Origin of the sequence: Humibacter albus DSM 18994 (assembly GCF_000421825.1) — a bacterium.
GTDB lineage: Bacteria > Actinomycetota > Actinomycetes > Actinomycetales > Microbacteriaceae > Humibacter > Humibacter albus.
In genome coordinates, this window is the sequence record NZ_ATXT01000011.1 from 456,116 (window position 1) to 571,129 (window position 115,014).

At 67.6% G+C, this 115,014-nt stretch carries 106 protein-coding genes and 3 tRNA genes (2 of these 109 only partly in view); 26 read left to right on the forward strand and 83 right to left on the reverse strand.

Annotated elements, in window-relative coordinates; all coding sequences use genetic code 11:
- The 3 genes in view from dnaG to dusB are tightly spaced (at most 30 nt apart) and all read right to left on the reverse strand, a layout consistent with a single transcriptional unit that may run on beyond the window.
- Positions 1-894: the 5' portion of a DNA primase gene (gene dnaG, locus H623_RS0103510; protein WP_022899563.1), read on the reverse strand. The gene continues 993 nt to the left of window position 1, outside the view; 894 of the gene's 1,887 nt are visible here — the first part of the coding sequence; the start codon lies at positions 892-894; its stop codon lies beyond the left edge, outside the window.
- 30 nt (positions 895-924) lie between these two features.
- Positions 925-2,211, reverse strand: coding sequence for a deoxyguanosinetriphosphate triphosphohydrolase (locus H623_RS0103515; RefSeq protein ID WP_026939873.1), 1,287 nt, complete (start codon positions 2,209-2,211; stop codon positions 925-927).
- Between the two features lie 7 nt (positions 2,212-2,218).
- The gene (gene dusB / locus H623_RS0103520; RefSeq protein WP_022899565.1) at positions 2,219-3,421 is read right to left on the reverse strand and encodes a tRNA dihydrouridine synthase DusB; all 1,203 of its coding nucleotides are present in this window, start codon (positions 3,419-3,421) and stop codon (positions 2,219-2,221) included.
- A 108-nt stretch (positions 3,422-3,529) separates the two neighbouring features.
- Here dusB and H623_RS0103525 point away from each other — a divergent pair, with 108 nt between their 5' ends.
- On the forward strand, positions 3,530-4,000 hold the full coding sequence (locus H623_RS0103525; protein ID WP_022899566.1) for an aminoacyl-tRNA deacylase: 471 nt from the start codon (positions 3,530-3,532) through the stop codon (positions 3,998-4,000).
- Between the two features lie 49 nt (positions 4,001-4,049).
- On the opposite strand, the gene H623_RS21650 is transcribed toward H623_RS0103525, so the two are convergent.
- The 24 genes from H623_RS21650 to H623_RS17570 all read right to left on the reverse strand — a co-directional run bounded on the left by H623_RS21650 (position 4,050) and on the right by H623_RS17570 (position 28,381).
- Positions 4,050-4,199, reverse strand: a complete 150-nt coding sequence (locus H623_RS21650) for a hypothetical protein (protein ID WP_022899567.1) — start codon at positions 4,197-4,199, stop codon at positions 4,050-4,052.
- A complete protein-coding gene (locus H623_RS17550; protein ID WP_022899568.1) occupies positions 4,196-4,927 on the reverse strand; it encodes a DsbA family oxidoreductase in 732 nt (243 codons plus the stop codon). The genes H623_RS21650 and H623_RS17550 overlap by 4 nt, the downstream gene beginning before the upstream one ends.
- 130 nt (positions 4,928-5,057) lie before the next feature.
- Positions 5,058-6,038 carry an ABC transporter substrate-binding protein gene (locus tag H623_RS0103540; RefSeq protein ID WP_022899569.1) on the reverse strand — a complete coding sequence of 327 codons (981 nt, stop codon included), beginning with the start codon at positions 6,036-6,038 and terminating at the stop codon, positions 5,058-5,060.
- Between the two features lie 56 nt (positions 6,039-6,094).
- A complete protein-coding gene (locus tag H623_RS0103545; protein WP_022899570.1) occupies positions 6,095-7,093 on the reverse strand; it encodes an ABC transporter permease in 999 nt (332 codons plus the stop codon).
- The gene (locus H623_RS17555; protein ID WP_022899571.1) at positions 7,090-8,691 is read right to left on the reverse strand and encodes a sugar ABC transporter ATP-binding protein; all 1,602 of its coding nucleotides are present in this window, start codon (positions 8,689-8,691) and stop codon (positions 7,090-7,092) included. Before H623_RS17555 ends, H623_RS0103545 begins: the two co-directional genes overlap by 4 nt.
- A gap of 136 nt (positions 8,692-8,827) precedes the next feature.
- On the reverse strand, positions 8,828-9,637 hold the full coding sequence (locus H623_RS0103555; protein WP_022899572.1) for an isoprenyl transferase: 810 nt from the start codon (positions 9,635-9,637) through the stop codon (positions 8,828-8,830).
- Positions 9,634-10,497 (reverse strand): DNA repair protein RecO, encoded by an 864-nt coding sequence (recO, locus tag H623_RS17560; RefSeq protein WP_022899573.1) that lies wholly within the window; start codon positions 10,495-10,497, stop codon positions 9,634-9,636. The genes H623_RS0103555 and recO overlap by 4 nt, the downstream gene beginning before the upstream one ends.
- Before the next feature lie 73 nt (positions 10,498-10,570).
- Positions 10,571-11,395, reverse strand: a complete 825-nt coding sequence (locus H623_RS0103565) for an aminoglycoside 3'-phosphotransferase (protein ID WP_022899574.1) — start codon at positions 11,393-11,395, stop codon at positions 10,571-10,573.
- Entirely contained in the window at positions 11,396-13,159 is a 1,764-nt protein-coding gene (gene leuA / locus H623_RS0103570) for a 2-isopropylmalate synthase (RefSeq protein WP_022899575.1), read from the reverse strand.
- Between the two features lie 244 nt (positions 13,160-13,403).
- The gene (locus H623_RS0103575; protein WP_022899576.1) at positions 13,404-14,267 is read right to left on the reverse strand and encodes a fumarylacetoacetate hydrolase family protein; all 864 of its coding nucleotides are present in this window, start codon (positions 14,265-14,267) and stop codon (positions 13,404-13,406) included.
- A gap of 134 nt (positions 14,268-14,401) precedes the next feature.
- Positions 14,402-15,166, reverse strand: coding sequence for an alpha/beta fold hydrolase (locus H623_RS0103580; RefSeq protein ID WP_022899577.1), 765 nt, complete (start codon positions 15,164-15,166; stop codon positions 14,402-14,404).
- A gap of 42 nt (positions 15,167-15,208) precedes the next feature.
- Positions 15,209-16,657 carry an ABC transporter permease gene (locus H623_RS0103585; protein ID WP_084485553.1) on the reverse strand — a complete coding sequence of 483 codons (1,449 nt, stop codon included), beginning with the start codon at positions 16,655-16,657 and terminating at the stop codon, positions 15,209-15,211.
- Positions 16,654-17,415 (reverse strand): ABC transporter ATP-binding protein, encoded by a 762-nt coding sequence (locus tag H623_RS0103590; protein ID WP_022899579.1) that lies wholly within the window; start codon positions 17,413-17,415, stop codon positions 16,654-16,656. Before H623_RS0103590 ends, H623_RS0103585 begins: the two co-directional genes overlap by 4 nt.
- Before the next feature lie 90 nt (positions 17,416-17,505).
- On the reverse strand, positions 17,506-18,192 hold the full coding sequence (locus H623_RS0103595; RefSeq protein WP_022899580.1) for a response regulator: 687 nt from the start codon (positions 18,190-18,192) through the stop codon (positions 17,506-17,508).
- Positions 18,189-19,415: a sensor histidine kinase gene (locus H623_RS17565; protein WP_022899581.1), complete on the reverse strand. Its 1,227-nt coding sequence runs from the start codon at positions 19,413-19,415 to the stop codon at positions 18,189-18,191. Before H623_RS17565 ends, H623_RS0103595 begins: the two co-directional genes overlap by 4 nt.
- A gap of 172 nt (positions 19,416-19,587) precedes the next feature.
- Entirely contained in the window at positions 19,588-20,505 is a 918-nt protein-coding gene (gene era / locus H623_RS0103605; protein WP_022899582.1) for a GTPase Era, read from the reverse strand.
- On the reverse strand, positions 20,502-21,824 hold the full coding sequence (locus tag H623_RS0103610; RefSeq protein ID WP_022899583.1) for a hemolysin family protein: 1,323 nt from the start codon (positions 21,822-21,824) through the stop codon (positions 20,502-20,504). The genes era and H623_RS0103610 overlap by 4 nt, the downstream gene beginning before the upstream one ends.
- 10 nt (positions 21,825-21,834) lie before the next feature.
- Positions 21,835-22,296: an rRNA maturation RNase YbeY gene (ybeY, locus tag H623_RS0103615; protein ID WP_022899584.1), complete on the reverse strand. Its 462-nt coding sequence runs from the start codon at positions 22,294-22,296 to the stop codon at positions 21,835-21,837.
- Positions 22,297-22,374: 78 nt separating this feature from the next.
- The gene (locus H623_RS0103620; protein ID WP_245558880.1) at positions 22,375-23,379 is read right to left on the reverse strand and encodes a PhoH family protein; all 1,005 of its coding nucleotides are present in this window, start codon (positions 23,377-23,379) and stop codon (positions 22,375-22,377) included.
- A 79-nt stretch (positions 23,380-23,458) separates the two neighbouring features.
- A complete protein-coding gene (locus H623_RS0103625) occupies positions 23,459-23,815 on the reverse strand; it encodes a histidine triad nucleotide-binding protein (RefSeq protein WP_022899586.1) in 357 nt (118 codons plus the stop codon).
- Between the two features lie 61 nt (positions 23,816-23,876).
- Positions 23,877-24,614 (reverse strand): 16S rRNA (uracil(1498)-N(3))-methyltransferase, encoded by a 738-nt coding sequence (locus H623_RS0103630; RefSeq protein WP_022899587.1) that lies wholly within the window; start codon positions 24,612-24,614, stop codon positions 23,877-23,879.
- A 4-nt stretch (positions 24,615-24,618) separates the two neighbouring features.
- Entirely contained in the window at positions 24,619-25,722 is a 1,104-nt protein-coding gene (gene dnaJ / locus H623_RS0103635) for a molecular chaperone DnaJ (protein ID WP_022899588.1), read from the reverse strand.
- Between the two features lie 74 nt (positions 25,723-25,796).
- On the reverse strand, positions 25,797-26,831 hold the full coding sequence (gene hrcA, locus H623_RS0103640) for a heat-inducible transcriptional repressor HrcA (RefSeq protein WP_022899589.1): 1,035 nt from the start codon (positions 26,829-26,831) through the stop codon (positions 25,797-25,799).
- A 164-nt stretch (positions 26,832-26,995) separates the two neighbouring features.
- Complete coding sequence (locus tag H623_RS17570) at positions 26,996-28,381, reverse strand: hypothetical protein (protein WP_084485559.1); 1,386 nt, start codon at positions 28,379-28,381, stop codon at positions 26,996-26,998.
- A 250-nt stretch (positions 28,382-28,631) separates the two neighbouring features.
- On the opposite strand from H623_RS17570, the gene H623_RS17575 reads away from it, so the two are divergent.
- Both H623_RS17575 and H623_RS0103655 read left to right on the forward strand, forming a co-directional pair.
- Complete coding sequence (locus H623_RS17575; protein ID WP_022899591.1) at positions 28,632-29,303, forward strand: DUF4870 domain-containing protein; 672 nt, start codon at positions 28,632-28,634, stop codon at positions 29,301-29,303.
- Between the two features lie 153 nt (positions 29,304-29,456).
- Positions 29,457-29,879, forward strand: a complete 423-nt coding sequence (locus H623_RS0103655) for a DUF4870 domain-containing protein (protein ID WP_022899592.1) — start codon at positions 29,457-29,459, stop codon at positions 29,877-29,879.
- Between the two features lie 6 nt (positions 29,880-29,885).
- On the opposite strand, the gene hemW is transcribed toward H623_RS0103655, so the two are convergent.
- The 5 genes from hemW to H623_RS0103685 form a co-directional block, all read right to left on the reverse strand.
- Entirely contained in the window at positions 29,886-31,115 is a 1,230-nt protein-coding gene (gene hemW, locus H623_RS0103660; RefSeq protein ID WP_022899593.1) for a radical SAM family heme chaperone HemW, read from the reverse strand.
- The gene (locus H623_RS17580) at positions 31,090-31,899 is read right to left on the reverse strand and encodes a DUF1990 domain-containing protein (RefSeq protein ID WP_022899594.1); all 810 of its coding nucleotides are present in this window, start codon (positions 31,897-31,899) and stop codon (positions 31,090-31,092) included. The genes hemW and H623_RS17580 overlap by 26 nt, the downstream gene beginning before the upstream one ends.
- Before the next feature lie 123 nt (positions 31,900-32,022).
- Positions 32,023-32,439: a response regulator transcription factor gene (locus H623_RS22355; RefSeq protein ID WP_084485562.1), complete on the reverse strand. Its 417-nt coding sequence runs from the start codon at positions 32,437-32,439 to the stop codon at positions 32,023-32,025.
- Between the two features lie 175 nt (positions 32,440-32,614).
- On the reverse strand, positions 32,615-34,468 hold the full coding sequence (gene lepA, locus H623_RS0103680; RefSeq protein WP_022899597.1) for a translation elongation factor 4: 1,854 nt from the start codon (positions 34,466-34,468) through the stop codon (positions 32,615-32,617).
- 92 nt (positions 34,469-34,560) lie between these two features.
- Positions 34,561-35,784: an amidohydrolase gene (locus tag H623_RS0103685; protein WP_022899598.1), complete on the reverse strand. Its 1,224-nt coding sequence runs from the start codon at positions 35,782-35,784 to the stop codon at positions 34,561-34,563.
- A gap of 215 nt (positions 35,785-35,999) precedes the next feature.
- Between H623_RS0103685 and rpsT the strand changes: the two genes are divergently transcribed.
- Positions 36,000-36,260, forward strand: a complete 261-nt coding sequence (gene rpsT, locus H623_RS0103690; protein ID WP_022899599.1) for a 30S ribosomal protein S20 — start codon at positions 36,000-36,002, stop codon at positions 36,258-36,260.
- 166 nt (positions 36,261-36,426) lie between these two features.
- Here rpsT and holA read toward each other — a convergent pair whose 3' ends face one another.
- The 10 genes from holA to H623_RS0103745 form a co-directional block, all read right to left on the reverse strand.
- Positions 36,427-37,416, reverse strand: coding sequence for a DNA polymerase III subunit delta (gene holA, locus H623_RS17590; protein WP_051143075.1), 990 nt, complete (start codon positions 37,414-37,416; stop codon positions 36,427-36,429).
- A gap of 194 nt (positions 37,417-37,610) precedes the next feature.
- On the reverse strand, positions 37,611-40,004 hold the full coding sequence (locus tag H623_RS17595; RefSeq protein WP_022899602.1) for a ComEC/Rec2 family competence protein: 2,394 nt from the start codon (positions 40,002-40,004) through the stop codon (positions 37,611-37,613).
- On the reverse strand, positions 40,004-40,681 hold the full coding sequence (locus H623_RS0103710) for a ComEA family DNA-binding protein (RefSeq protein ID WP_022899603.1): 678 nt from the start codon (positions 40,679-40,681) through the stop codon (positions 40,004-40,006). Before H623_RS0103710 ends, H623_RS17595 begins: the two co-directional genes overlap by 1 nt.
- Positions 40,682-40,788: 107 nt before the next feature.
- Entirely contained in the window at positions 40,789-43,362 is a 2,574-nt protein-coding gene (leuS, locus tag H623_RS0103715; protein WP_022899604.1) for a leucine--tRNA ligase, read from the reverse strand.
- A 140-nt stretch (positions 43,363-43,502) separates the two neighbouring features.
- On the reverse strand, positions 43,503-45,092 hold the full coding sequence (locus H623_RS0103720; protein WP_022899605.1) for an anthranilate synthase component I family protein: 1,590 nt from the start codon (positions 45,090-45,092) through the stop codon (positions 43,503-43,505).
- A gap of 23 nt (positions 45,093-45,115) precedes the next feature.
- Positions 45,116-46,048, reverse strand: a complete 933-nt coding sequence (locus tag H623_RS0103725) for an ABC transporter substrate-binding protein (protein ID WP_022899606.1) — start codon at positions 46,046-46,048, stop codon at positions 45,116-45,118.
- Between the two features lie 47 nt (positions 46,049-46,095).
- On the reverse strand, positions 46,096-46,830 hold the full coding sequence (locus H623_RS17600) for an ABC transporter permease (RefSeq protein ID WP_022899607.1): 735 nt from the start codon (positions 46,828-46,830) through the stop codon (positions 46,096-46,098).
- Complete coding sequence (locus H623_RS0103735) at positions 46,827-47,516, reverse strand: ABC transporter permease (protein WP_022899608.1); 690 nt, start codon at positions 47,514-47,516, stop codon at positions 46,827-46,829. The genes H623_RS17600 and H623_RS0103735 overlap by 4 nt, the downstream gene beginning before the upstream one ends.
- Positions 47,513-48,424, reverse strand: a complete 912-nt coding sequence (locus tag H623_RS17605; protein ID WP_022899609.1) for an ABC transporter ATP-binding protein — start codon at positions 48,422-48,424, stop codon at positions 47,513-47,515. Before H623_RS17605 ends, H623_RS0103735 begins: the two co-directional genes overlap by 4 nt.
- Positions 48,425-48,621: 197 nt before the next feature.
- Positions 48,622-49,269, reverse strand: coding sequence for a TetR/AcrR family transcriptional regulator (locus H623_RS0103745; RefSeq protein ID WP_022899610.1), 648 nt, complete (start codon positions 49,267-49,269; stop codon positions 48,622-48,624).
- Positions 49,270-49,451: 182 nt separating this feature from the next.
- Here H623_RS0103745 and H623_RS0103750 point away from each other — a divergent pair, with 182 nt between their 5' ends.
- Both H623_RS0103750 and H623_RS17610 read left to right on the forward strand, forming a co-directional pair.
- Entirely contained in the window at positions 49,452-50,504 is a 1,053-nt protein-coding gene (locus H623_RS0103750; protein WP_026939881.1) for an App1 family protein phosphatidate phosphatase, read from the forward strand.
- A gap of 25 nt (positions 50,505-50,529) precedes the next feature.
- Positions 50,530-51,630, forward strand: a complete 1,101-nt coding sequence (locus tag H623_RS17610; RefSeq protein WP_022899612.1) for a winged helix DNA-binding domain-containing protein — start codon at positions 50,530-50,532, stop codon at positions 51,628-51,630.
- On the opposite strand, the gene H623_RS0103760 is transcribed toward H623_RS17610, so the two are convergent.
- From H623_RS0103760 to H623_RS0103785, 6 genes are all read right to left on the reverse strand, one after another.
- The gene (locus tag H623_RS0103760; RefSeq protein WP_022899613.1) at positions 51,620-52,582 is read right to left on the reverse strand and encodes a carbohydrate ABC transporter permease; all 963 of its coding nucleotides are present in this window, start codon (positions 52,580-52,582) and stop codon (positions 51,620-51,622) included. The two genes, H623_RS17610 and H623_RS0103760, sit on opposite strands and share 11 nt — an antisense overlap.
- The gene (locus H623_RS0103765; RefSeq protein WP_026939882.1) at positions 52,579-53,454 is read right to left on the reverse strand and encodes a carbohydrate ABC transporter permease; all 876 of its coding nucleotides are present in this window, start codon (positions 53,452-53,454) and stop codon (positions 52,579-52,581) included. The genes H623_RS0103760 and H623_RS0103765 overlap by 4 nt, the downstream gene beginning before the upstream one ends.
- A gap of 167 nt (positions 53,455-53,621) precedes the next feature.
- On the reverse strand, positions 53,622-55,004 hold the full coding sequence (locus H623_RS0103770) for a type 2 periplasmic-binding domain-containing protein (protein WP_022899615.1): 1,383 nt from the start codon (positions 55,002-55,004) through the stop codon (positions 53,622-53,624).
- 49 nt (positions 55,005-55,053) lie between these two features.
- Positions 55,054-56,880: a glycoside hydrolase family 13 protein gene (locus H623_RS17615; RefSeq protein WP_022899616.1), complete on the reverse strand. Its 1,827-nt coding sequence runs from the start codon at positions 56,878-56,880 to the stop codon at positions 55,054-55,056.
- A 240-nt stretch (positions 56,881-57,120) separates the two neighbouring features.
- On the reverse strand, positions 57,121-58,134 hold the full coding sequence (locus tag H623_RS0103780; RefSeq protein ID WP_022899617.1) for a LacI family DNA-binding transcriptional regulator: 1,014 nt from the start codon (positions 58,132-58,134) through the stop codon (positions 57,121-57,123).
- Between the two features lie 58 nt (positions 58,135-58,192).
- A complete protein-coding gene (locus H623_RS0103785) occupies positions 58,193-59,584 on the reverse strand; it encodes an MFS transporter (protein ID WP_022899618.1) in 1,392 nt (463 codons plus the stop codon).
- Positions 59,585-59,733: 149 nt separating this feature from the next.
- Between H623_RS0103785 and H623_RS0103790 the strand changes: the two genes are divergently transcribed.
- From H623_RS0103790 to H623_RS20840, 3 genes are all read left to right on the forward strand, one after another.
- On the forward strand, positions 59,734-60,849 hold the full coding sequence (locus tag H623_RS0103790) for a coiled-coil domain-containing protein (protein WP_425402084.1): 1,116 nt from the start codon (positions 59,734-59,736) through the stop codon (positions 60,847-60,849).
- A gap of 150 nt (positions 60,850-60,999) precedes the next feature.
- Positions 61,000-62,013 (forward strand): LLM class flavin-dependent oxidoreductase, encoded by a 1,014-nt coding sequence (locus tag H623_RS0103795; protein WP_022899620.1) that lies wholly within the window; start codon positions 61,000-61,002, stop codon positions 62,011-62,013.
- A 19-nt stretch (positions 62,014-62,032) separates the two neighbouring features.
- A complete protein-coding gene (locus H623_RS20840; protein ID WP_084485567.1) occupies positions 62,033-62,596 on the forward strand; it encodes a septum formation family protein in 564 nt (187 codons plus the stop codon).
- Between the two features lie 288 nt (positions 62,597-62,884).
- On the opposite strand, the gene H623_RS0103805 is transcribed toward H623_RS20840, so the two are convergent.
- Positions 62,885-64,072: a glycine C-acetyltransferase gene (locus tag H623_RS0103805; RefSeq protein WP_022899622.1), complete on the reverse strand. Its 1,188-nt coding sequence runs from the start codon at positions 64,070-64,072 to the stop codon at positions 62,885-62,887.
- Positions 64,069-65,112: an L-threonine 3-dehydrogenase gene (tdh, locus tag H623_RS0103810; RefSeq protein WP_022899623.1), complete on the reverse strand. Its 1,044-nt coding sequence runs from the start codon at positions 65,110-65,112 to the stop codon at positions 64,069-64,071. Before tdh ends, H623_RS0103805 begins: the two co-directional genes overlap by 4 nt.
- A gap of 144 nt (positions 65,113-65,256) precedes the next feature.
- On the opposite strand from tdh, the gene H623_RS0103815 reads away from it, so the two are divergent.
- The gene (locus H623_RS0103815; RefSeq protein ID WP_022899624.1) at positions 65,257-67,392 is read left to right on the forward strand and encodes an MMPL family transporter; all 2,136 of its coding nucleotides are present in this window, start codon (positions 65,257-65,259) and stop codon (positions 67,390-67,392) included.
- 21 nt (positions 67,393-67,413) lie between these two features.
- Here H623_RS0103815 and H623_RS0103820 read toward each other — a convergent pair whose 3' ends face one another.
- Positions 67,414-68,508, reverse strand: coding sequence for a hypothetical protein (locus H623_RS0103820; RefSeq protein WP_022899625.1), 1,095 nt, complete (start codon positions 68,506-68,508; stop codon positions 67,414-67,416).
- Entirely contained in the window at positions 68,505-69,242 is a 738-nt protein-coding gene (locus H623_RS0103825) for a hypothetical protein (RefSeq protein WP_022899626.1), read from the reverse strand. Before H623_RS0103825 ends, H623_RS0103820 begins: the two co-directional genes overlap by 4 nt.
- 77 nt (positions 69,243-69,319) lie before the next feature.
- Here H623_RS0103825 and H623_RS0103830 point away from each other — a divergent pair, with 77 nt between their 5' ends.
- Positions 69,320-69,619, forward strand: a complete 300-nt coding sequence (locus tag H623_RS0103830; protein WP_157560866.1) for a hypothetical protein — start codon at positions 69,320-69,322, stop codon at positions 69,617-69,619.
- 48 nt (positions 69,620-69,667) lie between these two features.
- Here H623_RS0103830 and H623_RS0103835 read toward each other — a convergent pair whose 3' ends face one another.
- From H623_RS0103835 to H623_RS17625, 4 genes are all read right to left on the reverse strand, one after another.
- Positions 69,668-72,628, reverse strand: a complete 2,961-nt coding sequence (locus tag H623_RS0103835) for an ATP-binding protein (protein ID WP_169514887.1) — start codon at positions 72,626-72,628, stop codon at positions 69,668-69,670.
- Positions 72,629-72,918: 290 nt separating this feature from the next.
- A tRNA-Ala gene (locus tag H623_RS0103840) sits at positions 72,919-72,991 on the reverse strand.
- A 78-nt stretch (positions 72,992-73,069) separates the two neighbouring features.
- Positions 73,070-73,444 (reverse strand): ribosome silencing factor, encoded by a 375-nt coding sequence (gene rsfS / locus H623_RS0103845; protein ID WP_022899629.1) that lies wholly within the window; start codon positions 73,442-73,444, stop codon positions 73,070-73,072.
- A 105-nt stretch (positions 73,445-73,549) separates the two neighbouring features.
- Positions 73,550-74,431 carry a hypothetical protein gene (locus H623_RS17625; protein ID WP_022899630.1) on the reverse strand — a complete coding sequence of 294 codons (882 nt, stop codon included), beginning with the start codon at positions 74,429-74,431 and terminating at the stop codon, positions 73,550-73,552.
- Between the two features lie 49 nt (positions 74,432-74,480).
- On the opposite strand from H623_RS17625, the gene H623_RS0103855 reads away from it, so the two are divergent.
- Entirely contained in the window at positions 74,481-74,798 is a 318-nt protein-coding gene (locus H623_RS0103855) for a hypothetical protein (protein ID WP_022899631.1), read from the forward strand.
- Positions 74,799-75,045: 247 nt separating this feature from the next.
- Here the strand turns inward: H623_RS0103855 and nadD are convergent, their stop codons facing one another.
- The 7 genes from nadD to rplU all read right to left on the reverse strand — a co-directional run bounded on the left by nadD (position 75,046) and on the right by rplU (position 80,494).
- A complete protein-coding gene (nadD, locus tag H623_RS0103860; protein WP_022899632.1) occupies positions 75,046-75,669 on the reverse strand; it encodes a nicotinate-nucleotide adenylyltransferase in 624 nt (207 codons plus the stop codon).
- An 11-nt stretch (positions 75,670-75,680) separates the two neighbouring features.
- A complete protein-coding gene (locus tag H623_RS0103865) occupies positions 75,681-75,917 on the reverse strand; it encodes a 4-hydroxybenzoate polyprenyltransferase (RefSeq protein ID WP_022899633.1) in 237 nt (78 codons plus the stop codon).
- 110 nt (positions 75,918-76,027) lie between these two features.
- Positions 76,028-77,317 (reverse strand): glutamate-5-semialdehyde dehydrogenase, encoded by a 1,290-nt coding sequence (locus tag H623_RS0103870; protein ID WP_022899634.1) that lies wholly within the window; start codon positions 77,315-77,317, stop codon positions 76,028-76,030.
- 9 nt (positions 77,318-77,326) lie between these two features.
- The gene (gene proB, locus H623_RS0103875; protein WP_022899635.1) at positions 77,327-78,142 is read right to left on the reverse strand and encodes a glutamate 5-kinase; all 816 of its coding nucleotides are present in this window, start codon (positions 78,140-78,142) and stop codon (positions 77,327-77,329) included.
- Positions 78,143-78,182: 40 nt separating this feature from the next.
- Positions 78,183-79,697, reverse strand: a complete 1,515-nt coding sequence (obgE, locus tag H623_RS0103880; protein WP_022899636.1) for a GTPase ObgE — start codon at positions 79,695-79,697, stop codon at positions 78,183-78,185.
- 212 nt (positions 79,698-79,909) lie between these two features.
- Positions 79,910-80,164, reverse strand: a complete 255-nt coding sequence (gene rpmA, locus H623_RS0103885; RefSeq protein WP_022899637.1) for a 50S ribosomal protein L27 — start codon at positions 80,162-80,164, stop codon at positions 79,910-79,912.
- 21 nt (positions 80,165-80,185) lie between these two features.
- Positions 80,186-80,494, reverse strand: a complete 309-nt coding sequence (gene rplU, locus H623_RS0103890) for a 50S ribosomal protein L21 (protein WP_022899638.1) — start codon at positions 80,492-80,494, stop codon at positions 80,186-80,188.
- A gap of 290 nt (positions 80,495-80,784) precedes the next feature.
- On the opposite strand from rplU, the gene H623_RS0103895 reads away from it, so the two are divergent.
- On the forward strand, positions 80,785-81,057 hold the full coding sequence (locus H623_RS0103895) for a DUF4031 domain-containing protein (protein WP_022899639.1): 273 nt from the start codon (positions 80,785-80,787) through the stop codon (positions 81,055-81,057).
- Positions 81,058-81,116: 59 nt separating this feature from the next.
- On the opposite strand, the gene H623_RS0103900 is transcribed toward H623_RS0103895, so the two are convergent.
- Entirely contained in the window at positions 81,117-83,900 is a 2,784-nt protein-coding gene (locus H623_RS0103900) for an Rne/Rng family ribonuclease (protein WP_022899640.1), read from the reverse strand.
- 471 nt (positions 83,901-84,371) lie between these two features.
- Between H623_RS0103900 and H623_RS0103910 the strand changes: the two genes are divergently transcribed.
- Positions 84,372-84,983, forward strand: coding sequence for a vitamin K epoxide reductase family protein (locus tag H623_RS0103910; RefSeq protein ID WP_245558866.1), 612 nt, complete (start codon positions 84,372-84,374; stop codon positions 84,981-84,983).
- 150 nt (positions 84,984-85,133) lie between these two features.
- On the opposite strand, the gene ndk is transcribed toward H623_RS0103910, so the two are convergent.
- From ndk to ileS, 4 genes are read right to left on the reverse strand one after another with little or no spacing between them, the layout of a single operon-like run.
- Positions 85,134-85,550, reverse strand: coding sequence for a nucleoside-diphosphate kinase (gene ndk, locus H623_RS0103915; protein ID WP_022899643.1), 417 nt, complete (start codon positions 85,548-85,550; stop codon positions 85,134-85,136).
- A complete protein-coding gene (locus H623_RS17630) occupies positions 85,547-86,011 on the reverse strand; it encodes a DUF4233 domain-containing protein (protein WP_022899644.1) in 465 nt (154 codons plus the stop codon). The genes ndk and H623_RS17630 overlap by 4 nt, the downstream gene beginning before the upstream one ends.
- Before the next feature lie 34 nt (positions 86,012-86,045).
- Positions 86,046-87,419, reverse strand: coding sequence for a bifunctional folylpolyglutamate synthase/dihydrofolate synthase (locus tag H623_RS0103925; RefSeq protein WP_022899645.1), 1,374 nt, complete (start codon positions 87,417-87,419; stop codon positions 86,046-86,048).
- Positions 87,419-90,733, reverse strand: coding sequence for an isoleucine--tRNA ligase (gene ileS / locus H623_RS0103930; RefSeq protein WP_026939887.1), 3,315 nt, complete (start codon positions 90,731-90,733; stop codon positions 87,419-87,421). The genes H623_RS0103925 and ileS overlap by 1 nt, the downstream gene beginning before the upstream one ends.
- A 382-nt stretch (positions 90,734-91,115) precedes the next feature.
- On the opposite strand from ileS, the gene H623_RS17635 reads away from it, so the two are divergent.
- The 4 genes from H623_RS17635 (at position 91,116) to H623_RS0103955 (ending at position 95,999) form a co-directional block, all read left to right on the forward strand.
- Entirely contained in the window at positions 91,116-92,492 is a 1,377-nt protein-coding gene (locus H623_RS17635; RefSeq protein WP_022899648.1) for an MFS transporter, read from the forward strand.
- A 105-nt stretch (positions 92,493-92,597) separates the two neighbouring features.
- On the forward strand, positions 92,598-95,216 hold the full coding sequence (valS, locus tag H623_RS0103945; protein WP_022899649.1) for a valine--tRNA ligase: 2,619 nt from the start codon (positions 92,598-92,600) through the stop codon (positions 95,214-95,216).
- Positions 95,217-95,287: 71 nt separating this feature from the next.
- Positions 95,288-95,740: a GNAT family N-acetyltransferase gene (locus tag H623_RS17640; RefSeq protein WP_022899650.1), complete on the forward strand. Its 453-nt coding sequence runs from the start codon at positions 95,288-95,290 to the stop codon at positions 95,738-95,740.
- 1 nt (position 95,741) lies between these two features.
- Positions 95,742-95,999 (forward strand): hypothetical protein, encoded by a 258-nt coding sequence (locus H623_RS0103955; protein ID WP_022899651.1) that lies wholly within the window; start codon positions 95,742-95,744, stop codon positions 95,997-95,999.
- On the opposite strand, the gene H623_RS0103960 is transcribed toward H623_RS0103955, so the two are convergent.
- The 3 genes from H623_RS0103960 to H623_RS0103970 form a co-directional block, all read right to left on the reverse strand.
- Positions 96,000-96,200 (reverse strand): hypothetical protein, encoded by a 201-nt coding sequence (locus tag H623_RS0103960; RefSeq protein ID WP_022899652.1) that lies wholly within the window; start codon positions 96,198-96,200, stop codon positions 96,000-96,002. It lies immediately after the preceding gene.
- A complete protein-coding gene (locus H623_RS0103965; protein ID WP_022899653.1) occupies positions 96,197-96,850 on the reverse strand; it encodes a winged helix-turn-helix domain-containing protein in 654 nt (217 codons plus the stop codon). The genes H623_RS0103960 and H623_RS0103965 overlap by 4 nt, the downstream gene beginning before the upstream one ends.
- Before the next feature lie 114 nt (positions 96,851-96,964).
- Entirely contained in the window at positions 96,965-97,777 is an 813-nt protein-coding gene (locus H623_RS0103970; protein WP_022899654.1) for a methyltransferase domain-containing protein, read from the reverse strand.
- Positions 97,778-97,827: 50 nt separating this feature from the next.
- On the opposite strand from H623_RS0103970, the gene H623_RS0103975 reads away from it, so the two are divergent.
- Entirely contained in the window at positions 97,828-99,858 is a 2,031-nt protein-coding gene (locus H623_RS0103975; RefSeq protein ID WP_022899655.1) for a M3 family metallopeptidase, read from the forward strand.
- Positions 99,859-99,868: 10 nt separating this feature from the next.
- Here the strand turns inward: H623_RS0103975 and H623_RS0103980 are convergent, their stop codons facing one another.
- Positions 99,869-100,057, reverse strand: a complete 189-nt coding sequence (locus tag H623_RS0103980) for a hypothetical protein (RefSeq protein WP_022899656.1) — start codon at positions 100,055-100,057, stop codon at positions 99,869-99,871.
- 138 nt (positions 100,058-100,195) lie between these two features.
- On the opposite strand from H623_RS0103980, the gene H623_RS0103985 reads away from it, so the two are divergent.
- Entirely contained in the window at positions 100,196-100,522 is a 327-nt protein-coding gene (locus H623_RS0103985; protein ID WP_022899657.1) for a hypothetical protein, read from the forward strand.
- 39 nt (positions 100,523-100,561) lie between these two features.
- Here H623_RS0103985 and H623_RS0103990 read toward each other — a convergent pair whose 3' ends face one another.
- From H623_RS0103990 to H623_RS0104020, 7 genes are all read right to left on the reverse strand, one after another.
- Positions 100,562-100,975: a four-helix bundle copper-binding protein gene (locus tag H623_RS0103990; RefSeq protein WP_026939891.1), complete on the reverse strand. Its 414-nt coding sequence runs from the start codon at positions 100,973-100,975 to the stop codon at positions 100,562-100,564.
- Between the two features lie 139 nt (positions 100,976-101,114).
- The gene (gene clpX / locus H623_RS0103995; RefSeq protein ID WP_022899659.1) at positions 101,115-102,395 is read right to left on the reverse strand and encodes an ATP-dependent Clp protease ATP-binding subunit ClpX; all 1,281 of its coding nucleotides are present in this window, start codon (positions 102,393-102,395) and stop codon (positions 101,115-101,117) included.
- 153 nt (positions 102,396-102,548) lie between these two features.
- Positions 102,549-103,223 carry an ATP-dependent Clp protease proteolytic subunit gene (locus H623_RS0104000; RefSeq protein ID WP_022899660.1) on the reverse strand — a complete coding sequence of 225 codons (675 nt, stop codon included), beginning with the start codon at positions 103,221-103,223 and terminating at the stop codon, positions 102,549-102,551.
- Between the two features lie 29 nt (positions 103,224-103,252).
- On the reverse strand, positions 103,253-103,837 hold the full coding sequence (locus tag H623_RS0104005) for an ATP-dependent Clp protease proteolytic subunit (RefSeq protein WP_022899661.1): 585 nt from the start codon (positions 103,835-103,837) through the stop codon (positions 103,253-103,255).
- A 118-nt stretch (positions 103,838-103,955) separates the two neighbouring features.
- On the reverse strand, positions 103,956-104,432 hold the full coding sequence (locus tag H623_RS0104010; protein WP_022899662.1) for a tetratricopeptide repeat protein: 477 nt from the start codon (positions 104,430-104,432) through the stop codon (positions 103,956-103,958).
- Between the two features lie 154 nt (positions 104,433-104,586).
- Positions 104,587-106,014 carry a trigger factor gene (gene tig, locus H623_RS0104015; RefSeq protein ID WP_022899663.1) on the reverse strand — a complete coding sequence of 476 codons (1,428 nt, stop codon included), beginning with the start codon at positions 106,012-106,014 and terminating at the stop codon, positions 104,587-104,589.
- A 48-nt stretch (positions 106,015-106,062) separates the two neighbouring features.
- A tRNA-Pro gene (locus tag H623_RS0104020) sits at positions 106,063-106,137 on the reverse strand.
- Positions 106,138-106,335: 198 nt separating this feature from the next.
- On the opposite strand from H623_RS0104020, the gene H623_RS0104025 reads away from it, so the two are divergent.
- The 5 genes from H623_RS0104025 to H623_RS0104045 all read left to right on the forward strand — a co-directional run bounded on the left by H623_RS0104025 (position 106,336) and on the right by H623_RS0104045 (position 109,661).
- A tRNA-Gly gene (locus H623_RS0104025) sits at positions 106,336-106,409 on the forward strand.
- Positions 106,410-106,732: 323 nt separating this feature from the next.
- Positions 106,733-107,662 (forward strand): DUF4352 domain-containing protein, encoded by a 930-nt coding sequence (locus tag H623_RS17645; RefSeq protein WP_084485576.1) that lies wholly within the window; start codon positions 106,733-106,735, stop codon positions 107,660-107,662.
- A 164-nt stretch (positions 107,663-107,826) separates the two neighbouring features.
- Positions 107,827-108,342, forward strand: a complete 516-nt coding sequence (locus H623_RS20845) for a DUF3060 domain-containing protein (protein ID WP_022899665.1) — start codon at positions 107,827-107,829, stop codon at positions 108,340-108,342.
- Between the two features lie 93 nt (positions 108,343-108,435).
- On the forward strand, positions 108,436-109,032 hold the full coding sequence (locus H623_RS0104040; RefSeq protein ID WP_022899666.1) for a tetraspanin family protein: 597 nt from the start codon (positions 108,436-108,438) through the stop codon (positions 109,030-109,032).
- Between the two features lie 143 nt (positions 109,033-109,175).
- Complete coding sequence (locus H623_RS0104045; RefSeq protein ID WP_022899667.1) at positions 109,176-109,661, forward strand: Dps family protein; 486 nt, start codon at positions 109,176-109,178, stop codon at positions 109,659-109,661.
- 286 nt (positions 109,662-109,947) lie between these two features.
- Here the strand turns inward: H623_RS0104045 and H623_RS0104050 are convergent, their stop codons facing one another.
- Genes H623_RS0104050 through H623_RS0104065 form a run of 4 tightly spaced genes read right to left on the reverse strand, consistent with a single transcriptional unit; the run spans position 109,948 to position 112,855 of the window.
- The gene (locus H623_RS0104050) at positions 109,948-110,937 is read right to left on the reverse strand and encodes an Fpg/Nei family DNA glycosylase (protein ID WP_022899668.1); all 990 of its coding nucleotides are present in this window, start codon (positions 110,935-110,937) and stop codon (positions 109,948-109,950) included.
- 9 nt (positions 110,938-110,946) lie between these two features.
- Positions 110,947-111,432, reverse strand: a complete 486-nt coding sequence (locus tag H623_RS0104055; RefSeq protein ID WP_022899669.1) for a ribose-5-phosphate isomerase — start codon at positions 111,430-111,432, stop codon at positions 110,947-110,949.
- A 44-nt stretch (positions 111,433-111,476) separates the two neighbouring features.
- Positions 111,477-112,238, reverse strand: a complete 762-nt coding sequence (map, locus tag H623_RS0104060; RefSeq protein WP_022899670.1) for a type I methionyl aminopeptidase — start codon at positions 112,236-112,238, stop codon at positions 111,477-111,479.
- Positions 112,239-112,255: 17 nt separating this feature from the next.
- Positions 112,256-112,855, reverse strand: a complete 600-nt coding sequence (locus H623_RS0104065; RefSeq protein ID WP_022899671.1) for a mycothiol-dependent nitroreductase Rv2466c family protein — start codon at positions 112,853-112,855, stop codon at positions 112,256-112,258.
- A gap of 159 nt (positions 112,856-113,014) precedes the next feature.
- Between H623_RS0104065 and pepN the strand changes: the two genes are divergently transcribed.
- Positions 113,015-115,014, forward strand: partial view of an aminopeptidase N gene (pepN, locus tag H623_RS0104070; RefSeq protein WP_022899672.1) — the 5' portion only. 577 nt of this gene lie beyond the right edge of the window; only the first 2,000 of its 2,577 coding nucleotides appear in the window; its start codon is at positions 113,015-113,017; its stop codon lies off the right edge, out of view.

Consider the following 115,014-nt stretch of genomic DNA (forward strand, 5'->3'; position numbering starts at 1 on the left):
CACCTTGATGTGGTCGACGCCGAACGACGTGCCGCACGTGGCCACCGCCGTGCCGATGCCGGCCAGGTGACATGCCATCACGTCGGTGTAGCCCTCCACCACGACCACCCGGTGCGACCGGGAGATCTCGCGCTTGGCGAGATCGAGCCCGTAGAGAACCTGCGCCTTGTGGTAGACGGCCGTCTCGGGCGTGTTCAGGTATTTGGGCCCCTTGTCGTCGTCGAAAAGGCGCCGAGCACCGAAGCCGACGGTCTGCCCCGTGACGTCGCGAATGGGCCAGATCACCCGGCCGCGAAACCTGTCGTATGCGCTCCCCCGCTCGCCCACCGAGACGAGACCGGATGCGGCCAGCTCCTCGGGCGTGAATCCCCTGCCCCGCAGGTGCGCGCCGAGCGAGTCCCACGTGTTCGGAGCGAACCCGATGCCGAAGCGCTCGGCCGCCACAGGATCGAAGCCGCGTTCCCCGAGGAACCGACGACCGGCATCCGCATCGGCCGCACCCAGCCGCTCCCGGAAGAACTCCTCGGCCGCCGCGTTCGCGGCCAGCAGCCGGGCGCGGTTTCCCGCCTCTTCCCTCGCCGGACCGCCGTCCTCATACCTCAGGGTGTACCCGACGCGCGCCGCCAGTCGCTCGACGGCCTCGGCGAAGGTGACGTGGTCCATCTTCTGCAGGAACGAGTAGACATCGCCGCTCTCGCCACAGCCGAAACAGTGGTAGAAGCCGACCTGCGGGCGCACGTGGAAGCTCGGGCTGCGCTCGTCGTGGAACGGGCATAGACCCTTCAGCGACCCCACACCGGCAGACTTCAGCGCGACGTAATCGCCGACGATGTCGGCGATGTTGGTTCTGGCCTTGACCTCTTCGACATCGCTCTGTCGAATACGGCCCGCCATGGCGATGATTCTAGTCAGCGCGGCGCCGCGTCAGAGCGCGCGGTGGGTGAGACGCTCGAACCACGCGATGGCGGACTGGTCGGTGAGGCTCGCCACCTGGTCGACGATGGTGCGCTTGCGTGCGGCGTCGTCCGAGGCTCGTCGCCAGTCCTCGGCGAACCCGGGATCGAGCGCGTCCTCGCCGCCGGCGAGCAGCGCATCCGCGAGCTCCGTGAGCATGCTGCGCTGCCGCGCGTAGATGGGCTGCCTGGTGTTGCGCGACATCACGAACGTCGCCACGATCCCCTTGAGCACGGCGATCTCGGCTTGGATGCCACGCGGCACGATCACGTCGGCGCCGAACCGGATCAGGCTGCCGCGCGGGTGCGCCTCCCGCGTCGCCCGTGCTGACGAGACCGCGAAGCGCCCGATCAACTGACTCGTGAGGTTCTTGAGCCTGGCCTGGGCGCGACGTGAGCCGTCCCAGTCGTCGAGCCAGGCATCCAGGCTGTCCAGACGGTCGAACGCCTCGATCAGCTCCGCGTGCTCGACCTCGCCGCCGATCCACTCGTACATCGAGCCCACGAGTGCGTCGTGGTCGACCCGGCTGCCGAGCGCCTTGACGTCGATGTATCCGTTGACGATCGCGTCCTCGAAGTCGTGCACGGAGTAGGCGATGTCGTCGGAGAGGTCCATCACCTGGGCTTCGACGCAGCGCACGCGCTCGGGGGCGCCTTCCCGCAGCCAGTGGAACACCGGCTCATCATCGGCGTAGAAGCCGAACTTGGCGCGCCCGCTCGGATCGGCCACCGACGACGACGCCGGCCACGGGTACTTGCAGCTGGCGTCGAGGCTCGCCCGTGTGAGATTGAGGCCGTAGGGGTGCCCGTCGACGCCGAACACCTTCGGCTCCAGCCGCGTGAGCAGCCGCAGGGTCTGCGCGTTGCCCTCGAAGCCGCCGATGTCGGCCGACCACTCGGAGAGCGCGCGCTCGCCGTTGTGGCCGAACGGTGGATGCCCGATGTCGTGGGCCAGGCAGGCCGTGTCGACGACGTCGGGGTCGAGGCCGAGGCTGGATGCCAGTTCCCGGCCGACCTGCGCCACTTCCAGCGAGTGCGTGAGCCGGTTGCGCGCGAAGTCGAGCCCTGCCGTGGGGCTGAGCACCTGCGTCTTCGCGGCCAGTCGGCGCAGCGCGCTCGAGTGCAGGAGCCGCGCGCGGTCGCGGGCGAAGTCGCTACGACGCGTGGAGTGCTCCTCGGGAAGCCACCGCTGACGGTCGAAAGCGTTATAACCGGCCTGCTCCGCCGTGCGGTCGTGATGCCCGGTTTGGTGTGCGATGCCGGGCTCAGCCGCCACTCGAGTTCACCTCCGCCTCGGCGAGAGTCGCCTGCTCGTCGGAGGCGAGCGTGCGCGTCTCAAGCCACCGGTCAGGCAGCGCCGGCGTCTTCGGCGTGCCGGCACGGCCACGCGGGCCCTCCACGCCCTCGCTCGGATAGGGCACCGTCGGATCGAGCGTGCCCAGCAGCTCATCGAGCTGCTGGAGCGACTCGACCGTCGCCAGCTTCGCCCGGAGCTCGCCGCCGACCGGATACCCCTTGAAGTACCAGGCGACATGCTTGCGGATGTCGCGGCATCCGCGCTCCTCGCTCTCGAAGAACTCGACGAGGAGCTCCGCGTGACGTCGGAATGCGGCCATCACCTGCCCGAGGCCGGGGCGGGCCGTCGCGGCGCTCGCTTCGTCGGCGGTGAGGTTGCCGGCACGAGCCTGGAACGCGGCGGCGAGATCGCCGAAGAGCCATGGCCGACCGAGACATCCGCGGCCGACCACGACACCGTCGCAACCGGTCTGCTCGACCATGCGCACGGCATCCGCACCCGTCCAGATGTCGCCGTTGCCGAGAACCGGCACGCTCGTGATCGTCTCCTTGAGCGTGGCGATCGCGTCCCAGTCGGCCTGGCCCGAGTAGAACTGCGAGGCCGTGCGCGCGTGCAGGGCGATGGATGCCACGCCGGCGTCCTCCGCGATGCGTCCGGCTTCGAGGTAGGTCAGGTGGTCGGAGTCGATGCCCTTGCGCATCTTCACCGTGAGCGGGAGGTCGCCGGCCGCCTGGACGGCGTTGGTCACGATCGCGCGGAAGAGGTCGAGCTTCCACGGCAGCGCCGCACCCCCGCCCTTGCGCGTGACCTTCGGCACGGGGCAGCCGAAGTTGAGGTCGATGTGATCGGCCCGGTCCTCCGCGACGAGCATCGTGACCGCTTCGCGCACCGTCTTCGGGTCGACGCCATACAGCTGGATCGACCGAGGCGTCTCGCTCGGATGGTGCCGGATGAGCCGCATCGACTCCGGCGTGCGTTCCACGAGCGCTCGCGACGTGATCATCTCGCTCACGTAGAGGCCGGCGCCGTACTCACGACAGAGGCGGCGGAAAGCGGTGTTCGTGATGCCCGCCATCGGCGCCAGCACGACGGGCGCACCAAGGCGCAACGAGCCGATGTTCAGCTGCGCCGTCGTCGCGGGTGCGGGGCTTAGGGTTGCGGAAGGAGCCATCGCTCACGATTCTCTCAGATGTCCCTGAACACACCGGGGCTGTGCAGAGATGTCCGGCGACTGACGCCCACTGTGGAAAAGCCTCAGGGAAAGGACTGCACGAGAGCCATGCCCACCGGACGCGAACGGGTGATGACGGATGCCGCCGCGCGCGGAGTCGAGGTGCGGATCGTCGAACGCCCGCCGGCATCCTCGTTGCAGGAAGCCGCGACGCTGCTCGGCCTCGAGCCGGCGGACATCGTGAAGACTCTCGTCGTGAAGCGCCACGAGGGCGACTACCTGTTCGCCCTCGTGCCCGGCGGCCGCAAGATCTCCTGGGCGAAGCTGCGCGCCCTGGTGGGCGTGAACAAGCTCCGCCTTCCCGAGGCGTCGCTCGCGCTGAACGCGACCGGGTACGAGCGCGGCACGATCACCCCGTTCGGCTCCACGACCGCGTGGCCCGTGTACGCCGACACGATGGTCGCGGGACGGCGAGTGGCGATGGGAGCCGGTGAGCACGGATACAGTGCGTTCGTCGACGGTGACGAGCTGATCGCCGCGTTCGATGCGACGGTCGCCGACATCACCGATCCGGAGTAGCGCACTTCGCGCGACCCGAGCGGGAGACGCGATCAGCGCCGCGACGCCATCAGCGCGGCGACGCGGCGGGACCGGACGAGGTGACCGGCTCGGCGCCGGGTCTTGCCGCCGGGTCGGCGGCGGGGAGAACGCACGAGTCGCCGACGCAGACGACGGCGTTCGGGTCGCCCAGGGGCTGCAGTGGGGTGCCCGCGGTCATGCGCCGACCTCGTCGGATGCCTGGGCCTTCCCGGCAGCATCGGTGTCCGACGGCGCCGCGGCGGCATCCGACCCGCGCTCATTCCAGACCTGCTCGAGAACCTGGGCGAAGGTCGCCGCCTCCTGAGCGCCGGAGACGCCGTACTTGCCGTCGATCACGTAGAACGGGACGCCCTGAATGCCGTACTCCTGCGCGTCCGCCTGGTCCGCCCGCACGTCGGCGAGATACACATCCGACTCCAGCGCGCTCAGCGCCTCTTCGCGGTCCAGACCGATCTCCGCGGCATAGTCGGCAAGAGACTCGTCACGGCCGACGTGGCCGCCTTCGACGAAGTACGCCTTGAGCAGACGCTCCTTCATCTCCGCCTGCTTGCCCTTCGACTTCGCGAAGTGGATGAGCTGATGCGCTTTGACGGTGTTGGTGTGCTTGACGGACGGGAAGTCGTAGTCGAGCCCCACTTGCGACGCGATGCCGCTCACCCGCTCGAGCATCTCGTTCGCCTGTTCGAGCGAGATTCCCTTGTGTTCGGCGAGGTAGTCGGCGTCGGTGCCGTCGAAGTCGACAGGCGTGTCCGGGGAGAGCTCGAAGGAGTGGTACTCCACGTCCACCGCACGGCCGTCACCGGAACCGGCGAACAGACCGCTCCCCGCCTCGAACTTGCGCTTGCCGATGTAGCACCACGGGCACGCGACGTCGGACCAGATATCGACCTTGATGGAATCACTCACGCCAGGGCCAACGGATGCGCCGCTCGGCATATTCCGCACGCCGGCTCAGACAGCAGACAGGCGAGCGTGCTGCCGGGTTCGCCCGGACCCCACGCTCGCCTGCGCACCGACGTGCGATGCCGCCCTCGCTCTACTGGTAGAGCAGCGCCTGGATCTTCGGGTCGTTCAGGTTGCTCTTGTCATACCAGTACGCGCCCGTGTCGATCGTCTTCGGCAGGGACTTGCCCTTGATGGCCTGCAGCGCCGCCCACACGACCTTCTCGCCGATGCCGACCGGGTTCTGCGTGATCGCTCCGGCCATGGTGCCATCCTTGATGGCGTCGATCTGGGCCTTGCCCGAGTCGAAGCCGACGACCGTGACCTTGCCGGACATGCCTGCCTCCTTCACGCCCTGCGCCACGCCTTCGGCTGAGCCCTCGTTCGCGCCGTAGATGCCGGCGAGATCGGGATTGGCCGTGAGGAAGTTCTTCGCGATGTCGGCCGATTTCGTGAGGTCACCGGCGCCGAACTGCGGGGTCAGGACCTTGATGTCGGGCGCGTTCTTCTTCATCCAGTTCAGGAACCCGTCGATGCGGTCCTTGCCGGACTCGCTCGTCTGGTCGAATCCGACGACCGCGACCGTGCCCTTGTTGCCGATGAGATCGGCCATGTGCTTGGCCGCCAGCGCCGCCGCCTTCTTGTTGTTCGTCGCTGCCGTCGTGACCGGCACCGGGCTGTCGACGCCGGAGTCGAACGCGATCACGGGGATGCCGTCGGACTTCGCCTGTTGCATGTACGGTGCCGCTGCCTTCGAGTCCAGGGCGGCGAAGCCGAGCGCATCGGGCTTCTTCGCCAACGCCGTCTGCAGCATGGTGATCTGCTGGTCGACGTCGGTCTCCTTCGGCGGACCGTCGAACGTGATGCTGGCTCCGAGCTTCTTGGCCTCTTGCTCGGCGCCCTTCTTCACGGCCTGCCAGTAGGCGAACTGGAAGCCCTTGGCGATGATGGCGACCGTGGGCTTCTTGTCTGAGGATCCGGAGGAACTCGAGTTGCCGGACCCGGAGCATCCGGCGAGGGCGAGCACCAGCGCGGTGGCCGCTGCAGCCGTGCCGAGCAGTTTCTTCTTGTTCATGGGACGGTGATCTCCTTCGATCTTGTGGTGCAGGGATTCTGGGTACGGTGTGCTCGTCAGCGCTCGCGACGCCGGAGCATGTCCATGTAGACGGCGAAGAGGATGACGCAGCCGAGGACGACGTTCTGCCACTCCTGCGGCACGCTGATCAGTTGGAGCCCGTTGTTCAGCACGGCGATGATCAGCGAGCCGATCACGGTGCCGACCATCGAGCCCTTTCCGCCGGCCAACGACGTGCCGCCGATGACGACCGCGGCGATGGCCTGCAGCTCGTAGCCCTGCCCGGTGGCCGGCTGCGCAGAGGCGAGGCGTGCCGAGATCATCACGCCGGCGAGGCCGATGAAGAGCCCCCCGATCACGTAGACGACCCACGTCCAGCGCCGAACATTGATACCCGAGATGGCTGTCGCGTCGGCGTTGCTGCCGATCGCATACGTGTACCGGCCCACGATCGTCTTGTTCAGCAGGATCGCCGCGATGATGGCCGTCACGAAGAAGATCAGCACGGCGTTCGGCACGTCGATGCCCGGGATGATCGATCCGGACGCCAGGTCGATGTATCCGGGCGCCTTCGTGAAGTAGATCGGCGAGGTGTGTGAGATCACGAGCGCGAGGCCCTGCGCGATGAGCATCATGGCCAGCGTCGCGATGAACGGAGGGAACTTGAAGAACGCCACGGCGGCACCGTTCACCGCCCCGATCAGGCCGCCGACGAGCACGGCGCCGAGCACGCCGAGCCAGAGCGGCAGGCCGAGGTTCTCGATGAACACGCCCGACATCACCGCGCAGAGGCTCATGCCGGTGCCGATCGACAGGTCGATGCCACCGGTGATGATCACGAACGTGGTGCCGACCGCCAGCAGCCCGACGACCACCGTGGAGACGAGCACGTTGTTGACGAGGTTGTCGTACGTGAAGAAGACATCGCTCGTGAGCGAGAAGAAGATCACGATCACGATCAGGCTCGCGAATGCGAGCAGCTGCTGCAGACCGGCGCGGAGCCGGCCTCGGTTCAGAGCCGGCGCCTGTGCGCCCTGCACGGCGGTCTGTGTCATCGGGTTCCTGCTTCCTGCATTTCGGCTTCGGGGGTTTCGTCGACGGCACCGAGCACGTCGGGGCGCAGCGTGGCGTAGTGCATGATCGACTCCTGATCGGCCTCATCGGCAGCGAGCAACGCAGTGAGCCGGCCCTCGCACATCACGGCCACTCGATGAGACATGCGCAGCACCTCGGGGAGCTCGGACGAGATCATGATGATCGCCTTCCCCTCCGCGGCGAGGCGATTGAGGAGCTGGTAGATCTCCTCCTTGGCGCCGACGTCGATGCCGCGCGTCGGCTCGTCGAAGATCAGCACATCGCAGTCCTTGACGAGCCATTTGGCGATGACGACCTTCTGCTGATTCCCACCCGAGAGGTTCTGCACCGTCTGATCGATCGACGGCGTCTTGATGCGTAGGGTTTCCACCATCTCGCGGGCGGTCACGCGGATCGCGTTGTCCTTCATGAAAACGCCGAGGCCGACGTATTTCGTCAGCGAGCTGAGCGCCACATTGAATCCCACGCGCTGATCCAGGAGCAGGCCGAAGCGCTTGCGGTCCTCCGAGAGATAGCCGATCCCGTTGGCGGCGGCCACGGAGGGATTCGGCAGCCGCACGCTCGTGCCCTTCAGCTCGATCTCGCCCGCGCTGTGCCGGTCGGCGCCGACGATCGCGCGCGCGACCTCGGTGCGGCCGGCACCCATGAGCCCGGCGAAACCGAGGATCTCTCCTCGATGCAACTCGAACGAGACGTCATGCAGCAGTTCCTTCGTGCTCAGCCCGCGCACCGCGAGCACCACCTCGTCGGTACCGTGCTCGGTCTCGGGGCGTACGTTCTCTTTCAACTCACGTCCGACCATGAGCGAGATGACCTCGCGCATCGTCGTCTCCGACGTGGTGAGCGTGTCGATGTAGCGGCCGTCGCGGATGACCTCGATCCGGTCGCTGATGGCCTTCAACTCGTCCATACGGTGCGAGATGTAGATCACGCCGGTCTCGGGAGTGCGGAAACGTCGGATGAGATCGTGCAACACCGCAACCTCGGCGTCGTTCAGCGCCGCCGTCGGCTCGTCCATGATCAGGACGCGCGCATCATAGGAGAGCGCCTTGGCGATCTCCACCATCTGTTGTTTGGCGACGGTGAGCTCCGACACCTTCTGTCGCGGATCGAGCGGCAGCTCGAGCCGCTCGAACAACGCGGACGCGGCCTCGTTCAGCCGCTTCTCCGAGAGTAGGAAATCACCCCACCGCGGCTCCCGGCCGATGTAGATGTTCTGTGCGACCGTGAGATCGGGCATCAGGTTGAACTCCTGATGGATGATCGACACACCCAGCTCCTGCGCGTGTTTCGGCCCGGAGATCTCGACCTCCTCACCGTCGAGGAGAAAGCGACCCGAGTCCGGCGTGTAGACGCCGGCGAGCAGCTTCATGAGTGTCGACTTTCCCGCACCGTTCTCCCCGACTAGCGCGAGCACTTCGCCCTTGCGCAGCTCGAGGTGCATCTGGTCGAGCGCCTTGACGCCCGGGAACTCCTTGCTCACCCCGGAGACCTGGAGCAGATAATCGCCGCTCATCGGACCGCGCGCGTTCGTGCCATCGCCGCTCGGGTTGCTCACGTACGGTTCCTCTCCATCGGGGTCACCCGTGAGTGTAAACATCGGATGTCTGGCGTGTCAACGTCAAACATCCGATGGTTATCGAAGGAACACGATCGTGACCGGTTCCGCGCGAGCGTCGACTGCAGGCAACCGGTCAGGCCGATTCCGTCGGGGCGTCGACGGCACCTCCGAAGCGGCGATTCCGCGCGGCGTAGATCTCGATGGCGTGCCAGAGGTCTGAACGCGTGAAGTCGGGCCAGAGGGTGTCGAGGAACACCATCTCCGCGTAGGCGCTCTGCCAGAGCAGGAAGTTGCTCGTGCGCTGCTCCCCCGAGCTGCGCACGAAGAGGTCGACGTCGGGCAGGTCCGGCGTGTAGAGGTGTCGCTGGATCGTCTTCTCGCTGATCGTCGACGGCCGGAGCCTGCCGGCTGCGACCTCCGCGGCGATGTCGCGCACGGCATCCGCGATCTCGGTGCGTCCGCCGTAGTTCACGCACATGGTGAGCGTCAGCACATCGTTGTGAGCGGTGAGGCGCTCGGCGAACTGCAGTTCTTTGATGACGGATGCCCAGAGCCGGGGCCTCCTGCCGGCCCACCTCACGCGCACCCCCCACTCGTTCAGCTGGTCGCGTCGTCGATGCAGGACGTCGCGGTTGAACCCCATCAGGAACCGCACCTCGTCGGGAGACCGACGCCAGTTCTCGGTGGAGAACGCATAGACACTCAGGTGCTTCACGCCGATCTGAATCGCTCCCGCGACGACGTCGAGCAGCGACGCTTCTCCCGCTTTGTGACCCTCTATGCGCGTCAGGCCACGACGGTTGGCCCAGCGCCCGTTGCCGTCCATCACCAGTGCCACGTGATCCGGCACCGCTGCAGTCGGGACCGCCGGGGGGTGGATGCCGGTCCAATCGAGCGGGCGGAACTCGACGGCATCCTTGTGTGTGTAGGGCTTCGGGCTCATGCGCTCGCTCTGTCCGTTCCCGCCTGAACGTCCGCCGCTCCCGCGCCGGACGCTGAGCGCGAGGCAGAAACCGGCGCCGGAGCGGGAGAAGCCTGCCATGTCGGCGCTCGGCCGCCACCAGGCGGCGGCCGGTGATCGCCGCGTGTCACGTGCGGGAGTGAGCGCAAGCCACGCTCCAGGTGCCACTGCGTGTACGCGGCGATGATGCCACTCGCCTTGGAACGTGCCGCGTCATCGGTCGCCTCGGCGGTAGGCCAGTCGCCGTGCAGGAGCGCAGAGAGGAGGTCGATCACGTTGTCACCGACGTGCGGCGCACCGGGCGGCGCGCAGTCGGCGCAGACCACTCCCCCGAGCTGCACCACGATCGCGCCATGCCGCCCCGGCTTCCCGCATCGCGCGCACGCGTCGAAGCTGGGCGCCCAGCCCGCCAGCGCGAGGGCGCGCAGCAAGTACGAGTCGAGCGTGAGGGATGCCTCGTGCTCGGCGCGCGAGAGGGACCGCAGCGCTCCGATGAGCAGCAGGTACTGCTGTGAGGAGCCTTCCGCCTCCGTCAGGCGATCGGCGGTCTCGACCATGGCGCTGGCGGAGGTGAAGCTCTCGTAGTCCGCCGCGATCGGCGCACCATAGGCGCCCAGCGATTCCGCCTGCGTCACGACGTCGAGGCTGCGGCCCTCATAGAGCTGAACGTCGGCGACCATGAACGGTTCCAGCCGTGCGCCGAACTTCGAGGCGGTGCGCCGCACGCCCTTCGCCACCGCTCGCACCTTGCCATGCGAACGAGTCAGCAGCGTGACGATGCGATCGGCCTCACCCAGTTTGTGGGTGCGCAGCACGACGGCTTCATCACGGTAGGTGGGCATCACCCCATTATCGCTGCAGGACGCCGTCCGACCTGCGCGGCGCGGCGGTGGCATGGCCGCGTGCCGACCGAGCTCACGACGCGTCCCACAGGGCACGGTAGAACGCGATGCGCTCGGCGTCGGGCCGCACACCGTACGACTCGTAGTAGAGCTCCGCGTAGCCTCGCCCGTAGTTCCACTCCGTGCTCCAGGCGCCGATGGCGATGTCCGCCCACCGGTCTGCGACGCCCAGGCGACCCAGGTCGACGAAACCGGCCATGCTGCCATCGTCGGCCAGCAGGGTGTTCGGTGCACAGGCATCCGCGTGGCACACCACGAGCCGGTCGATGGACGGCGCAGCGGGCAACCGGCTCAGGGCGGCGACGCGCTCGGGGGTGCCCTCGGCGCGGGTGCGCGCGATGCGCTCGGTCGCTGACCACGAGAACGGGCAGGAATCGGTGGGCAACGCGTCGTGCAGGGCGCGCAGGCCGCTGCCGAGCGCGCGAACGGCGCGTTCCGGGCGAGACCGCCAAGTCTCCGACACGGCGTTCTGGCCCGGCAGAGCGGCCGTGATCAGGACCTCACCGTCGGCGTCGCTGGTGAAGTCGATCACCTCGGGAACCACGACATGAGCCGCTGCCCAGCGAAGCCGTGGCACCTCGGCGGCGAGATCGAGCTCGCTGCCCGGCGGCGCCCACTTCGCGTACACGGCACGACCACCCAGGTTGGCGCGCACCGTGACGCCGCCCACCTCATTGACCCAGACGATCTCGTCCACGTCGTCCCCGAACCGCCTCCTGAGCGGTGCGGGGACGACGAACGACGCCTTCGGTGCGCCCGCGATGGCGAGAGCACCGTGCGCCCCGGCGGACGCGCCCGAGTCGGGCGCGGCTCCGCCGGGAGTCTCTGGTTCCCTCACTCAGACCGACGCGAGCTGAGGCGAGGCGACTCCGCCGACCCGCACTGCCCGGTTGACGGCGGAGACGATCGCCTTGAGCGACGCCGACACCGTGTCGGAGTCGATGCCCACACCCCACAGACGGTGGTCGCCCACCTGCAGCTCCACGTAGGAGGCCGCCTGCGCGTCGCCGCCCTCGGACATGGTGTGCTCGACGTAGTCGTAGAGGGACACCTGGACTCCACGGTGCGCCATCAACGCGAGGAACGCGTCGATCGGGCCGTTGCCGGAAGCCTCCGTCCATTCCACCTCGTCACCGTCGCGCAGCTTCACCCGCAGGGCCACGGTTCCGGACTCGTCTTTGCTCGTGGCCGTCGACTGCACCTCGAAACGGCCCCACTTCTCCTGTTCGTGAGTGTTCGGCAGGTACTCGTCCGCGAAGATCGACCAGAGGTGGTCGCTCGTCACCTCGCCGCCCTCGGCGTCCGTCTTCGCCTGCACCACGCCGGAGAACTCGATCTGCAGCTTTCGCGGCAGATCCAGCGAGTGGTCGTTCTTCAGCAGATATGCGACACCGCCCTTACCGGACTGCGAGTTCACCCGGATCACGGCTTCGTAGCTGCGCCCGAGGTCTTTCGGATCCACCGGCAGATACGGAACCGCCCACACGAGCTCGTCGACCTCGACGCCCTGCTCGGAGGCATCCGCGGCCATCGCTTCGAACCCCTTCTTGATCGCGTCCTGGTGCGACCCGCTGAACGCGGTGAAGACCAGATCGCCGACCCACGGGTGCCGCTCGTTCACGGGCAGCTGGTTGCAGAACTCGACGCTGCGCTTGATGCCGTCGATGTCGCTGAAGTCGATCTGGGGGTCGATTCCCTGCGTGAACAGGTTCACCCCGAGAGCGACGATGTCAACGTTTCCCGTGCGCTCGCCGTTGCCGAACAGGCAACCCTCGATGCGATCCGCGCCCGCCAGATAGCCGAGCTCCGCGGCCGCGATCGCCGTGCCGCGGTCGTTGTGCGGGTGCAGCGACAGGATCACGTTCTCGCGATGGTTCAGATGGCGGGACATCCACTCGATCGAGTCTGCGTAGACATTCGGCGTCGCCATCTCGACGGTCGCGGGCAGATTGATGATGACGTTGCGCTCGGCCGTCGGCGTGAAGACTTCGAGCACCTGGTTGCAGATGTCGGCCGCGAACTCGAGCTCGGTGCCGGTGTAGCTCTCCGGCGAGTACTCGTAGTACACGGTCGTGCCGGGCACCGTCTTCTCCAGCTCGACGCATTTGCGCGCCCCGTGCAGCGCGATGTCGATGATCCCCTGTTTGTCGGACCGGAAGACCACCTTGCGCTGCAGCACGCTCGTCGAGTTGTAGAGGTGCACGATGGCCTGCTTGGCACCGGCGATCGCCTCGTATGTTCGCTCGATCAGGTGGTCGCGCGCCTGCGTCAGAACCTGGATGGTCACATCATCGGGGATGGCACCGGTCTCGATCAGGCTGCGGACGAAGTCGAAGTCGGTCTGGCTGGCCGACGGGAAGCCGACCTCGATCTCCTTGTATCCCATCCGCACGAGCAGATCGAACATGATCCGCTTGCGCTCGGGACTCATCGGGTCGATCAGCGCCTGGTTCCCGTCGCGAAGGTCGACGGCACACCACCGCGGCGCCGTGGTGATGCGCGCGTCAGGCCAGGTGCGATCGGGCAGGTCGACGCGGATCTGCTCGTGAAACGGCCGATACTTGTGGATCGGCATCGCAGAAGGCTGCTGTGTGTTCTTCATCTCGTGCTCTACTTCTTCTCGTTCTCGCGAATCCCGGTCAACCGACGACGAACTCCGCGACGAGGAAGGCCGAGAGAACTAGGCCTCGTCGCGGCGGCTAAGAAGGAGCAGGCCGGAGCACACGTTCAAAAGGGTACACCCGCGACGCGGCACTGCCGCCCACCCGTGCAGAGGCACGTGCGTGAGCGGCAGCGTGAATGCGCTTCGTCCGGTCACGACACGTCCGGTAGCGACACGTCCGGGGTCACGACGCGACGTAACGCTGGCGGATGCTCCCCAACCCCTCGATCTCGCTGGTCACGCTCTGCCCCGCCTCCAGATAGACCCGCGGGGTGCGACCCAGGCCCACGCCGTCCGGCGTGCCGGTGAAGATCACGTCGCCCGGCAACAGCTCGACGAGAGCGGAGAGGCGCTCGACGAGTTCCGGGATCGGGAAGATCATGTCGCGCGTGCGTCCGCTCTGCAGCACCTCGGTGGAACCGTCGGCCCGCGCGAGCGTACAGCCGATGGCCAGATCCGAGCGATCGGCGACCGAGGCCAGCTCGTCGAGAGTGACCACGGCGGGACCGATGGGAGCGAATCCCTTGAGCGACTTGCCGATCGAGAACTGCGCGGGCTCGCCCCAGAACTGCACGGTGCGGTCGCTGACGTCCTGCCCGATCGTCAGGCCCGCCACGTGATCCCACGCCTCCGACGCAGGAATGTCACGCCCGCCCTCGCCGATCACGGCGACGAGCTCCACCTCCCAGTCGACGGTGTCGCCGCTCAACTCGATCTCCACGTCGGCACCGGTGAAGCTGGAGACGAACTTGGTGAACACCATCGGGTTCTCCGGCAGCTTCAATCCGGACTCGTCCGCGTGGTTCGCATAATTGAGCCCGATCGCGAAGACCTGCGGCGGCCGAGGGACGGCCGGACCGAGATCACGCGGATCGAACGGATCGCCCGCCGAGGCATCCTGGTCGGCAGCCCATCGCGTGAACTCGCTCCACCGCTCGTAGACGGACTGCGGGTTGGGGCCGAAGCGGCCGTCGCTGGCCTTCTCGACGTCGAGGGCGCGATCGCGCTTCAGGAGGACGAGACGGGAGGAGAGATTCGCGATGCGCAACGCTGCCTGCTTTCGACGAGTGAACGGTGTGCGGAAACATCCGACCAATACGGGTTCCCGTGCACTCTACCGGATGCCCGTTCGCTCTGAACACGTCGATTCTCGGGCGAGAGCACGCTCCGGTCTCCGCCGGGTCATCGGATGAGGAAGTCGCGAATCGCCGCTCCGAACGCCGACTCGGTGACAACGCTCATGTGGTTGCCCGGCACCTGTTCGTAGTGCGCGAGAGGCAGCAGGTCGGCCAGGTCGCGGCCCGATCCGTGGTCGTCGTCCGCCGAGCCCATGAGCACGAGCGACGGAGTGGCGATGTCCTCGATCTCCTCGACGCTCGTGCCGACCGACGTGTCGAGCACCATGCGCAGTGCGACCGGATCCCCGCCCGTCGTGCGCAGGAACGCTTCCGATCGCCACTCGGCGCTTCCTCTCTCGTGCCGCCCGAGACCGTCGAACACGCGGTGGAAGAACTCGTTGCGCTTCTGCACGTGGGTCATGCCGCCGAGACCCATGCCCGAGATGACGGCGCGTCCGGGTTCGGCGCCGCGCACGAGCATCCTCAGCGTGGTCCGCGCACCCAGCGAATACCCGCCCAGGTCGTAGTCGTCGAGGCCCAGGTGTTCGATCAGCGCGAACGCGTCGTCGGTGAGCACGTCGCGCGGATAGTGTGTCGGATCCTGCGATGCATCGCTGTCGCCGTGCGCCCGCAGATCGGGCATGATCACCCGGAATCCCGCGTTCGCGATCAGCTCGGCGTGCCCGTAACGGATCCAGTTCACGTAAGCCGTGGAGAAGAAGCCGTGAATGAGGACGACGGGTCGGCCCTCGCCGAGCTCCCGGTAGGCCAGCGGCGCACCGTCGCGGCCGGTGAAGTGACGCGCGGGGAGATCGGGACGGCGTGGCATCCTCACAGCCTACGGAACGGTGACGGTCCGGTGGCCGCCCCCTCACTCGACCGCGAGCGCCGCTACCGGGGAGACGACACCCGCGCGGCGTGTCGCCACAATGCTCGAGACGGCGGTGAGCAGGATGCCCGCGCCCACCACGACCCCAATCACCGGCCACGGCACCGACGGAGCGACCACCCCGTGCGCCATCGACCCCAGCAGGGACTGTGCCGCGGCCCAGCCGTACACGGTCCCGAGCATCAAGCCGAAGACGATGGCGCCCGCGGTGAGCTGGGCGCCCTCGATCAGGATCATCGCCCGGAGCCGGCCTCGGCTGAATCCGAGAGCCCGGAGCAGGCCGAGCTCCCTGGTGCGCTGCAGCATGCCCACCGTCAGCGTGTTCACGAGGCCGATCGCCGCGCTCAGCGCCGCGAAGCCGACCAGGGCGGAGAACACGCCGATCGTCACGGCGATCGTGTCGCCGAGGGCGGCGCGCCAGGTCGCCTCTTCGGCGAGCTTCGCCATCACGACGTCGCTGTAGGTGCTCAGCGCCACGGCAAAGGTGGTCACCAGTGTCACGCCGATCACGACCGCCATCGTGGCGCGGGTGCTCCTCTCCGGATGACGCGCCGTGGTGGCGACCGCGATGCGGGCAGCCGGGGAACGTCCGAACGCGTGACCGACGAGACGCAGGAGACCCGGCATGATGCGGCGGGCACCGACGAGCACTCCCGAGAACGAGAGCACACCGCCGACGAACGAGATCAGCAGCCCGACCGGCATCCGCGTCCCGACCAGCACGCCGATGGCCAGCAGCCCGGCTCCTGAGACTACGAGTACGACCGCCGACACCGAACGCGAGCGGGCTCGCGCCACTTCCGGTCCCGGTGCCGCTGCCGCTGCGGTCGCTTCCAGCGGAGAGACCGCAGTGACGCCACGGCTGCCGGCCCATGCCGCGGCCCAGGTGGTGAGCGCGACGATCGCGGCCGGCGCGAGCAGCACGGGAGACAGCAGATCGAAGTGTGCCTGCGGCAACCACGACTGCGACAGGCCGATCGCCACCGTCACGGATGCCGCGCCCACACCGAGAACGAGCCCGGCCGCGGCACCGACGGCACCGATCAGCAGGCCTTCGCGCGCCAGGGACCGGCGCACGGTCGACGCCTCGGCGCCCACCACGCGCAGGAGCGCGATGGCCCGCCGGCGTCCGGCGACGACAGTGGCGAAGGTGTTCGCCGTGACCACCGACGCGACGTACACCGCCAGCAGCAGGAACACCGCCGAGACGGTCGCGAGCGCGATGCCGATCGTCCCGCCTCCCGCGCCCGCGGCATCCGTCGCCGTCGTGATGATCGACGTGGCCTCGACGAGCACCGTGCCGAACAGCGCACTCACCGCCGCGACGAGAACGGTGGCGACATTGTCGCGCACCGCGCTCCCCGTCCGCAGGCGGATGCGGCGCTCCTTCGCCCGCGTTGCCGGCCGTCTCAGCGCCGCTGACGCGCTCATCGCGCCACCTCGACGGAAAGCATGAGGTCGGAGACATCGCCGGCCGGCAGCGGCCCACCGTCGTGCGCGATCCGTCCGTCCGACAGCATGATGATCCGGTCGGCATGACTCGCGGCGACCGGATCATGCGTGACCATCGCGATGCTCTGCCCGTGCGCACGGGAGGACTCCCCCAACAGCGCGAGCACCTCACGACCGGTGCGCGTATCGAGATTGCCCGTGGGCTCGTCGGCGAAGATCACGTCGGGGCGGGTCGCCAGCGCGCGGGCGATCGCAACCCGCTGCTGCTGACCACCGGAGAGCTCGTGCGGTCGATGCCCCGCGCGCGCCGCAAGGCCGAGCGAGTCGATCAGCCGGTCGATCCACTGCAGATCGTCCCGCGAGGGACGTCTGCCGTCGAGCTCGAACGGCAGCAGGATGTTCGCCCGCACATCGAGCACCGGCACCAGATTGAAGGACTGGAACACGAATCCCGCTCCCCGCCGGCGCGCACGCGTCAGCTCACGGTCGCCCAGTGCGGTGAGCTCGCTGTCCCCCAGCCAGGCCCGCCCGCTCGTGGGCGTGTCGAGCCCGGCCATGACATGCATGAGCGTCGACTTGCCCGAGCCGCTCGCACCGATGACCGCGGTGAACTCGCCCCGGCGCATGCCGACCGACACGTCGTCCAGTGCGGTCACGGCGCCGTCGCCCCTGCCGTAGGTCTTCGTGAGACCCGTGACGCGCGCCGCCAGGCCGAGGTCGGAGGGATTGATCTTCATGCGTTCCACGCTATGGAGGTGACAACGTCGCTCGCATCGGCCGTGCGAGGCATCCGGGTGCGACGCGAGGATGATTCCGGCTTCCCGCGCTCAGCCCCCGGTGCCGTTGCCCCCGGTGCCGTTGCTCACCAGGCCGTTCTCGTACGCGTACGCGACGAGCTGCACCCGGTCGCGCAGGCCGAGTTTGGTCAGTACCCGGGAGATGTGCGTCTTCACCGTCGCCTCGGAGAGGTACTCGTGCTCGGCGATCTCGGAGTTGCTCAGAGCCCGGGCCGCCAGATCGAAGATCTCGCGCTCGCGGGAGGTCAGCGTCTGCAGCTCGGCGGGTGATCGCCTCTGCGATCGCGAGGAGAACTGCTCGAGCAGGCGCCGGGTGGCGCTCGCCGAGATCACCGCGTTGCCGGCGTGCACCGTGCGGATGGCAGCGAGAAGGAACTCGGGATCGGCATCCTTCAGCACGAACCCGCTGGCGCCGGCCTGGATCGCACGCGCCGCGCCCTCGTCGACGTCGAACGTGGTCAGCACGAGAACCCGTGGCGTCGATGCGGTGTCGCCGGCCACGATGCGTGCGGTCGCCGCGACACCGTCGAGTTCGGGCATCCGCACATCCATGAGCATGACGTCGGGCCGCTCCCGGGCCGCGAGATCCACGGCTTCGAGTCCGTTGGATGCCTCCCCCGCGAACTCGAGATCGGCCTGCGACTGGATCAGCATGCGCACGCCTGCCCGGAACAACGCCTGATCGTCGACGAGCGCCACCCGGATCCGTTCGGTCATCGCTGTCCTTCCTCCTCGGCGGCCGGAACCACCATCGCCACCTCGAACATCGCGTGGCCCATCATGCCCGCCGTCAGCGTGCCGCCCGCGAGCGCGGCGCGTTCCCGCATTCCCGGGAGCCCGTGGCCGGCCTGCAGTGCGGGGGCGATCGCCACCGACGACCCGCTCCCCGCAGATGCGGCGGGCGCGAGCGGACTCGGAGTCGGCCGCACCGGGTTGCGGACACGCAGGTGCAAGGCGTCGGTCTCCCAGCGCCACTCGACCGCGACGGAACCCGCTGGATCGCCGTGACGCAGCGCGTTCGTCAGCGATTCCTGCAGAACGCGGTAGACCGCGATCTCGCTCACCTGCAGCAGCGGAACGGGCGCGCCCGACGTCGTCTCGGTGATGCGCAGACCGGCAGCCCGCATGCCGTCGAGGAGCTCCGGCAGCTGGGAGAACGACGGCTGCGGTCCGTCGGGCACCTCGTGGCGCAGCTGGGTGAGCAGCTGTCTCACCTCCGCCAAGGCCGAACGCGCGGTCGTCGAGATGGTGCTCAGCGCCACGCTCTGCACCTGGGGGTCGGTCTGCCCGGCATAACGAGCTCCGTCGGCCTGCGCGATCACGACCGCCAAGGAGTGCGCGACGACATCGTGCATGTCGCGGGCGATGCGCGTGCGTTCCTGTTCGACAACCGATTCATAGGCGGCGCGCTGTGCTGCGACGGCAGCCTCGATCTTCGCCTCTCGAGCCTGGCGCACGATCCGCGTCAGGAGCCCCAGCGTCCAGCTCAGCGCGAACAGTGTGACGAGGCCGATCGCGATGGCCACGAACGAGACGAGGTTGCGGGCGTCGGCGTAGACCGGATTGAAGTAGCTCGTCGCCGATGCGAACGTGAGGTAGTAGGCGCCGATCACACCGCCCACCACGGCGGAGGCGAGACCGAGCCAGTGCTCGGCCCGCCGCCCGTAGAGGGCCGTCGAATAGGCGACGACGAACACGGCGATGTTGCCGCCGTTGACCTCGACGAGCGCGGCGATCTGCGTCAGAGCCGCCACCCAGACACCGATCAGCGACAGCGTCGGCGACAACCGACGAACGGCCAGCGCGGCGCAGAACAGCACGACGACGACAGGGCCCATGACCGGGCGCGTGGCCGCCGCGCTCCAGACGGAGATCAGCAGCAGCACACCCGCGACGATGAGGTCGAAGACGAGCTGTGCTCTGCCGAGGGATCGGATCACCCCACAACGTTACGCGGACGCCGGCGCGGACCGCCGCTTCGCGAGGAGAGATCATCCCCGCGATGGAGGCAGAAGCGCCTAGAGGCGGACGTCGCCGAACGCGGCGCCATCGCAGTCCAAGCCGTCGCTAGCGCCGCGGATCGCTCGGCCAGAGCCGTCACAACTCATACCGTCAGAACCCGAGCCGGCCGAGCTGCTTCGGATCGCGCTGCCACTCCTTGGCCACCTTCACGCGCAAAGACAGGAACACCTTGCCTCCGACGAGCGGTTCGATCTGCTCGCGCGCCGTCTGCCCGATCGCACGCAGCCGCGCGCCGCCCTTGCCGATGACGATCGCCTTCTGGCTGTCGCGTTCGACGATCAGGTTGGCGTAGATCTCGGTGAGCGGCTTGTCGTCCCGCTCGAGGATGTCGTCGACGGTCACGGCCAACGAGTGCGGCAACTCGTCCCGCACATCCTCCAGCACCGCTTCGCGGATGTACTCGGCGATGCGGTCGGTGAGTTCCTCGTCGGTGACAGTGTCGTCCGGGTAGAGCTGCGGCGACAGCGGCAGCAGCCGGATCAGTTCGGTCACGAGCACGTCCAGCTGCTCGTTCCTGGTCGCGGAGAGCGGGATGATCGTGTCCCACTCCCGCAGGGCGGAGACGGCCATCAGCTGGTCGGCGATGGCCTGCTTCGACGCGGTGTCCGTCTTCGTGACGATGGCCACCTTCTTCGCGCCAGGGTATTCATCGAGCCGCTCGTTGATGAAGCGGTCGCCCGGCCCGATCTTCTCGTCGGCGGGCACGCAGAACCCGATCACGTCGACGTCGGCGAGCGTGGCCTGCACCAACGAGTTCAGCCGTTCGCCGAGCAGCGTGCGCGGACGATGGATGCCCGGGGTGTCGACCACGATCAACTGGCCGTCCGACCGGTTCACGATGCCCCGAATCGCTCGGCGAGTCGTCTGCGGTTTCGAGCTCGTGATCGCCACCTTCTCGCCCACCAGCGCGTTCATCAACGTCGACTTGCCGACGTTGGGTCGTCCGACGAACGAGACGAAGCCGGCACGGAACGCTCCGTCGGTCTCCGAGTCCGCGTTCTGGCTCATGCTTGATGTCCTCTCTCCTGCCGGCGCGTGTCCGCGTCCTCCCGCTCGGTCGCCTGGGCGTGCGCAGGCTCGTCCCCGCGCCGTGCGAGCACGGTGCTGATGCGACGCGACCGGCCCTCGGAGCGATCGGCGGTGAGCACCAGGCCGTGTATGCTCGCCTGCGATCCACGCACCGGCAGCCGCCCGAGCGCCTTCGCGAACAGGCCGCCCACCGAGTCCACGTCGTCGTCATCGAGCTCGAGGCCGAACAGGTCGCCGAGCTCGTCCACCGGCAGCCGCACGCTGACGCGAAAGGACTCGGAGCCGAGCGCCTCCACGAGGGGCGCGTCGTGGTCGTACTCGTCGGAGATGTCACCGACGAGTTCTTCGATCAGGTCCTCCAGCGTGACCAGTCCGGCGATGCCGCCGTATTCGTCGACGACCATGGCCAGATGGTTCGACTCCAGCTGCATCTGCCGCAGCAGCGCGTCGACCTTCTTCGATTCGGGAACGAACAGCGCGGGCCGCGCCAACGGGGCGACCGGGGTGGTGTCGACGTCGCGAGGCCGCTCGAACGCATCCTTCGCCACGTCGCGCAGGTACAGGATGCCCGCCACCTCGTCCACGTCATCGCCCACCACCGGCGCGCGCGAGATCCCCTTGGAGAGGAACAGGCTCATCGCGCCGGCCACGGTGGCGTCGTCGTCGATGGTCACCATGTCGGTGCGCGGAATCATCACCTCGCGCACGAACGTCTCGTTGAACTCGAAGATCGAATGGATGAGCTCGCGATCGTCCTCCTCGAGCACGTCGAGCTCGGTCGCCTCATCGACGATGCTGAGCAGCTGCTCCTCGTTCGTGACCGCAGCCGATCGCGCCCGCGACGGCGTCACCCTGTTGCCGACTTCCACGAGTGCGCGGGCTATCGGACCGATGAGCATCCGGATGCCGTGCACCATTCCCGCCGTCGCCGCGAGCAGGCCCTTCTCGTGCGCCCGGCCGACGCTGCGCGGGCTGGTTCCCACGAGCACGAACGACGCGCCCGTCATGATCGCGGCGGAGACGATCAGCGTGACCCACCACGGCCACATCAGGCTCGCGAACGCGAGCGTGACCAGTACCGCAGCCGTCATCTCCGCGATGATGCGCGCGAAGCTCACCGCATTCAGGTGCGCACCGGGATCGGCTGCGATGGCCTCCAGCGATCTGCGAAAACGGGATGTCTGCGCCAGCTCCGCGATGTCCGCCCGCGATTGCACCGAGATCGCCGCGTCGACCGCCGCCATCAGGCCGCCGAACGCCACGAGCAGCACCGCGAAGACGAAGAACAGCGCGATCATGTCGAGCCGCCTATCGTCGGCGTTCCGACACCGCGAATCCCACCAGGATGTCGCGCTGGACCGCGAACATCTCGCGCTCTTCGTCGGGCTCCGCGTGGTCGAATCCGAGCAGGTGCAGGATCCCATGCGCCGTGAGCAGCGTGAGCTCGTCCATCAGCGTGTGCCCCGCGCTCTCCGCCTGCGCTCCCGCGACCTGCGGGCAGAGCACCACGTCGCCGAGCAGTCCCGCCGGTGTCGGGTCGTCTTCCGTTCCTGGTCGCAGCTCGTCCATCGGAAAGCTCAGAACATCCGTCGGTCCCGGCTCGTCCATCCACTGCACGTGCAGCTGTTCCATCGCGGCCTCGTCGACGAGCAGGATGGCCAGCTCCGCCTCCGTCGAGACGTGCATCGTGTCGAGGGCGAAGGCGGCAAGGCGCTGCAATGCAGCCTCGTCGACCTCGACGGCCGACTCGTTGTTGACTTCGATGCTCACGGTGTCCTCTTGATCGTGGGTCGGATGTGCTCGAGAAGGGACCGGCTCCGCGCTGATCGACGGGCGGTCGACCTCGCCTCAGTGCCGCTTCGGCAGATGGTCGCGCGGCATTCCACTGCGGCGCTCGGCGCGGTTGGCGAACTCTCTGGCCTGGTCGCGCTCGAACCGGTCGGCCTGGCGGCGCGCGTCGTACTCGGTGTAGGCATCCACGATCCGTCCGACCAGGCTGTGCCGCACCACGTCGTCGCTGGTCAGCCGTGCGAAGTGGATGTCATCGATGCCGTCGAGCACGCGGGTCACGAGCCGCAGACCGCTCGCCGACGACGGCAGGTCGATCTGCGTGATGTCGCCGGTGACGACCATCTTCGAACCGAATCCGAGGCGAGTGAGGAACATCTTCATCTGCTCCGGCGTCGTGTTCTGCGCTTCGTCGAGCACGACGAACGAGTCGTTCAGCGTGCGGCCGCGCATATATGCCAGCGGCGCCACCTCGATCGTGCCGCTCGCGAGGAGCTTCGGCACGAGTTCGGGATCCATCATCTCGTTCAACGCGTCGTAGAGCGGCCGCAGGTACGGGTCGATCTTGTCGGTGAGCGTGCCGGGCAGGAAGCCGAGCCGTTCCCCCGCCTCGATCGCCGGGCGCGACAGGATGATGCGGGTCACCTCTTTGCGCTGCAGCGCCTGCACTGCTTTCGCCATGGCCAGATAGGTCTTGCCCGTACCGGCGGGACCGATGCCGAACACGATGGTGTTCTCGTCGATCGCGTCGACGTACTCCTTCTGTCCCTGCGTCTTCGGGCGGATGCTCTTGCCTCGAGAGGTGAGGATCACCTGTCCGAGCACATCGGACGGACTTGATCCGCCGCGAATGATGCGAGCCGAGCTCTCCACCTCGACCGGAGTGAGATCGCGGCCCTCGCGGACCATGACGAGCAACTCCTCGACAAGGCGGCGCGCGGCCTCGACCTGGTCGGCCTCGCCGGTGATCGAGATCTCGTTGCCGCGCACGTGCACGCTCACCGAGGGATACTGCCTCTCCAGACTGGTCAGCAGACGATCCTGCGCTCCGAGCAGTCGCACCATCGCCACACCGTCGACGTGCAGTCGTGCTTCTGCGGGCGCCGCCGAGCCGGCGGCCGCGCCGGCCGTGGCCGACGCCTCATCACTTCGAGCCAAGAGTTCCTTCCGTAAGACCTCCCGCGAGCACGTGGGCATGCGCGTGGAAGATCGTCTGACCGGCGGATTCGCCGTTGTTGAAGATGAGCCGGAATTCACCGTCTGACAGCTCGTCCGCGACCCGTTGGGCCACCGCGACCACGTGGGCGAGCAACTCAGGATCCGCGGCAGCGAGCTCGACCACGTTGCGATACTGCGCCGTCTTCGGCACGACCACCACGTGCACCGGTGCCTGGGGCGCGATGTCATGGAACGCGATGACGCGCTCGTCCTCGTACACCATGTCGGCGGGGATCTCCCGTTCGATGATGCGCGTGAAGATGCTCGGCTCCGTCTGCGTCATGCGCTCCATTCTACGAACGACGCACCGTCGCCGCCCGAACCGGCGCCAGGACCGCCGGCTGTCACCAACGACCCAAAGCGACGTTGAGCACGGCGATGGCCGCGGGTCCGGCACTCGAGGTGCGCAGCACCGACTGGCCGAGCCGCACAGGGAGCGCTCCGGCCCACTCCAGCCGCTGGGACTCCTCGGGCGAGATCCCGCCTTCCGGCCCCACGACCAGCGCGATGTCGCGGGCGTCGCCATCGTCGAAACGGATGTCGGTGAGCGGTCGGATCACGCCCGGCTCGAGCACGAGCATCCGGCTGTCGGCCGCCCGAGCGGCGAGGTCCGCGAGCCCGACGGGTTCGGCGACCACGGGCATCCACGCGCGCACGGACTGCTTCGTGGCCTCGCGCACGATCGACGCCCACCGCTGCACCCCCTTGCGCACCTTCTCGCCGTTCCAGCGCGAGATCGAACGGGATGCCTGCCACGGCACGATCTCGTCCGCTCCGAGCTCGACGGCCGCCTGCACGGCCAGCTCGTCACGGCCGCCCTTCGCCAGCGCCTGCACCAGAACGATGCGGGGCGACGGCCGGGGAACGCGAGTGACGGCATCCGCACGCACGACGACGCGCGCCGGTTCGGCGGAGAGGATCTCTCCCGTCACCAACAGTCCGGCACCGTTGGAGACCGAGACCTGCTCGCCGACCCGACCGCGACTCACCGTCACGAGGTGACGCGCCTCGGCGCCCGACAACTCGACCTCGCCACCGGGCTCGGCGTCGCTCAGATCCTCGCGCAGGTAGAGATGCGCCATGACCCTACAGGAACCTGTCGCGCAGCTTGGAGAAGAGGCCCTGCTGGAATCGGGCCAGCGTCGGGGCGTCGTCGTGGTGTCGCGACGCGAACTGCTCGATGAGCTCGCGCTCCTTGCGGTCGAGCTTCGTCGGCGTCAGGACCTGAACGCCCACGCGCAGATCGCCCCGGCCGCTACCGCGCAGATGAGTGATGCCGCGACCCTTCACGGTGATGACGTCGGCGCTCTGCACACCCGGCTTCAGCTCGACATCGATGTCGCCATCGAGCGCCTTCACCTTGGCCGTGGCGCCCAGCACGGCATCGGCCATCGAGACCGTGAGCGTGCACAGCAGGTCGTCGCCGTCGCGGCTGAACACGTCGTGGTGCCGCACCTTGATCTCCAGGTAGAGATCCCCGTTCGTGCCACCCGCAGGGCCGGCCTCGCCGCTGCCCGGCATCTGCAGGCGCAGCCCGGTGTCCACGCCGGCCGGAATGTCGACGGGCACGGTGCGGCGCGCGCGCACCCGGCCCTGACCCTGGCAGGTCACGCACGGCGTCGCGATGACTGTGCCGTAGCCGCGGCACGTGCCGCACGGCGACGACGTCATCACGTTGCCGAGCAGCGACCGCACCGTGCGCTGAATGCTGCCGGTTCCGTGACAGATGTCGCACGTCACCGGTGCGGTCCCCGGCTGGCAGCACGAACCACCGCAGGTCTCGCAGACGACGGCCGTGTCGACCTCGAGGTCGCGGTGGGCCCCGAAGATCACCTCGTCGAGGTCCACCTCGACGCGCAAGAGGGCGTCCTGGCCGCGTTCCCGGCGAGAACGGGGACCTCGCTGGCCGCCACCGCCTCCCGCGCCTCCGAAGAACGTCTCGAAGATGTCGCCGAAGCCGCTGAAGCCCGCGCCCTCGAACCCCGCCTGCGGCCCGAGGTCGTATTGCTGTCGCTGCTGCGGGTCGCTCAGCACGTCGTACGCGTGCGTGACGAGCTTGAAACGCTCGGAGGCCTCCGGGCTCGGGTTCACGTCGGGGTGGAGTTCACGGGCGAGTCGCCGGTAGGCCTTTTTGATCTCGTCGGGGCTGGCATCGCGGGAGACGCCGAGGACTTCGTAATGGTCGGCCACGGAAGGGGGATTTCCTTACTTTTTCGTGTGCTGAACTGATCTCCCGGTCGGCGTCGGCTCAGGATCGCTGAGGGTCATTCGCCGAGCAGACGGGAGAGGTAGCGGGCGACCGCACGCACGGCGGCCATGTTGTTGGAGTAGTCCATGCGAGTAGGGCCGAGCACGCCGAGACGCGCGACGTCGCTGCCCGTTCCGGCGTAACCGCTGGCCACGACGGAGGCCTCGGTCAACGTCGCCGACGCGTTCTCACGACCGATGCGCACCGTGACGCCGTGCTGGTCCTGGGCCATCTCACTGAACAGCTTGAGCAACTCGACCTGCTCTTCGATCGCCTCCAGCACCGGCGTGACGCTGCCGCTGAAGTCGTTCTCCGTGCGCACCAGATTCGCTGCTCCGGCCATGATCAGCCGCTCCTGCCTGGTGCCCTCGATCTGCTCCACGATGACCTGGCAGAGGGTGGCGGCGATCCCGCGCAGTGCGGGAGTCCAACGCGGGGCCGGCAGCGTGGCATCCAACGTGCGCAGCGTCGCTGCCGCGTCGACGAGCCGAAGCCCTGCCGTCTGCGCGTTCACCTGAGCACGAAGCTCCGCGAGCGCGGACTCGCTGAGCTCGTCGTCGGGCTCCGCGACGGCTTGTTCGACGACGCCGGAGTCGGCGATCAGCACGCACAGCACCCGGTGCGGCGCCAGCGGGACGAACTCGATGTGTCGCACGCGAGCGCGAGACACCGACGGATACTGCACCAGCGCCACCTGGTGCGTGAGCTGGGCGAGGAGCCGGACGGTGCGTGCGAGCACGTCGTCCACGTCGATCGACTCGCCGAGGAAGACCTCGATCGCCTGCCGCTGAGCGTGCGACAGCGGGCGCAGATCGGACATGCGGTCGACGAAGAGTCGATACCCCTTGTCGGTCGGGACTCGACCCGACGACGTGTGCGGCGCCACGATCAGGTCTTCTTCTTCGAGGGCGGCCATGTCGTTTCGGATCGTCGCGGCCGACACTTCGAAGCCGTGTCTCTCCACGATGCTCTTCGAGCCGACAGGTTCGCGCGAGGCGACGTAGTCCTGCACGATCACCCTCAGAACCTCGAGGCTGCGATCCGAAACCATCGCCACCCTCCGTTCCACCGCGCGTGTTCTTCGTGACCGTTCCGTGCGGTATTGGCACTCACCAAGACCGAGTGCCAATCATATCGCGCGGGCGCGAACCCGGTACGCGCGACGCGGGCGGAACGAGGAGGCCCCGTACCGCCCGCGCGATCAGTCGGACGCGATCAGTCGAAGTCCACGACGACCTTGCCATCCTTGATCGAGATGTCGGCGCTCGTGTAGCCGGCGCCGGCCTCGATCTGTTCGGAACCGGTGCCGCCGTCGTAGGTCGAGCCCGTGATGGTTGCGGAGATCGAACCGTCGCCGAGCTTGAACAGGTTGTAGTCGTCCGAGTCGTTGACCTCGACCTCGGGATACTCGCCGACCTTCACCGCGACCTTGGCGCCCGTGATCATCACGTTGTCCGGGAACCCGAGCTCGATCCCGCAGTCCTCGATGTCGTAGTAGTCGGTCATCGCGGCGCACTTGTCGAAGTGGGCGTCGACCTGCTTCTGCACGTCGTCGATGTAGGCCTTCGACGGCGTGAGCTTGAGATCTTTGAGCGTTGTGGCGGCATCCGGCGCCACCGTCACCTGCACGTCATCCGACAGCGTGAAGAACTCGTTCGGTGCTTCGGCCCGGTACACGCCGGGGTAGGCCACGACGTCGTAGTTGTCGGTGGTGATGGCCACGTCCCCGCCCTTGAGCGTGTAACCCGCATCGCTCGCTGCCGAAGCGGCCGTCGAGACCGGCAGGTTGAACGTCAGGCCCTGACGCACGTACCACCCCTTCGAGTCCTTGTCGAGTTCGATCTGGCTGTGGTACGCCTTGCCGCCCAGCTCGTAGGTCACCGTGGCGTAGGTGAGGTCGGACGAGCGACTGGATGCCAGCTTCGTCACCTTCGCGTCGGTGATGTGCTTCACCGCGTTCGACAGCACGCCCTTCGTCAGCAGCGCATCCTTCTCGTCGGATGTGTCGACGCGCGCGAGCTGGTTCGCCGCCTTCGCGTCGCCCTTCGAGATCGCAGACAGGTACTGGTCGGCCACGGGCTTGGCTCCGCTGTTGGCGGAGACGACCACGGCCACCACGACGGCGACGACGATGATCACGACGAGTGCGGCGCCGCCTCCGATCAGCCACCAGGCCCAGGGCCTCATGCCCTTGCGCGGCGGTTGCCCCGCCGGAGGCTGCGCACCGTAGGCGCTGCCCGGATACGGCTGGCCCGGCGCGGCATATGGCTGCCCCTGCAGCGGCTGTGCGGGCTGCTGAGAGGGAGGCTGTTGTCCGTAGGGCGCCTGCTGCCCGTAGGACTGCTGGGCGTCTGCGGACGGCGGCGGGTAGGCGCCGGGCGCAGCGGGCTCGCCCGCTGACGGTGCCTGCGGAGCAGCACCGTTCGAAGACGGTTGCCCCGTACCGTTTTCAGTGGCAGTAGCCGGCTGATCCGGCGCCGACGATTGGTCGGGAGCAGCGTTCTGCTCGGCAGGGGACGCGGTTCCCTCCGGGGAACCGTTCCCGTCGGAAGTCGGTGGGACGGAACCGCTCGGTCCGTTCTGTCCTGTCGGATCTGTCACTGCTGTGCTCCTCGGGCTTGGACGCGGCTGAACGTCGCGTGTAAGTTTTCTCACCAAAGATAGCGACCCGGGTTGTCTACGGCGAAATGCGGCGGCACCTCGATATGGTCAGCGCGGCGCATTGCCGCGCGGTGAGTCCAGCCAGTACGGTGAGGGTCACGCTCGAACTGTGGTGTGTGCGTCGCGCAGGGCCCGCGCCCGCACCGAGCGAGACCGTCCTCCGTACGTTCCGTGAGAAAGACACCGTGCCATGAGCGATCCGAACACTCCCCAGAACTCCGACCCGAGTCAGCAGCCCGTCACACCTACTCAGCAGCCGTACGGTCAGCAGCCCCCGCCCCCTCAGCAGCCCGCACAGCAGCCGCAGCAGCCTTATGGCCAGCAGCCCCCGCAGTACGGACAGCAGCAACCACCGTCGTACGGCCAGCCCCCGCAGTACGGACAGCAGCCGAACGGGCAGCAACAGTACGGGCAGCAGCCACCCCAATATGGACAGCAGCAACCGCCGTACGGACAGCAGCCTTACGGCCAGCCGCAGTATGCCGCTCCCGCGCAGCCGCTCACGGCAGAGGGCGACAAGAACGCCGCGATGTGGGCGCACATCGGCGGCATCGTCGGATTCCTGCCGTCGCTGATCATCTGGCTCGTGCTCAAAGACCGCGGACCGCGCACGAACGTCGAGGCGAAGGAGGCGCTGAACTGGCAGATCACGTTCACGATCTGCTACGTCGCCCTCTGGATCGTCGTCGGCATCCTCGACGGGGTCTTCTACGCGGTCGGCCTCTGGTTCCTTCCCGGCCTCATGCAGCTCCTCCCGCTCGCACTGTGGGTGCTCAACGTGATCTTCTCGATCATCGGGGGCGTGCGTGTGAACGCAGGCGGCGGATACCGTTACCCGTTCAACTTCCGTTTCATCAAGTAGCCGTCGGAGCGGGTGAAGGCCCGCTAACACGCTTCACTGAGAAGAGCCCGCGTACGCAACGCCGACGCGGGCTCTTCCCTTGCCCGTCCGTCGTGGCCTAGGGTGTTGGCCCGAAGCGACATGAAGGTCGCGGCCGTTAGAAGGAGACCTGACATGAGCAACGTCCCTCCCCCTCCGCAAGATCCGAACCAGGCGCCGCCGCCCGGTGCTTACCAGCAGCCGCGGCAGCTCCAGCCGTCGGACGAGAAGATGTGGTCGATGCTCATCCACCTGGGTGGCGCCATCATCTCGTTCGTCAGCTACGCCAGCCTGGCGTTCCTCCCGGCCCTGATCGGCTTCCTGGTCCTCAAGGACCGCGGGCCGTTCGTGCGAGAGAACACCAAGAACGCGCTCAACTTCCAGCTCACGATGCTGATCGGCGTGATCGTCGGCTGGATCACCGCGTTCATCCTCATCGGGTTCCTCATCCTGCTCGCCGTCTGGGTGGTGAACATCATCTTCAGCATCATCGCCGCGGTGAAGGCGAACCGGGGTGAGTACTACAAGTACCCGATGACGATCCAGTTCATCAAGTAGTCCGATTCACCGATCGGCCACGAGCCGGCGCACGACCGCGTCGGCCAGCAGCCGCCCTGTACGGGTCAGTTCGACCGATCCGTGCAGGGCGGCTCTCGCGTCGATCAGCCCGTCCGCGATCAGCCCGGCGACCGCTTGGCGGGCCTGAGGCTGAAGTGCAGACACGCGGAGGCCTTCACGGATGCGCACCCGGAGCAAGACGTCCTCGAAGGAACGCGTGGCGGCATCCAGGGTCTCTCGCCCTGCGGCGGGCGACTCCCCCGTGACCACGCGTCCGGCGTATGCGGCCGGGTGTTTGACGTTCCACCAGCGCACGCCGCCGACGTGACTGTGGGCGCCTGGACCGATTCCCCACCAGTCGTGACCTAGCCAGTAGGCGAGATTGTGGCGTGATCGATGTTTCCTGTCACGTGCCCAGTTGCTCACCTCGTACCACTCGAAGCCGGCAGCGGCGAGTCTGTCGTCGACGAGTTCGTACATGTCCGCCTGCAGATCGTCGTCGGGTTCGGCGAGCTCGCCGCGCCGGATCTGACGCGCCAGCTTGGTGCCGTCCTCGACGATGAGCGCATACGCCGAGATGTGGTCCGGCTCGCATGTCAGCGCTGCCTCGACGGATGCTCCCCAGTCCGCGAGCGACTCCCCCGGCGTTCCGTAGATCAGGTCGAGGCTGACCTGGAGTCCCGCATCCTTGGCCCACGCGACCACCTGCGGAACCCGCCGAGGATCGTGGGTGCGCTCCAGCGTGCGCAGCACGCGCGGCACCGCCGACTGCATGCCGAACGAGACACGCGTGAAGCCGGCGCGCGCGAGCTCGGCAAGGTATCGGGCATCCACGCTGTCGGGATTCGCCTCTGTCGTGACCTCGGCACCATCGGCGAGACCGAATGTCGTGCGCACCTTCGCGAGCATCGCCACGAGATCCGTCACCGGCAGCAACGTCGGCGTCCCGCCGCCGAAGAACACCGTCGACGCGGGCCGCGGCGAAATCCCGGATGCCGCCAGCACGTCGGCGGCGAAACCCACCTCGAGCGCCGCCTGCTCCGCGTAGTCCGCCTGCCTCGCGCCACGCAATTCGGTCGCCGTGTAGGTGTTGAAGTCGCAGTATCCGCAGCGCACTCGGCAGAACGGGACGTGCAGGTAGACGCCGAAGTCGCGGTCTTCCGCGCCGTCCGCGGCTCCAGCCGGAAGCAGACCGTCGCTGGGCGCCGGGTCAGCGATCGGCAGTGCGCTCGGCACGCTCGGCCTCGCCGACCAGATCGTGAGCGGCGTCCACCGGCTCGGCCGGGGCCCTGGATTCCAGCTCGGCTGCGGCATCGTCGACCGTCACATCGACTGCCGTGGCCCGCACGGGCATTTGACCGTCGTCCTGCTGCGAACTCGAGGAGGCCGACTCGGGCGGTGTCACCGGCCCTGTGACCGGGTGGAGTGCGCGCAGATATCGCCTGGCCAACTTCTTCTGGCCGGAGAGCACGAACGGCGCCACCAGGCGGCGGAGTCCCGATCCCGGCCGGGAGAACGACCGCAGGGTCAACCACACGGACCCGTCGTCGCGCTGCTCGAGCACGAACGCCTCCTCGCCCGTCAACGGATGCCCGTGCATCGTCCCGTAGGCGAACCCGACGCGGTGCTCCTCCTCGATCACGTAGACGACGCGTACCGGCGCTTTGAGGTGGAACGGGCCGAATGGCACACGCAGCACGGCGCTCATGCCATTGGAGATGTACGGGTGGCCATCCTCATCGAAGACTGCCTCGGTTCCGCGGTGCGGTTCGAGGCGCTCCGGCGTGCCGTCGTCGGCGAACCTGACGCCGGCATACTCCTCACCGGTTCCCGGGTCGACGTGTGTGACCTCCACACCGCTGCCGCGCTGAACGCCCCACGTCATCAGAGCCTGTGACGAGCTCGCGAAACGACCATCTCCGCTGCCCAGGCGGATCGAACGCGAACGGGATCGGAAACCCTTGGGAGGGTGCAGAGTCAGATCGTGCGACGCGGTGGCGCCGACAGCGGCATAGGTCACCGGCTGATCGGTGAACGTGCTGCGTCGCGTGGAAGTCGTGGGCTCGTCCTTTTTCCTCGTGCGGGACGTCTTTCCCGCTCGGCAGGGGCGCGGCGAGTCGAACCCCCATTTCGCGCGAAAAGTCTAACCGACGCCACCTGCCGGTTCGATGAGACCGAACTCATAGGCCGCGATCACGGCTTGCACACGGTCACGCAGGCCGAGTTTGAACAGGATGCGGCTGACGTGCGTCTTCACCGTCCCCTCCGCCATGTGCAGTCGATCGCCGAGCTCCTGATTCGTGCACCCTCGCGCGATCTCGACGAGCACCTCGCACTCGCGCGCCGTCAGAACGGCGAGCGGCCCCCGATCGTCGCCGTGCGGCGGCGCACGGTGCACGAACTGCGCCGCGGCGAGCGAGGTCGCCTGGATCCTCGAAATCGCCGGCCAGCTCGGAATGCTCGTCGTGCTCGTCGCGTTGTGGCGAGGCCGTCTCGCGCCGCCCTGGCCGCTGGTGCTGTGCACGGTCGGCATCCTCGTCAACGCGCTGGTCGGCACCATGGTGGCGACGCTGGCAGCCGATGTTCTGCTTCTCGCGGCGGCCGGGTGGGTCGCCGTTACGCTCGCCCGGCTTCCGCGCGATACCTGGTTGATGAACGCGAGAACCTCGCCTCAACCCGCCTCACCGCGCCCGCTCACCGGGCGCTCCGCAACAGAAGCGGAGGTCTGACGAGCTCTACTTGTTCTTCTCTTTACCTTCGACGTCCCCCGAGAGCGCGGCGATGAACGCCTCCTGGGGGACCTCGACGCGCCCCACCATCTTCATGCGTTTCTTGCCCTCCTTCTGCTTCTCCAGGAGCTTGCGCTTGCGGGTGATGTCGCCGCCGTAGCACTTGGCCAGAACGTCCTTGCGCATCGCGCGGATCGATTCGCGCGCGATGATGCGCGCGCCGATCGCGGCCTGCACGGGGACCTCGAACTGCTGCCTGGGGATCAGCTTGCGCAGCCGCTCGGTCATCATGACGCCGTATGCATAGGCCTTGTCCCGGTGCACGATGGCGCTGAAGGCATCCACCTGCTCTCCCTGCAGCAGGATGTCGACCTTCACGAGATCTGCCTCCTGCTCACCCGCGGGCTCGTAGTCCAGGCTTGCGTACCCCTGCGTGCGGCTCTTCAACTGATCGAAGAAGTCGAACACGATCTCACCGAGCGGCATGGAATAGCGGATCTCGACGCGGTCCTCACCCAGGTAGTCCATGCCGAGCATCGTGCCGCGTCGCGACTGGCACAGCTCCATGACGGTGCCGACGTAGTCCTTCGGCGTGAGGATGGCGGCCTTCACGATCGGCTCGCGCACAGTGCTCACCTTACCCGTCGGGTACTCGCTCGGGTTCGTCACGGTGACGTTCTTGCCGTCCTCGGTGGTGACGTCGTAGATCACGCTCGGGGCCGTGGTGATCAGGTCGAGACCGAACTCGCGCTCCAGCCGCTCGGTGACGATCTCCAGGTGGAGCAGGCCGAGGAAGCCGCAGCGAAAGCCGAACCCGAGCGCGACGGAGGTCTCAGGCTCGTAGACGAGCGCGGCATCCGACAGCTTGAGCTTGTCGAGCGCCTCCCGCAGATCGGGGTAGTCGCTGCCATCGATCGGGTACAGCCCGGAGAACACCATGGGCTTCGGGTCGGTGTAGCCGGCCAGCGCGTCGGATGCCGGCTTCGCGGCGTTCGTGACGGTGTCGCCGACCCGAGACTGCCGCACGTCTTTCACGCCCGTGATGAGGTAGCCGACCTCGCCCACGCCCAGGCCCTTGGTCGGGGTGGGCTCGGGCGAGCTCACGCCGATCTCCAGCAGCTCGTGCGTCGCACGCGTGGACATCATCTGGATGCGCTCGCGCGGCGTCAGCTGGCCGTCGACCATGCGCACATAGGTGACGACGCCGCGGTAGCTGTCGTACACCGAGTCGAAGATCATCGCGCGCGCGGGGGCATCCTTGGTCCCGGCGGGCGCCGGCACCGACTCGGTCACGCGATCGAGCAGCAGGTCGACACCGGCGCCGGTCTTGCCGCTGACCTTCAGCACGTCGTCGGGACTGCCGCCGATGAGGTCTGCGAGCTCGCGCGCGTACTTCTCGGGCTCGGCGGCGGGCAGATCGATCTTGTTCAGCACCGGAATGATCGCGAGGTCGTTCTCGAGCGCCAGGTAGAGGTTGGCGAGGGTCTGCGCCTCGATGCCCTGCGCGGCATCCACCAACAGAATGGCGCCCTCGCAGGCGGCCAGCGACCGAGACACCTCGTAGGTGAAGTCGACGTGTCCCGGCGTGTCGATCATGTTCAGCGCGTACGTGTCACCCTGGTACTGCCAGGGCATGCGCACGGCCTGGCTCTTGATGGTGATGCCGCGCTCGCGCTCGATCTCCATGCGGTCGAGGTACTGCGCGCGCATCGCACGCTCGTCGACCACGCCGGTGAGCTGCAGCATGCGGTCGGCGAGCGTGGACTTGCCGTGGTCGATGTGCGCGATGATGCAGAAGTTGCGGATGCGCGCGGGATCGGTCGCGGCCGGCTCGAGGGCCGTGGTTGCACGTGGAGACATCGTGCGGCAATTCTCCCATGAACGCGGGAGGTGGCCGGCACGCCCGTCCCGAGCCGATGACGTGCTCGAGAAGGGCAACGGGTGTCGGATGCCTACGCCGAGAACCTCTCGGATCGCTCGGAGACCACGCCCCGGCCATCCTCCCACCGGTACACCTCGCGGCCGGTGATGTACACGTGCTCCGCACGGCTCATCACGTCGAGCGGGTCTGAAGACCACAGCACCAGGTCGCCGTCGAGACCCTCTCGTATCGCGCCGACTCGGCTGTCGAGGCCGAGGAACGAAGCAGGGTTCACGGTGAGGGCGCGCAGGGCGATCTCGGGGTCGAGCCCCTCCTTCACCGCCAGCGACGCTTGGTGCACGAGGAAGTTGATCGGGACCACCGGGTGATCGGTGGTGATCGCCACGCGCACGCCCGCTGCGGCCAGCCGACCGAGGTTCGCGATCGCGCGATCCTTCAACTCCGCCTTGGAGCGCGAGGTGAACATCGGACCGTAGATGACCGGGACGTCCCGCTCGGCGAGCACGTCGGCGAGCTTCGCCCCGTCGGTCCCGTGGTTGATCACGAGACGGTAACCGAACTCGTCGGCGAGACGGATCGCCGTGGCGATGTCGTCGTGCCGGTGCACGTGCTGGTCCCAGGCGAGCTCGCCGGACAGCACGCTCGCCAGTGTCTCCTTGGCGAGGTCTCGCGCGAAAGGCTCGCCCTTGGCGGCCGCGGCGTCCCGCGCGGCGACATAATTCTGCGCGTCGACGAAGGCCTGGCGCAGCACGTAGGCGACACCGAGCCGCGTCGACGGCAGTTGCTTCTTCTCGCCATAGACGCGTTTCGGGTTCTCGCCGAGTGCGGACTTCACGCTGACGGCATCCGTGATCACCTGCTCGTCGATGGTGCGGCCGCCCCACGTCTTGATCGCGACGGTGCGGCCCCCGATCACATTGCCGCTGCCCGGTTTGACGATCACCGAGGTGATGCCTCCCGACAGCGCATCGCGGAACCCCTCGTCGTCGATGTCGATGCCGTCGATGGCCCGAACGCCGGCGGTGTTCGGGCCGGTCATCTCGTTCGTGTCGTTCCCCGCGGCGCCTCCGCCCTCCTCGTGGATTCCGACATGGCCGTGCGCCTCGATGAAGCCCGGGAGCAGCCACTTGCCCTCGGCGTGCACGACGGGGACGCCCTCGGGAACGGCGACGTCGGCCCCGACCGCCGTGATGATGCCGTCCCGCACGATCACCGTGCCGTTCTCGACCGGTTCGGACGCGACGGGCACGACACGCGCGCCGACGATGGCGATGGATGCTCGCTGAAGACTCATGCCCTCCAGCCTAGGTTTCGCGTGCACCGGCATCGAGTCGCGTGAGCACGCTTAGCGACGGGAGAGCGGCAGGTATTCCCGGGCGCGAACGGGTATCTGGTAAGGTTGCTTGTTGGCTTGCGTGTGGTTTCAACCCGCACGTCGTCGGGAGATGCCCTCTTCATCTGCCGGCACATCCTCAATCTCGGTACATCGAACGAAAGACAAGACCACTCGTGGCAAACATCAAGTCGCAGATGAAGCGCATTCGCACCAACGAGAAGGCGCACGAGCGCAACAAGGCCGTCAAGAGCGAGCTCAAGACCGCGATCCGCGCTACGCGCGAGGCCGCGGCCTCCGGTGACAAGGCGAAGGCCACCACCGCTCTCGCCTTTGCGAGCAAGAAGCTGGACAAGGCCGTCAGCAAGGGCGTCATCCACAAGAACCAGGCGGCGAACCGCAAGTCGGCCATCGCCAAGCAGGTCGCCGCGCTCTGAGCGCCTCGTAGTCCCCGGCGGGTTCTCCCCCGTCGACACGAGAACCCCGTCCCCGTGACGGGGTTCTCGTCATCTCAGCGGTCGCCGTCAGTTCATCGCGAGCAGCGCCGTTCCCGATCGCGCCGCGCCGACCCTGTCTTCGCGATGTCCGACCGGGAGCGCGCCGTCAACCGCGCGCGACGTCACCGCGGGCGCTGAGAACCTCGACCATGCGCTCGAGCGCGAACACCGGGTCCCTCCCGGCGCCCTTCACGCTCGCATCGGCGTCGGCCACGATCTCGATGCTGCGCGCCAGCCCGGGCTCCGTCCAGCCCTGCAGGTCACGGCGGGCCCGATCGACCTGCCACGGTGCCAGCCCGAACTGAGACGCCAGCTGCGCCGAGCTTCCCCGCGCCCCGTAGAGCCGGGCCATCGTTCGCACCTTGCTCGCGAACGCGGCGACGATCGGAACGGGGTCGGCGCCGGAAGCCAGCGCGTGCCGCAACGTGATCAGTGCCTCGCCGTACCGGCCGGCCAGCGCCGCGTCGGCCACCTTGAACGCATTGGTCTCCACGCGGCCCCCGTAGTAGCGATCCACCGTCGCCTCGGTGATCTCGTCCCCCGCGTCGGAGATGAGCTGCTGGCACGCCGATGCCAATTCGCCGAGATCGTCGGCGAACGCGCTCGTGACCGCGCGCAAGGCACCGGCCGTGATCTTCTTGCCCGCCATGCGGAACTCCGCCTGGGCGAACTCGTACTTGTCGGAGTCGCGCTTCAGCTCGGCACAGACCACCTCGATGCCGTCGCCGGAGCCGGAACGGATCGCGTCGAGGAATCTCTTGCCGCGCACTCCACCGCCGTGGCGCACCTGCACGGTCGTGTCATCGGCGGGCGCCTGCAGATAGTCGACGAGGTCGGTGATGAAGGCATCCGTCGCCCGCTCCGCCGATGCAACCCGAATGAGGCGTGGCTCACCGAACAGCGAAGGGCTGGCGAGCGACGCGAGTTCTCCCCCGGCGTAGTCTGCGGCGTTCAGATCGCTGACCTCGAGCGTGGGATCGGCCTGCCTGAGCACATCGCGCAGTATGCGCACGGACCTGTCGGCGAGCACCGTCTCGGTGCCGCTGATCAGCACGACCGGCGCTGCGCGCACCTCGTGCCACGCGAGCTGCGGGATCGCCGCCTTCGCCGATCGCGACGCACCCTTCGCGCCAGACCCGCGTGTGCTGCGTGACGATGCCGCACGGCCACCGGATGCCCGTGATGCCGACCCGTTCGTCCTCGTCGCCACCGCTTGTACCCCATTCCCTACGCATCCTGAGTACGTGTCGTTCGCGTGCACCGCTCATTCGCCGTCGGTGCTCGCCCAGCCTATCCGCCGCCCCCGACGCTCAGTTCCCGTCCCGGCGTGCGCAGAGTCTCGGCCGAAGCGTGCCGTTGTGTCCACGTGCGAAGGCCGCCATGGCCGTCGGAGGCGACCATGAGCATCCCCTGAACGTCGGTGCGCATGGCGAGGATGCCCGCGCGATGCAGAATCCCGAGAGCGGTCTGCGTCGGATGCCCGTAGTCGTTTCCTATTCCGCTGGAGATCAGCCCCACCGCCGCGGAAAGCGCGTCGTAGAGGGCCTCCGCCTGGTCGCTGGAGCCGTGGTGCGCCACCTTCACCACCTGCACCTGCGGCACACGGCCCGTGGCGAGCAGCGCCGATTGCGCGCGCTCATCGAGATCGCCGAGGAACAGCGAGCGGATGCCGTCGCCGTCGAACAGCATCGTCACACTCTTCTCGTTGCCGTCCTCCATTCCGTCCCCGTCGGCGTCGGGCCACAGCACCCGCCATGCGACGTCGCCGAACGTTCCCGCGTCGCCGGTCTGGGCGACGCGCACATCGGCCCCGCCGTGCCGCAACTCGTCATCGACTTCTCGGGCGTGCGCATCGGTGGCGGGCCCGACGAGCGCGAGACCCACCTTGCCGACAATGGCCGACGTGCCGCCCACGTGATCCATGTCGTAGTGCGTGAGAACGAGCAGGTCGATGCGCCCGATGCCGAGCGCGTCGAGGCAGTCGGTCAGACGAGCGGGATCCGGCCCCGTGTCGACGAGCGCGTGCGCGTCACCGCTACGGAGCAGAACCGCGTCGCCCTGCCCGATGTCGCACGCCGCGATGCTCCAGTTCGCGGGACGGGACATCGCCTGGGCCACGCCCGCACCCATCGAGCCCGCGAGAGTGCACACGACGATGACACCGGACGCCGCCAGCGCCGCCCAGCGCGCACGCCTCGCCACCCGTCCCCGCGGCCGGATCACCAGGAGCACTACGGCGACGGTGATCACCAGCATGAGCACGAACCCCAAGACGCCACCCACCCATTCGAGAGCGCTCGCCGGAAGCGCTGCGCTGACCCGAGCGACGGCAGCGATCCATGCCGAGGGGAGCCACGCCACGTGGGCGACGAGTGCGCCCGCTGCCGGCCACACGGGCACCAGAAGACACGCGCCGAGCCCGATGATGGTCGCCAGCGGTGCGGCGGGCTCGGCGACCAGGTTCGCGAGTACGCCGTAGAGCGGCACCGTCGGATTCAGCATGATCAGCACCGGTTGGCAGGCCACCTGCGCCGCGAGCGGCACCGCGATCACGGTGGCCACTCTCGCCGGCAGATACGCGCTGAGGCGCCGCGTGAGCGGCGGAGCGAGCAGGAGCAGAGCGCCCGTGGCGAGCACCGAGAGCGCGAAGCCGTAATCCACGGCGAGCCAGGGGTCGGTGACGAGCAACGCCACGACGGCGAACGACAGAGCCGAAACCGCCCGCCCCTGCCTTCCCGACCACCCGGCGAACACGACGACGGCGGCCATCGCAGCTGCTCGCAACACGCTCGGCTGTGGGGTCACGAGCACGCCGAACGCCGCGAGAGCGCCCAAGGATGCCATCGATCGCCCCGCACGTCCGAGCCCCACGGCGCCCGCACCGGCGCCGATCAGCGACACCACCACGGCGCAGTTCGCACCCGACACGGCGGTCAGGTGCGTGAGGCTCGAGCTCTTCATCGCCTGGGTCAGCGAGTCCGGCACCTGATGCACGTCGCCGATCGCCAACCCGGGCAGCAGCGCTCCACCGTCACCGGGGAGATCGGCGGCAACCCGGGAGAATCCGGACCGCATCGCGTTCGCCGCGGCGAGCGGTGCCGGCGCAGAGCCGATCGCCCGCGGCCGGCCCGACGCGTACACGAACGCCGCGATCTCCGACGATGGTTCCAGCACCGCGACGTTCCCGGTCACGCGGACCGTCGCGCCGATCTGCACCCGCGTGCCCTTCGGCGCGAAGACGAGCACGGGCATCCGAGCACGCACTGTCGTCGTTCCGGCCGTCACTGCGGTCACTGTCGCGGAGAATCGCGTTCGCTGCGCGGCGCCGAACCCGGAAGCCGTCGACGAGGCGACGGCCGCCGACGCCACCGTGGCGCGCAGCACGACGGTGTGGTGCGCGAGCGCTCGAACCTCATCGGGACGTCGGAGCGGCGTCGCCGCCGACGCTGCCGTCGCGACGAGGGCCGCAGTGGCCGCAGCGACGCACGCGGCGGCGAGAACGACAGGCAGCCTGTCGCGCGGCGTATGCGCCCCGCGCGACCCCACGACAAGAGCCACCACCGCCGCTGCGATGGCCGCGGCCCACAAGACGACCGCCAGCCACCACGCGCTCGGCATGGAGATGGCGAGGGCCGCGCCGCCCCACGCCGCTCCCGCGGGAAGCGCGAGCCTCAAGTCGATCATCAGACCGTCACCTGGTCTTTGAGTCCATCGAACGTCTTCTGCCCGATACCGCTCACGTTCATCAGATCGTCGACGGAGGTGAATCTGCCGTTGTCCGCACGCCAGGCGAGGATCTTCGCCGCCATGGCCGGGCCTATCCTCGGCAGTGTCTCCAGCTGCTCCTCGGTCGCGGTATTCAGATTCACCGTGCCGCCCGGCATTCCCGCTTCCGATCCGCTGGCAGAGCCGCCGGAGCCGGGAGCCGTCACCGGATCGCCGACATGCGGAACGACGAGCTGTTCGCCGTCGGAGAGCAATCGGGCGAGGTTCACCCCGGACTGCTCGGCATCGGAGGTCAGACCGCCGGCCGCGCCAACAGCGTCGACGACCCGAGAGCCGGCCGGGAGCGTGTACAGCCCGGGACGCACGACGGCACCTAGCACGTGCACGTACAGAAGCGCAGAGGGCGTGGGCGCCGGCGTCACCGCCTTCTTGGATGCCGCCGCCCCCGCCGTCACGGCGGCGGCCGGGACCTCCGATCCGTCACCCTGTGGTGTCAACAGGCCCACGAGCACGGCGGTGGCGAACGCCGCGATGAGAAGGACGGCGGCTGCCCCCGCGCCGATTCGCAGCTTGACGGCGCGTGGCATCGTGCGCGAAGCGGGCGCGAGTTCCTCCAGCGATTCGTCGGCATCCACGCTCGCGACGGTATCCGGGCATCGAGCTCGCCCCGCCCGGATGCTCGCCGATCGGGAACAACTCGCTCAGCCGCTGGCTGGGGACGGCAGGATCTACGGCCCGCGACCTACTTCGCGGTGACGAAGTTCACGAGTCTCGGTGCCCGCACGACCACGGTGGCGACGTCGCGGTCTCCGAGCGCTCGCCTGACCGACTCCGAGACCCGCGCGAGCGACTCCAGTTCCTCGCCCGCGATGCGCGGTGACACCTCGAGACGGTCGCGCACCTTGCCGTCGACCTGCACGATGGCCGTCACGGACTCCTCCACGAGCAGACTCGGGTCCGGCTTGCGCCACTGCGCCGCCGCGATCGTCGGCTCGTAGCCGAGCGTCTCCCACATGTCCTCGGCGGTATATGGCGCGAAGAGGTTGAGGATCAGCGCGATCGTCTCGACGGCCTCGCGCACGGCGGGATCCTGCGGCCCAGGACCGGAGTCGATCGCCTTGCGTGTGGAGTTGACGAGCTCCATCAGACGCGCGACGACCACGTTGAACTTGAACGCTTCGACGAGAGACGGGGCATCCGCCAGCAGACGATGGGTCTGACGCCGCAGCGCCACGTCGCCATCGCGCCACCGTACGTCTGGCGAGCTGCGCACATCCTGCGCCAGACGCCAGGCACGCGCGAGGAACTTCGCACTGCCCGCAGCCGAGACGTCCGCCCAGTCGATGTCGTCCTCCGGTGGCCCGGCGAACGCCAGGGTGACCCGGAGCGCATCGGCACCGTGCTGTCGCAACTCATCGGCGAACTCGACGAGGTTGCCCTTCGACTTGCTCATCGCCGATCCGTTCAGGATGACCTGACCCTGGTTGAGCAGCGACGTGAACGGTTCGGTGAACGACACGTAGTCGAGATCGAACAGCACCTTGGTGATGAACCGTGAGTACAACAGGTGCAGGATGGCGTGCTCGACGCCGCCGACGTACTGGTCGACGGGCGCCCACTTCTCCGCTTCGGCCCGGTCGAACGCCTGCGTGTCGTCGTTCGCCGAGAGATAACGCAGGTAGTACCAGGAGCTGTCGACGAACGTGTCCATGGTGTCGCTGTCGCGCGTCGCCGTTCCGCCGCACTTCGGGCAGGCCACGGTGGCCCATTCCGTTGCCGCTCCCAGCGGGCTGGTGCCCTTGGGTTTCAGGTCCAGACCCTCCGCATCCGGCAGCCGCACGGGCAACTGGTCCTCCGGGACGGGCACCTCGCCGCAGCCAGGGCAGTGGATGATCGGGATCGGCGTTCCCCAGTACCGCTGCCGGGAGATCAGCCAGTCACGCAACCGGAAGTTGCGCGCGGCATTGCCGATGCCCGCCGATTCCAACGCAGTGATCACCCGATGGATCGCATTGTTCTTGCTCAGACCGTTGAACGGCCCCGAGTTGATCAGGCGGCCGTCGCCCGCCAGTGCGATACCGGTCGACGCGGGATCGAGCGGTGGGAGGTCTTCGGGCAGCACCGCCTCGCCGGTCTCCGGGTCGGTCGGGATGACGGGAATCGTGCCCGTCACGGGCGCGTTCGTGTCGACGACCACCGTCACCGGGAGATCGAACGTGCGCGCGAAGTCGAGGTCGCGCTGGTCGTGTGCCGGAACCGCCATCACGGCGCCGTGCCCGTACTCCGCCAGCACGTAGTCGGCCGCCCAGATGGGCAGCCTCTCCCCGCTCAGCGGATGGATGGCATACCTCTCGAGGAAGACACCCGTCTTCTCGCGGTCGGCGCTCAGCCGTTCGATGTCTGTGGACGCCTGTGTCTGCTTCAGGTAGTCGTCGAACCGTTCGCGCACCCCGGCCGGCGCATCGGCCACCAGTTCCGCCGCCAGGTCGGAGTCCGGTGCCACGACCATGAACGTCACGCCGTAGAGGGTGTCGGGACGCGTCGTGTACACGCTGATCGGCTCGTCGCGGCCCTCGATCGAGAAGCGCACGTCGGCACCGACTGATCGGCCGATCCAGTTGCGCTGCATCGTCAGGACGCGGGTGGGCCAGGCGCCCTCGAGCTGGTTCAGGTCGTCGAGCAGCCGGTCCGCGTAATCGGTCACCCGGAAGTACCACTGGGTGAGCTTCTTCTTCTCCACCAGGAAGCCGCAACGCTCGCAGTGCCCGTCGATGACCTGTTCGTTGGCGAGCACGGTCTGATCATTCGGGCACCAGTTGACATTGCCGTCCTTGCGGTACGCCAGGCCCTTCTCGTACAGCTTGAGGAACAGCCACTGATTCCACTTGTAGTACTCGGGATCGCTGGTGTGCAGTTCGCGGCTCCAGTCGAACGACGGTCCGTAGAGCCGGAAGCTGCGCTTCTGCTGCGCGATGTTGTCGTACGTCCAGCCCCGTGGGTCGATTCCGCGCTTGATGGCCGCGTTCTCGGCCGGAAGGCCGAACGAGTCCCAGCCGATCGGATGCAGAACGTTGAAGCCCTGCTGTCGCCAGTACCGGGAGACGATGTCGCCGAAGCCGAACGCCTCGGCATGCCCCATGTGCAGGTCGCCCGAGGGGTAGGGGAACATGTCGAGGACGTACTTGCGCGGACGAGTGTCGCCGGGAACGTCGGCGCGGAACGGCTGCAGTTCCTCCCACACCGGGAGCCACTTCGCCTGAATCGCGGCGAAGTCGTAGCGGCTCTCCGGAGCGTCTGTCGTCTCGTGTTGTGGCACGTCGCTCTCAATCTCTGCGTGAGGTGGTGGGGTGTGCGGACCACCGCGTCCGCACGAGAAAATGGGGGTGACGTCAAGATTACCCGGTCGGCAGTCGCGGAATTCCGCGCCGTGAGCGCGTCTTCGAGTGCGCCGCCCGCTCACCCGTCCTGGGCACGCAGCGCTCGCAGGAGCGCGGCCGCCTTGAGCTTGACCTCGGCGAGTTCCCTTTCAGGTTCGGACAACGCCGTGATCCCGCCTCCGGTCCCCACCGAGGCCGTGCCATCAGCCATGACGATCGAGCGGATCACCATGGCCAACTCGGCGGACCCGTCAAGACCCAGCCGCCCGAAGCATCCGCTGTACACCCCTCGCGGCGCGCCCTCGAGCCGGGCGAGGATGCCCACCGCGCTCAGCTTCGGAACCCCGGTCATCGAGCCCGCCGGGAAGCAGACGTTCAGAACGTCGAGCGCCTCGACGCCGTCGGCGAGTCGCGCGCGAACCGTGCTGACCAGCTGGTGCACGTGTTTGTGCGTCTCCACGGCGAGCAGCTCGGTGACGGCCACTCCCCCGAGCCGGGACACTCGCGCAAGATCGTTCCGCATCAGATCGACGATCATCAGGTTCTCGGCGCACTCCTTCTCGTCGAGAGCCAGTTCGTTGCGCAGCGCGTCGTCTTCCGCCGGTGTGGCACCACGCGGCCTCGTCCCCTTCACGGGTCGCGTCGCGGCCACGCCGTTCCGCACGGTCAGGAACAGCTCGGGCGAGGCACTCAGCAAGGCGACGTCGCCGAAGCGCACGAAGCCGCCGTTCACGGGATGCGACGCCTCTCTCACCCGCCGGAAGATCGCCCAGGGCGCTTCGTCCGTGGGAACGGATACGGTCGTCGTGAGGCAGAGCTGGTAGGCGTCACCGGCGCGGATGCTCGTCTGGCACGCGGCGATCATGTCCAGGTACTCGGCGTCCGTGTGCTGCCAGTGCCCGGCAGCACGAGCGACTCGTCCGCTCCCCTCCTCGCTGTGGTTCGTGTCAGTGACAACGCTTCGCCTTCCCCCGAGAGCGCGATCGACGCGTAGCCGCGCAGCCATCGCGCGCAGGCGATCGCTCGTCGCCGCCACCCACGCGGCCGCGTCATCGCGTTCCTCGTACCAGAGCGAGACCTCATCACGCTCCTCGTCGATCTCGATGACGCGGTCTGCCGCCATCAGCGCCACGTCGGGGTACGGCGACGGGCTCCCCGGCGCGCCGAGCAGACGCGCTCCGTGCTCATAGCCGAACCACCCGATCCATCCGAGCGGGCACTGATCGTCGACCTGGCCGGCGCACGTCCGGCGGGAGCCCGAGCCGACATCTTCCGCACGGACGGCGTCCGCGCCGACATCTTTCGCACCGCCAGCATCCGCACCGCCGTCACCGCCGTCAGCGGTCCGCCACGATCGCACCGCGTCCTCGATGGTTCCCCCTGTGGCCACGGCGACTCCGTCCGCCACCCGATGCAGCACGCCGCCGGCCACGAGGATGCCCGCGTGGCTGCTCGACGCCGCCCCGAGGAGTGTGATTCCACGGTCGCGAGCAGGGGCATCCAGCCAGAACGCGTAGGGCTCCTCGGCGAACAAGGCCTCGAAGACGTGCTCGGCGTCGATGCGCAGAGAAAGCCGTTCCCGGCGGATCGGCGCCGTGGCGCCCTCCGCCGGGAACGGTTTCGCACAAGCACGCTTGTTCGCGTACCGCTCCCCGACGGCCGTAGCCACCGTCGGAGAAGCGGGGCTCGCGCCTACTTGAACAGGTTCTTCGAGGCGAGCCATTCCTTCGCGATCTGCTCTGCGGACTCCTTGGCGGAGCCCGAGCTCTTGGCATTCATCGAGACGAGATCGTCGGTGGTGAGCGCCTTCGACACCGTGTTGAGCACGTTCTTGACCTTGGTGCTCACCTTCTTCTCGTTGATGATCGGCACCACGTTCTCGGCGATGATGATGTGCTTCGGGTCTTTCAACGTGACGAGGTCGTTGTCCTTGATCGCCGAGCTCGTCGTGTAGATGTCCGCCAGTTGCACGGTTCCGTCGACCAGAGCCTTCACGGTGAGAGGTCCGCCGCCGTCGCTGATCGGGTCCAGCGTCGCTGTCACTCCGTAGGCGGACTTCAGACCCTTGATGCCGTACGGCCGCTCCGCGAACTCGGGGTTCGCACCGACCGTGAGCGACACCGGCACGCTCTTCAGATCGGACAGGCTGGTCACGTTGTACTTCTGCGAGAACTCCTTCGTCACGTTGTACGAGTCCGCATCCTGCGCCGTCGACTGGTCGAGCACCTCGTACCCCTTGGGGAGCGCATCGCTCAAGGCGGCGTAGACGTCGGCGCTCGACTTGGCCTTCGACTTCGCGTCGTAATACTGCAGCAGACTGCCGGAGTACTCGGGGACCAGGTCGATCGAGCCGTCTTGGAGGGCCTTGAGGTAGACCTCCCGGGCGCCGATGTTCGGCTTGATGCTGGCATCCACCCCGTTGTCGCTCAGCGCCTGCGTATAGACCTGCGCGATGATCTCGGACTCGGGGAAATTGGCCGACCCGACCACGATCGAGCCGGATGCCTTCGATCCGGACGACGTCGACGAGTCGTCGAGCGGGCTCTCCGAGGAGCAGCCCGCAAGGGCCAAGGCGCTGACGGCTGCCACGGCTGCGAGGGCGATACCGCGTGTTCTCAGTGACATGGTGCTTCGCTTTCTCTTTCTTTTCGGCTTCCGCGCGAGTTCGCGATTCAGCCTGCTGTGGTGGATGGTGTGGAGGATGCGGACCGACGCGGGGTGCGGGTGCGCACATCACGGCTGCGCCCGGCGAGCACGCCTCGCGGGACCACGAGACGTTGCACGAGCGCGAAAAGACCGTCGGCCAGCAGTGCCAGGACGATCACGAGCACGGAGGCTCCGAGCATCTCGGCGTAGTTCTGCACGGCGAGCCCGTCGTAGATGTAGCGACCGAGGCCCCCCAGCGGAAGGTAGGCGGCGACCGTCCACGTCGCGATGACCTGCAGGCATCCCGACCGGATGCCGCCGATGACCAGCGGCAGCGCGAGCGGCAACTCCACCTGGAACAGCACCTGCCACCCCGTCATGCCGATCGAGCGGGCCGCATCGATGGTCTGCCGATCGACGGCGTCCATTCCTGCGTAGGCTCCGGCGAGCAAGGGCGGCAGCGCGAGCGCGACCATCACGATCAGCGGAGGGGTGAACCCTATGCCGAGCCACAGCGCGAGCAGAAGCAGCAGACCCAGCGTGGGAAGTGCTCTCAAAACACCGGATGCCTGCACCGCGATCCCTCGTCCGCGGCCGGTGTGCCCGATGGCCAGCCCCGCCGGCACGGCGATGATCACACCGATCAGAAGCGTGACGAGAGTGTAGAGCAGGTGCTCGCCGACGCGCGTCGGAATACCGCCCGGGCCGGCCCAGTTGACCGGATCCGCCAGCCAGAGGAATGCCGAAGGCCACGAGTTCATGCCGCCTCCACCAGGGTGCGCGCCTCGGCGCGGCGCACCGCTCGACGCGACGGCGGGCGGGCGTTCCATGGCATCAGCAGCCGTCCTGCCAGCGAGAGCAGGAGGTCGGAGATGACGGCGATCACAATCGTGCCGACGATGCCCACGATGATCTCCAGGGCGAACGCGCGCTGGAATCCGTCGAGGAAGAAGTAGCCGAGGCTCGTCACCCCGATGACGGAACCGACGCTGAGCAGGCTGATCGTGCTCACCGACACGACGCGGATGCCCGAGAGCAGAACGGGGCCCGCGAGCGGAAGCTCGACCGACCAGAACCGACGCCACGTGGAGAAGCCGACCGCGGTGGCGGACAGCAGAACGTCGATCTCGACCGAGGCGAAGGCATCCGACGCGGTGCGCACCATGATGGCTATCGCGTAGATGGTGAGCGCCACGATGACGTTCGCCGGATCGAGGATGCGCGTGCCGAGAAGGCTCGGCAGCGCCACGAAGAGCGGCAGCGACGGCACGGCATACAGCAGGCCGACGACGGCGAGGATCGTGCCTCGACCCACGCGATAGCGGTTCGCCAACCAGCCGATGGGAATCGCGATCACGAACCCGATCACGATCGGCAAAGCCGAATACCAGGCGTGCACCAGCGTGATCTGCACGATCTGGTCGGCGTTGCCGAGCAGCCAGCTCACCGCGCTCCACCGTCCCGAGCGGGCTCCGGCCGGCCACCGGGAGCAGAGCCGTCCGCGGGGGAACCGTCCCCGGCCCGTGCGCCGAGCCCGGCGTCGTCCGGCACCAGCACACCCGCCGCCCGGCCCTCGGAGTCGACCACCACGGGCCGACCGTTCTGCTCACGCACGTGCAACGCCCGCTTGCCACGGTCGGCGCCGACGAAGCGCGCCACGAATTCGTCCGCCGGAGCGGCGAGGATCTCCTGCGGCGTACCGGCCTGCGCCACGATGCCGCCCGTGGTGAAGATCACGATCTGATCGCCGAGCAGTAGCGCTTCATCGATGTCGTGCGTGACGAACACGACGGTCTTGTCGAGGTCGCGCTGCAACCGGAGAAGCTCGCGCTGCAGCTCGGCGCGCACCAGCGGGTCGACCGCGCCGAACGGTTCGTCCATCAAGAGGATGTTCGGGTCCACCGCGAGCCCGCGCGCGACCCCCACGCGCTGCTGCTGGCCGCCCGAGAGCTGACTCGGGTATCGCTCGGCGAGCGAACGGTCGAGTCCGACCGTGTCCATGAGCTCGAGGGCGCGCGCACGGGCATCCTTGCGTCGCACGCCGCGGAGTACGGGCACCGTGGCGATGTTGTCCGCCACCCGGCGGTGCGGGAGCAGCCCGGCATTCTGCATGACGTAACCGATGCCACGGCGCAGGCCAACCGGCTCGATGCCGGCGATGTCGTCGCCGTCGATCTCGATGGTGCCGCTCGTCGGGTCCACCATGCGGTTGATCATGCGCAGAATCGTGGTCTTGCCACTGCCGGACGAGCCGACGAGCACCGTGATGCGGCGCGACGGGATCACCAGGCTGAAGTCACGAACGGCCACGGTGCCGTCGGGGAAGCGCTTGGTCACCGATCGGAACTCGATCATGTGATGGCTCATTCCTGCGGGGCGACCACCTCGGCCGCGCGTCGGTTGCGTCGTGGGATTTCCGGAGTCTCGTTCTGGAGGAACGCGGACTCGCCGTGCACCCGCATCCCACTATGTCGCACGGCACCGACACCCGGGCCGATGTTCAGGAAACCCGCCGCGTCGGCGAAACATTCCGTCGCGCGTGGCGAACCGCTTCAGTCGTAGAACTTCTCGAGGTAGGCCACGGCGACGCCGGGCGCCTCCGCCAGCAGGCGGGACCGCCACGCCGGGCCGTAGACGTGGGCACGCTCGATCAATGACGACGCGAGCTGGGTGGCGACCTCGAGCCTGAAGACCAGCTCGTCGTCCCAGTCGAAGGCGTATCGCGTGGCGAGAACCTGCGCGACGCGCTCAGCGAACTCGTGCAGATGGTCGGGCGTGTCGTCCGCTTCGCCGGCGCCGTGCACCTCTTCGAATCGCAGGATGCGGAAGCCGGGCTCCACGCGGAACATCTGCTCGTACACGTCGGCGAGGCAGACGAAGGCTTCCTGCCACGTCTCGGGCGAGCGACGCTCCAACTCGTCGGATGCCGTCAGCCGGTACCGCAGAATCGCGCGATCGCGCAGGGCCGTGAGCAGCGCGATGCGGTCCGGGAAGTACCGGTAGACCGTGCCGATCGATGCCCCGCTCGTCTCCGCCACCTGCGCGGTGGAGAGCCGGTCGAAGCCGACCTCATCGACCACCGCTGCCGCGGCGTCCAGAAGTGCGTCGATGCGAGCGAGGCTTCGGTCCTGAGCGGGCTCGACCCTCAGAGATGCCGCATTCGCGGCGTCCTTCGTGCCGACGAGGATCTCTTCGATCATCTTGTGTAACTGCTCCTCTTTCACGCGTCGCCCGACCCGAACGTGACGTACCGCTGTTGCGTTCGACGTTAACCGATAGGTCTTCATGTTCACCACTAGTTGACGTGTCGCGAGTCGGTGAGGGAGAAAACGTTGCCGCACCGACGCGCGAACCCCGGTTGCACTCGTGAAAGACTGTGACGATGTTCCGCCGCCCCCGACCCGAGCAGACGATGCATCGCGCTGCCCGCATCGAGGATGCCTTCCACGCTTTCCGGGCTCGACGCGCCCTGAAGCGCGGCTCGCTGCCCACGGTCCTCTCGTATCCCGGATACGGCACGACGGAGTGGATCCGCGTGCTCGGTCGCGTCGTGCTGGCGAGGGATCCGCGCCCCGGTTCCCGGGCCGAGCGCAAGAACCGCAAACGCGAAGAGAGCGTGCGCGGCTGGCGCAGCTTCATCAGCGTTCCGTACAGCGACATCGACGTCGAGATCGAGGTGGACGGCACGTGCCACAGCGTGAGGCCGGATCGCGGGGGTGTCGTCGACACGGTCATCCCGGTCTGCCTTCAGCCCGGCGTTCACACCGTCTCGCTTCACGCCGGGCACACGGGCCACGTCGCGACCTCCCCCGTGCAGGTCGTCGCCGAGGAAGCCGCCTTCGGCGTCATCTCCGACGTGGACGACACAGTCATGGTCACCGCGCTCCCCCGGCCGCTCCTGGCGGCGTGGAACACGTTCGTGCTCGACGAGCACGCGCGAGTGCCGACGCCGGGGATGGCCGTGCTGCTCGAACGACTCGCAGCCTCGCACGTCGGAGCGCCCATCGTCTACCTCTCGACCGGGGCCTGGAATGTGGCTCCGGCCGTCACGCGGTTCCTCTCCCGCAATCTCTTTCCCCCGGGCGCACTGCTCCTCACCGACTGGGGCCCGACCCACGATCGCTTCTTCCGTAGCGGCCGCGAGCACAAGGAGCTCAGCCTGCGCCGCCTCGTCGACGAGTTCCCGCACGTCAAGTGGCTGCTCGTCGGTGACGACGGGCAGCACGACGAGCAGATCTACGCGGACTTCGTGATGGAGCATCCGGGCAACGTCGCCGCCGTGGCGATCCGCCAGCTCTCCAACGCCGAATCGGTGCTGGCGGGTGGTCGGTCCAAGGCGGAGAAACACTCCCAGACGAGCGGCGTGCCCTGGGTGTACGGAGCCGACGGCGCCGGGCTCCTCGCCCAACTGCGCGCCATCGGCATCGCCGTCTGAATGACGGTGGCGGCTGCCATCATCGATGGTGATCGATGAGGAGGTGGCCGTGGCATCCGTCTCGTGGCTGCGCGCACGCCGACTGAACACGCAGTTCCTGACCGGGCACACGCAGTCACCGCTCGACGTCGTACGCCGGCTCGCCGCCGTGCAGGCGCAGAACGTCCCGGCCGCGCGATGGGCGGTGGGCGTGCGATCGCCGCGCGCACGCCTCGGCGACGTCGAAGACCTTTTCGCCAGCGGCGCGGTGCTGCGCTCGTGGACGATGCGCGGCACCCTGCATCTGGTCGCCGCCGAAGACCTCGGCTGGATGCTCTCGCTCACCTCCGCGCGGCAACGCGCCGCCGTCGATCGAGAGGCACGGCAGCGCGGCATCTCGCCTCACGACTTCGATCGAGCATCGGCTGTCATCGTCGACCAGGTCGCGGAGCATGGGCCCACGACCCGAGCAGAAGCGCTCAGCGCACTCAAGCGCGCCGGCGTCGACACATCGTCCGAGCGCGGGTACCGCTACATCCGCGATACCGCTCTGCGAGGGCTCGTGGCCTGGGGCCCCTATCGCGGGGCGCAGCCCGAGCTGGTTCTCGTCCCGCACGCACCACCGCTTCAGCGAGAAGAGGCGCTCGGCCGCTACCTCACCCGCTACGCGGCCGGGCACGGACCGATCACGGTGCGCGACTTCGCCTGGTGGTCGGGACTCACCCTCAGCGATGCTCGCCGCGCGCGTGAGGTCGCCGCCGGTGCGCTGACGACCGTGCGCGTCGGCGACGACGAATTCCTCGTGGCCCCTTCAGAGCTGGACGCGACGCCCGCCCGCCCGCGCGGGCTCAAGGCGATCGCCGCGTGGGACGAGTACGTGCTCGGGTACGGCGACCGATCCGCCGCGCTCCCCGCCGAGCACGCCTGGCGCGTCTCGCCGACCGGTAACGGCGTGTTCCTTCCCGCTATCGTCTCGGCCGGTCGGGTCGTCGGAACGTGGCGTCACAGCATCCGCCGCTCGGTCGCAACCGTCGAGGCGGAACCGTTCAGCACGCTCACGGAGTCCGAACGACACGGTCTCGAGACCGAGGCCGCGCGACTCGCGCGGTTCCTCGGTGTCGAGCCGGGTGGCGTCGTCATCCCTTGACCGCTCCGCCCAACCCGCCGCCGCGCAGGAAGGTGCGCTGGAAGATCAGGAAGATCGCGACGGGGATGAGGGTGGCGATCGTCAGCGCCGCGAGATACACCCCGAGATCCGTCGACGACTGGATCTGCGGTAGGCGCACCGAGAGCGGTTGAATCCCGATGTTCGTCAGCACGAGGTTGGGCCAGAGGAAGTCCGCCCAGGCGGCATTGATCGCGAACACCGACACGACACCGATGATCGGCTTCGACATCGGCAGCACCACCGACCAGAACAGCCGGAACGTTCCGGCGCCGTCCGTCTTCGCGGCCTCGAACACCTCGCGGGGCAGCGCATCGAAGAACCGCATCACCAGCAGCACGTTGAAGGCGCTCGCGCCTGCCGGCAGCCACACCGCCCAAAACGTGTTGATCAAAGAGTGTCCGATGAGCGGCGGGTGCAGGATCGTCAGGTAGAGCGGGACGAGCAGCACGACGGCGGGCACGAAGAGCGTTGCGAGCACGAGGCCGCTGATGATCTTGCCGTACTTGGGCCGCAGCACCGAGAGTGCGTATCCCGCCGTCGTGGCGACCAGGAGCTGCACCGCCCACTCGCCAGCGGCCATCCAGATGGTGTTGAAGAAGAAGTCGCCGATCTTGACGTCGTTCCACGCCTTGAAGAGGTTCGAGAACGCGAACCCGTTCGGGAACAGGGCGAGCGGCTGCGTCAGCGTGTCCTGCGTCGGCGTCACGGCCGACTTCAGCAGCCAGAGCAGGGGCACGAGACCGATCACGACGAGGCACACGCCGAGCACGACGTTCACGATCGTCCCGAGCACTCGTACCTGCGGTCGCCGACGGTCGGCCGCCGAGAGGATGCCGCGTTCGGGCTCCTCGGCGACCTGGCGGCTGCGACGCCGACGCGGCGTGACCACGGTGTCCTGTACGCCGGGCTCGGCGGGTGCGGTGGTGGTCATTCGTCGCTCCATCTCGAGGTCAGCCGGAAGTACACGACGGACAAGACGGCCAGGAACGCCGCCAGCATGATGCTGAGCGCCGTGGCCTGCCCGTAGGCGCCGCCGAGGCTGTTGGTGAACGCGTACTGATAGATCAGCAGCAGGATGGTAGTGGTCGAGTTGACCGGTCCCCCGCCGGTGAAGAGGAACGGCTGCAGGAACACCTGCGCCGTGGCGATGATCTGCAGGATCAGCGTGATGAAGAGGATGCCCCGCAGCTGCGGCAACGTGACGTGCCAGATCTTGCCCCAGATGCTCGCGCCGTCGACCTCTGCGGCGTCGTAGAGGTCGGGCGAGACCGACGTCAGCGCCGCCAGATAGATGATGATCGTCCCACCCGCGCCGGCCCACGTCGCCTGCAGCACGAGCGACGGCATCGCGGTCGCGGCATCCTGGATCCACGGCTGCGGAGGGATGCCCACCCAGCTGAGGATGGTGTTGAAGACCCCCGTCGGGCCTGCGTCGTAGAAGATCTTCCAGAGCAGCACCGACACCACGGGCGGAATCACCACCGGCAGGTAGGCGAGCACGCTGTACAGCCCCTTCATGCGGCGCACTTCGCTCATCAGCACCGCGGCCACGAGCGGGATCGGGTACCCGAAGAGCAGCGCGAGCGCGGCGAAATAGCCCGTATTGCGCAGGGCGACCCAGAACACCGGGTCGCGGAAGACCGCGACGAAGTTGTCCCAACCGACGAAGACAGGGGCGGTGACGAGGTTCGTCTTCTGGAAGCTCATGATCACCGACTCCACGATCGGGGTCCACGAGAAGACCCCGAAGATGATCAGGAGCGGCAGCAGGAACAACAGCGTGGTCAGCCCGCCGCGCTGCACCCACGTGATCGGGTTGTGCCTGCGTCGACGCGCGAGCGCACGGGCGGAATCGTCGGTCCTGCTGCCCGGAGCGGACGAGCGATTCGATGCAGGGCCGCGCCCCGGCGCCGCCGGCACGATGGCCGGCGGCCCGGGGGCGTCCGTCGTGGCGCGCGTCACAGTGGAGGTCACTTGCCGTCGGCGTCGACGAGCGCCTGGATCTTGGTATCGACCGCTTTCAACATGGAGTCGACATCGGCGTTCTTGTCGGTCAGCACAGCCTGCACGACAGGGTCGAGAGCTCCGTAGAGGTCCTGGGTGTGCGACGGAGGCTCCGGGGAGATCTTCTGGTCGAAGATGCCGTCCGTGAACGGCTTGAGGTTCTCCACCGGGATGTTGTCGTACGGCTTGATCCACTCCTGGTTCTTCTGCCACGTGGCCTTGTCGAACACCGGCAGGGTCGGTGCATTCACCGCCTGGTCACCCTTGGCAAGGGTCTTCGCGTTCTTCACTGCAGCACTCTTGTCGACCGTGGGCTGCGTGCGGTAGAAGTCGATCCACTTGACGGCAGCGGCGATCTGCTCGGGGCTGTCCTTCACGTTGACCACGTCGACGTTGCCGCCGGAGAGGATGCCGGCGCTCGCGTTCGAGGCCAGCGGGAACGTGGTCACGCCGTACTTCTTCTGATCGAAACCGTTGGCCTGCATGAGCGAGCCGATGACATCCGACCCGCTCATGTACATCGCCACCTTGCCGGAGGCGAAGGCTTCGTTGATGCCGCTCCAATCGAACAGGAAATTGCTGCCCATGGCGTCGTCGTTCCACCGCAGCGCCTTCAACCAGTTCAGCGCCTGCTTCGTCTTCGCGTTGTCCGCGGTGACGGTGACCTTGCCGTCGGAACCCACCTTCTCGAGGTGGCCGCCGAGCGCCTGGGTGAGGGTGGCGAGCTCCCAGCCGCCGGTGTTGTCCTTCGTCATCTGCATGTAGCCGGCGACGCCCGGGAGCTTCTGCGAGATGGTCTTGGCGTCCTGCTCGATCTCATCGAGCGTCGTCGGTGGCTTGTCGGGGTCGAGGCCGGCCCTGGTGAAGATGTCGCGGTTGTACGAGAGCGCCATCGCGTACGGACCCCACGGGATGCCGTACACCTTGCCGTCATCGCCGGTCGCGACATCCAGCACGTTCTTGTTCCACTTGTCGGCCGTCGACGTCTGCTTGAAGTATTTCGTGATGTCGGCGAGTTGGCCGTTGTTCGCGAGCGTCTTCGAGTCGGTGAACGGCACGTTGAACACATCGGGCAAGGTGCCGCCGGCGAGCTCGGCGGCGAACGTCGTACCTGTCCACTGGTATTCGATGGCCTTGACCTTGATGTCCGGATACTTCTTCTCGAACTGCTTCACACGGTCGTGCAGAGCCGTGAGCGCATCGGCGGTAGCGCCGGGCAGCACGGGCGCCACGACCAGGTTCACCTGGCCGTCGCCGGAGCCGCCGCTGTTCGACGAGCATCCGCTGAGGATGCCCACGCCGGCCAGTGCGGCCGCGGCCAGCACCGCGATCTTCGCTGGAGACTTCATCGTCGTCGTTCCTTTCGGGGTGTGCGGAATGTGGGGTGCGTATTTCGGTTCATCCGTTCCGGCTGGAACCGGAGTGGATCTCGAGCGGTTCGTGCTGTGTTCGTAGCCACGCCGTGGAGTCGGGGGGCAGCGCGCCGTTGTGCAACGGGCTACTGGACAGGATGATGTCGGCATCCGCCGGGAGCCTCACGTCGCCTCGGGAGAGATTCGCGACGCATCGGAACGCGCTTCCGCGATCGAAGCCGAGCACGCCGGGCCCGAGCTCGCACCACGCGAAAGCGTCGCCCGCCTGCGCATTCAGCCGACGACGCAGACGCAGCGCCTGCCGATACAGCCAGAGCATCGACGACGGATCGGCCTGCTGCGCCTGCACGGTGCGCGCCGCCCAGTCCGTCGGCTGCGGGAGCCAGGGGGCCGTGCCGGCGCCGTCGGGGCTGAAGCCGAACGGCGGATGCGAGCCGCTCCACGGAAGCGGCACGCGGCATCCATCGCGTCCGGGGTCGACGCCGCCGGAACGGAAGTGCATCGGGTCCTCGAGCAGATCTTCTGGGATGTTCTCGACTTCGGGAAGGCCGAGCTCGTCGCCCTGGTAGATGTACAGCGCACCCGGAAGAGCTGCCGTGAGAAGCGCGGCCGCGCGAGCCCGGCGCTCGCCCAGCCTGAGGTCGGTCGGAGTGCCCGCGCGCTTGTGCGCGAACGAGAACGAGGAGTCGGCGCGGCCGTAGCGAGTGACGGGCCGGGTGACGTCGTGGTTCGAGAGAACCCAGGTCGATGGCGCGTTCACCGGCGCGTGGGCGGCCAGCGTCTGCTCGATCGATTCCCGCAGTTGAGCCGCGTCCCACGCACGGGCGAGAAAGTCGAAGTTGAAGGCGGTGTGCAGTTCGTCCCGGCGCAGATACCGCGCGAACCTGTCGATGTCGGGAAGCCAGATCTCGCCCACGAGCACACGAGTGCCAGGGTACGAGTCGGCGATCGAGCGCCAGCGCCGGTAGATGTCGTGAAGCTCGTCGCGGTCCTGTGTGGGATGTGCTCCCGGTCCCGGATGCTCGGGCACCTCGGGCAGCGTCGGATCCTTCACGAGCAGTGCCGCCGAGTCGATGCGAACACCGCCGACGCCGCGGTCGAACCAGAATCGCAGCACGTCCTCGTGCAGGCGTCGCACGTCGGGGTGGTTCCAGTTCAGGTCGGGCTGCTGCGGAGTGAAGAGGTGCAGGTACCACTCGCCCGGTGTTCCGTCCGGGTTCGTGGTGCGGGTCCAGGTCTCTCCCGAGAAGCTGGACTCCCAGCGCGTGGGGATCTCGTCCCCGTTCAGGCCCTCGCCAGGATGGAACCAGAAGCGCTCGCGCTCCGGCGAGCCCGGCCCCGCAGCCAAGGCTGCCTGGAACCACGGGTGGCGGTCCGAGATGTGGTTCGGAACGATGTCGATGATGGTGCGAATGCCCAGCGCCAGCGCCTCCTCGATGAGCGCTTCCGCCTCCTGCAGGGTGCCGAACCGTGGATCGATGGAGGTGTAGTCCGCGACATCGTAGCCGCCGTCCGCGAGAGGCGACTCGTACCAGGGGGTGAACCAGAGAGCATCCACGCCGAGGTCGCGCAGATAGCCGAGGTGACGCCTGACGCCCGCGAGATCGCCCACGCCGTCACCGTTCCCGTCTGCGAAGCTGCGGGGGTAGATCTGGTAGATCGCCGCGCTGCGCCACCACTCGGGATCGCCGGCCGGCGTCGGACGGCGAGTGACCGGCGCGTCGGCGCGCCCCGTCGCGGCACCGGTACGGCCGTCGGATGCCTGTGCTGCGTCGGATGCCCGTGCTGCGTCGGATTGCTGCGCCGCTTCGGGTGCGGAGAGCTCGGTGTCGGCGAGAGAGGGCGAGTCCACTCGGGTGCCTTTCTGCGGGAGAGGCGAGCACCACTCGAAGGCAGCGCTGCCGGGATCGGGAAGCTGATCTCATGACCGCCGAAGACGGATGCCCTCGGTGTCGCTCTCAAAGTAGCTATCTCTACAAAATGACGCAAGAACTAAACATTTGGCAATTCGCTTGCGTCATTTGCGACGGCTTGCGCACGCAAACGGCTATCGGGCTCGTCCACGGGGCGCGCGGGCCCGCACCGCGCCGCCTCAGGCTGCGTGCGGCACGGGGCCAGTCGACGCACGTACGACAAGCTCCGGCTCGAAGAGGAACTCGTCGACCTCCGGCGCCTCGCCGCGGATCTGCGTCGTGAGCAGTTCCATCACCATCCGCCCCATCGACTCGATCGGCTGCCGCACCGTGGTCAATGGCGGCTCCACGCAGCCCATCAACGAGGAGTCGTCGTACCCGATGACGGACACATCCTCCGGCACGCGCAGCCCCGCGCGCCGCACGGCCCTGATGACGCCGAGCGCCAGCGGGTCGCTCGCGCACACGATCGAGGTGACTCCCCTGCGCAGCAGCGCGGCCGCCGCGGCCTGGCCCGACTCGAGCGAGTAGAGCGATCGCACGACCAGGTCGTCGTCGAACGTCAGGCCGGCGCGATCGATCTCCCGGCGTGCCGAGGCCTCCTTGCGCTGAGACGGCACATGGTCCTTCGGCCCCAGCACGTAACCGATGCGCGTGTGCCCCAGCTGAATGAGGTGGCGCACAGCGAGCTGGGTGGCGACGCCGTCGTCGCAGGACACCGTCGGGAATCCGATGCCGTCGACCGGGGCGCTCACCAGCACCGTCGGCAACTTCACCTCGCGCAGCCTCTCGTAGTGCTCATGTGCACCCAGCTCCTGCGTGTAGAGCCCTCCGGCGAACACGACGCCGGAGACGTGCTGCTCGAGCAGAAGGTCGATGTAGTCGGCCTCCGAGACGCCGCCCGCCGTCTGCGTGCACAGCACGGGCGTGTACCCGTTCTGGGCGAGCGCGCCGCCGACGACCTCGGCGAATGCCGGAAAGATCGGGTTCGACAGTTCGGGCAGCACCAAACCCACCAGCCGCGCCCGTTCACCCCTGAGCTTCGTCGGTCGCTCATATCCGAGCACGTCGAGCGCAGTCAGCACCGCCTGCCTCGTCGCCTCGCTGACCCCCGGCTTCTCGTTGAGCACACGACTCACTGTCGCCTCGCTGACACCCACCTTGCGGGCGACCTCCGCCAGCCTTTTCGCCATGGTCACATCTTACGCAATCACTTGCATGAAGACGCAATTATTCGACATGTGCCCCGTCTCAATTCGGCCGCTTCGGGTTTCGAATACCGAGCGCCGACACGATCCCGCCGCACACGAGCATCCCGGCACTGACGAACAGAATGCGCTGCAGGCCCGCGCGATCGAGCGGTCCCGCGATCACCAGGCCAGCACATGCCACGGCGACGAGTCCCGCGATCCGCGCGACGGCGTTGTTGATCGCAGACCCGATGCCGGCGTGCTCGGGCGGAACGGCGCCGAGGATCGCCGCGGTCAGCGGCGCGACCGTGATCGCGAGTCCCAGGCCGAAGACCACGATGCCGGGCAGCAGCTGCCACCAGTAGTCCACCTGGGTGCCCATCGTGAGCATGAGCAGGTATCCGCCCGCCGCGAAGACGGGCCCCACCGCCATGAACAGCCGCGGCCCGACACGACCCGACAAGGCGCCGAACCGGCTCGAGAGCGCGAGCATGACCACAGTCGAGGGGATCAGCGCCAGCCCGGCGAGCGTCGCGGGCCAGCCAGCGATCTCCTGCAGGTAGATGCCCACGATCAGCGTTCCCAACGACAGCGCGGCATAGATGAAGAGTGTGGCGAGGTTGCCGACGCCGAAGTTGCGGATGCGCAGCAGGCCGAATGGGAGCATCGGCCACGGAGTGCGGAGCTCGACGAGCGCGAACGCGCCGAGGCACAGGCATCCTGCGATGCCGATCCCCCAGACCAGCGGACTCCCCCAGCCCGCCTGACCCTGCTCGATCAGGGCGAACACGACCCCACCGAGTCCGAGGGCACCCAGGACGGCACCGAGGTAGTCCACATGCCCATGACCCGACTCGTCGTGGAGCCGTACGCGCCAGAGGATGACTATGGTCACCGCGATCGGCAGCGGGTTGATGGCGAAGACCAGCCGCCACGACAGCGTGTCGACGAACAGGCCACCGAGGAGCGGCCCGGCGAGCATGGCGGCCGACGTCCACGCGGTCCAGCGGCCGATCGCCTGCGGCTGCTCCTCGGTGGTGAAGACCTGGATGATGATGGCCAACGAGCTGGGCACGAGGAGCGCCCCGGCGATGCCCTGCACCGCGCGGAACATTACGAGCGAGATGCCGTCGGGCGCCAGTGCGCAGGCTATCGAGGCGATGCCGAAGCCGAACAGTCCGATCATCAGGATGCGCTTACGACCGAACGCGTCGGAGAGCGAGCCCGCCAGGAGGATGAGCGCGCCGAGCGTGATGAGGTAGGCATCCACCACCCACTGCTGCAGCACGAGGCCGCCGCCGAGCTCCCGTTCGATGGCCGGGAGCGCCACGTTCACGACCGATCCGTCGAGGAACGCGACCAGGGATGCCAGTATCGCCACGACGAGCACGGCCCGCTTCACGCTGTCCCCGCCGCCGGCGTCCCGGGTGCCGGTCACGCTCTCGCTCGTCATTCGGTCAGTCAAGCACGCTGGGTCGAGGCGCGGCATGCCGAGGGATGACCTCGGTGGCAGAACGATGACTGCCTATCGTGGCAAGCGTGATTGTGCGCAGAAGACGACCGAGAGCGCCTCGGCGCGACACCGGTAGGCGGATGCGCCTGGTGGCGCTGGGCGCTGCCATCGCGGTGGCACTTCCCCTGGCCGCCGCCGCACCCGCGCACGCCGACAACAACGACTACCCGAGCTGGGACGAGGTGCAGGCCGCGAAGAGCAACGCCGCAGCCGCTCAGGCCGAGTATCAGAAGATCTCCGCCCTGGTCTCACAGCTCCAAACCGCGGCGCAGAACGCGGCGGACCTCGAGCTCAAGAAGGAGTTCGAGTACACCCAGGCGAAGAACGCGCTGACCGACCAGACCACGAAGCTCGACGCGATCAACGCCCAGGTGGCCGAGGCGCAGAAGTCGGCCGCGAAGGCCAAGACGCAGTACGGCAAGCTCGCATCACAGCTGTACATCTCCGGTGGCGGCGACCTCACCGCCAAGCTCCTGCTCAGTGACAAGACGAAGGCCAAAGACCTTCTCGACCAACTCGGCGCCGCGAGCCAACTCACCAGTCACGTCGCGCAGTTGAAGGACTTCGCACAGCAGAAGCAGAACGTCGTCTCGTCGTTGCAGGGACAGGCCAAAGCTGCAGAAGACATCCGTACCACGCTTGAGCAGAACGCGGACTCGGCCTACCAGGCGGCACAGGCGGCGAAGGCAGCAGCGGACGCGTCACTGGCCACGCAGCAGAAGCAGAGCAAGGTGCTCTACGCGCAAGCGGCCGCGCTGAAGAACACGGCGGCGTCCACACAACAGCAGTACTACGCCGGCGTCGCCGCCGCGCAGGCGGCTCAGCAGAACGCCCCCAGCAGCGGTGGAAGCGACGGCGCCATCGACACGTCGGCCGGTTGCACCGGCGGCTGCACCCCCGGGGCCGCTCAGGCGTACGCCAGCAGCCGCCTCGGTGCGTACGGCTGGGACGGCTCTCAGATGTCGTGCCTGATCGACCTGTGGAACATGGAGTCCGGATGGCGCTGGAACGCATACAACTCCTCCAGCGGGGCGTATGGCATCCCCCAGGCTTGGCGAGCTTCCAAGCTGAGTACTGCCGGCGCGGACTGGCAGACGAACGGAGACACGCAGGTCAACTGGGGACTCGACTACATCTCCCGCAGCTATGGCACCCCGTGCGGCGCGTGGAACTTCGAGATGTCGCATGATCCGCACTGGTACTGACCGAACCGGCGCCGACCGTGCCAATCGACGAGCGGGCATCGATCCGACCGCCGTGGACTTGCGGGGCTCTCGCCGGGGCCCCTGCACCACGGTGTCATCCCCCTCGATCCGCGTGGGAATAGCAGCCGGCGGCGCGCCGCTATAGATGCAGTGAAACGCATAGGATTTCTCTCGTTCGGCCACTGGTCGGATGCCCCGGGCTCGCTCGTGCGCACCGCCTCCGATGCGCTCGTGCAGACCATCGAGCTCGCGGAGGCGGCCGAAGAGGTGGGCGTGCACGGCGCCTACGTGCGCGTGCACCACTTCGCCCCCCAGCTCGCCTCGCCGTTCCCCCTGCTGGCGGCGATCGGCGCGCGCACCTCCCGCATCGAGATCGGCACGGCCGTGATCGACATGCGATACGAGAATCCACTCGCGATGGCGGAGTCCGCCGCGGCCGCCGATCTGATCGCGGGCGGCCGACTTCAACTCGGCGTGAGCCGAGGCTCACCGGAGCCGGCCGACAAGGGCTATCAGGCGTTCGGCTTCGTGCCGCGCGACGACGAGACCGATGCAGACATGGCGCGCTCCCACACCGAGCTCTTCCGCGCCGCGATCGCCGGCGCCGGCGTCGTGTATTCGGATCCCGAGATGTCGGGCCGTCGCGTTCCGCTCGCTATCGAGCCTCGGTCGGAGACGTTGCCGGATCGCATCTGGTGGGGCGCCGGATCCCGCGCGACCGCGGTCTGGGCCGCCGAACAGGGGATGAATCTGATGAGCTCCACCCTGCTCACCGAAGACACCGGCGTTCCGCTCTCCGAGCTTCAGGCAGAGCAGGTGCGGCTGTTCCGCGAGACGTGGACGAGGGCTGGACACGAACGCGAGCCTCGCGTCTCGGTCTCGCGGAGCATCCTGCCGATCATCGACGACGAGACGCGGCGCTATTTCGGTCTTCGCGCGCAGGCCGATGCCCATGACCAGGTGGGTCATATCGACGGCACCCTGGCGCGGTTCGGACGCAGCTACATCGGCGAGCCCGACGCCATCGCCGAGGAGCTCACGCAGGACGCCGCCGTGCACGAGGCCGACACCGTGCTCGTCACCGTGCCGAACCAGCTCGGCGTCGACTTCAACGCCCGCGTGCTGGAGTCCATCGTGCGCGACGTGGCGCCGGCGCTCGGCTGACGGCCGATAGCCTGACGGAATGCGTCGGCGTCGTTCTCGTACCGTGCGGATGCTCGTGGTGGCAGGGGCGAGCATGCTCGCCCTGACTGCCCTCACGGCGTGCACATCGGCGGTGGCACCCCCTGCCACGCGCTCCGCATCGGCCACCGCATCGGCGACCCCCACCCGGACTCCGACGCCCACTCCGACTGCGACCACTGTCGCCTTTTCGGCCCTCGCCGTCGGAGACTGCCTGCAGGACCCTGCGGGCTCGGATGAGCTCGAAGACATCACGTACACCGTCGTCTCCTGCGCGCTCCCGCACGGAGCGGAAGTATTCGCCCTGCCCTCGCTGGGCGACGGCGCCTATCCCGGACCTGAGGGCACCTTCGCGGCCGCCGACGACCTCTGCACGAACGCGTTCACGAGTTACGTCGGCGTGAGCGTGTACGACACATCACTGAACTTCAGCGACTTCACGCCGAGCGAAGGGGACTGGAACGCCGGCCACCGGCAGGCCGCCTGCGTCATCTTCTCGACCCAGGGACGCCTCGTCGGCAGTGTGAAGGGGATCGGCGGCGCGAGCGCGCAGACCGTGCCTTGACCCTGGTAGGAGTCCTACCCACCTGCGTTCCGTGCTCGACCTCTCGAGCCCGCCACCCCACCCGCCTCGCCGACTTCACCGAGCCCGCACGTTGTTGTCGAGCCACCCGCCTGTTCGCGCGAATAGAGGGGTGGCCCGACGACAAGCCGGTGGCTCAGCGGCGAGGAGGCGGCCCGACGACAAGCGGGCGGCTCAGCGGCGAGGAGGCGGCCCGACAACAAAGCGTCGGCCGAGCAACGGCAGGGGCTCGAAGCCGGTGCCGGGTGCGGTCGTGGGTGGTGATGCGCGTCAGTCGTTGCCGACTGCGTCCCGCGCCTGCACGAATGCGTCCACGCACCGCCTGATCTGCTCCGGCGTGTGGGCCGCCGACAGCTGCACCCTGATGCGGGCGAGGCCTCGCGGCACGACCGGAAAGCTGAACGCCGTCACGTAGACGCCGCGTCGTTGCATCTCGTCGGCGATGCGCGCGGTCATCGCCGCGTCTCCGAACATCACCGGCACGATCGGATGCTCCCCGGGCAGCAGCTCGAACCCCGCAGCCGTCATCAGTGACCGGAACAGCGCCGCATTCGAGCGCAGACGCATTCGCAGTTCCGCGGACCCCTCGAGCAGGTCGAGCGCGGTGAGCGTTCCGGCGACGATCGACGGCGCCAGGGTGTTCGAGAACAGGTACGGCCGGGCCCGCTGCCGCAGCAGGTCGACGATCTCGCGATGCGAGGAGACGTAGCCACCGGATGCCCCGCCAAGCGCCTTGCCGAACGTGCCCGTGTAGATGTCGACCCGGCCCTCAACGCCGCAGTACTCCGGCGTTCCCCGCCCGTGCTCGCCCACGAAACCCACCGCGTGCGAGTCGTCGACGAACACCAGCGCGTCATACCGGTCGGCAAGATCGCAGATCTCCCGCAACGGCGCGAGATACCCGTCCATCGAGAACACGCCGTCGGTCACGATCACCCGAAAGCGCGCGTCGGCGCATGCCTGCAGCTGAGTCTCGAGGTCCGCCATGTCGCGGTTCGCGTAGCGCAGCCTGCGTGCCTTGCTCAGGCGGATGCCGTCGATGATCGACGCGTGGTTCAGTGCGTCGGAGATGATCGCATCCTGCTCGCGAAACAGTGTCTCGAAGACGCCGCCGTTCGCATCGAAGCACGAGGAGAAGAGAATCGTCGCCTCGGTGCCCAGGAACTCCGACACGCGCCGCTCGAGCTCCAGGTGCTGTTCCTGGGTGCCGCAGATGAACCGCACGCTCGCCATGCCGTAGCCCCAGCTATCGAGCGCAGCGCGAGCGGCCGCGACCAGACGGGGGTCGTCGGCCAGTCCCAGATAGTTGTTGGCGCAGAAATTCAGCACCTCGTCGCCGTCGGCGACGATCTGCGCGCTCTGCGGTCCGCGGATGCCACGCTCTCGCTTGGTCAGTCCCGCCCGCTCGATCTCGGCGAGCTCGGCCGCCGCGAAGCCGCGATAACCCGTGTACGTCATAGCTGCGTCCAATCCAGGATGACTTTGCCTGTTCCGCCCGCGGCCGCGGCCGCGAAGCCCTGTTCCCAGTCCCGTGCGGCGAAGCACTGCGCGATGATCGACGCGATCGCCTGCCGGAGCACCGCGCTGGTCTGCAGCATGGCGCCCATCGCGTTCCACGTCTCGAACATCTCCCTGCCGTAGATGCCCTTCAACGTGATCATGTGCGTGACGACCTTGCCCCAGTCGATAGCGAAGGGCGCCGACGGGAGGCCGAGCATGGCGATGCGCCCGCCATGGTTGAGATTCTCGATCATCTGCGGAAGCGCGGTCGGCGAACCGCTCATCTCGAATCCCACGTCGAATCCTTCGCGCATGCCGAGGGCATGCTGTGCCTCGACGATCGGCGTCGTCGACACGTCGACAGCGTGATCGGCACCCATCTGCAACGCCAGTTGCAGGCGGGGAGCGCTGACATCCGTGCCGACGATGAAGCGCGCTCCCACGTGCCGGGCGACGGCGATCGCCATCAGGCCGATCGGACCGCAGCCCGTGACGAGCACGTCCTCCCCCACGACGGGGAACGCGAGCGCGGTGTGCACGGCGTTGCCGAGCGGGTCGAAGATGGCGCCGACCTCGGGCTCGATCGACTCGTGGTGCACCCACACGTTGCTCGCCGGCAGCGTCAGGTATTCGGCGAACGCACCATCGCGCTGCACCCCGACGCCCTGCGTACGAATGCACATCTGCCGGCGGCCGGCACGGCAGTTGCGGCAGGTGCCGCACACGATATGCCCCTCGCCGGAGACCTGGTCACCGACCGCGACGTCGTGCACGAGGGGCCCCACCTCGACCACCTCGCCGTAGAACTCGTGGCCGGGCACGAGTGGTGCAGCCACGGCCGATGCCGCCCAGTCGTCCCAGCGCAGAATGTGCAGGTCGGTGCCGCAGATGCCGGTGCGCAGCACCCGGATCGTGACATCCTCCGGTCCCGTCACCGGGTCCGGCCGCTCGACGAGCTCCAAGCCTGGACCGGGAGCGGGTTTGAACAGTGCCCTCATGAGCCACCCTTCTCCAATTCGAGGAGACGACCGGCATGTGGCGCCATCGCCTCCCCGATCACGATAATGCGCCGCGGACCGCTCGTCCGGCGTCGATCGGCGATTGGTTCGCCGGCGATCTGGTCTCCGCGGAAGAATGGCCGAATGCCCCGCTGGTTGAGAGTCGTACTGCCCGCCGTCCTGATCCTGGTCTGGCTGACGCTCGCCGGAGTGGGCGGACCGTTCTTCGGGCGCGTCTCCGAGGTGTCGAGCAACGATCAGGCCAGCTATCTTCCGGCCAGCGCGGACGCCACTCAGGTCGCCGACCTGCAGGCGAAGTTCAGCGGAAGCGATTCCGTGCCGGCGATCGTGGTCTACGCGCGCTCATCGGGCCTGTCCAAGGCGGACCTCGCCGCCATCTCGGACGACACGAAGAAGATCGCCGACCTGCCCGGCGTGAAGGGAGACGTGTCGCCCGCCGTCACGTCGAAGGACGGCAAGGCGGCCGAAGTCTTCGTGCCGTTCGCGGACGACTCGAACCTCGACGCCCACGTGGCGGGACTGCGGGGCCACCTCGACTCGAGCACGCCCGATGGCGTGCGAGCCTACGTGACCGGACCGGGCGGGTTCACCGCGGACCTGGTCGCCGCGTTCGGGGGAATCGACGGCATTCTTCTCGCCGTCGCGCTGGCGGCCGTGTTCGTCATCCTCGTCATCGTGTACCGATCACCGCTGCTGCCGGTTCTCGTTCTAGCCACATCGATGTTCGCCCTCTGCGTCGCCCTGCTCGTGGTCTGGTGGCTGGCCAAGTGGGGCGTGGTGCAGCTCAGCGGCCAGGTACAGGGCATCCTGTTCATCCTCGTGATCGGCGCGGCCACCGACTATTCGCTGCTCTACGTCTCCCGATACCGCGAAGCGCTGCGGGATGAGCGCAGCAGGTGGAGTGCCACGTGGGCCGCCCTCCGCGGCGCGTTCGGGCCTATCGTCGCCTCGGCCGGCACCGTCATCGTCGGCCTGCTCTGCCTGCTGTTCAGCGATCTCAACTCGAACAAGGCGCTCGGCCCCGTGGCATCCATCGGCATCGTGTTCGCATTCCTGTCCGCCATGACGCTTCTGCCGTCATTGCTCCTCGCGTTCGGACGTGCGGCATTCTGGCCGGTGCGGCCGAAGCTCGGGTCGGAGCATGCGCAGGTGGTCGGACCGGACGCGCATGGCTTCTGGGCGCGTGTGGCCGGCTGGATCCGCGGGGCTCCGCGCATCATCTGGATCGTGTGCACGCTCGCGCTGCTGGCCGGCGCCACCGGTGTGCTCCAGCTGAAGGCCGACGGCATGCCGCAGAGCGATCTCGTGCTCGCGCATTCCGACGCACGTGAGGGCCAGAACGTACTCGCCGAGCACTTTCCGGGCGGCTCGGGCAGCCCGGCCCTGGTGGTCGGCCCGAAGTCCGAGCTTCAGGGCATGGCCGACCTCCTGTTGGCTCACGATGGAGTCTCGTCGGTGTCCGTCGTTGCGAAGGGCTCCCCCAGCGGAAGCGCCTCCGTGACGAAAGACGGCGTGCAACCGCTGATTCCGAGAAGTCCAGCGCCCGAGCCGACGGTGGTGAACGACGACGTGATGCTGCAGGCCACGCTCACGCATGCCGCGGACTCGGATGCCGCCGAATCGACCGTCCGCTCGTTGCGGCATGATCTGACCCGGCTCGACGACGGCATCCTGGTGGGCGGCGTCACCGCGGTCTCCATCGACTCGAACGACGCGTCGATTCACGATCGCAACATGATCATTCCGATCGTGCTTGTCGTGATCCTCGTGATCCTGATGCTGCTGTTGCGGGCGGTCTTGGCACCGGTGCTGCTCGTTCTCTCCGTCGTCGTCTCGTTCGCGGCCTCACTCGGTGTCTCGGCATACGTCTTCAACGGCATCTTCCGCTTCCCCGGCGCCGATCCCGCAGTGCCGCTGTATGGATTCGTCTTCCTCGTGGCGCTGGGAATCGACTACAACATCTTCTTGATGACCCGTGTTCGCGAGGAGACCATCCTGCACGGAACGAGGCAAGGCATCCTGCGTGGGCTCGCCGTCACCGGCGGAGTGATCACGTCGGCCGGGCTCGTTCTGGCTTCGACGTTCGCGGCACTCGGGGTCATCCCGATCCTGTTCCTGGCACAGATCGCCTTCATCGTCGCATTCGGCGTGCTCGTCGACACGCTGATCGTGCGATCGCTGCTCGTCCCGGCGGTCTCCTATGACATCGGGCGCGCAATCTGGTGGCCGTCGAAACTCGGGCGGAAGGGCACTCGATGACCACCGGTGCGGCACGCGATCCTACGAGGTCGGTGGTGTCGATGGGGGCGGGTTCTTCGACAGGTCGATCGGCCTCTTCTGCGTACGCGGTGTCCAGCAGAAGCCGGCCTTGCTGCCGTCGACCTGGCCCGGGCAGGTACCCGTGGGAGGCGCCGGCGTCGTGAAGGTGACCTCCGGAAGCGTCCACGTCTCGTTGCCGAGCACGATGTGCAGATTGCCGGTGAGTTGCCACGCCGGGATCTCCGCTTCGATCCAGCCGGAGTAGTCCGGAGGCACATAGACGAAGTTCTCGATCTCGGAAGAGTTGCTTGTGCCCCATTCATGGTCGAAAGTGACCTTCACCTCGACCTTGATCACGTCTTGGACTTCGATATCGACCGGGGAGTACGAGCCACCGACTTCCATCGTCGTGCCGTTGTCCCATTCCTGTGCCCAGGTGTGCTTGCTGTTCTCCTCTGTGTAGTTGTACTGGACATCGCCGACCGTCACGTACGGCATCATGGTCGTCGTCAGTGTCGGCTTCGGGTCGAACGTGCAACTCACGTTGGCGTTCCCGAGCTGACAGAGCTTGTTCACCAGTTCGAGCTGTTGTTGCTTGTCGGTCACCACCTTGGTCTGCTTGGTCGCATCGGTCACGTCCGCGCCGTGCGCATCGTGGCTGCAGGTCCACGCCGCGTCGTCACTGACGCAGCCGAAGGAGGTCTCATGTGATGGCCAGCCCTTGCCGTTCTGATACGCCGAGACGTGCACGGCCGGACCGCCGGCCCCGATCGTGTAGTCGATCGTGGTGCTGCTCGGAGTGACCTGCCCCGCGGGGCCGTTGTAGTTGACCGCGAGCTGGAAGTAGATGATCTGCCCGGGTTGGATGGTCTGGCCCGGATAGGGGAACTCGTCGCCGAACGTATGGCTCCAGCCCTGGTCCTGATTCCCCGCCTTGTCGGTCGCGACCCGCACCTGCGTGGTGATCAACGGCTGATCGGTCAGGTTCCGCACGCTGAACCTATCGGGGCTGGTGGTTTGCGCGGCTGCCGCCGGACCGTGCGGCACGGCCAGCATCGCTCCCGCCAGCACGAGCGCTCCTACGGCCGCCCAGACTCGTCCGCTCAGAATCGTCACTTCGTGCCGCCCTTCGTGCTGCGGGTTCGGCTTACGCAGCCCGACCTCTCCTTCGCCGTCATCGGCCGGGACGCGAACTCCAGGACACCGTGGGCCGTCGGTGAGGTGTCCGGCGCATCGAAGGTGACGCCCGTCAGCTCGTAGACGTACCATTGCGGTCCATTCGCGCCGGGCACCGTGGCACCCGCCTCGCGGATCGTCAGGTCGCCTGTGGCTCTCAGCAGCGGAGCTGCCCGGTAGGCGAATCCCTCGGTGTGGTCCGGCAATTCCATCTCGTCTTCCACCTTGGTCGTGTTGCTGCTGCTCCAGGTGACGCTGTACGACGCCTCCACCGCCTGCTTGACGACCTTGCCGAGCTCCACGGACACGCTCACTCCCAAGGTGTCGCTCTCTTCCGTCGTCTGAGACGTCGAGACCTTCTTGCCGCCGGCCGCACATGCCTCAATCGGGGACAGCAGCCTGAGTTTGCCGAGCACCGGCACCGGCACACTGGTCGGGGCGAACGCGCAGGTGATGTTGGCGATGGGGTCGTTGCACAGCGTGCTCATCAGGTTCGCCTGGCGGGCTTTGTCGGATGCCGGCACCACGTTGATGCTCGACAGGCTGTCGCCGCCGGTGGCGCCGAACCGGCCAGTCGATGCGGACCGCCCGGCGGACGGAGTCGACGTCGCAGCCACATTGTGGATGCCGGCGGCGGTGCACCCGGTGAGAAGCGCGACGACGACAGCGACCACGGCCAGACGCGCGGCAGCCCGCCTTCTGAGACGAGGGTCGGCCCCGCCGTCTCGGCGCCCGGCCGGCGGTGTCATCCGTGACCGCCTACTCATGTCGGTTCCTCTCCCGTCGACGAGCCCGGTTCTGGGGCCAGCAGTTCCTCCACGAACCTGCGCAGCTCGTCGCATCCGTCGAAACGCGCAGACCTGCCACTGACCACGTGCTCGACACGACCAGCCCACACAGCCCCCGTTCCGCTCCGCGCAGGCCGGCGGAGCTGGACGACGAAGGCACGATCGGCGGGGAGGCCGACGGTGCCGTCTCGCTTCCGCTCGGCAGCGGATTCACTGCTCATCGTTCGCTCCGCACCCATGAGCCGGTTGCCATGACGTTCTGACGGTAGGGCGGAGGCCGAGCGCAAGTCCTTCGAAAGTTCTCCGAAGTTCTACGGAAGTTCCGGCTGGGCCTGCTCGGAAAGGGACTCGAGCAGGTCCCGGGCGAGCGCCAGGTCCCGCGTGTCCTGGCCCTCGGTGAACCACGCGTAGACCTTCGAGAGCAGTGCGCGGGCCTCTCCGCTCCTGCCCGTCTCACGCCACCGCCGAGCCAGGCTGGTGGCGGCGCGCAATTGGAACGAGCGTTCCGGCCGGCCGGCCGCAACCCGGTACGCACGCTCGAGTGCCTGCTCGGCGTACGCGGTCGTCGTGGGGCGGTCGGCCTCTCCCGAGGCTTCGGCTCCGGCCAGCAGCAGTTCGCCGCGCAGCCTCAGCAGCTCGGGTTCGCCCTGCAGATAACCGGTCCGTTCGATGGCATCCAGACCGGACTGCACCGCGTCGAGCCCCGCCCCGACCTCCCCGGCGACGAGGCAGATCTCGGCCATCAGACACCGGAACAGGGTGTCACCGATACCGGCAAGGCTCATCCATCTCTCCATGCCGTCCTGGATGCGCGCGAGCCCGCCTCCGAGATCGCCGAGCGTCGCGGCCGCCCAGCCCGCGATGATGGCGCTCCCCGCACGCCAGAGCGGCAGCTCGTGCTTGACGCTGATCGCCTGCAGCTCTTCGGCGAGCTCGCGTACCCGCTCCGCCTCGCCGCACAGCAGGTACACCGTCGCGGCGAACCACAGCGCCCTGGCCAGTCCGGCCGGAATCTCCTGGGCGCGAGCCTCCTCCAGCGCCGCGGCGGCGTGCAGCCGGGCCTGGTCCGGATAGCCGAGGTGCCAGAGCGCAACGGCGCCGTACAGGTGCGCGGCGACATCGAACTCTTCTCCGACGAGCAGAGCGAGTTGGCGATGCTCGCTCGGCCGATACGTACGGAGCATCCGCTCGGCGCGTTCCCGGATCAGGGCATGCCGTCCGTTTCGGCTGTCCGAGCGCATGTGCAGAAGATCGTCGACGAGGCGGACCACAGGGTCTGGATCGCGCTCGACGAGCGCATCGACCTCCTGCACATACCGCAGCATGGCGTCGCCATCGCCGTCCATCATCGCGGCGTTGTGAAGTCCGACCACCGCCGTGAGCAGTGCTCGGTCGTCCCCGTTCTCGACCGCCAGTGCGCGCAGCCGCAGGCAGCCTTCGTAATAGCGCGGCTCGCGCCATCCCCAGGTCGCGGCGGCGGCCACCGTCTGAACACGGCGTGCTGCGAGTTCCACTCGCGAGCGCTCTGCCGGCTCCGGCACACGATCCAGCATCTCCAGCACTTTCGTCGTGTGGGCCAGCGCCTCGGGGTACGAGGAGCGGCCGAGTGCGCCCGTCGCGGCGAGGATGAGTTGGTTCGCGGCAGCCGGGTAATCGCGACCCCGTTCGTAGTGCATTCCCAGTTCGCCCGCGACCTGTACCGGGCTGGACGCGAAGCCGGCGGCCACGCGGGCCGCGATGCCGTGATGCACCTCGGCACGGCGCGCGGGGCCGAGTCGCTCGTAGAACACCTCCCGGTACATCTCGTGTGCGAAGCGGTACCGGCCCGTGAGCGTGCCGTCGGGCCACTGCGCCTCTCCGGCGGGGCGCAGCAGAGCGTGCGCGCCGGCGATCCGCGCGCAGCGCTCCTCCACATGCGCGGCGCTGACCGACGCTTGTCCCGCCAGTCCGGCTCGGACCGCCTCCACCGTGAACTCGCTTCCCACCGCCGCAGCCACGGTGAGGAGGCGTCGGTCTGTGTCATCCAGTGCATCGACTTGGCGCTCGAGCATGTCGCGAACCGTGTCCGGCACGCCCAGAAGTGCCAATCTGTCCCTGGCTCGCACGCCGACGTGCTCGGCATCGTCGATGAGCAGGTCGTGCCCGATAAGGAAGTCGGTCACCGCGACCACGAACAGTGCGTTGCCTTCGGTGCGTTGGTAGACATCCGCGATCAATTCCGGCGATGGTAACCGCGGCGCCAACCGTGCCGACAGATATTCCGCGACCTCGTCGACGGACAGCAGCTCCAGCGTCAGCTGACGGCAGAGTCTCCGCGAGCGCAATTCGGCCACCACCTGCACCAGCGGATGCTCTCGGGCGATGACCTGCGCCGGGCGGTACGTGCCCACGATCAGCAGGCGCGCCACCTCGCGTCGCCGCGCCACGTAGCCGATCAACTCGGCGGTCGGTCGATCCGCTTCATGCAGATCTTCCAGGACCAGCAGCAACGGACGTTTCGCACTCAAGGTCTCCACCGCGACGGCGAACTCGCGCATCATCCGTGCGGCAGACACTCCACGAAAGGCCTCCCCACGGTCCGATTCCGCGCTGTCGAGCCCGGGCAACTGAGCGAGCCAGCTCGGCGCGCAATCGCGCAACACCTCGAGCACCAGGCCGGCCCCCGGTCCGCGAGCCAGTCCGCCCCATGCCTGCAGCACGGGCAGATACGCCTCGCCCGCGCCGAATTGCTCCACACACTGCCCCCAGCCCACCAGACACTCCGGGCCCGACATGAACCGGTCGACGACAGCGGTCTTCCCCGTGCCCGCCGCCCCGGTGACGAACCCGACGCGCGGACCGCCGGCAGAAGCGTCCGACCACCAGCTCTCCAGCGTCGCGAGCTCCGACTCTCGCCCCACGAACAGGCGCGGCGGCACGACGCGCGGTGGTGACGTCGTCACGTCCGCGATCAGGCGGTAACCCCGTCGGTGCGCCGTCGCCACGAACCGTGGGTGGGCTGGATCGTCGTCGAACAGCCGCCGCAGCTCGTTCACGCACCCCGACAACGCCGCATCGCCGACGAATCCCTCCGGCCAGACCGCGTCCAGTAGTTCACGTCGGCTGACCACCTGGTCTGGATGCGCGACCAAAACCGACAACACAGCTGCGGTCTTCGAGCGCAATGCCACTTCGGTGTCAGAACGCCACAGTCGACCGCTGTTCGGCTCGAAGCGGAACCCCGGGAGATACACCACATTCCCCCGGCCGCCGGCGGACCCCGAACGCTCCACGCACAAAGCGTAACCGCGCTCGGGCGCAGCCGCACCGCGTTGTCGCTGAGCCATTGCCGGCCGACGCGCCGGGCACCCGGGAGCGCTCCTCACCGACCCGAAGCGGCTGGTTCTCACCGGAAGAACGCCTCGGAGCACGCAACGGCTGAGCGAGCTGAATACGGCGCGCCCGAAACCGTCCACTCGTTCTGGCCGATAAGTCCAAGGCCTCGGTCTCGGGCGCCCACCTGAGCAACGAAAAAACCTTGCCCGCGATCACGCGAGGCAAGGTTCGAACAGTCGAATTTACGTGGATCTGAGGGGACTCGAACCCCTGACCCCCTGCATGCCATGCAGGTGCGCTACCAGCTGCGCCACAGACCCTTGAACGCTCACTCCGCCATGCGGAGCAACCTCATCAGAGTACTACATCCGCACCCGCGGTCACGAATCGAGGGGCGCTCAGGCCTCGCTCCCGACGGGCAGTTCGAACGGCACCGTCGGGCAGTCCTTCCAGAGACGTTCCAGAGAGTAGTACGTGCGATCCTCCTGGTGGAACACGTGCACGACCAGGTCACCGAAGTCGAGCAGAATCCAGCGACCCTCCGAACGTCCCTCGCGTCGCAGCGTCTTGATGCCCGCCTCGTTCAACCGATCTTCGACCTCGCCGGCGATCGCGATCACGTTGCGCTCGGAGTTCCCGGATGCCAACAGGAAGATGTCGACGAACGGGAGCGGGCTCGACACGTCCAACGCCACGAGATCGGTCGCCGCCTTCGCGTCGGCGGCCTCGGTGGCCACTTGAAGCAGTTCGCGCGCGCGTGCGGACGCGGTCATACGGATGTCACCTCGGAGGTATCGGGGAAGAAGAGCATGGGCGAGTGCACCACAGTGCACCCGACGAACAGGCGTCGCGCACCGGCGGGACGCGCGCGGAAAGAATCAGAACGCATGGAAGACGTAGCCTGCGACGAGCAGCGCGGCCACACCCAGTGCAAGGAAAGCGGCAGTCACGGCCAACACGACGGGAAGCTTGTTCCCGCGGGCCTTCGGCGGTGCGATCATGCCGCGCGTCGACGTGTGCGTCGCCACTGCCTTGCTCGCACGCACCGGCGCCACGGTCGACGTCGCGGGGCCGGCGTCGGTCTCCTCGAACAGCCGGTCGATGTCCGACGAATCGAAGTGATCCGGATGCTGTCCCGTCGCTCCCAAGGAACGCGGCAGGTCGATCGACCCCGTGACGATCACCTCGCCGGTACTCGTCAGCGGCGATCCCGAAAGCCCGCTGATCGGAACCGAGGGCAGGATCAGCGCGTTCGCCGTCGTCACGGTGCCCGTCGACACCGCCGATCGAGGTGTCGCGACACCGGTCGCAGACCCGCCATCGTCGTCCATCGTCGACCAGTGGCCGCCCGCGCGGGCACGCAACTGAGGGTCCGTGGCCGGTCCCGGCACGTTCGCTGCTCCGGTTGAGCTGCCATCACTCCGGCCTCCACCGGCGGCCGGGGTCGAACTCGGTCCGCCCGGGAGGGGCGTGGACGCCACAGCGGTCGCTGCCGCTGATGCCGGCACCGCACGGATCGGAGTCGCGTCCTCGCCGCGGGAGGCGGGTGCGGCCGGCGGCACGATGCGGTGAGCGGTCTCGCTTACCGCATCCCGTGCCGTCTCGGGCTGCGACGTCGTGGGCAGGGCCGCGTCGTTCGGTGCTGCCGGGACGACAGGCGCGAAGGGAACCGATCGAGCCTCGCCGACTGCGGTCTGCTGCACGGCAGCCGAAGGCGACGAGCTCTCGGAGAGCTCCGCTGCCGCCTGAGCCTGCTGCATCGCTCGAAGCTCGCGGCGGGTCAAGGGGTGGCCGTCGGGCGCAATCGCCATGCCCGATGCGGGTGTATGCGCGGCGGAAGCCGGCTTCGGCGCGGCATCGTTCGTTCGTTCGTTCGAGAATGCCGAGGGCGGACTCCAAGGGTTCTCTGCCGGTCGCTCACGCGGCTCGGCCGCGGTCGCGCTGCCGAACGGCGCCGCGGGGGACGCAGCGGGTTCCACCTCGCGTGCCTCCGCTGTCGGGAGCGGCGGCGTGTACGAGACGGGTGCGACCACCGGCGCTGTCGCGCGGTCCGACGGCACCGCGCTGTTCGCCGGGCCACCCGCGTGGGATGCCGCCAACAGGCTGTCGAAGGAGAGTTCCTCGTAACGGGGGGTGCGGGGCCGCGTGGGCGGACCATCCCGTCGGCCCGTCTCGGGCGAGACCTCACGCTGTGCTGAGGCGAAGGAATAGGGAGTGGCGACCTGAGGAACCTCGCCCGCACGAGTCGGCGCGACAGTCGCCGCACGGCGCGACACAGACTGTCCGTCTGCTGCCGGAGAACCTTCGCGCTCAGCGGCGCGCTGATTCTCTCGTGCCTGTCGCCGCGTCAGTGGCGGCTGGTCTTGCCACGACGTCATGCCACACTCCGGTAAAGGTGATGCTTGGAGATGTACTGGACAACTCCATCGGGTACGAGATACCAGACAGGGAAACCCCTGCTGACACGGCTCCTACAGTCGGTCGACGAGATCGCCAATGCCGGAACCTCCAACAAGCTTACGTCGCCGTTGGGTAAACCCGTCACTTCCAACAGATGTCCCGGTCGACTCACAGCGACGAAGTGCGCGAGTTTCCAGAGCTCCTCCGCGTCGCGCCAGCTCAGGATCTGCGCGATGGCGTCGGCTCCCGTGATGAAGAAGAGGTCGGCGTCGGGTCGAGCCACTTGCAGATCGCGGAGCGTGTCGATCGTGTAGGTCGCGCCCTCTCGATCGATGTCGACGCGGCTCACCGTGAACCTCGGGTTCGATGCCGTAGCGATCACGGTCATCAGATAGCGGTGCTCCGCTTCGGTGACGTCGCCCTTCTGCCACGGTTGTCCCGTCGGCACGAACACGACCTCATCGAGATCGAACGACTGGGCGACCTCGCTCGCGGCAACCAGGTGGCCGTTGTGAATGGGGTCGAACGTTCCGCCCATGACACCGACGCGTTGGCGACGCTGCCCGGACGGCTCCCCCGAGAGCGCTGACGGCCGCATGCGAAGGCGGCTCAGTGTTCCTCGGGACCGGGGTGTCCACTGCCGTGGTGATACGCACCGGGTGCGCCCGCGTGCTGGGCGGCATCCGGGTCGGCCTTGTGGCTGTGGCGGTTCGCCACGTCACGATAGGTCCAGGTCACGAAGGCGAGAGCCGTGAACACGCACAGCACGACGATGCCGAGAACCCAGGGCTGCACGGTGTACGCACTCGAAGTGCCCTCGGCGATGGCTGCTGCAACGATCGACATGCGACTCTTTCCTTTCGCGGCGGATGCCAGGTCTCCAGTTTACCCATGAAAGCGCTTCGCCCTGCGGCCCCGTGCGGCGCGGCCGCCGGTGGCGGCGTGCGCATGCGCGGCTACTCGCGCGCCTGGCCGGTGCCGCGCACGATCCACTTCGTGCTGGTGAGCTCAGGCAGGCCCATCGGCCCGCGGGCGTGGAGCTTCTGCGTCGAGATGCCGACCTCCGCGCCGAACCCGAATTCCCCGCCGTCCGTGAACCGTGTCGATGCATTCACCATCACGACTGCCGAATCGACCTCGGCCAGAAACCGCTCCGCGTTCCCCAGGTCGTCCGTGATGATCGACTCGGTGTGCTTCGTGGAATAGCGGCGGATGTGCGCGATCGCCTCGTCGAGAGAGTCGACGACGCCCACCGAGACATCGAGGCTCATGTGTTCCGTCGCCCAGTCCTCGTCCGCGACCGGGACAGAGTCCGAGAAAATCGCCCTGGCGCGCGCGTCCGCGTGCACGGTGACCCCGTCCGCGCGCAGCGCCGAGAGCACGGGTGGCAGCAGCCGGGATGCCGCGTCTCGGTGCACGAGGACCGTCTCGACCGCGTTGCACACGCTCGGACGCTGCACCTTGGCATTGCGCACGATGTCGACGGCCCACTGCTCCTTCGCGCTCGCGTCGAGCACGATGTGCACGACGCCCGCACCGGTCTCGATCACAGGGACCGTCGACGACTCGACCACTGTGCGAATGAGATCCGCGCTTCCCCGCGGGATGAGCACGTCGACGAGGCCCCGAGCCTGCATGAGCATTGTGCCGCCTGCGCGACCGAACTCGTCCACCGTCTGCACGGCATCCGGGGAGACTCCTGCGGCGGCTATGGCCTGCTGGATCAGCTGAACGAGCACGCGGTTGCTCGACTCCGCCGCCCGGCCGCCGCGCAGCACGACGCAGTTCCCGCTCTTCAGGGCGAGCGCTGCGATGTCGACCGTCACATTCGGCCGAGCCTCGTAGATGGCACCGACGACGCCGAAGGGCACCCGGACCTGCTGGATGCTCACGCCGTTCGGCAACCTACTGCCGCGAACCGAGGTGCCGACGGGATCGGGCAGCGCGATCACATCGCGCACGGCCCGCGCCAGCGCGCGAACCCGCTTCTCGTCGAGCGACAGCCGGTCCAGAAGCCCAGCCGACAGGCCGTTCTCGCGTCCACGCGCCAGGTCGTCGGCGTTCGCGGAGAGGATCGCTCCGACGTTCTCGGTGAGGGCGAGCGCGATCTGCTCGAGCGCATCGTTCTTGCGTTCGGTCGTGGCCGTGGCGAGCGGGATCGCCGCGCTCTTCGCCGCCTCGAGCTTGTGAGTGAACGCGGCGACATCGCTCGTCGCGGGCGCGGATTCGAGCACGGTGCTGACCATGGCCTCAGTTTATGAGGTGGCGCGCAGCTCTGTTCCGGCGTCCCGCACCACGGGTGCGAACCAGGTGCCGACGCGCTCGCCCGCAAGGGCGCGGGCCACCAGCTGGGTGGACGTGAGCAGCACCGCGCTGCCCGCAGATGCCGCATGACGTGCCGCCGATACCTTCGTCACCGCTCCCCCGGTTCCGACGCCCGCGAGACCCGTCGGCCCGATCTCCACACCCGCCAGCTCGTCGTCGGCCGCGACGAAGCCGATCGGTTCCGCACCCGGCTCGTGCGGTGGGCGTGTGTAGAGCGCGTCCACGTCCGAGAGCAGCACGAGCAGGTCGGCGCCGATCAACGTCGCCACCAGGGAGGCCAGGCGGTCATTGTCGCCGAACCGGATCTCGTGCGTGGCGACCGTGTCGTTCTCGTTCACGATGGGCAGGATGCGCAGATCGAGCAGGCGCTCCATGGCCCGCTTCGCGTTCGACCGGTGTGTGGGATTCTCCATGTCTCCCGCGGTGAGCAGCACCTGGCCGGCGACGATGTCGTAACGGTCGAAGCTGTCCTGGTAGCGATAGATCAGCACGTTCTGTCCCACGGCCGCTGCAGCTTGCTGAGTCGCGAGGTCGCTCGGACGCCCCGTGAGCGAGAGATACGGGATGCCCGTGGCGATGGCGCCGGAGGAGACCAGGACGACCTGGGTTCCCCGACCATGGGCGCGGGCGAGGGCATCCACGAGAGGACCGATCTGGTGGGCGTTGTCCCCGCTGATCGATGACGACCCGACTTTCACGACGATGCGCCGGGCGGCAGGGATCAGGTCACGATCGGTGATCACCATCGGTGGGATGTCCTCGCTCTTCCTGTTCGTCGTGCGGCCTCTATTCGCCGTCGGAGTCGTCGTGCCACAGCCCGGCCTCGCGTTCGCGCACCAGCTCGGCACGCGCTTCGGACTTCGCATCCATGCGCTCGTGGTACTCCGCGCGACGCTGTCCGCGCGTCGGCCTGTTGTTGCCGTCCAGGCGCGCGTCGGTTCCGCGGGGCGAGGTGACCAGTTCGGCCGTGGAGGTGAGCGTGGGCTCCCAGTCGAAGACCACGCCGTTCCCGGCTCCGATGACCACGGTAGACCCTGCGACGGCTCCCGCCTTCACCAACTCGTCTTCGACACCCAGCTTGGCGAGCCTGTCGGCGAGGAAGCCGACGGCCTCGTCGTTGGCGAAGTCGGTCTGCGCCACCCAGCGCTCCGGCTTCGTGCCGAGTATGCGATACACCGGCCCGTCGGACCCGCCCTCGACGCGCACGACGAATCCCGCATCGTCGACGGCATGCGGACGGACGACGATGCGAGGCTTGGCCTCCGCACGCTCGGCCTCACGACGTCGCGCGTCCTCGACGAGTTGCGCCAGCGCGAACGAGAGCTCGCGCAGCCCGAGATGGCTCACCGTGGAGATCTCGAACACTCGATAGCCGCGTGCCTCGAGATCGGAACGCACGAAGGCGGCCAGCTCGGCGGCATCCGGGACGTCCACCTTATTCAGAGCGATGAGCTGAGGGCGCTCCAGAAGCGGGGCCTGCCCGTCGGGCACCGGATACGCCGCGAGTTCGGCGAGGATGACGTCGAGATCGCTGATCGGGTCGCGGCCGGGTTCCAGCGTGGCGCAGTCGAGCACGTGCAGGAGAGCACTGCAGCGTTCGACGTGGCGGAGGAACTCGAGCCCGAGCCCCTTGCCCTCGCTGGCGCCTTCGATGAGGCCGGGCACGTCCGCGATCGTGTAGCGCACGTCACCGGCCTGCACCACTCCGAGGTTCGGATGCAGCGTCGTGAACGGGTAGTCCGCGATCTTCGGCTTCGCCGCCGACAACGCGGCCACCAGGCTCGATTTGCCCGCGGAGGGGTAGCCCACGAGCGCCACGTCGGCGACGGTCTTCAACTCGAGGACGACATCGCCCTCCCAGCCGGGCGTGCCGAGCAAGGCGAATCCGGGCGCCTTGCGCTTCTGGGAGGCCAGCGCCGCGTTCCCGAGCCCACCCAGGCCCCCGGGAGCCACAACGAAGCGCATGCCGGGCTGGTCCAGGTCGATCAGAGTCTCGCCCGAGGCATCCTTCACGACGGTGCCGACGGGAACCGTCAGTTCGAGGTCGGCCCCGGTGGCACCGCTGCGGTGGTCCCCCATGCCGAAGCCGCCGTTCTCGCTGCTCCGGTGCGGATGCCGGTGGTAGCCCAGCAGCGTCGTCACTCCTGGATCCGTGACGAGCGCGATGTCGCCACCGTGGCCGCCATTGCCCCCGTCGGGACCGGCGAGGGGCTTGAACTTCTCGCGCCGTACCGACACGCACCCGTTGCCACCGTGCCCGGCGCGCAGGTGCAGGGTTACGGTGTCGACGAATGTCGCCATGCTGCTCCTCACCACCCGACGTGCGGGCTCGTCATGTCTTCGATTTCACTGAGCCGGCGGGCCCGAACCACGGGAACGCGAATGGGCGGGCACGAGGCCCGCCCATCGGCTGTGTTCCACGAAAGGAAAAGGTCAGTGGTCGCGCTTCGCGCCCCGACTGATTCCCTCGGCTCGGCAGAGCCCGCGAGCGCGCTCTGCCGTCACCCCGGTCGTCAGCCGCCTGCCACCACGTTGACGACCTTGCGGCCGCCCTTGGTGCCGAACTCGACAGCGCCCGCCTCGAGGGCGAACAGCGTGTCGTCGCCACCGCGACCGACGTTCGCGCCCGGGTGGAAGTGCGTGCCGCGCTGACGGACGATGATCTCGCCCGCGTTCACGACCTGGCCGCCGAAGCGCTTGACGCCGAGGCGCTGCGCGTTCGAGTCGCGGCCGTTGCGAGTGGAGCTCGCTCCCTTTTTGTGTGCCATGAGTGTCTCTCCTCGCGCTTGCTACTTGATGCCGGTGACCTTGACGCGCGTGAGCTCCTGACGGTGGCCCTGGCGCTTCTTGTAGCCGGTCTTGTTCTTGAACTTCTGGATGACGATCTTCGGCCCGCGAAGGTCGCCGAGCACCTCGGCCGTGACTCTCACCTTCGCCAGCGCCTTGGCGTCGCTGGTGATCTTGTCACCGTCGACCAGGAGCACCGCGGGGAGCTCGATGGTGCCGTTCTCGCCGGCCTTCACGCGGTCCATCGTGACGATGGTGCCGACCTCGACCTTCTCCTGCCGACCGCCGGCGCGCACAACTGCGTAAACCACTACTCGTACCTATCTGATGAGGGACTGAACCAGTCCCAGACTGACGTTGATTTTCGCTGGTCACGCCCCCAAGTGGGAGAAGGGTTCGAGCCAGAAAACGAAAGGGCGATCGCCGCGATAAGACGGCGCACACCAAGGATTGAGTCTACCGGCCGGCGACAAGTCGGTCAAACCGGGCGCGACCGGCGCGTCCTCCGGCGTTACCGTTCGACCTACGCCACGCTTCGGAGCCGTCGCGGCTCGCTCGATACGATCCGGCTCATCGCTGGACACGTCCTAGACTCGCCGGCATGGCCATTCTCATCGATACCCCGATGTGGCCGAACCACGGAACGCTCTGGTCGCACCTCATCAGCGACACGTCGCTGACCGAGCTGCACGACTTCGCCCGGGCCCACGACGTACCGCCGCGAGCGTTCGACCTCGACCACTACGACGTGCCGCAACGACGACACGACGAGCTCGTCGCCGACGGCGCCACCCCTGTCACGGGACACGAGCTCGTGATCAGGCTTCGCGCCAGCGGGCTGCGCATCACCGCGGCGCAGCGCCGACGCCGCTGACCGGGGCGAGGCCGGACCCTCTGTTCCCAGGCCGGCCCCGCCCGAGCGGAATACGCCCGTCAGCCCGCCTTCGAGTCGTCGCCGGCGATCGTGCCGCCGGTGAGGCCTGCCGTGGTCACGCGACGACGCGAACGACCCTGCCCCGGCTGCTTCGGTTCGGGGAGAGCATCGAGCACCGATCCGAGCAGCTCCTGCGCCTGCACGCGGTCGACCTTCGGTTTCGACTCGCCACGCGGGGCGACCGGAATGTCCAGGATCGACAGCGTCGCCGTCGTCTCCTCCGTCACGACGGATGCCGCCGGCCGTTCGCCCCGGGCAGTCGGCCCCGCGGCTTCCAGGCCCGGTTCCCGCACCGCCACGGACTCGCCCCGGTCTGCGTCACGTGCCGCAGCGTCGCCTTCTGCTGCTTCGGGCGCGCGTGCACCGGCCGTCACCGCAGCCGTCGACGGAGCGTCCGTCGATGAAGCATCGGCCTGCAAAGGCGCAGAGTCTGACGACCGTCGTGAACCGCCGCGCCCGCGACCGCCACGGCGAGTGCGCGGCACATCCTGCTTGCCCCCATCGGGCGCTCCTGAGTCTTCAACGGACGCCGGAAGCTGCTCACCGGCGGATGCCGCTGCCTGCTCGACATCGACCGCCTGACCGGTGGAAGCGGAGGCCTGGGCTCCGGGAGTCTGCGCACCGGAGCTTGCGGCATCCGGGTTCTGAACATCCGCGCTCTGGGCGTGCAGCGTGCTCGCTGCAATCTGTGCCAGCGCATTCTTGGCATCGTCCGTGATGGCGTGGGTGCCATTGTGTGATCCGGCCGTCTCGGATCCATTCGATGCCGAAGACGACGCCGATGCTCCCCCGCCCTTGCCGCCGCGTCGCCGCTCCGGCGCCTGCGGTGCCCGGTGACGCGTCACCGGATCATGGTGCACGACCACGCCGCGGCCGGCGCAGACCTCGCAGGGCTCGCTGAACGTCTCGAGCAGTCCCAGGCCGAGCTTCTTGCGCGTCATCTGCACCAGGCCGAGCGAGGTGACCTCCGCCACCTGGTGCTTGGTGCGATCGCGACTGAGGCATTCGACGAGACGGCGAAGCACGAGGTCGCGGTTCGACTCGAGCACCATGTCGATGAAGTCGACGACGATGATGCCGCCGATGTCACGCAGCCGAAGCTGACGCACGATCTCCTCTGCCGCCTCGAGGTTGTTCTTCGTGACGGTCTCTTCCAGATTGCCGCCGGAACCGACGAACTTTCCGGTGTTGACGTCGATCACGGTCATCGCTTCGGTGCGGTCGATGACCAGTGAGCCGCCGGACGGCAGCCAGACCTTGCGGTCCAGTGCCTTCTCGATCTGCTCGGTGACCCGGTACTCGTCGAAAGCATCGCGAGCACCCTCGTAGGCTTCGACCCGGTCGAGCAGATCCGGGGCGACCTGACGCAGGTAGGTCTCGATCGTGGACCGAGCGTCGTCGCCCGCGATGATGAGCTTCTGGAAGTCCTCGTTGAAGACATCCCGCACGATCTTGATCAGCAGGTCGGGCTCACTGTGCAGCAGCGCCGGTGCCTGACCCGACTCGGCCTGCTTCGAGATGTCCGCCCATTGGGCAGTGAGTCTGTTCACGTCGACGGTGAGCTGGTCCTCCGTGGCGCCCTCGGCGGCGGTGCGCACGATCACACCGGTGTTCTCCGGAAGCACCTCCTTGAGGATCTTCTTCAGACGCGCCCGTTCGATGTCGGGCAGCTTGCGGCTGATGCCGTTCATCGACCCGTTCGGCACGTAGACGAGGTAACGGCCGGGCAGGCTCACCTGGCTGGTCAGGCGTGCACCCTTGTGGCCGACGGGGTCCTTCGTGACCTGCACGAGCACCTTGTCGCCTGGTTTGAGCGCGAGTTCGATGCGGCGAGGCTGGTTGCCCGTCTCCGCAGCGGCCCAGTCGACCTCGCCGGAATAGAGCACGGCGTTGCGACCGCGACCGATGTCGACGAAGGCGGCCTCCATGCTCGGCAGCACGTTCTGCACCCGGCCGAGGTACACGTTGCCGATCAGCGACGCCTCCTGCGCCCGCGCCACGTAGTGCTCGACGAGCACGCCGTCTTCGAGAACGCCGATCTGGATGCGACCGTCCTTCGAGCGCACCACCATCTGGCGGTCGACGGACTCGCGTCGGGCGAGGAATTCCGCCTCGGTGATCACCGGACGACGACGTCCGGCGTCGCGACCGTCGCGGCGGCGCTGCTTCTTCGCCTCGAGCCGGGTGGAGCCCTTGACCTTCTGCGGTTCAGTGATGAGCTCGGGTTCCCGTTGCCGCTTCGGCTGCTCGTCGTCGCGAGCGGAATCGCCAGAGCCGCGGCGGCGAGTGCGCCGACGCGACGAGGACGCCTCCTCACGCTCCGGTGTCTCTTCCCGCGTCGACGGCAGCTGCGGCAGCTGCGGAGGCGCCTGGAACAGCAGAGCCGTGCTGGGCAGGCCGGGGGCATGCGCGGCGTGCGCGGCCGGGACCGACGAAGCAGCCGCATCAGCCGTCGCGTCGACGGCTGCGGGCGCGTTCCCGGCGCTCTCCTGCGCGCCGTCGGTGTCAACGACGCCATCAGAACTCGTCGTGACGGCATCCGATGGCGCCGCGGACGACGGTTCCGCCGTGGTCGCGTCCGAAGCAGCCACGGCAGGTGCGTCGCTCGCCGACGCGACCGAGCCCTGGGCGGGATGTGCGTCGTCCGGCGTCACGGCAGCGGATGCCGCGGCCTCCGCCTTGCGCGCTCCCCTGCGGGAGCCGAACAGGCGGCCTCTCCTACGCGGCGCGCTGCTCTCGGTGTTGCGTGATTCGTCTCCGGTGTTGTGATCGTTCTCCACCATCGCTGGTGCACTCCTCGACCGCGGGGCGCACGCGCGCGCCCGCTACGGCTGTACTCGTGCAGGCGCCACGCTGTGCGCGGGCCCGCCAATCCTCGGTTCGACGACCGTAAGCATGCGCGCCGGACACGGACTCTCGTGTCCCCTGTCTTCTGTCACCGTTCGCGCTCGTGCCGCTCAGCGACCGGGCGATCACGGCGACGGAAGAGGTCGCTGCTGACGCTTTCGTTCGTCCGTCCCCTGTCTGTCTCCACCACGAAATCGTTCGTGATCTCCAACGTCTTCTTCGTCTGGTCGCGCGCGACCCGACGGCCGGGCATCCACGAAGCCATAGTGTGCTTCGCGGTCCGGCGAAAAGCTTGTTCTTGGCCGACCGAGCGTCGCCCGGACGGCTGCCGACCATTATCGCACGGTCCGCTGCGCGGCCTCCTCAACGCCAGCGGACGCTGCGTGTCGCTCTGCCATAATGCGATGGTGTCGCTCGACTCCCCCATCGAAACGAAGCGCCCGTTCGGGCTTGCCGTCTTCCTGATCGTCGCGGGCTTGATCGGCTGGTTCGCCGCCTTCATGCTCACGCTCGACAAGTTCACACTCCTCGAGACGCCGAACGCTCACCTCAGTTGCAGCATCAATCCGCTCGTCGGCTGCGCGAAGAATCTCGCGTCCTGGCAGGGCGCCGTTCTCGGATTCCCGAACCCGATCATCGGCGTGGCCTGCTGGGCGGCACCGATCGCAGTGGGTGTCGGCATGCTGGCCGGAGCCCGCTTCCGCCGCTGGTTCTGGATGCTCTTCAACCTCGGCGTGCTCGGCGCCATCGTGCTCGTCGTCTTCTTGATCTACTCGAGCCTCTATGACCTGTACGTGCTGTGCCCGTACTGCATGGTCACGTGGACTGTCACGATCCCCACGTTCTGGGCGGTGACGATCTACAACCTCAAGGAGGGGAACATTCCCACTACCGAGAAGGTACGAAGCTTCTTCGAGGCCGCATACAGCTGGATCCCTCTCATCACGCTGATCTCCTACGTGATCGTGGCGGTGTTCGCGCAGATCCAGCTGCAGTGGATCCCGAACGCATTCCGCTGAGTCGCCGTCCGGTCCCATCGATGACGGGACGTGCACCAGCCGACTGAACGCAACGCGCCCTCAGAGGCGGCGACACGCGCGCCGCCGAATGCAACCACCCACGCAGGCCGACTGCCGTGCGCGGGTTGGGGTGCCCGCGCACCAAACAATTCAGAACCAGAGGGCGAGTTCCCTGGCGGCGCTCTCGGGCGAGTCGGAGCCGTGCACGAGGTTCTGCTGCACCGGCAGCCCCCAGTCCCGGGCGAGATCGCCGCGGATCGTTCCGGGCGCTGCCGTGGTGGGGTCCGTGGTGCCGGCCAGCGAACGGAAGCCCTCGATCACGCGGTTGCCCGCGACGCGGATCGCGACGATCGGACCGGACTGCATGAACTCCACGAGCGGCTCATAGAACGGCTTGCCCTGGTGCTCCTCGTAGTGCTGCGCCAGCAGATCGCGGTCGGCTTCGACGAGTCTGATGTCGACGAGTGCATACCCCTTCGCCTCGATGCGGCGCAGAATCTCTCCCGTCAAGCTGCGGGCGACGCCGTCCGGCTTGACGAGCACGAGGGTCTCTTCGATGGTGGTCATTCGTTCTCCTTGCGATCGGGGTCGGACCTGAAATCGGGGTCGGGTTCGTGAGGGGGGTCGGATGCTCCGGGCCGCGTTCCTGCATTCGTCTCGCGGTACGCGGCGGTGCGGTGGTCGAGCCTGGCCCCGGCGATCATGGCGTATGCCCAGATCGCCGCGAAGATGGCGCCGACGATGAAGAGCATGCCGACGAGGAATCCGGAGGCGACGACGACCAGCTGCACGAACCAACCCAGCCAGTAGCCGATCTGGAAGCGCTGCAACGGGACCGCGACGATCATCAGCACGATCAGCACGCCGCCGCCGATCAGCGCTTCGCCGGCGGGAAGGGCCTTCAGGCCGAAGACGACAAGGGCGCCGAGGAAGACCACGACGATCTCGAAGCCGAGCACGATCGCGCCCAGGCTCTCACGGGCCGTACGCTCGCGCCTCGCCCGCGACTGCGGCTGCCGCGCGCTCATCGTTCTGCTCCGGGCGCCGGCGCGGTGCGTGGCGTCATTCGGCAGACGCCTTCCAGTCGTGCTGCTGCGCCAGGCCCAGGGTCTCACCGATCAGTGCGATCGACCCGGTGACGACCACGGCGCGACGCGGGTCGTCCGCCGCCCATGCGCGCGCCGCCTCGATCGCATCCAGCAGATCGTCATAGGCCTGCGCGTGTTCGTGCGTCCACTCCTCGACATGATCGGCGAGCTCACCGGACTCCGTCGATCGTTCGGAGTGCGACTGCGTGACGAAGATGCGAGCGGCCAGCGGAGCGAGCGCGTCGACGATGCCATGGGCATCCTTGTCCCGCAGAATGCCGATCACGAACGCGATCTCGTCGAAGTCGAAGAATTCGGGCAACGCCCTGGCGAGTGTGAGAGCGCCAGCGGGATTGTGTGCGGCATCCACCAGCATCGTCGGCTCCGTGCCGATCAGCTGCAGGCGGCCGGGCGACGTCACCGTGGCGAACGCCTCCTCGAGGAGTGCGGTGCGCAGCGGCTCGGCGCCGTCGCCCAGGAAAGTCTCGACAGCGGCCACGGCCACTGCGGCGTTCTGCGCCTGGTGGGCGCCGTACAGCGGTAGGAAGACGTCTGTGTACGTTGCCGCCCTGCCCCGGATGGTGACGAGCTGGCCGCCGACGGCGACCGCGTCGCTTTCGACGTCGAAGTCGGCGGGCTGGAACGCGATGGCGGCCTCGCGCAACTCCGCCGCCGCCACCAGTTCACGCACCGCGTCGCCGGTCTGCGCCGCCGACACCACGCTCGCCGTCGGCTTGATGATGCCGCTCTTGGTGCGCGCGATCTCCGCGATCGTACGGCCCAGCCGTTCGGTGTGGTCCAGCGAGATGGGCGTGAACACGGCGACCTGTCCGTCGCCGACGTTCGTGGAGTCCCACTCCCCGCCCATGCCGACCTCGATCACGGCGACATCGACGGGCGCGTCGGCGAAGCAGGCGAACGCCAAGACCGTGACGACCTCGAAGAAGGTGAGCCGCTGGTCCCCGGCTGCCTCCAGCTCGGTGTCGACCATCTGCACATAAGGCGCGATGTCATCCCAGTTGCGCGCAAGCGCCTCGTCGCTGATCGGCTCTCCGCCGATCATGAATCGTTCGTTGAAGCGCAGCAGGTGCGGGCTGGTGAACATCCCGACACGCAGGCCGTGGGCCCGCAGAATGCTCTCGATCACTCTGCTCGTCGACGTCTTGCCGTTCGTGCCGGTGATGTGGATGATCGGGTACGCGCGCTGCGGATCGCCGAGCAGTTCGACCGCCTTACGGGTGGGCTCCAACCGTGGTCGCGGCGCGCCCTCGCCGAGGCGCTCCAGCAGGGTGTCGTAGACGGCGTCGGCCGCCTCGCGGAACTCGTCGTCGTCGATCTCGTCGCTCATCACACCTTCTCCAGACTCACCAACAGCGCGGAACCGGCACCGACGGGTGTCGCGTCGTCCGCCGAGTCGACGGTGTCGTCCACGTCGAGGTCGAGTTCCACCGCCAGTGTCTCCGCGCTGACCAGCTCGGAATGCGCACGCACGGCATCCACTCCGACGCGGTCCAACACGAGCCGCAGCCGGATGCGGTCGCTCACGTCGAGCCCCGACCGCTTGCGGCTCTCCTGCACGACACGCACGACATCTCGGGCGAGTCCCTCGGCCTCCAGTTCGTCGGTGGTCGTCGTGTTCAGCAGAACGAAACCGCCACCGGGCAGCAGCGCGATGGCACGGCCGCTGTGCTCGGCGTCCGCCGCTTCCAGCACCACCTCGTATTCGCCGTTCTGCAGTGCGATGCCGCCCGCCGTCACGACGCCGTCGATCTCCGACCAATCGCCCTCGCGCGCGGCGCGGATCGCGAGCTGCACCTGCTTGCCGAGCCGCGGACCGGCAGCACGCGCGTTCACTGTCAGTCGCGTGCTCACGCCGTATTCCGCCGGGCTGTCCTCGGTGAACTCGACGAGCTGCACGCCCTTGACGTTCAGTTCGTCTTCGAGGATGCCCGTGAACGGGTCGAGCGCGCTCGCTCCCGGCGTCACCACGGTGAGGTCCGCGAGCGGCAGGCGAACACGCAGACCGGCGGCCTTGCGCAGCGACAAGGCGACGGAACTCACCTGGCGCACGCGGTCCATGGCCGCGACCAGCGCGTCGTTCGCCGGGAACTCGTCCGCGTCGGGCCAGTCGGTCAGGTGCACGCTGCGGCCGCCCGTGAGATCCTTCCAGATGCGCTCCGTGACGAGCGGCAGGAGCGGCGCCGCGACGCGCATCAGCACCTCCAACACCGTGTAGAGCGTGTCGAAGGCCTCTTCGTTCTTGCCGTCCGGCGTCACGCCCTCCCAGAACCGGTCGCGCGATCGCCGCACGTACCAGTTGGTGAGCACGTCGGCGAAGTCGCGGATCGCGGTGGCAGCCATCGGGGAGTCGAGGTTCTCGAGGTCGCGGGTGACGGCATCCACGAGCTCGTGCGTCTTGGCCAGAAGGTAGCGATCGAGCACGTCGGTCGACGTCGTCGACCGCTTCGCGTCGTACCCGCAAGCGTTGGCGTAGAGCGAGAAGAAGTACCAGGTGCTCCACAACGGCAACAACGCCTCGCGCACGCCCTGACGGATCCCCTCTTCGGTGACGACGAGGTTGCCTCCGCGGATCACGGACGACGACATGAGGAACCAGCGCATGGCATCCGAGCCGTCGCGGTCGAAGACCTCGGCCACGTCAGGGTAGTTGCGCAGCGACTTCGACATCTTCTGTCCGTCGCTGCCGAGCACGATGCCGTGGCTCAGCACCTGTTTGAACGCCGGCCGATCGAAGAGAGCCGTGCCGAGCACGTGCATCAGGTAGAACCACCCGCGCGTCTGCCCGATGTACTCCACGATGAAGTCGGCGGGGTTGTGCGAGTCGAACCAGTCCCGGTTCTCGAACGGGTAGTGCACCTGCGCGTAGGGCATCGATCCGGAATCGAACCACACGTCGAACACGTCGGAGATGCGGCGCATCGTTGCCCGGCCGGATGGGTCGTCCGGGTTCGGGCGCGTCAGTTCGTCGATGTACGGCCGATGCAAGTCGGGCTCGCCGTCGGCGTTGACCGGAAGTCGCCCGAAATCGCGTTCGAGCTCGGCCAGAGAGCCGTAGACGTCGACCCGGGGATACGCCGGATCATCGCTCTTCCACACCGGGATCGGCGACCCGAAGTAGCGATTGCGGCTGATCGACCAGTCGCGAGCTCCGGAGAGCCACTTACCGAACTGTCCGTCCTTGACGTTCTCCGGAACCCAGCGGATCCCCTGGTTCAACTCCACCATGCGGTCCCGGAACTCGGGAACACGCACGAACCAGCTCGACACCGCCTTGTAGATGAGCGGATTGCGGCACCGCCAGCAGTGCGGGTAGCTGTGCTCGTAGGATGCCTGGCGCAGCAGGCGTCCCATCGCCTTCAGTTCCCGGGTGAGCGGTTTGTTCGCGTCGAAGACCTGCAGACCCGCCACCTCGGTCACCTCGGGCAGGAAGCGGCCGCCCTCGTCGACCGAGATCACGACCGGGATGCCCGCGGCCTGGCAGACGCGCTGGTCGTCCTCACCGTAGGCGGGCGCCTGGTGCACGATGCCGGTGCCCTCTTCCGTCGACACGTAGTCGTCGACGAGGATCCGCCACGCTTGGGCCGTTCCGTATCGTTCGGTGTCGGCGTAGTAGTCCCACAGCCGGGCGTAGCGAACACCGGCCAGCTCGGTTCCGGCGACGGTGCGCGAGACGGCCGCGCGGGCATCCTCTGCACTGTCGTAACCGAGGTCCTTCGCGTACGAGCCGACGAGTTCGAGCGCGAGCAGGTATTCGGCCCCGAGTACCTCGGGGGCCGCGGCGCCGCCCTCGCGCTCCACCTGAGCGTCGGGCGTCCCGTTCGGTCCGGCCGGCACGACGGCGTAGGTGATCGCGGGACCGACCACCAGCGCGAGGTTGGTCGGCAGTGTCCAGGGAGTCGTCGTCCAGGCGAGTGCGCGCACGGCCGTCAGCCCGAGCGCTTCGGCCTTCTCGCCGACGAGCGGGAACGTGACGGTCACCGTCTGGTCCTGGCGCATCTTGTAGACGTCGTCGTCCATGCGCAGCTCGTGGTTCGACAGCGGTGTCTGGTCGCGCCAGCAGTAGGGCAGCACCCGGTACCCCTCGTACGCGAGGCCCTTGCCGTAGAGCTGCTTGAACGCCCAGATGACGGACTCCATGAACGTGACGTCGAGCGTCTTGTAGTCGTTGTCGAAGTCGACCCAGCGCGCCTGCCGCGTGACGTACTCACGCCACTCGCGCGTGTACTTGAGCACGGCCGAGCGCGCCGCCTCGTTGAAGGCCGCGATGCCCATCTCGTCGATCTGGCTCTTGTCGGTGATGCCGAGCTGGCGTTCCGCCTCGAGCTCTGCGGGCAGCCCGTGCGTGTCCCACCCGAACCGGCGGTGCACCTGCTTGCCGCGCATGGTCTGGAAGCGGGGGAAGACATCCTTCGCGTACCCGGTCAGCAGATGGCCGTAGTGCGGAAGACCGTTGGCGAACGGCGGCCCGTCGTAGAAGACCCACTCGTCGGCGCCGTCGCGCTGTTCGATCGAAGCACGGAACGTGTCGTCGCCCTTCCAGAACGCGAGGATGCCCTCCTCGATCTGCGGGAACCGCGGCGAGGGTGAAACGGTGTTCTGGGCGGCGGACTGGTCCTGAGCGGCGGACTGCGGGTACGGCATGCTTCTCCTGGCAGGAAAGGACTTCTGCACGAGGACGCCTCCGCCCGACGCCTGAACGCCGGGGGCGGGAACGCGGTACCACCCCGCTTGCCGCGCTCCGACATCCGTCGGCGGGGCGCGACCACTCAATACGGGCTGTGACGGGCCTTCCCGTCCGGGTCTAATGAGGGAATCGCTCGGCGCTGGATGGTGCCGAACGGAACACCGTTCTTCCGGAGACTCCCCGGTGATGGCCGGATCGCAGTCGTTGCGCTTCAGTCTACAGGTGCGCACGCTCGGCCATGAGGCCCGCGGCGAACTGTCGACGATGACAAGCGCGACCGCGTAACGCTGGAGGTAACACTCCACACGGCACCGCGTTCTGGCGCCACACTTGTTCCCCGTGACCGATTCCACAGCCATCGCCGCACGCAACGCCGACCGCAACGCCTGGAGAGTGACCCTCGCCTCGCTCGTCGGAACGTCGCTCGAGTCCTATGACTTCTACGTCTTCAGCTACTTCAGCGCGCTGTTCAGCGCCACGGTCTTCTTCCCGAACACCGACCGCGTCGCCGGAACCCTCCTCGCGTTCCTCACCCTCGCCACCTCCTACTTCGTGCGCCCGATCGGCGCCATCGTGTTCGGACACCTCGGCGACCGCCTCGGTCGCCGCGCCACACTCATCTGGACGATCGGCATCATGGGCGCCGCCACCACGCTGATCGGCGTGCTGCCCGGCTACGCGACCATCGGCGTGGCAGCACCGATCCTGCTCGTGGTGCTGCGCGTCATCCAGGGCATCTCGCTGGGCGGCGAGTGGGGCGGGTCGATCCTGGTCGGCGTCGAACACTCGACGAAGAGGCGCCGCGGCTTCTACGCCGCGCTTCCCCAGCTCGGCTCCCCCATCGGCACCATCGTCACGTCCGTGCTCTTCCTGCTGCTCAGCGTCGCCATGCCGGCCGACGCGCTCGCGAGTTGGGGTTGGCGCATTCCGTTCCTCCTCGCGCTCCCGCTCCTGGCGGTCTCGCTCTACCTGCGGCTTTCCATCGACGAGACGCCGGTGTTCTCGCACCTCGTCGCCGAGAAGAAGCGTCGCCGGATGCCCGTGCTCGACGTGTTCGCGAAACAGCCGGTCGCGCTCCTGGTCGCCATCGGCGCTGCCATGCTCGGCATCGGCTCCTACTCGCTGATGAACACCTACACGGTCAGCTATGGCGTGACCGCACTGCACTTCGACTACCAGCAGCTCTTCGTCGCGACCACCATCGGAAGCCTGCTGCAACTCGTGACCATCCCGCTGTTCGGCGTGCTCGCCACGCGCATCGGATCCGCGCGCGTGGTCTGGATCGGCGCGCTCACCACGCTCGTCATCGCCTTCCCGATGTACTTCCTTCTGCAGTTCGCGACCTTCCCGATCCTGGTCGGCACCATGATCATCGGCGGCATCTTCCCGACGCTGAGCTGGGCGGGCCTCGGCGGTCTGATGGCCGACATCTTCGGTCAGTCCATCCGTTACAGCGCGCTCTCGATCGCCTATGCGATCGCGGCCGCTCTCTCCGGGCTCATCCCCCTCATGACCGAAGGGCTGGGCGCCGCTACGCACAACGCATGGTGGCATCCGGGGATCGTGCTCGGCATCCTCTCGGTCATCACGCTCGTCGCCGCGATCGCCGCAGCCGGTATCGCGCGTCGACGCCGCGAGGATGCGGCGGACGCCGCCGACGTTCTGCAGAGCGAGGAGGCCGCAGAAGCGGTCGCCGCGCCGGCCGTCGCCGACTAGGCCGCCGCGCGGAATCGGGCGGCGTGCACGTTCACGGTAGACTGAGCGGAATCCCACACTCAGGCACCAGTTGACACGGTGCCGCACATATTCCGGAGATCCGCCATGACCGACGCCTCGCGCACTGACGCCGCCCGTACCGACGCCTTCGGACGGATCCCCGACAAGCCGGCCCTCGAGGGGCTCGAGCAGGTGTGGGACTCCCGCTGGCGCGAGGCCGGTACGTACCACTTCGAACGCGAGGCCGCACTGGCTGCCGGCCGTGGCGCGATCTACTCGGTGGACACCCCGCCGCCCACCGCCTCGGGCTCGTTGCATATCGGCCACGTCTTCAGCTACACGCACACCGACATCGCCGCACGCTTCCAGCGCATGCGCGGCAAGCACGTCTTCTACCCGATGGGATGGGACGACAACGGCCTCCCCACCGAGCGCCGCGTACAGAACTACTACGGCGTGCGCTGCGACCCCTCCTTGCCGTACGACCCGGACTTCGTTCCCCCGTACGAGGGCGGCGACAACAAGAGCTCCCGCGCGGCCGACCAGAAGCCGATCTCGCGCCGCAACTTCATCGAGCTGTGTGCGGCGCTGACGGTCGAGGACGAGAAGGCGTTCGAGTCCCTGTGGCGCAACCTGGGTCTCTCGGTCGACTGGCGGCAGACGTACCGCACGATCGGCGACGAGTCCCTGCTGGCATCGCAGCTCGCGTTCCTGCGCAACGTGGAACGCGGCGAGGCGTATCAGGCCATGGCGCCGACGCTCTGGGATGTCACCTTCCGCAGCGCCGTCGCGCAGGCCGAGCTCGAGGATCGCGACCAGCCCGGCGCATTCCACACCGTCTCGTTCCACGGCGATGCCGGACCCGTGGTCATCGCCACCACCCGACCCGAGCTTCTCCCCGCCTGCGTCGCACTCGTGGCCCACCCGAGCGACGAGCGCTACAAGCCGCTGTTCGGCAAGACTGTGCGCACCCCGGTGTTCGGGGTCGAGGTCCCTGTGCTGGCCCACCACCTCGCGGAGCCCGACAAGGGCACCGGCATCGCCATGGTCTGCACGTTCGGCGACATCACCGACGTCACCTGGTGGCGCGAGCTCGACCTTCCGACCCGCCCGGTCATCGGCTTCGACGGACGCATCCTCGCCGAGGCGCCGGAGGCGCTCTCGAGCGCGGAGGCGAAGGATGCCTACGCCCAGCTCGCCGGCAAGACCGTCTTCTCGGCGAAGAAGGCGATGGTCGAGCTGCTGCAGGCATCCGGTGATCTGCTGGAAGAGCCGAAGCCCATCACGCACCCCGTGAAGTTCTACGAAAAGGGCGACCGGCCGCTCGAGATCGTCTCCACGCGCCAGTGGTACATCTCCAACGGCGCCCGCGACGAGAAGCTCTCGGCCCGGCTCCTCGAGCTCGGCAAGCAGATCGACTGGCACCCCGATTTCATGCGGGTGCGTTTCGAGAACTGGGTGGGCGGCCTTTCCGGTGACTGGCTGGTCTCGCGCCAGCGCTTCTTCGGCGTGCCGATCCCGGTCTGGTACCCAGTGGATGCCGATGGCGAGCCGGTGCACGACTCCCCCATCCTGCCCACCCGCGAGCAGCTGCCCGTCGACCCCACGATCGACACGGCCCCCGGCTTCGAGGAGTCGCAGCGCGGTCAGGCCGGGGGGTTCGTGGGCGAGGTGGACATCCTCGACACGTGGGCCACCTCGTCGCTGACTCCGCAGATCGCCGGCGGCTGGGAGCGCGACCCCGAGCTGTTCGAAGCCGTGTTCCCTTACGACCTGCGCCCTCAGGGCCAGGACATCATCCGCACCTGGCTCTTCTCCACGCTGTTGCGCGCGCAGCTCGAAGAGGGCGTCGCGCCATGGGCCAACGCGGCGATCTCCGGATTCATCGTCGACCCCGACCGCAAGAAGATGTCGAAATCGAAGGGCAACGTCGTGACGCCCGCAGACATCCTGCAGCGGCACGGATCCGACGCAGTGCGGTATTGGGCCGCCTCGAGCCGACTGGGCACAGACGCCGCCTTCGACCCGCAGAACCCGACGCAGATCAAGATCGGACGCCGGCTCGCCATCAAGGTGCTCAACGCGGCGAAGTTCATCCTGGGTTTCCCGGCGACGGAGGGCGTCATCACCGAAGCGCTCGACCGCAGTATGCTCGCTCGGCTCGCCGACGTCGTGCAGGATGCCACGACAGCGCTGGAGTCTTATGACCATGCGCGCGCCCTCGAGCTCACGGAATCGTTCTTCTGGACCTTCTGCGACGACTATCTCGAGCTCGTCAAGGAGCGCGCATACAGTGACGGCCCCGGCGCGGCGTCCGCTGCCGCGTCGCTGCGCCTCGCGCTCACCACGCTGCTGCGCCTGTTCGCTCCGTTCATCCCGTTCGCGACCGAGGAGTCCTGGTCATGGTTCCGGCACGGCTCGGTTCACCGCGCCGAGTGGCCCACCGTGGAAGAAACTCGCGCGCCTGCGGGCGACGCCACCTCGCTCGTGCTCGCCGCGACCTCCGGGGTGCTCATCGGCATCCGGCGGGCGAAGACAGCAGCCAAGGCCTCGCAGAAGGCACCGATCGCCCGCGCGGTCGTCACGGCGCCCGAGCAGCAGCTGCGGGCCATCGAGCAAGCGGCCGCCGACATCCGCGCGGTGGGCCGCATCGCGTCGCTGGAGTTCGTGGCCGGTGAAGTGCTCTCGGTCGACGTGGAACTCGCCGACGAGCCCGGGGCATAGCCCGAGAGGCCGCAAGGCGGCTAGTTTTGGACATACCGCGTGCCTTACCCAAGGTGCGCAGAGGGGGACTGATGGGTATCACGGTTCGCGAGCCCGCCGAGGGCGACTTCTTCTCCTGGCTCGCACTCTACGAGGACTACGCGACGTTCTACGGACGTCAGCTCACCGACCAAGGAGCACTGCTGGTGTGGAGCTGGCTCACGGATGCCTCGCACAGCGAGCGCGGTCTGGTCGCGGTCGCCGATGACGGCGCTCTCGTCGGCCTGGTTCACTTCCACGACGTCCCTCGTCCGCTCGACGGCGACCACGCGTTGCATATCGACGACCTCTTCGTGCTCGAGGAGCACCGTACCCAGGGCTACGGACGAGAGCTCATCGAAGCCGTCGCGGCGCAGGGCGCGGGATCGGGCATCCCGATCGTGCAATGGCTGGCTGCGCCCAACGAGCAGGCCCAGGCCTTCTATGACGAGATCGCCGACGCCGCGCAGACCGTGATCTACCGATTGCGGCGACAGGAGGGCTGAGATGCAGCTCGGCACGCGCTGGCCCGTCGGCGGAACGGCTCCCGAACGGCTCCCCTCCGTCGTCGTCGCTGCGGTGAACGCAGTCGAAGACGAACTGGAGGCGCTCGACGTCGACGCATCGACCTGGCGTTGGACGCTTACCTGGCTCGAGGGACGGCCCGTCGTGGAACTCGACGACGGAACCGTCATCCGATACCACCCTGGCGAGGACACCGCGACGGTCTCCCAGCCCGACGATGACGACGATGCTGAGGCCTGATCAGGGAAGAAGCCCGCTGCGCACAGTCGCCGCACGAACGTTCGCGTCTTCCCTCACCGAAGCGCGGTGCCGGTAGACGTCCTGCCACGACTCGTCGATCCGCTCGCGATGCTCGCCCCACGCGATGAGAAGGCGCCCGACTCTCACCAGCCACCGCTCGAACGCGAACCCGCGTGCGGGAAGAGCTGTGACGGTGCTCATGATGCCTGCTCCTGACTCCCGACGAGCGGGAATGCGTTGAACTGCAGCTGCACGGGGCGCGCTCCCGGCGGCACCTCGCGATCTCGATAGGCGGAGATGGTTTCGTCGAGCAGCGCCGTGACGCCGGAGGTGAGCGCGGTCAACTCGTCCGCCGTCATCCGGAGATTCGAGGTCGACACGGTTCCGGCACTCATCCACGCCCCGGAGAACTCGTCGGCCCCGCGCGCCAGGAACGTCGCCAAAGCGTCCTCCTGGGTTCGATGGAACTCGCGGTTCACCAGGTCGTACGCCTCGCGTCCCGCGGGCGTGCCGACGAGCTCGTTCGAGTCGAGCGTGATCCCCACCGGCGTGCGGCGCCACCACCGTTCGCGAGCGCTGCCTTTGCCCTCAACCTCCTGCACGAAGTCGTGCTTGGCAAGCTGCCTCAGGTGATAGCTGGTCGCCCCGCTGGACTCCCCCAATCGTTCCCCCAGCCCGCTCGCCGTGAGCGGTCCGAATCGGGACAGCTCTTCGAGGATGCGCACGCGCAGCGGATGCGCCAGCGCCTTCAGCGAGCTCAGGTCGACGTGGCGATCGTCAGTGCGCGGCACCCGAGCGCCCGCCCGGTGAGTACGGTCAGGGACTTTCGCGGTGCTCGACTCTTCGTCCATGCCTCGACGATAACAGTGCAAATGTTTCTTTGCCAGCCTCTCTTTGCAACAGACCGTTTGCACTCGCCTTCGGGAGCCAGGTCTCGCAATGACGTGCCGCCGATCAGGCAACGTTCATGCGCGCGCGATGACCTCCCCGTGCGTCAGCGTGAACCAACCGTTCTTCGCGGATGCCCACTCACGCCAGGCCGAGGCCACCTCCCGTAGTTCCGAGACGGTCGCGTGGCCGCCCTCGATCGCGACTGCGGCGTAGTCGGACTCCGTCGCACGCGCCGCCCACGAGAGGCCCCACCATTCGCGCTCCGCATCCGACGCGAAGCACCATACCGACGCCGAGCTCGCGACATTGTCGAATCCCGCTTCGATCGCCCACGACTTGAGCCGACGACCGGCGTAGGGCTCTCCGCCGGCGTTGTGCGCGGCATCCACGTAGATGCGCAGCCACTCGTCGAGTGCGGGCAGCTGCGGAAACCACACCGTGGCGCCATAGTCCACGTCGCGCACGGCGACGATGCCGCCCGGCCGCAGCACGCGGCGGAACTCACGCAGGGCAGCGACGGGGTCGGCGAGATGCTGCAGAACCTGATGTGCGTGCACGACGTCGAACGAGGCATCCGGAAAGTCCAGCGCGTACGCATCGCCGGTGCGGAACTCGACGTTCGCCAGGTCGTTGTCGCCGGCGAGCCCGGTGGCGTTGGCCACGACCTGATCCGATGCATCGATTCCGATCACGCGGCCGGGCGAGACGAGCCGAGCGAGATCGAGAGTGATGGTTCCGGGACCGCTGCCGACGTCGAGCACGTCGAGCCCCGGCCGCAGATGCGGAATGAGATACGCGGCGGAGTTCTCCGCTGTGCGCCATGCGTGCGATCTCAGCACGCTCTCGTGATGTCCGTGCAGGTACCGTTCATCGGAATGGGATGCCATGGGCTCAGCCTAAGAAGCAGCGCCGACTCCGGCTGCATAGGCTGGGGAATATGACGACCAATCCGCTGCTCTCCCCGAGCTCTCTGCCGCACGAGCTGCCCCGGTTCGCCGAGATCAGGACCGAACATTACGTGCCGGCCTTCGAGGAGGCGATGGCGCAGCAGCGCGCCGAGGTCGCGGCCATCACCGATGATGACGCCTCGCCCACGTTCGAGAACACGTTCCTGCCCCTCGAGCGCTCCGGACAGCTGCTGCGCAGGGTCGCCTCGATCTTCTACAACGTGAGCTCCGCCGATTCGAACGACGCGATCAGCGCGATCGAGGAGGAGCTGGCGCCGAGGCTTTCGGCGCACGAGGACGCCATCCGGCTGGATCCGCGGCTCTACGAGCGCATCGCAGCGGTGTCTGCGCGAGTGGACGACCTCGGGCTCGACGACGAGTCGCGCTATCTCGTCGAGCGCTACTACGAGGAGTTCACGCTCGCCGGCGCCGGGCTCGACGATGACGAGAAGAAGAGCCTGCGCGAGCTCAACGCGGAGCTCTCCACGCTGCAGACTCGGTTCGAGAAGAGCCTGCTGGCCGACACGAACGACCTCGCAGTGCATGTCACCGATGCCGCCGATCTCGACGGGCTCTCCCCCGCCGAGATCTCAGCAGCGGCGTCTGCCGCCCGCGACCGCGGGCTGGACGGCTATCTGCTCACGCTCGTGCTGCCGACAGGGCATCCCTACCTGGCGCGCCTGACGCGACGGGACGTGCGCGAGCGGGTGATGCGGGCGTCCCGCTCCCGCGGCACTCGAGGCGGACCGAACGACACACGCGAGCTCGTGCTGCGGATCACGGCCCTGCGCGCGCAGCGCGCCCGGCTTCTCGGGTTCCCGAACCACGCGGCCGTGGTAACCGCATCGCAGACGGCGAAGACACCGGATGCCGTCGCCGCCATGCTCGATCGCCTCGCGCCCGCGGCGGCCCGCAACGCCCAGGCGGAGAAGGCCGAGCTCGCCGCCCAGGCCGGGTTCGAGATCGAGCCGTGGGACTGGTCCTTCTATTCCGAGAAGGTGAGGGCCGCCAGATACGACGTCGACACTGCCGCGATGCGCCCGTACTTCGAGGCGGAACGCGTGCTGCGAGACGGAGTGTTCTTCGCGGCCAGCCGGCTTTACGGCATCCGGTTCCACGAACGGCCGGACCTCGTCGCCTACCATCCCGATGCGCGGGTGTTCGAAGTCTTCGACGCCGACGACAGTCCGATGGGCCTCTATATCAACGACCTCTACACGCGCGACTCCAAACGAGGCGGCGCCTGGATGAACGATCTCGGCCAGCGCACCGGGTTGCTCGGCGGGTCCACCGTCGTCGTCAACAATCTCAACGTGCCGAAGCCGGCCGACGGCGAGCCGACCCTGCTCACGTACGACGAGGTCGGCACCCTGTTCCACGAGTTCGGCCACGCTCTGCACGGCCTTTTCGCCGTCACGCGGTACCCGAAGTTCGCGGGCACGAGTGTGTTCCGGGACTTCGTGGAGTTTCCCAGCCAGGTCAACGAGATGTGGCTGCTGTGGCCGGAGGTACTCGACAACTACGCGCGTCACTACGAGACGGGCGAACGGATGCCTGCCGAACTCGTGCAGCGCATCCGCGACTCCGAGGCGTTCAACCAGGGCTTTGCGACGAGCGAGTACCTCGCCGCGGCGATGCTCGATCAGGCGTGGCATCGCATCGACTCGGAGACGAGAGTGGACTCGGTCGAGCGGTTCGAGGCATCCGCGCTCACGGAGTTCGGGCTCGACGAACCGGCCGTGCCGCCGCGATACGCCAGCACTTACTTCGCACACACGTTCTCCGGCGGCTACGACGCCGGCTACTACTCGTACATCTGGAGCGAGGTGCTCGATGCTGACACTGTCGAATGGTTCCGCGAGAACGGCGGGCTCTCACGGGAGGCCGGCGAGCGGTTCCGTCGTCGACTGCTGGGCGTCGGTGGATCGAAGGATCCGATGGAGGCCTACCGCGACTTCCGCGGACGTGACGCCGTGATCGATCCCCTGCTGCGCCGCCGGGGGCTCGATTCCGCGCTGTGACGGTGCCGGCTCAGCGCGTGAGCGAGAGGGTGACCACCACGACGACGAGCGTGCCCACGACTCCCGTCGCTAGACCGATGCAAAACCAGCGCGCTCGTCCGCGGGATCGCTCCGGTGCCGCGGGAAGCCCGGGCACCGAGCCCTCACCGTTCTTCATGCTGACCGGTCCCAGGGAACCGGGTCCGAGTCCATTGCTCATGCGGCCACCCTACGGCCCCGATCGCGTGCCATGTTGCACCGTGTGACGCGCCGAGGTGCGAGCAGGCCGCGCTTTTCGTACGGTGATCAGGTCGTCCCGTCGTCTGACGGGCATCTCAGAACCCTCCAGGAAGTGGCCATGGCACAGCTCCCCGAACTCGATCGGACCGCCGAATGCGCGTGCGAGTCCGGCGAGATGTGCGCCGACATCCGCCCGGGCCACGGCCTGCACGCGCTGCAACTGCGCCTGGCTTCGGCCACCCCGACCCGCTGGGTCGACGCGGTGATCGTGGGCGTGCGCGACAACGGCTGGGTGGATGCCGCTACGCTCGATGGCACGTCCGTCGCGCTCTGGAACCACGGCGACCTCGACACGTCGGTGGCGCAGGGCGACCCGGTGGCACTGCATTCGGTCTACAACGTGCTCGCCGCGGGCTCGCGGCGCTTCAACGTGCTCAGCGCCTGAGCAGCAGGCTACGCCCGATCTTCGCGGGAACCACCGCGGTCAGGCGGTCTCCGTCTCTCGCATCATCGTGAGCATCGCCTCGCACGCCGCACGGCAGGCATCGCAGGCCATCGCGCACATGCGGCAGGTCTCGCTCATCTCTGAGTGATTCCCGCACTCGTCGGAGCACGCGGCGCACATGGTCATGCACGCCTGCAGCATCGCTTGCATGGATGCCATGTCGAAGCCCGTGGGACGCATCATCATGCGCATCATCGTGTTGCAGACATCCGCACAGTCCGTGCACATCGACGCGCACTTCATCATGCCGTCAGCCATGCTGTTGTCCGCACACATCGTGCAGGCTTGCTCGCACGCGGAACACGCCTCGATGCACTCCTGCATCGTCATCGTGTCCATCGCCGGCATGCCGATCGCATCCATCGACATGTTCTGCATCATCTCGGCCGTCATGTTGCCGCCCATCGCACTGCCCCCGATCTCGAGTCTTCGGTGTACGCGGGTGATGCTACGCTCGCCGCGGCCGGGCGGCCATGGATCCGGTGCATCATCTGTGCCACCGAGCGATCCGGAATCCGTTCTGCGCCCGCGGCTACGCGGACTTCTCTTCGCGCCTGCTCCGCCGGTGTGGAACGATCGTCGGCGCCGCATTGTCGATCACCGCTTCACGGGTGACCACCACGCGCGCGACCTCCTCGCTGGAAGGCACCTCGAACATGATCGGCCCGAGCACCTCTTCGAGAATGGCCCGAAGCCCGCGCGCACCGGTCTGACGGAGAACGGCGAGGTCGGCGATGGCATCCAGCGCACCGGAGTCGAACTCGAGCTCCACGCCGTCGAGCTCGAACATGCGCTGATACTGCTTGACGAGAGCGTTCTTCGGTTCTGTCAGAATCTGGATGAGCGCCTCGCGGTCGAGCTGCGTGACCGTCGTCACGACGGGAAGCCGGCCGATGAACTCGGGGATCAGACCGAACTTGTGCAGATCTTCGGGAAGCACTTCGCTGAAGAGGTTGATGTCGTCGCCCTTGCTGTGCAACGGCGCCCCGAAACCGATCCCCTTCTTGCCCGCGCGGGAGGAGATGATGTCTTCCAGACCGGCGAAGGCGCCCGCGACGATGAACAGCACGTTCGTGGTGTCGATCTGGATGAATTCCTGATGCGGATGCTTGCGCCCGCCCTGCGGAGGAACGGATGCCACCGTCCCCTCCAGGATTTTCAGCAGCGCCTGCTGCACGCCCTCGCCCGAGACGTCGCGCGTGATGGAGGGGTTCTCCGCCTTGCGCGCGATCTTGTCGACCTCGTCGATGTAGATGATCCCGGTCTCGGCGCGCTTCACGTCGTAGTCAGCGGCCTGGATGAGCTTGAGGAGGATGTTCTCCACGTCTTCGCCGACGTACCCCGCCTCGGTGAGCGCCGTCGCGTCGGCGAACGCGAAGGGCACGTTGAGTCGCTTGGCCAGCGTTTGCGCGAGATAGGTCTTGCCACAGCCGGTCGGCCCGATGAGAAGGATGTTCGACTTCGCGATCTCGACGTCTTCGCCGACCGATTCCGCGGGACCGAGAGTAGTGCGGGCGCGCACCCGCTTGTAGTGGTTGTACACCGCCACCGACAACGCCTTCTTGGCGGCGTCCTGACCGATCACGTACTCCTCGAGGAAGGCGAAGATCTCTTTCGGCTTCGGCAGGTCGAACTGTCCGGTGCTCTCTTCACCGGACTCCGCCATGCGCTCTTCGATGATCTCGTTGCACAACTCGACACACTCGTCGCAGATGTACACGCCCGGGCCCGCGATGAGCTGCTGCACCTGCTTCTGGCTCTTTCCACAGAATGAGCACTTGAGCAGGTCGGCGCTTTCTCCGATGCGAGCCATGGAACCTCCCGAGTGGGCTGCTTCTTACGAGCCTAACGTGTGGTGCCGACATTGACGCGAAGCACTCCGGCCGGTGTCGCGCGCCTCGAAAGAAACGACGAAGGAGGCGGAGAACGCTCGTGTTCTCCGCCTCCGGCGCCTGTGGTGAACCTGTTACTTCGCGGTGAGCGCGAGGCTCTTGCGGCTCGTCAACACCTGGTCGATGAGCCCGTATTCGCGCGCTTCCTCCGCCGAGAGGATCTTGTCGCGATCGATGTCCTTGTTCACCTGCTCCACGGGCTTGCCGGTGTGCTGCGACAGCGTCTCTTCCAGCCACGTGCGCATGCGCATGATCTCGTTCGCCTGGATCTCGATGTCGGATGCCTGTCCCTGCCCGGCCTCGCCCACGGCAGGCTGGTGAATGAGGATGCGAGCGTTCGGCAGTGCCAGGCGCTTGCCCGGCGTTCCGGCCGCTGTCAGCACAGCCGCCGCCGAGGCGGCCTGTCCCAGCACCACGGTCTGGATCTCGGGACGGATGTACTGCATCGTGTCGTAGATCGCGGTCATGGCCGTGAACGAGCCACCGGGCGAGTTGATGTACATGACGATGTCGCGGTCGGGATCCTGGCTCTCGAGCACGAGAAGCTGGGCCATGATGTCGTCCGCCGACGCGTCATCGACCTGAACGCCGAGGAAGATGATGCGATCCTCGAAGAGCTTCGCATAGGGGTCCTGGCGCTTGTAGCCGTAGGCCGTGCGCTCCTCGAAGCTGGGGAGGATGTAGCGGGAGCCGGGCATCGCGATGCGCCCTGCGCGGCCCGCCAGACCGGAGAAGTTCGGGGTTTCCATGGGTGTCGTGTCCTTCGTTTCTCTCTCGCCTACTCCTGGGTTCCGCCGCCGCCGACCACGTCGGTCGCGGATTCACGGATGTGGTCCACGAACCCGTACTCGAGTGCTTCCTGCGCATTGAACCAGCGGTCGCGGTCGCCGTCTTCGTTGATCTGCTCGACGGTCTTGCCCGTCTGCGACGCTGTGATCTCGGCGAGCCGCTTCTTCATGTCGAGGATGAGCTGCGCCTGCGTCTGGATGTCGCTGGCCGTGCCGCCGAAACCGCCGTGCGGCTGGTGCAGCAGTACGCGGGCATTAGGCGTGATGTACCGCTTGCCCTTCGTGCCTGCGGTGAGCAGAAGCTGCCCCATCGACGCTGCCATGCCGATGCCGACAGTCACGATGTCGTTCGGCACGAACTGCATGGTGTCGTAGATGGCCATTCCGGCCGTGATCGAGCCGCCGGGAGAGTTGATGTACAGGTAGATGTCGCGCTTCGGATCCTCCGCCGCCAAGAGCAGCAGTTTGGCCGCGATCTCGTTGGCGTTGTCGTCACGCACCTCCGAGCCGAGCCAGATGATGCGGTCCTTCAGCAGTCGGTCAAAAACACTGGGTTGCAGTGTCGGTTCGGCCATGAACGTGCCCCTTCTTCCTACGTGCTTCCGAATCTATCGACTCGGTCGCTGCCGCACGGGCCTGTTCGCCGTCGGCAGAGCCGCGGGCGAACCGAAGCTCGCTGGGTGCGGCGCTTCTTCAGAAGGCGATCTCGCGCGCGTAGGCGGCGACCGATGTCGTGTAGAGCGGTAGATGCGGTGCGAGTGCGCCGAGCGCGACGGATGCCGCGCGCCGGGACTCCCCGCTGGTCACCAACGCGAGCGCGTAGAACGCGGCCACGGAGTCGCGATACGGAGACGTGGGGTGATGCGCATACTCCTCACCGAGCATCCAGACGGCTTCGTGCACTCGCCCGAGGTTACGCAGAGTGCTTGCCAGCTGCACGACCGCCTGCACCCGATGGTCGTCGTCGAGTCCGAGCTGGAGAGCGCGGCGATAAAGCGGCTCCGCGTCGGCCTCGCGACCGGCGGCATCCCGAGCCCCCGCTCGATGGAACAGCGCGATGGCGTTATCGCCCCACACCCCGGCGAGCCGGTCGATGATCTGCACGCGCTCGTCGTCGCTCAGTTCCGTGTCGTTCCAGACCGCATCGAACTGACTGTCCCAGTCGGTCACTGTCTTCGGCCCTTCGTCTGATCGGCTGCTGACCGCATGCCCCGGCTCCCCATCGAACCGTGCGCTCCGGGAGCGGTCGTCCTCGACGCACCTGCGCGGATGCACGAAGGGGGCGGATGCCGAAGCATCCACCCCCTTCGAACGACTCTAGTGTCTACTCGTCGGCGCTCGCCTCAGCGTCGTCGCCCTTGTCGGCGGCCTTCTTGCGCGAGGATGCCTTCTTCTTCGGCTTCTCCTCCTCGACCGGCTCGTTCGCAGACTCTGCCTCCGACGACTCCGCCTCGGCGCCTTCTTCAGCGGCGGGCTCGCTCACGGCGGCGAACTCCGACAGGTCGACAGGGTTGCCGGCGCTGTCCTTGACGACGGCGCGACCGAGCACGACGGCGATCGTCTTGTTGCGGGCGACCTCGCCGAAGACCTGGCCGAGCTGTCCGTTCTCGCCGAGAACCTGCACGAATTCGTTCGGGTCCATGCCGTACTGGGCGGCGGCCTGCACCAGGTAGTTGTTCAGCTCTTCCTGTCCGACCTGGATGTTCTCCTTCTTCGCGATCTCGTCGAAGAGAACCTGGGTGCGGAAGGTCTTCTCGGTGGCCTCGGTCACCTCGGCGCGGTGCACGTCGTCTTCGAGACGTTCCTCGGCCTCGAGGTGGCGGTGCACCTCGTCTTCGACGAGGCCGGCCGGGACCGGGATCTCGGTGAGTTCGAGCAGACGGTCGACGAGGAGGTTGCGCGCTTCGTTGCCCTGAGCGAACGTCTTGCTGCGGGCTGCCTCGCCCCGCAGGCTCTCGCGGAGCTCACCGATGGTGTCGAATTCGCTGGAGATCTGGGCGAAGTCGTCGTCGGCATCCGGAAGCTCGCGTTCCTTGACGGCGGTCAGCGTCACGTTGATCTCGGCGTCCTCGCCCTCGTGGTCACCGCCGAGCAGCTTCGAGGTGAACGTCGTCGACTCGCCCGCCGAGAGCGCGTCGAGCGCCTCGTCGATGCCGTCGATGAGCTCGCCCGAACCGACCTCGTACGAGACGTTGCTCGCAGTGTCGACCTGCTCGTCGCCGATCGTGGCGAGAAGGTCGAGCTGTGCGAAGTCACCCTTCTTCGCCGGACGCTCGACTGTCACGAGAGTGCCGAAGCGGCTGCGCAGGCGGTCCAGCTCGGCCTCGACGTCGTCGTCGGTGACCTCGGCGGCCTCCACCGTCAGCTCAAGGCCCTCGTAGTCGGGCAGCGTGATTTCGGGGCGCACGTCGACCTCGATGGCGACGACGAGATCGCCGGAGAAGTCCTTGTCGCTGGGCCACTCCGTGATGTCTGCCTCGGGACGGCCGACCGGCTGAACGTCGTTCTCCTCTACCGCGGTGCGATAGAAGCCTTCGAGACCCTCGTTGACCGCGTGCTCGAGAACGGCGGCCTTGCCGACGCGCTGGTCGATGATGGGCGGCGGCACCTTGCCCTTGCGGAAACCGGGCACGTTCACCTCGTCGGCGATGTGCTCGTACGCGTGCTTGATGCTGGGCTGCAGCTCCTCGGGGGTCACTGCGATGGTGAGCTTCGAGCGAGTCGGGCTCAGCTGTTCGACCGTGGTCTTCACGTGGGAGATCTCCTGTGTTCGAAAGTGGTTCGGTCAGAGTCGACCTTGTCGGGGCGACAGGATTCGAACCTGCGGCCTCCCGCTCCCAAAGCGGGCGCTCTAGCCAAGCTGAGCTACGCCCCGGATCTGGTGGACCCGTGAGGTCCGACCGGCCGGGCACGCGCCAGGGCGATCAGCAAGTCGAAATGACCTCGGACAGTCTAGCGAATGATAGAGGATGCCTGTTCCAGGCTGACGATGAACGCCACCTTCGGCTCGGTGCGGGAGTGCGGACCGGCGCTTGCCATGCACTACACTTGCACAGCGGCGCACCGCCGCCTCGGGGATGTAGCTCAATGGTAGAGCCTCAGTCTTCCAAACTGATGGTGCGGGTTCGATTCCCGTCATCCCCTCCAAGTAATGTCTCGGTTCCGTCACTAGACGGTCCAGATCGATCCGGGCACGTGCCCAAGATCGTTCGGGGCCGAGAGTGACCCTGCCACACGTTCAGGGAGTGAGACCGCGACGCGTCGGTGCGTTGCTCGAGAAGGTATCCGGGCAGATCAGCAGACGGGCCATAGGCTGTCGAACCGCGATGGGCGACCCAATCGCAGCTCAGTCCCGCAATGCACGCCCCCAGAACAGGTCTATTGGGGCCGGATTCGCGTCCTCCCGCTCGGGTAACCATTATGCTCAGGCAGTCTTCAGCAGTTGTTGAGCATTCAGAAAGGTAACCCAAATGAGTGACAACCAGGTTCCCGCGCCACCCGGGTATTACGACGACGGAACGGGCAACCAGCGCTATTGGGATGGCCAGCATTGGGCGGGCGAGGGCGTCCTCCCACAGCCGCAGACACAAGTGCTCACGCCCGGACAGCCCATCACTTACGCGCACGCACCCGCCGTGAAGCAACGGAACGTCCTTGGAATCGTGGCGCTGGTCGTCGCCGCGTTCGGGTTCGTTTTCGCGTGCATTCCGGGCGCTCTGATCATCGGTTGGATTGCACTTCCGATCGCATTCGTCCTCGCGATCGTCGCCCTCTTCCTGAAGGGCAAGGGCAAAGCGCTGGCGCTGACAGCCCTCATCATCTCTGTCGTCGGGACGATCATCGGCTTCGTGGTCTTCTTCGCTGTCGTGGCAGCATCGTTCAACGATGCGTTCGGCGACTCGGGCACCTCCGTCACACAGCCGAAGTCATCGAGCGCCGCGAAGAGTTCGGAATCCGACAGCGGATCGAACGAGGCGAAGGTGGGAACGCGTGACAATCCTGCGGCGATCGGCTCGCAGATCACGAGCGGTGATTACACGGTGACGGTCAACTCAGTGGAGCTCAACGCCACGGACAAGGTGATGGCTGCGAACGAGTTCAACGATGAACCCGACTCAGGAACCGCGTACGCACTCATCAACGTCACGGTGAAGTACACCGGCAAGGACTCGGGAAACACGTCGTACGTCGGCGTTGCTTACGTCACCGCGAGCGGAAACGTCATCAACGACTACGACAAGATGGCCATGGGACCCGACCCTGCCTTCGGGGGTCAGGAACTCTACCCCGGTGCCAGTGCGACGGGGAATGTCGTGATCCAGGTTCCCACGGGCGACTCCGGCCTCATCCGGATCCGTCCGGGAATCGTCGTCAATGAAATCTTCGTGAAGACGCACTAGCAGGCGCTCCCGCCGCTCAGGCGACCTGGTGGAGCCATCCTCGAACCGGAGGCTTCCACCGGGTCGCGTCTGCTCGCGCGCACGATCCCGTTGCTACGTGCAGGCGCAAGGGCCTCCGCCCACTTCCCGGACCAGCGTCTATCTTCATCTGTCAGGATGGGCCAATGCGGTCGCGTCCCACACACCTTCGCGCCATCAGCCTCGCGGTCGGCGGCCTCGCGGTGCTCGCCCTGAGCGGTTGCGCCGCAGCCAGTACACCGACGACGAGCGACGCCGTCCGCTTCACCACGGGAGGGCACCACTCCTGCCATTCGCGAGCATCCATCGAGCTCGACGGCGACTCGCACACATTCATCGTCTCCGGGCACTGCGCTTCCGTCACGGTCAATGGAGACGGCGACATCGTTCGCCTTGCGCACACCGACGCTCTCGCCGTCAACGGTCAGTCGGCCACCATCACGGTGGCCGGCAAAGTGCGGTCCGCTGTGCTTCGGGGCAACGGCGTGCAGTTGTCGGCGGACTCGATCGGCTCGATGGAGATCACCGGGCAGCGCAACTCGGTCTCGGCCCCGGCACTCGGGTCCGTGGTCGTGCAGGGCGATCACAACGTAGTCCGCTCGAGTCAGCGACCGAGCAACTATCAGGTCTCGGGCCAGGACGACATTCTCACGCTTCGCTGAGCGGCCCGTCTTTTGCGAGAATCGATGCGAACCCTTCGCATTCTCGCGACTCCGACCACGGCGCCGATGCCGGACCACACGTGAAAGCCGACCATGACTCCTGACGAAGCTGCAGACATCCTCGACGTCAAGACGGATGCCAGTGCCTCCGACATTCTCGCGGCCTACTCCACTAAGGCCAAGGCCGTGAGCGGAGAGCACCAGGGCGATCCCGAGAGCGAGAAGGCGCACGTGCAGTTGCTCGGGGAGGCGCGCGTCACGCTCATGACGCACCGCCAGAAGAGCCAGGGCACGCAGCAGCGCGTGCAGGTCGCGCAACAGGCGTCGGGCAAGACGAGCGGCGTACCGCAGTACGGCGAGCGCATCGCCCAGCCCGCGACGTCCGGATGGCCGGACGACCCGCCTAAAGGCAAGCGGCGCACAACCGAGGAAGAGCTGGTGCGCAAGCAACGATCGCTCATCATCGCGATCATCGGCCTCGTGCTGTCACTCACCGCGTGGATCTGGTGGCTCCTGGAGCCGCTCTCCGTGTTCGGCATCGGCCTGTCGATCTGGGCGCTCGTGCGCGTGCGCGGGTACGGCAGCGGCCTCTACACCGGGACACGGATCGTCGCCTGGGTATCCATCGCACTCGGAGTGCTCGGCCTGATCGGCAACGTCCTGCTCGTCGTCAACGCGCTCGCCGGCTGAGCCGCGTCCATACGTCGCACGATCGCCGCGTGCACTGCCGGTGAGGACAGGCAAGGCTTAGTAAGCGCAGCCTGTGCTTGCTTGCGGAATGCGTGCGTCTGCGTAGCGTTGAAGGTGTCACCACGAGCGAAGGGACGTCATTCATGAGCAACACCGTCACCACCCCGAAGGCCACCACGAACCCCGACGTCGCGGCGGGCACCGCGCAGTTCCTCACCCCCGTGGTCATCGAGCTCGAGGCGCTCGTGGTCAACGGCAAGCAGGCGCACTGGAACCTGCGCGGCGCGAACTTCATCGGCGTGCACGAACTTCTCGACACCTTCGTCGAGCACGTGCAGGACTGGGCCGACACGGCCGCGGAGCGCATCATCGCTCTCGGCCTTCCGATCGATGCGCGCATCGCGACGGTCGCCGCCAACACCAAGGCACAGCCGCTCAGCGACGGCTTCGTGCAGTCGGACAAGTCCATCGCCGAGCTGATCAATCAGATCGACGTCGCGCTCGACGCCGTCAACACGGCCGTGCGCGAGCTGGACGAGCTGGACCAGTCGAGCCAGGACGTCGCGATCGAGATCGCCCGCGGGCTGGACAAGGACCGCTGGCTGCTCTTCGCGCACATCGCGAAGTAGCACGACTCCCACGAGAGCGGGGGCCGCGACCAACACGGTCGCAGCCCCCGCTCCTTTTTTCCGCACCTTCTGCCAAATGCACCGAATTGCCGCCTCAGTGCCGGGTGGACAGAGTCGTTCGGGTGCACTCGCCGGGGGTGAGTGCTGCGCAGGCGCCGGCAGGCAGGCGCGTGTGGGCCGTGAGCATGGGTCAGCAAAGGAGAATGCAGGATCAGTTCCGACAGTGAGGATCAGGCCTGACAGCAAGATCAGGCCCGACAGCGCGGATCAGGCCCGACGGCGCGGATCAGGCCTGGCAGTACGGACACCAGTACAGCTTGCGAGAGGCCATCATCTCCATGACGATGTGCGTGCCGCACACTCGGCACGGCAGCCCCTCGCGCTTGTAGACCCAGTGCCGGTCCTCGCGGCTGGCCATCGCCTTCGCCCAGTCCTCGGGCGACAGATCATCCATCGTCATCATCTGGCCGGTGCGCACGCCGACGTCGAGCAGGTGCGCCCAGTCCCGCCAGAGCGCCCTCGCGGCTTCGAGCGGCACCTTCTTGCCCGGCGTGTGCGGGTTGAGGCGTGCCCGGTAGAGCAGTTCCGCCCGATACACGTTCCCGATCCCGCTGATCACCGACTGATCCATCAGGAGTTGGCCGACCGGCGTCTGCTTCGACGTGATCGTGTCTGCCACGCGATCCTCGACCTCCGGCCCGTCATCGATGAGGGGGTCCGGACCGAGCTTCGCGATCGCCTCGGATGCCCGTTGTTCGTCGATCACTTCGCAGGCCGTGGGCCCGCGCAAGTCCGCGACCGCCGTCTCGCTCAACAGCCGTGCACGAACGGCTCCGACCGGTTCCGGCGGGAAGACGAAGTCGGTCTCATCCTCCTTCTCGGACTCCGACATGCGGAGTCGGGCGCGCCTCGGCGCTCCCATGCTCGCGATGGAGTCCTCGCCCCGGGAGTCCAGCACGGGCACCCCGACGTCGGTGCCGTGCTGGTTGGTCTGCCCCATGCGGCCATTCGACGAGCGGATCGTGTCGTCGACGGTGATCTCGCCGGCGAAGTCCCAGGCGCCATAGATGCCCAGATGCACGCGCAGCCACAGACCGCTGTCGAACTCGAGGAACATCTGCTTGCCGACGGCACGGGCATCCACCATTCTCTGGCCGTCGATGAGGGCCGCGTCCGCGGCGAAACGCCCCTGCGGCGAGCTGACCGCGATCGCGTGGCCGACGAAGTTGCGCCGGAACTGCAGGGCGATGCGGTGTACGGAGTGACCCTCGGGCATTCGCGCCGCCTAGTCGACGTGCTTGCCGACGATGGTGCCGGTCGCCTCGAACTCCGCGACCTGGGCGATGCGTCGCACGTGACGCTCCTCGAACGAGAACGGTTCGGCGATGAACGTGTCGATGAACGAAATGGCCTCGTCGACGGTGTGCTGGCGGGCTCCGATCGCGATCACGTTCGCGTCGTTGTGCTGTCGAGCAAGCAGCGCGGTGCTCTCGTTCCAGACCAGGGCGGCACGGATGCCACGCACCTTGTTCGCCGAGATCTGCTCCCCGTTGCCGGACCCGCCGAACACGACACCGAGCGCCTGCACCCCTGCCTCCTGGTCTGCGATGACGCCCTTCGCGGCGTTGATGCAGAAGGCGGGATAGTCATCCAGTGGATCGAAGTCTTGCGGTCCGTGGTCGATCACCTCGTGGCCCTGCTCGCGCAGATGCTGCTGCAGAGTCTGGGAGAACTCGAGGCCGGCGTGGTCGGTACCGATGTGGATGCGCATGGCTCTCATTTTAGAGATCGCCGACGTCCTTCACGCGCTCCGCTTCACGTCGTCAGGATGACCGGGCCGTCCTCGGTGATCGCCACCGTGTGCTCGCTGTGCGCCGTGCGCGAGCCCGTCGCGCTGCGCAGCGTCCAGCCATCGTCGTCGGTAACCAGTTCGTCGGTGTCCGCCATGATCCACGGCTCGATCGCCAACAGCAGTCCCGGCCGCAACCGGAAGCCACGGCCGACACGACCGTCGTTGGCGATGTGCGGGTCCTGATGCATGGTCGTTCCGACACCGTGACCGCCGAACTCCATGTTCACCCGATAACCGTCGCCCCGAAGAACCTCGCCGACAGCAGCCGAGATGTCGCCGACCTTGCCTCCGGGCTGTGCCGCGGCGATGCCTGCGGCGAGCGCGCGTCGGGTGGTGTCGATCATCGCGAGGTCCGGCGCGGCCGCGTTCCCGACGACGAAGCTGATGGCGGAGTCGGCCACGAGCCCGTTCAGCGACACGGCGAGATCGAGCGTCAGAAGATCGCCATCGCGCAGCGCGTAGTCGTGAGGCAGCCCGTGCAGCACGGCGTCGTTGACAGACGTGCAGATGTAGTGGGAGAACGGTCCGCGACCGAACGACGGCGCGTAGTCGACGTAGCACGACTCGGCGCCGGCATCCGTGATCAGCTGCGACGTCCAGCCGTCGATCTCGAGCAGATTGGTGCCCACTGTCGCCCGCGACTGCATGGTGCGCAGGATCTCGGCGACCAGCGCTCCGGTCGCTTTCGCACGCTCCACCTCGGCGTGGCTCAATACCTCGATCATGTGTTCGCCGTTCCCGCTCAGTCGAAGATCGGCTCGCGGGTGCGGCTGCGCTTGAGCTCGAAGAAGCCGTCGTACGACGCGGCGGCCACGATGCCGTCCCACAGGGCCAGCGCCTTCTCACCGCGGGGCGTCGGCGAGATGACCGGCCCGAAGAACGCAGTGCCGTTCACCGCGATGACCGGGGTCCCGACGTCCTGTCCGACCCGCTGGATGCCGTCGGCGTGGCTCGCGCGCAGCGGTGCGTCGAACTCGTCGGAGTCGGCGTACCGCGCGTACTCCTCCGGCAACCCGAGCTCGGCGAGCGCCTCCGCGATCACGGCCTCGACATCCTTTCGATGCCCGACGTGGATGCGCGCGCCGAGCGCGTCGTAGAGCGGTTTGACGGCATCCTGCCCCTGCAGCTCCCCCACCGCGGTCACGAGGCGTGCGTACCGAAGAGTGCGCGGAAGAGACCGGCGGTAGGAGTCGGAGACGTCCTTATCCTCGTTCAGCACGTACAGGCTCATGATGTGCCAGGTCACGTTCAGCTCGCGGTGCGGGGCGACCTCGTCCACCCAGCGAGAGGTCATCCAGGCCCACGGGCAGGAGGGGTCGAACCAGAAATCAACGTCGGTCATGGCATCCATCTCAGCACGTCCGCCCCGACTGCTGTGGTCGGCGGGCAGCCTCAGGCGCCACCTCTCCCCCGGCACCCCTCCCGTACGGACGGCCACACCCTAGGCTGGGATGTCGGACGCCTTTCACGAGACGGCGTCGGCACAGACACAGGGAGAACCATGCCAGGAGAGAACCTCACGCGCATCGAGGCGGCCGAGCGCGCCGCCCTCATCTCGACCCATTCGTACGTGGTCGACATCGACGTCACCACGCCGGAGGGCGGGGTGCGCGAGGAGACGTTCCACAGCCGCAGCACCGTGCGATTCTCCGCACGAGCCGGCTCATCCACCTTCATCGACGCCATCACGAAGAACGTGCGGTCGATCACGTTGAACGGTCGCGAGCTCGACCCCGCCGTCGTGAGCGACGGCGTGCGCATCCAGCTCGACGGTCTCGACGACGAGAACGAGTTGATCGTGGATGCCGACATGCTCTTCACGAACACCGGCGAGGGCCTGCACCGCTTCGTCGACCCGGTCGACGGCGAGGTGTACCTCTACACGCAGTTCGAGGTGCCCGACTCCCGGCGCATGTTCGCCGTCTTCGAGCAACCCGACCTCAAGGCGACGTTCCGGTTCACGGTGACCACCCCGGCCGGGTGGGCCGTCGTCAGCAACTCGCCGGAAGCATCCGTCTCCGAGTCCGGCGCAGTGAAGACCACCGTGTTCGAGGACACGCCCATGATTTCGTCGTACATCACCGCCCTCATCGCCGGGCCGTATTCGAGCTGGCGCTCGGAGCTCACGAGCCGCGACGGCCGCACCATTCCGCTCGGCGTTTACGCACGCGCATCGCTGGCGGAGTTCATGGATGCCGACTACATCTTCGACAAGACCCGCGAGGGTTTCGCGTTCTACGAGGAACGCTTCGACGTGCCCTACCCGTTCGCGAAGTACGACCAGCTCTTCGTGCCGGAGTTCAACGCGGGCGCCATGGAGAACGCGGGCGCGATCACGTTCACCGAAACGTACGTGTTCCGTTCCAAGGTGACCGACGCGATCAAGGAGCGCCGCGTCGTCACGATCCTCCACGAGCTCGCGCACATGTGGTTCGGCGACCTGGTCACCATGAAATGGTGGAACGACCTGTGGCTGAACGAGTCGTTCGCCGAGTACGCCTCCACTCTCGCCACCGCCGAGGCCACCGAGTGGCACGAGGCGTGGACGACGTTCGCTGCCATGGAGAAGAGCTGGGCGTACCGACAGGATCAGCTGCCGTCGACGCATCCGATCGTGGCCACGATCAACGACCTGGAGGACGTGCAGGTCAACTTCGACGGCATCACTTACGCCAAGGGCGCCTCGGTGCTCAAGCAGCTCGTGGCGTGGGTGGGGCAGGACGACTTCCTCGCCGGGGTCTCTCAGTACTTCAAGAAGCACGCGCACTCCAACACCGAGTTGCGCGACCTGCTCGTCGAGCTGGAGGCGACCAGCGGACGCGATCTCGCCTCGTGGTCCAAGCTGTGGCTGGAGACCGCGGGCGTGAACACGCTGCGCCCCGAGATCACGGTGGATGCCGACGGCATGATCACCTCGTTCGCCGTTCTCCAGAGCGCTCCCGCCGACTACCCGACGCTGCGGCCGCACCGCCTGGCGATCGGTCTTTACAACCTGCACGAGAACGCAGACGGCAAGCAGGCCCTCGTGCGCGACCAGCGGCTCGAGCTCGACGTGGACGGTGAGCGCACCGAGGTTCCGGAGCTGATCGGGACTCGGCGCGCCAACCTCGTGCTGATCAACGACGACGATCTCGCGTACGCGAAGATCCGGCTCGACGGCGCATCGCTCGCTGTCGCCGTCAAGCACCTGGCCGATATCCAGTCGCCGCTCGCGCGATCGCTGGTCTGGGGCTCCGTGTGGGATGCCACTCGTGACGCCGAGACGCCGGCCAGCGACTACGTGCACCTCGTGCTGGGCAACATCGGCGCCGAGACGGAGTCGACGACGCTGCGCACGACGCTCAACCAGCTGATGCTGAGCGTGAACGCCTACGTGGCACCGGAACGACGCGCGGCTCTGCGGCACGAGGCGGCCGACACGCTGTGGCGGCTCGCCTCGGGCGCCGAGCCGGGTTCGGACGCCCAGTTCCAGTTCGTGAAGTTCTTCGCCGCGCTGGCCTC

Bases quoted from the DNA above. Each gene is read 5' to 3' on its own strand.
- dusB (WP_022899565.1), bottom strand. From the start codon at position 3,421: ATGGCTCCTTCCGCAACCCTAAGCCCCGCACCCGCGACGACGGCGCAG.
- H623_RS0103525 (WP_022899566.1), top strand. From the start codon at position 3,530: ATGCCCACCGGACGCGAACGGGTGATGACGGATGCCGCCGCGCGCGGA.
- H623_RS21650 (WP_022899567.1), bottom strand. From the start codon at position 4,199: ATGACCGCGGGCACCCCACTGCAGCCCCTGGGCGACCCGAACGCCGTC.
- H623_RS0103540 (WP_022899569.1), bottom strand. From the start codon at position 6,038: ATGAACAAGAAGAAACTGCTCGGCACGGCTGCAGCGGCCACCGCGCTG.
- H623_RS0103545 (WP_022899570.1), bottom strand. From the start codon at position 7,093: ATGACACAGACCGCCGTGCAGGGCGCACAGGCGCCGGCTCTGAACCGA.
- H623_RS0103555 (WP_022899572.1), bottom strand. From the start codon at position 9,637: ATGAGCCCGAAGCCCTACACACACAAGGATGCCGTCGAGTTCCGCCCG.
- recO (WP_022899573.1), bottom strand. From the start codon at position 10,497: ATGCCCACCTACCGTGATGAAGCCGTCGTGCTGCGCACCCACAAACTG.
- leuA (WP_022899575.1), bottom strand. From the start codon at position 13,159: ATGAAGAACACACAGCAGCCTTCTGCGATGCCGATCCACAAGTATCGG.
- H623_RS0103580 (WP_022899577.1), bottom strand. From the start codon at position 15,166: ATGCCACGCCGTCCCGATCTCCCCGCGCGTCACTTCACCGGCCGCGAC.
- H623_RS0103585 (WP_084485553.1), bottom strand. From the start codon at position 16,657: ATGAGCGCGTCAGCGGCGCTGAGACGGCCGGCAACGCGGGCGAAGGAG.
- H623_RS0103590 (WP_022899579.1), bottom strand. From the start codon at position 17,415: ATGAAGATCAATCCCTCCGACCTCGGCCTGGCGGCGCGCGTCACGGGT.
- H623_RS0103595 (WP_022899580.1), bottom strand. From the start codon at position 18,192: ATGACCGAACGGATCCGGGTGGCGCTCGTCGACGATCAGGCGTTGTTC.
- era (WP_022899582.1), bottom strand. From the start codon at position 20,505: ATGAGCCAGAACGCGGACTCGGAGACCGACGGAGCGTTCCGTGCCGGC.
- H623_RS0103610 (WP_022899583.1), bottom strand. From the start codon at position 21,824: ATGATCGCGCTGTTCTTCGTCTTCGCGGTGCTGCTCGTGGCGTTCGGC.
- H623_RS0103620 (WP_245558880.1), bottom strand. From the start codon at position 23,379: ATGGTGCGACTGCTCGGAGCGCAGGATCGTCTGCTGACCAGTCTGGAG.
- H623_RS0103625 (WP_022899586.1), bottom strand. From the start codon at position 23,815: ATGACGCAGACGGAGCCGAGCATCTTCACGCGCATCATCGAACGGGAG.
- H623_RS0103630 (WP_022899587.1), bottom strand. From the start codon at position 24,614: ATGGCGCATCTCTACCTGCGCGAGGATCTGAGCGACGCCGAGCCCGGT.
- hrcA (WP_022899589.1), bottom strand. From the start codon at position 26,831: ATGGTTTCGGATCGCAGCCTCGAGGTTCTGAGGGTGATCGTGCAGGAC.
- H623_RS17575 (WP_022899591.1), top strand. From the start codon at position 28,632: ATGAGCGATCCGAACACTCCCCAGAACTCCGACCCGAGTCAGCAGCCC.
- H623_RS0103655 (WP_022899592.1), top strand. From the start codon at position 29,457: ATGAGCAACGTCCCTCCCCCTCCGCAAGATCCGAACCAGGCGCCGCCG.
- H623_RS22355 (WP_084485562.1), bottom strand. From the start codon at position 32,439: ATGGTGCCGACCAGCGCGTTGACGAGGATGCCGACCGTGCACAGCACC.
- lepA (WP_022899597.1), bottom strand. From the start codon at position 34,468: ATGTCTCCACGTGCAACCACGGCCCTCGAGCCGGCCGCGACCGATCCC.
- H623_RS0103685 (WP_022899598.1), bottom strand. From the start codon at position 35,784: ATGAGTCTTCAGCGAGCATCCATCGCCATCGTCGGCGCGCGTGTCGTG.
- H623_RS17595 (WP_022899602.1), bottom strand. From the start codon at position 40,004: ATGATCGACTTGAGGCTCGCGCTTCCCGCGGGAGCGGCGTGGGGCGGC.
- H623_RS0103725 (WP_022899606.1), bottom strand. From the start codon at position 46,048: ATGTCACTGAGAACACGCGGTATCGCCCTCGCAGCCGTGGCAGCCGTC.
- H623_RS17600 (WP_022899607.1), bottom strand. From the start codon at position 46,830: ATGAACTCGTGGCCTTCGGCATTCCTCTGGCTGGCGGATCCGGTCAAC.
- H623_RS17605 (WP_022899609.1), bottom strand. From the start codon at position 48,424: ATGATCGAGTTCCGATCGGTGACCAAGCGCTTCCCCGACGGCACCGTG.
- H623_RS0103745 (WP_022899610.1), bottom strand. From the start codon at position 49,269: ATGATCGAAGAGATCCTCGTCGGCACGAAGGACGCCGCGAATGCGGCA.
- H623_RS0103750 (WP_026939881.1), top strand. From the start codon at position 49,452: ATGTTCCGCCGCCCCCGACCCGAGCAGACGATGCATCGCGCTGCCCGC.
- H623_RS17610 (WP_022899612.1), top strand. From the start codon at position 50,530: ATGGTGATCGATGAGGAGGTGGCCGTGGCATCCGTCTCGTGGCTGCGC.
- H623_RS0103760 (WP_022899613.1), bottom strand. From the start codon at position 52,582: ATGACCACCACCGCACCCGCCGAGCCCGGCGTACAGGACACCGTGGTC.
- H623_RS0103770 (WP_022899615.1), bottom strand. From the start codon at position 55,004: ATGAAGTCTCCAGCGAAGATCGCGGTGCTGGCCGCGGCCGCACTGGCC.
- H623_RS0103780 (WP_022899617.1), bottom strand. From the start codon at position 58,134: ATGGCGAAAAGGCTGGCGGAGGTCGCCCGCAAGGTGGGTGTCAGCGAG.
- H623_RS0103785 (WP_022899618.1), bottom strand. From the start codon at position 59,584: ATGACGAGCGAGAGCGTGACCGGCACCCGGGACGCCGGCGGCGGGGAC.
- H623_RS20840 (WP_084485567.1), top strand. From the start codon at position 62,033: ATGCGTCGGCGTCGTTCTCGTACCGTGCGGATGCTCGTGGTGGCAGGG.
- H623_RS0103805 (WP_022899622.1), bottom strand. From the start codon at position 64,072: ATGACGTACACGGGTTATCGCGGCTTCGCGGCGGCCGAGCTCGCCGAG.
- tdh (WP_022899623.1), bottom strand. From the start codon at position 65,112: ATGAGGGCACTGTTCAAACCCGCTCCCGGTCCAGGCTTGGAGCTCGTC.
- H623_RS0103815 (WP_022899624.1), top strand. From the start codon at position 65,257: ATGCCCCGCTGGTTGAGAGTCGTACTGCCCGCCGTCCTGATCCTGGTC.
- rsfS (WP_022899629.1), bottom strand. From the start codon at position 73,444: ATGACCGCGTCCGCACGCGCGCGCGAACTGCTTCAAGTGGCCACCGAG.
- H623_RS17625 (WP_022899630.1), bottom strand. From the start codon at position 74,431: ATGCAGCAGGCTCAGGCGGCAGCGGAGCTCTCCGAGAGCTCGTCGCCT.
- H623_RS0103855 (WP_022899631.1), top strand. From the start codon at position 74,481: ATGCCCGATGCGGGTGTATGCGCGGCGGAAGCCGGCTTCGGCGCGGCA.
- nadD (WP_022899632.1), bottom strand. From the start codon at position 75,669: ATGCGGCCGTCAGCGCTCTCGGGGGAGCCGTCCGGGCAGCGTCGCCAA.
- H623_RS0103865 (WP_022899633.1), bottom strand. From the start codon at position 75,917: ATGTCGATCGTTGCAGCAGCCATCGCCGAGGGCACTTCGAGTGCGTAC.
- H623_RS0103870 (WP_022899634.1), bottom strand. From the start codon at position 77,317: ATGGTCAGCACCGTGCTCGAATCCGCGCCCGCGACGAGCGATGTCGCC.
- proB (WP_022899635.1), bottom strand. From the start codon at position 78,142: ATGGTGATCACCGATCGTGACCTGATCCCTGCCGCCCGGCGCATCGTC.
- obgE (WP_022899636.1), bottom strand. From the start codon at position 79,697: ATGGCGACATTCGTCGACACCGTAACCCTGCACCTGCGCGCCGGGCAC.
- rpmA (WP_022899637.1), bottom strand. From the start codon at position 80,164: ATGGCACACAAAAAGGGAGCGAGCTCCACTCGCAACGGCCGCGACTCG.
- H623_RS0103895 (WP_022899639.1), top strand. From the start codon at position 80,785: ATGGCCATTCTCATCGATACCCCGATGTGGCCGAACCACGGAACGCTC.
- H623_RS0103900 (WP_022899640.1), bottom strand. From the start codon at position 83,900: ATGGTGGAGAACGATCACAACACCGGAGACGAATCACGCAACACCGAG.
- ndk (WP_022899643.1), bottom strand. From the start codon at position 85,550: ATGACCACCATCGAAGAGACCCTCGTGCTCGTCAAGCCGGACGGCGTC.
- H623_RS17630 (WP_022899644.1), bottom strand. From the start codon at position 86,011: ATGAGCGCGCGGCAGCCGCAGTCGCGGGCGAGGCGCGAGCGTACGGCC.
- H623_RS0103925 (WP_022899645.1), bottom strand. From the start codon at position 87,419: ATGAGCGACGAGATCGACGACGACGAGTTCCGCGAGGCGGCCGACGCC.
- ileS (WP_026939887.1), bottom strand. From the start codon at position 90,733: ATGCCGTACCCGCAGTCCGCCGCTCAGGACCAGTCCGCCGCCCAGAAC.
- valS (WP_022899649.1), top strand. From the start codon at position 92,598: ATGACCGACGCCTCGCGCACTGACGCCGCCCGTACCGACGCCTTCGGA.
- H623_RS17640 (WP_022899650.1), top strand. From the start codon at position 95,288: ATGGGTATCACGGTTCGCGAGCCCGCCGAGGGCGACTTCTTCTCCTGG.
- H623_RS0103955 (WP_022899651.1), top strand. From the start codon at position 95,742: ATGCAGCTCGGCACGCGCTGGCCCGTCGGCGGAACGGCTCCCGAACGG.
- H623_RS0103960 (WP_022899652.1), bottom strand. From the start codon at position 96,200: ATGAGCACCGTCACAGCTCTTCCCGCACGCGGGTTCGCGTTCGAGCGG.
- H623_RS0103965 (WP_022899653.1), bottom strand. From the start codon at position 96,850: ATGGACGAAGAGTCGAGCACCGCGAAAGTCCCTGACCGTACTCACCGG.
- H623_RS0103970 (WP_022899654.1), bottom strand. From the start codon at position 97,777: ATGGCATCCCATTCCGATGAACGGTACCTGCACGGACATCACGAGAGC.
- H623_RS0103975 (WP_022899655.1), top strand. From the start codon at position 97,828: ATGACGACCAATCCGCTGCTCTCCCCGAGCTCTCTGCCGCACGAGCTG.
- H623_RS0103980 (WP_022899656.1), bottom strand. From the start codon at position 100,057: ATGAGCAATGGACTCGGACCCGGTTCCCTGGGACCGGTCAGCATGAAG.
- H623_RS0103985 (WP_022899657.1), top strand. From the start codon at position 100,196: ATGGCACAGCTCCCCGAACTCGATCGGACCGCCGAATGCGCGTGCGAG.
- H623_RS0103990 (WP_026939891.1), bottom strand. From the start codon at position 100,975: ATGACGGCCGAGATGATGCAGAACATGTCGATGGATGCGATCGGCATG.
- clpX (WP_022899659.1), bottom strand. From the start codon at position 102,395: ATGGCTCGCATCGGAGAAAGCGCCGACCTGCTCAAGTGCTCATTCTGT.
- H623_RS0104000 (WP_022899660.1), bottom strand. From the start codon at position 103,223: ATGGAAACCCCGAACTTCTCCGGTCTGGCGGGCCGCGCAGGGCGCATC.
- H623_RS0104005 (WP_022899661.1), bottom strand. From the start codon at position 103,837: ATGGCCGAACCGACACTGCAACCCAGTGTTTTTGACCGACTGCTGAAG.
- H623_RS17645 (WP_084485576.1), top strand. From the start codon at position 106,733: ATGAGTGACAACCAGGTTCCCGCGCCACCCGGGTATTACGACGACGGA.
- H623_RS20845 (WP_022899665.1), top strand. From the start codon at position 107,827: ATGCGGTCGCGTCCCACACACCTTCGCGCCATCAGCCTCGCGGTCGGC.
- H623_RS0104040 (WP_022899666.1), top strand. From the start codon at position 108,436: ATGACTCCTGACGAAGCTGCAGACATCCTCGACGTCAAGACGGATGCC.
- H623_RS0104045 (WP_022899667.1), top strand. From the start codon at position 109,176: ATGAGCAACACCGTCACCACCCCGAAGGCCACCACGAACCCCGACGTC.
- H623_RS0104050 (WP_022899668.1), bottom strand. From the start codon at position 110,937: ATGCCCGAGGGTCACTCCGTACACCGCATCGCCCTGCAGTTCCGGCGC.
- H623_RS0104055 (WP_022899669.1), bottom strand. From the start codon at position 111,432: ATGCGCATCCACATCGGTACCGACCACGCCGGCCTCGAGTTCTCCCAG.
- map (WP_022899670.1), bottom strand. From the start codon at position 112,238: ATGATCGAGGTATTGAGCCACGCCGAGGTGGAGCGTGCGAAAGCGACC.
- H623_RS0104065 (WP_022899671.1), bottom strand. From the start codon at position 112,855: ATGACCGACGTTGATTTCTGGTTCGACCCCTCCTGCCCGTGGGCCTGG.